The organism is Amycolatopsis sp. lyj-90, from assembly GCF_046549035.1.
In the GTDB taxonomy this organism is placed as follows: domain Bacteria; phylum Actinomycetota; class Actinomycetes; order Mycobacteriales; family Pseudonocardiaceae; genus Amycolatopsis.
The window spans coordinates 281709-383556 of the sequence record NZ_JAJPWP010000010.1 but is presented as its reverse complement, the minus strand read 5'-3'; the positions used below and the strand labels follow the sequence as shown (position 1 = coordinate 383556).

Below are 101848 nucleotides of genomic sequence, written 5' to 3'. Positions count from 1 at the left end.
ACGCTGGACAGTTCTTTCACAAGCCAGCAAGGCAGTGGCTTTCTGAGTCACCACGCGACCAAGACCGGACCCTAACCACACAACAAGCGGTCACACCAACCCTGACACTGAGTGGCTTTCGCGACACAGCCTCTGGGCATCCCGGACTCCGTGAAGGCCTCCTTCACTACCTTCAGGGTAGGTAAGGAGGCCTTCACGGACTTGCGATCACTCGCACCCAGAATCCAGCACGTACCTAAGACACCCTCGGCCCTGACCCGAATCGCCACTCACGGCCGACCCGCCCCCACCGCTCCCGAGAGCTGATCTCCACCCTGGGGATGACCTCCACCGGACGGACGCGCGAAAGTCCCGCGTCCGGCTAGGTTCGCCGTATGAAACAGCCGTCTGCGCTCCCCAACCGGGTGGCGCACACGATCGACATCCTGGTCGCCCTCGTACTCGTGGTGGCCGTCGGCGGGAACCTCGCCGCGAAGACGTGGACGTTCAACGTCCCGATCCCGGTGTGGCTCGCCTGGGCCACGACCGGCGCCTGCGCGATCGCCATCCTGCTGCGCCGTCACCGGCCGGTGACGGCCTACTCCCTCGCGCTGTCCACGCTGATCCCTGCCTCGCTCGCGGGCGGCGGCCTCGGCCCGGCGGCCGCGCTGGCCACCGCGTCCGCGCTCTACACGACGGCGCTGGAGTACCCGCGTTCTCGTTCGCTGATCGCGATGGGCGCGGGCTTGGTCGTGGTGGCGTTCCTCGAGTTCCTGCAGCTCGGGCCCAGCACGCTCGCGTCGACCGCGCTGGCGGGCGGCGGAGTGGCGGGTTCCTGGGCGCTGGGCTGGACAGCGCGGCAACGACAGGCGAACCTCAGCCTGCTCGCCGAATCCCAGGCCGATCAGGCGGTGTCCGACGAGCGCCTGCGGATCGCCCGCGAGATGCACGACGTCGTCGCCCACAGCATGAGCCTGATCGCCGTCAAAGCGGCAGTGGGCAATCACGTCGCGGAGGAGCAGCCCGAAGAAGCGCGCGAAGCGTTGCGGGTCATCGAACTCACCAGCCGCGAGACCCTCGTCGAACTCCGGCGGATGCTCGGCGTCCTCCGTTCCGGTGACGGCACTCCCGAGGCCGCGCTCGGCCCCGCGCCCAAGCTCTCCGATCTGCGGACCCTCGCCGAACGCGCCGGGCAGGCCGGGGTGCGCGTCGAGCTGACCGGCGAGGTGGTGGACGAGCTCCCCGAGGGCGTCGCGCTTTCGGTCTACCGCATCACGCAGGAGGCGGTGACCAACGTCGTGAAGCACGCGGGGCCGTCGGTCTGCCGGGTCACCATCACCGAAGGCCCCGGTGAGGTCAGCGTCGAGATCGTCGACGACGGCCGCGGCGAAGGCTCGGCCCCGGCCACCGGCGGGCACGGCTTGATCGGCATGCGCGAGCGGGTCGCGGTCTACGGTGGTGACTTCGAGGCGGGACCACTTCCCGCCGGGGGATTCCGGGTGTTCGCGCGGCTGCCGTACGCCGTCAAGGAAGTGGGGACGCGATGATCCGCGTACTGATCGCCGACGACCAGGCGTTGCTGCGCGGCAGCTTCCGCGTGCTCGTCGACAGCGCGCCGGACCTCGAGGTCGTCGGCGAGGCGGGCAACGGCCTCCAGGCGGCGGAACTGGCCGAGAAGGAACGTCCGGACGTCGTGCTGATGGACGTCCGCATGCCGGAGCTGGACGGGATCGAAGCGACGAGACGGATCTGCGCGTCGGCCGCCACCGAAGGCGTCCACGTGCTGATGCTGACGACGTTCGATCTCGACGCCTACGTCTATTCGGCGCTGCGCGCGGGTGCCAGCGGATTCCTGCTGAAGGACACTCCGCCCGCCGAGCTGCTGACCGCGATCCGGGTCGTCGCGGCGGGCGAAGGGCTGCTCGCCCCGTCGATCACGCGAAGGCTCATCGCCGAATTCGCCCGGCTGCCCGAGGCGGGCCAGCGCGTCGCGCCGTCGCTCGACGGCATCACCACCCGCGAGCGGGAAGTGCTGAGCCTGATCGCGCGCGGTCTGTCGAACGACGAGATCGCCGGGACGCTGCATCTCGGGCTGGCGACGGTGAAGACGCACATCGGCCGTCTCCTGCACAAACTCGCGGCGAGGGACCGCGCGCAGCTGGTGATCGCGGCCTACGAATCCGGTCTGGTGCGCGCCGCGCTCTGATCCGGACGTTGTCTACGCCACACGCGAAGTGACCGTTGAGTAGCTAGGCTGCGGATTCATGAGCAGTGCGACGGAGCCGCTCGGGACGCCGCCCGAGGACGAACCGGACATCCACACCACGGCCGGCAAGCTGGCCGACCTGTACCGCCGGTATGACGAGGCGGTGCACGCGGGTTCCGCGAGGGCGGTGGAGAAACAGCACGCCAAGGGCAAGAAGACCGCTCGCGAGCGAATCGAGCTACTGCTCGACGAAGGCTCGTTCGTCGAGCTCGACGAGCTGGCGAAGCACCGCTCGGTCAACTTCGGCCAGGAGAAGAACCGGCCCTACGGCGACGGCGTCGTCACCGGCTACGGCACCGTCGACGGCCGTCCGGTGTGCGTGTTCAGCCAGGACGTCACCATCTTCGGCGGGTCGCTCGGCGAGGTGTACGGCGAGAAGATCGTCAAGGTGATGGACCTGGCGATCAAGACCGGCCGCCCGATCGTCGGCATCAACGAGGGCGGCGGCGCGCGGATCCAGGAAGGCGTCGTCTCGCTCGGGCTGTACGGCGAGATCTTCAACCGGAACGTCAAGGCGTCCGGCGTCATCCCCCAGATCTCGCTGATCATGGGCGCCAACGCGGGCGGGCACGTCTACTCCCCCGCGCTGACCGACTTCGTGGTGATGGTCGACAAGACCTCCCACATGTTCATCACCGGCCCCGACGTCGTGAAGACCGTGACCGGCGAAGAGGTCTCCTTCGAGGAACTCGGCGGCGGGCGCACGCACAACACCCGTTCGGGTGTCGCGCACTACCTCGGTTCCGACGACGAAGACGCCATCGCGTACGTCAAGGAACTGCTCTCGTTCCTCCCGGCGAACAACCTGTCGGAAGCGCCGCTGTTCGAGACGGACTCCGCGCCCGGAGGGTTCTTCGAGAACGTCACCGAGTCGGACCGCGAGCTCGACACGCTGATCCCGGACTCGCCGAACCAGCCGTACGACATGCACGAGGTCATCAACCGCGTGGTCGACGACGGCGACTTCCTCGAGGTGCACGAACTGTTCGCGCCCAACATCCTGGTCGGGTTCGGCCGGGTCGACGGGCGCAGCGTCGGCATCGTGGCGAACCAGCCGACCCAGTTCGCCGGCTGCCTCGACATCGACGCGTCCGAGAAGGCCGCGCGGTTCGTGCGCACCTGCGACGCGTTCAACATCCCGGTCCTGACCTTCGTCGACGTCCCCGGCTTCCTGCCCGGCACCGACCAGGAGTGGAACGGCATCATCCGGCGCGGCGCGAAGCTGATCTACGCCTACGCCGAAGCGACCGTCCCGCTCGTCACCGTCATCACCCGCAAGGCGTACGGCGGCGCGTACGACGTCATGGGGTCCAAGCACCTCGGCGCGGACATCAACCTCGCGTGGCCGACGGCGCAGGTCGCGGTCATGGGCGCGCAGGGCGCGGCGAACATCGTGCACCGCAAGACACTCGCCGCGGCCGCCGCCGACGGCAAGGACGTCGACGCGCTGCGCGCGGAGCTGATCCAGGAGTACGAAGACACCCTCCTGAACCCGTACGCGGCGGCCGAGCGCGGTTACGTCGACTCGGTGATCGTGCCCGCGCACACCCGCGGCCACGTCGCGAAGGCGCTCTCGCTGCTCCAGGGCAAACGCGAGACGCTGCCGCCGAAGAAGCACGGGAACATCCCGCTGTGAGCGCGCCCGAAACCCCGCTGCTGCGGGTCGTCCGAGGAGATCCGAGCGACGTCGAACTCGCCGCGCTGACCGCCGTCGTCGCGGCGGCGGCGAGCGCGCGGGCTCCGGAGCCCGCCCCGAAACGGGACTCGTGGTGGGCGGATAAGGCCTCGCTCGTGCGAGCCCCGCTCGCCCCCGGCGACGGCGCCTGGCGGGCTTCGGCACTCCCTCGCTGAACCGGTTCACGACGAGAAGCGCGGAACGCCGATTCCGCGGGTTATCGTGACACTCTGGCGGTCCGGCTCGTCCGGTTCGCCAGGTCTCAGGTATCCGCGATCGCCCCAGAAAGCCGTGCGTGACGAACCAGGACCATCTCTCCGCCGAGTTGCGCCGTCTGCGCAAAGCCGCCGGGTTGTCCGGTACCGAGGCGGCGATCCTCACCGGCCTCAGCCAGTCCAAGGTCTCGCGGGTCGAAACCGGCGCGTTCATGCCGACCGAGGACCAGGTCGTCGCGCTGTGCCGTGCCTACCGCGCGCCCGCGAAGATCCGGCGGGCCCTGGTCGCGATCACCCGGGACCTCCGTGAGGAAGCGTCGTCCGCCCGCGTCGTGCTGCAGCGCGGTGCGTGGCGGATGCAGCAGCGCATCGGCAAGATCGAGACGGCGTCCGCCCGGATCCGGAGCTTCCAGCCGACCATCGTGTTCGGCCTGCTCCAGACCCGCGACTACATCACCGCGCTGTTCCGCGACTCCCTGCCGGACAGCGAACGCGACCAGACGGTCGAGGCCCGGCTGGAGCGCCAACGGATCCTCGATTCGAACCGTGAGTTCCACTTCGTGATGACCGAAGGCGCCCTGCGCTGGAACATGGGCGGCGCGGCGACCATGCAGGCCCAGCTCGGCCACCTCATCGAGCTGTCCTGCAGTGGCCGGGTGCGGCTGGGCGTGATCCCGTGGACCACGCCCGTTTCGGTTCCCGTCCTCCACGGTTTCGACATCTACGACTCCCGGGCGGTCCTTCTCGGGACGCAGACGGCGACGGCGATCGTCACGGACGAACGGGAAGTCGCCGACTACGAGAAGAACTTCGCCGAAGTCGAGCGCTACGCCACTTACGACGACGTCGCCTGTGCCCATTTGACGCGGATCGCCACCGACTACCGACAGCTCGCGGTCGAACCGCTTTAGTGACAAAAGACCCTTGGCGCTATGCACTCCGAGAGTGCATCGTGAGTAAAGCGGCTTGCGGTGAAGGTCCCTTTTCGTGCGCCGAACGCGATCACCGGAGCCGTTCACCGACCAATCGGAACAGATCACCCGATATCGCCAACCTTGCTGCCGCGCAACCCGTCTACTTGCCGAAACAGTCACTGGGGAAAGGCCCTCCGATGACCATCTGGCACGAACGCATGACCGACTGGCACAAGTCGACTTACACGCACTGGGAAGAGAACGCCTGCGTCGAGGTCGGCGGTTCGCCCGGCCTGGTCGGCATCCGCGACACCAAGCAGTGGGCGCTGCCGGACGAGACCCGCCCGATCCTGGTCCTCCCGGCCGAGTCCTTCGCCGCGCTCCTCGATCACCTTGGCCGATGAACGACGTCGCCGAGCCGTACATGGTCCACGATCCGCGGGAGATGGCGGGCCAGCTGATCAACGGCAACTGGATCGTCGCGCGCTGGGAGCACCTCGGTGAAGACGAGGACCTGGAACACTGGACCGCCGTCCTGCGCGAGAACTGCGAAGAACTCGATGTCGACCCGTACGTCATCAACATCCCGCGCAAGAGCCTGACGATCGTCTTCAACGGGGCACTCCCCGCGCCGACGTTCGAACAGCTGGAGAATTCGATAGCGGCCATCGAGTACCACCGCTTCCTCGAACGCGAAATCGGGCCGAGACGCCTGAACTAGGCGACCTTCGGGGCGGCACGCATCCCGATGTACACACAGTCCGTGCCGGTCGAGAGCGTCGAAAACACCACGGGCATCCAGTCCTCGCTGAACGACGGGCCGGCACCTGACGCGGCGAAGACGGTGTCGGTGACGGGCACCAGGTCCATGTCCAGCGGCGGCGAAAAGTCCTTCATGCCGTCGACGAATTCGTACCTCAGCCGCGAATCCCCGGTCACCGTGATGACCACGCCTTCGCGGCGGTAGACGCCCTCGAAGCGCGCCAGGTCCACGATCGGCGGTTCGGCGGGCGGCGCGAAGGCGTCGGGAATGCGGACGCCGGCGAACTCGTCGAGCAGTTCACGGAACAGGGCCGCGTAAAGCTGCCGGGCGCCGCCGCCGTTGGTCACCAGCGCGACGGCCACTCCCGCCGACGGCACCACGCGCAGGTACGCGTACTGCCCGATGGACGCGCCGTCGTGACCGATGCCGGGCGTACCGTCCCAGTCGTAGAGCGTCCAGCCGAGTCCCCAGCCGTCCGCGCTGACCGTCCACTTGTCGGGGACGTCGGTCTCGCGGCGCTGCATCGCTTCGACCGTTTCCGGTGCCAGGACACGGGTCCCGTCGGGGGCCAGGCCGCCGTCGAGGTGCATCCGCGCGAGCCGGACGACGTCGCCGGCGGAGGCGATCACCCGCGCGCCCGGTCCCGCCGACCGCGGCATCAGATCCCAGGCGGGCGCGGGGTCCGGCTCCTGCCCCGGTTCGCCGAGGTGGCTCATCGCCGCGCGGAAACTCAGCGCCTCCTCGGGCAGGGTCATCGACTGCTTCAGCCCGAGCGGCGTGAAGATGAACTCCTTCAGCGCCTGATCCCAGGTCAGCCCGGTGACCACCTCGGCGATGCGGCCGAGCACCTGGTACCCGACGCTGCTGTAGGAGACCGCGGTCCCCGGCGGGCAGTCCATCGCGATGCCCTTGCTCGCCTCGACGAAGCGGGCGATGCACTCGTCACCCCGGCCGGTGTCCAGGTGGAAATCGCAGGTGAGGCCACTGGTGTGGCTCAGCAGCTGCCGGATGGTGATCGCCCTGGTCGCCTCGGGATCGATCGTCTCGAACTCCGGCAGCACCTCGACGACCGGCGCGTCGAGATCCAGTTCGCCGGTTTCGGCCAGCCGCATGACCAGGGTCGCGGTGTAGATCTTGGCGATCGAGCCGAGCTGGAACACCGAATCGGTCGTCGTCTCGACGCCGGTCCCGCGATGCAGGACACCGCTCGCGAGTTCGTGGATCTCGCCACCCGCCAGCACGGCGAGCACGGCGCCCGGAACGTGGTGGGCGGCGCGAAGCTCGTCCAGCTTGGCCTGCCAGCGGCCGGCGTCCCAGTTCACGGTGTTCGTCATGGCTTTCCCCTTCGTTGCGTACGTCGTTCTCGTCTTGCGCACACTGTACGCACAAGCGATCGACGTACGCAAGCAGCGGGCTCCCTTGAACAGATCCGGAGTCGTGCCATATAGTCCACGCGGAATAATCGATCCGGAATCTTCCGAGAGGACCATGCATGGCCGCGAAACTCACTCCGCTCGCCATGGCGGTGCTGGAGCTCCTCCACGAGCGGCCCATGCATCCCTACGAGATGGCGCAGCTGATGAAGGAGCGCTATGTCAGCACGCGCGTCAAGGTGAAGGCCGGATCGCTCTACCACACGGTGGATCGCTTGCAGCAGAACGGTTTCGTCGAGATCGTCGAAACACAGCGCGACGGGAAGCGCCCCGAGCGCACCGTGTACGCGATGACGGACGCCGGCCGCGACGAATTCGTGGACCGCGCGCAGGACATGCTGAGCACGCCTGCCGAGGAGTACCCCGAGTACCTCAGTGCCCTCGCCGTCATCGACGAACTCGGCCCCGAAATGTCGCTCACCCAGCTCAAGCACCGTGTCCTGCGCTTGCAGGCCTCCGCCGCCTCCGACCAGGTCGTCCTCGAAAGCCTGGTCGAAGACCACAAACTCCCCGAGATCTATTGGCTCGACTGGTCCTACGCCACCGCGCGGCGGGCCTTCGAGCTCGAGTGGACCCAAAAACTGGTCGAGGACCTGGAATCCGGCCGCATCGACTTCCAGGGCCACTGCAAGCCCCATCTGAACCTGGTCACCAAGGACGACACCGATGAACGCAAGACAAGCTAATCCCTGGGCCGCGCTTTCCGCGCTGTGCCTCGGCTTCTTCATGATCCTGCTGGACACCACGATCGTTTCGACCGCGATCCCCGCGATGCTGCGCGAACTCGGCGCCGGGCTGAACGCGATCGTCTGGGTGATCAGCGTCTACCTGCTGGCCTACGCGGTGCCGATGCTGTTCGCCAGCCGCCTCGGCGACCGCTTCGGACCGAAACGCGTTTACCTGGCGGGCCTCGTGGTCTTCACGCTGGCCTCGCTGTGGTGCGGACTGTCCGGCACGGTCGAGATGCTCATCGCGGCCCGCGCGGTGCAGGGCCTCGGCGCCGCTTTGATGACGCCGCAGACCCTGGCGTTCATCAGCCACCTGTTCCCGCCGTCGAAACGCGGCCCCGCCATGGGACTCTGGAGCGGTGTCGCCGGGATCGCGGCCATCGTCGGCCCGCTGCTCGGCGGCGTGCTCGTCGACCACCTCGGCTGGGAATGGATCTTCTTCGTCAACCTGCCGGTCGGCGTGGTGGCGCTCGCGCTGGCGCTGCTCAAGGTGCCGGACTGGCAGCCGAAGCACTCGCATTCCTTCGACGTTCCCGGGATCCTGCTCTCCGGCGCGGGACTGTTCCTCGTGGTGTACGGAGTCCAAAATGGACAGCATTACGACTGGGGACGCGCCCTGGGCCCGATCACCGTGTTCGAGATCATCGGCGCCGGTCTCGCCCTGCTGGTCGCTTTCGTGGTGTGGCAACGGTTCAACCGCAACGAACCGCTTCTGCCGCTGAGTGTCTTCTCGAACCGCAACTTCTCGGCCGGAACGCTGACCTCGGTCACCGTCGGCTTCGCGATGACCGGCATGTTCCTGCCGCTGGTGATCTACATCCAGGCCGTCCTCGGCGAGTCACCGACGATGTCCGGCCTGCTGTTCGCGCCGATGTCGTTGCTGGCGGGCATGATCGGCCCGTTCGTCGGCCGGGCTTCGGACAAGGTCAACGGCAAGGTCCTGCTGGTCATCGGGCTGACCGCGCTGGCGGCGGGCATGGGACTGGTGGCCCTGATCGCCCGGGCGGGCGCGAACGCGTGGACGCTCACCCCGGCACTGCTGGTGGCGGGCGCCGGGATCGGGTTCATCTTCGCGCCGATGGGCAACATCGCGATGAGTTCGGTGGAGCCGCGGCTCACCGGGACCGCGTCGGGCATCTTCAACACCGCGCGCCAGGTCGGCGGCGTGCTCGGCAGTGCCGCCGTCGGTGTGCTGCTGCAGGCGCGGATCAGCGCCTCGATCGCCGACGAGGCGGCATCGGCCGCGACAGCGTTGCCGGAGCAGTACCGCGCGCCGTTCGCGGAAGGGGTCGCGAAGGCCGCGGAATCGACCGGGGAGTTCGGTTCCTCCGGGCAGACGGGCTTCTCGGGACTTCCCGCGGACGTGGCGGAGCAGGCCCAGCGGCTCGCTCTCGACGCCGTCCACAATGGACTCACGGACGCCGCCCGGGTGACCCTGCTGCTTCCAGCGGCCGTACTGCTGCTGGGTGTGCTCGCGGCTTTGACGATGCGTCGTCCGGCTCCGCGTGTCCCGCCCGCTCCAGCTCCGGAACCCGCCACCAGCGCCGCCTGACCCCCCTCCCCCCGTGCAATGAAAGGCCCGTTCCTTGCAAAATTTGCAAGGAACGGGCCTTTCCTTTCATCCGCGGGAGGGCGGAAGCTTCCTACCGGCGGTACCGCAGGCCGAAGCCGTACGGGTACAGCGCCTTCTTGCCGTCACCGACGTTCACCGGTTCCTGCGCCGCACTCGTCGGCCAGCTGAACGTCAGTTTCCCGGTCGGGTTGTAGTCGCCGTAAAGGACATCGGCGACACCGGCGCCTTCGCTACCCGGGAGCCAAGCGGCGACGAGGCCGTTGAATCCCGGCAGCTGCGAAGCGATGTCGAGCGGACGCCCGGACACGGTCACCACGACGACCGGGACCCCGGAACTCTTCAGTTTGGCGATGGTGGCGAGGTCTTCGGCGTCGAGCCCGAAGCCATTGGGCCGGTCTCCCTGCCCTTCGGCGTACGGCGTTTCGCCCACCACTGCGACAGCGACCTGGTAGCTGTTGTCGATTCCGTTACCCGCACGGTCATACGTCACCGTGGTTCCCTTCCCCGCGCCCGACTTCAGCCCGTCGAGAACGGTGGTGCCCGGGATGACCAGGCCGCTCTGGCCCTGCCAGGTGAGCGTCCAGCCGCCCGCCTGGTTGCCGATGTCGTTCGCGTTCTTGCCCGCGACGAAGATCTTGTTGTTCCTCTTCGCCAGGGGCAGCACACCGTCGTTCTTCAGCAGCACCTGGGATTCGCGGACGGCCTGCCGGGCCAGTTCGCGGTGTTCCTTGCTGCCGAACGTCTTCTGGAGCGAACGGTCGGTGTACGGGTGCTCGAACAGGCCGAGCTTGAACTTCTCCGCCAGGATGCGGCGGTTCGCGTCGTCGATCCGGCCACGCGAGACACGGCCCGCCTCGACCTCGGCCTTGAGGTAGGAGATGAACTGCGGCGCGTCCCACGGGACCATGAACATGTCGATGCCCGCGTTGACCGAAAGCCGTACTTCTTCGGGCGTGAAGCCTTCCTGCCCGTCGATCTGGTTGATCGCGTTGTAGTCCGAGATCACCAGGCCGGAGAAGCGCAGTTCCTTCTTGAGGACGTCGGTGATCAAGTACTTCTGGGCGTGCATGCGCACCCCTTGGAAGCTGGAGAACGAGATCATCACCGAGCCGACGCCGCGGTCGATCGCCTCGCGGAACGGCGGCAGGTGGATCTGGCGCAGTTCGCGTTCGCTGACCTCGGTGTTGCCCTGGTCGACGCCGTTCGTGGTGCCGCCGTCGCCGATGTAGTGCTTCGCGGTCGCGAGCACCGAGCCCGGCTTTTCGCCGAGCCTGCGCCCCTGGAGACCGGTGATGGCCGACGCGTTGGCGATGGCGTCGCGCGGGGTTTCGCCGAAGGACTCGTAGGTCCGGCCCCAGCGGTCGTCACGGGCGACGCACAGGCACGGCGAGAAATCCCACTGCGGTCCTGTTCCGGCGACTTCCAGCGCCGTCGCGCGGCCGATCTTCTCGACCAGACGCGGGTTGTTGGCCGCGCCGAGGCCGATGTTGTGCGGGAAGATCGTCGCGCCGTAGACGTTGTTGTGGCCGTGCACGGCGTCGACGCCGTAGATCGTGGGGATGCCGAGCGGCGTCGAAACCGCCGCCTTCTGGTACGAGTCGACCATGTCGGCCCAGCCGGCCGGCGTGTTGGAGGCGGGGACGGAGCCACCGCCGGACAACAAGGACCCCAGTTTGAGGGCGGCGGCCTGGTCGGGGGTGACCGCGCCGCGTTCGGCCTGGGTCATCTGGCCGATCTTGTCGTCGAGGCTCATCCGCTTGAGCAGGTCGTTCACCCGCGCGGACGTCGAAGCGTGAGGATTCTTGTACACCGGGCCAGGACTGGCGGAAGCCGCCGGTGCCAGCGCCGAACCGGCCAGGAGCAGGCCTGCGAGCAGAGTGGTTTGCGCCGTGCGAAGTGATCTTCTGACGCGGAGGCGGGACGACATTGTTTCCTCCGTAGCTCGAACAATCCATATGTTGCGCGCCACAACAAACTAGCTCCACGTTCGGGTGTCCCCGGTCACAATTAGGCAACGGCGAGCCGTCGAGTACCTTCCTCCAGGTGCGTTTCGTCCTCGCTTCCCAGTCCCCCGCCCGCCTCGGCGTCCTGCGTTCCGCCGGCTTCGATCCCAGCGTCGTCGTCTCCGGCGTCGACGAGGACGCGGTGGCCGCGTCCCTGACCGATCCCGCCCCGGCGGAGCTGGTCCGCGCGCTCGCCGTCGCGAAGGCCGAAGCGGTTTTCGAGACGCTCACCGGCTCCCACAGTGACCATGCCGGACACGCCGACATGGTCATCGTGGGCTGCGATTCGATGCTGTCGATCAAGGGCGAAATGGTCGGGAAGCCGATCACCCCGGAATCCGCGCGCGAGCGCTGGGCGTCGATGGCGGGCGAAACCGGTGAACTTCTCACCGGCCACGCCATCATCCGCGTCGAGAACGGGGAGCGGACGAAGGAAACCTCAGGCACCGAGGGCACCACTGTTCGCTTCGGCACACCGTCGCAGGAGGAGATCGAGGCCTACATCGCGTCCGGCGAACCGCTTCAGGTGGCGGGCGGTTTTACCCTGGACGGGCTAGGCGGCTGGTTCATCGAGGGCATCGACGGCGACTTCTCCAGCGTCATCGGCATCAGCCTGCCGCTGACCCGGCGTTTGCTGGCCGAGGTCGGCGTGAGTGTCATCGATCTCTGGACGCGTCCCGCATCCTGAGACAGCTCCCACACGATCGGGTGATCCGGAAGAGTCCTGCCTTGACGAACGTTCTTCACGTTCGGCCAATCAGGAAACTTTCACGCACCGGAGTCGCCCCGTGTCTTTCATTCGGACCTACACCAGGCCAAAAGTCTTCGCGGTGGCAGTTCTCGGCTCGCTCGTCGTGGGTGCCCTTCTCGGCCTCCTCGCCAGGAGCACCGAAACGAGCTGGCTGACCGAACTGCTCGGCCAGATCGGCACGATCTTCACCACGTTGCTGCAGATCGCGGTGATCCCGCTGGTCTTCACGGCGATCGTGGTCGGCATCAGCAGCCTGCGCAATCTCGGTGGCGGGAAGAAGGCCGCCCGGCTGGGCGGCAAGACCGTCCTGTGGTTCGCGATCACCTCGTTCATCGCGTCGCTGATCGGCATCGCCGTCGCCAAGCTGTTCAACCCGGGCAGCGGCGGCCTCGGCGAAGGCGTCGCCGCGACCGCGAAGAACACGGACAGGGCCGCCAAGGCCACCTGGGGATCGTGGAGCGACTTCATCAACGGGTTGCTGCCGAAGAACTTCTTCACCGCCTTCACCGAGGGCGAGACGCTTCAGGTGCTGTTCCTCGCCGTCCTGATCGGCGCGGCCGCCTACAGCCTCGGTGACAAGGCGAAGCCGTTCGTCGACTTCACGAGCAGTGTCTTCGAGATCATCCAGCGCTACCTCGGCTGGATCGTGCGCCTGGCCCCGATCGGCATCATCGGCCTGATCGGCGAGGCCGTGTCGACCTATGGTGACGCGCTGTTCAAGCCGCTGTTCACCGCCACACTCGCGGTGTACGTCGGCTGCTTCCTGGTGCTGCTGGTGGTCTACCCGATCCTGCTGCAGTTCGTGGCGAAGGTCAGCCCGCTGAAGTTCTTCTCCAAGGCGGGCACGGCGATCCAGTTCGCGTTCGCGTCGTCGTCCTCGGGCGCCACGCTGCCGCTGACCCGCCAGGCCGCGGTGAACCTGGGCGTCCAGCCCGGTTACGCGGGCTTCGCGACCCCGCTGGCGAGCGCCACGAAGATGGACGGCTGCGCGGCGGTGTTCCCGGCGATCGGCGCGATCTTCATCGCGAACCTGTCCGGTGTCTCGCTCAACTTCTGGCAGTACCTCGGGATCATCGCGGCCGCCGTGTTCGGCGCGCTGGCGACCGCGGGCGTCACCGGCTGGCTGGCCGCGCTGACCCTGACCGCGTCGCTCATCGGGCTCGACCCGGCGCAGGTCGCGCTCGGCATCGCGCTGATCTACTCGGTGAACCCGATCATGGACATGATCCGGACCGCGACCAACGTCGCGGGCCAGATCGTCGTGCCGGTCATCGTCGCCCGCAGCGAAGGCCTGCTGGACGACGAAGTGCTCAACTCGCAGACGGACCCTTCGCCCACTGACGACGGCGAAGCCGCTACGCCGGAGAAGGAGCCTGTCGCGGCGGGCACGAAGTAGCTTTCCCAGTCCGTGAAGGACCCCTTTCCTACTCTCAGGGTAGGCAAGGGGTCCTTCACACCTTCCCTCACTACGTGAAGGAACCCTTCGTCGAGCTAGGCGCCAGGGTCTCGGCAAAGTCGGCTATTCGCACGGGTCAGGTTTCGAGGGTGTCCAGCCGGCGGGTTATCGCCTGGCGGGGTGCGGCTGCCCACAAGGGGCTGCGTCAGGGTTCTGGTGCCCGATTCGGGCGCTGTGCGCGGTTTTGCATGGGGGTCGTGAGCGATAAAGAGCGTTAGAACGACACTTACCGCTCACGACCCCATCACGTACTTCCCGCAGGCAAGGGTGACGGCAGGGCCCCGACGCAGAGAGGCGTGACCACGCCACCTTTGCCTTGCTTCTCAATAACGAGAGCATAGGTCCCTTGCTATCGACTCAGGGACAGGCCCGCAGGTCCGCGCGAGTCAGCCGCACGTCCGGCCAGCCCCTCAGCTCCGAAGGCGAGGTGTACCGGCGCGTGCAGCCCACCGAGCCGCTGGCGACCTCGTAGACCTCCGCGAGCACCGGCGCCGCCTGGCACCGGGCCGAGCCGGATTGCGCGCCGGGGCATTCGTGCCGCACGACGATGACGTCCGCGACGCCGTCGGCGGTCACGTCGTTCAGGGCGATCGTCCCGGCGTCGGAGTAGTACGGCTTCCCGGGGTCTCGCCAGATCCCGCCGCGCGAGACGAACAACTCGCCCGCCGAACCCCCGCCGGTCTCACCGCGCACCAGGCAGACCGGCGTCGCGCCGTCGACACAGCGCAAAGAATCGCCCTTGAGGGTGACCCCCAGGTCGTTGATGATCAACGGGAACACCGCGTCCGTCCCGATCCGGACCACGCCCTGCTTCCCCGCCTCGTCGGCCAGGAGCACGACGGGCACGCCGCCGACGGTCATCGCGCCGATCTCCCGGCAGGCCGAGTGACCGCAGTTGACCTTCGGCGTACTCGGGGCGCCATCAGGCAAAGGAGCCGCTCCGGGCTCACCGGCGGGTACCGGGGCGGACGGGCGGAGCAGGATCACGGCCACGATCACCCCCGCCGTGACCACCACGGCCAGCAGCGCGGTGAGCAGCACCGATCGCGGCGTCCGCGCTTCCTGAGTCCGCATATCCGAGAGCGTAAGTGATCTAGCACAGAGTGCACGTCTATGTTGTTCCCGTGACGAACCCCGGATTGCCCAACGCCCTGTTCCTCCCCACGGCGAAAAAGCCGAAAGACTTCACGGGCGCCGAGATCGAACTCCGCCGGACCGGCGACGGCCGGATGGCGCTGATCGCCTTCAGCTCGGTGCAGCGCCTGGTCGAATGCTGCGGGCAGCACCAGCCGTGGGCACTGGTCAAGACCGAGCACCTCGGCCGCGTCTACCAGGCCCAGCCGTACGACCTGATCGTGCTCGATTCCGACCTTCCGGAAGAACTGCGGCACCGTGAGGCGCTGGTGTAAGCCTTTCCAGGAGAACTGCGGCGCCGCGAAACGCTGCTATAAACAGTGTCACTGGGTGGCCTTGCTCTCATCAATCGGGGCGGGAACTTCCGTAAACTGCTGCGGAGCCGCATCGGGGCGGCCCGACGTGCGAATGCAGGAGGTACGGCGTGACCGAGCAGGCCGGCACAGGTGGTCCGGTGACCAAGATCCTGATCGCGAACCGCGGCGAGATCGCGGTACGGGTGATCAGGGCGGCGAAGGACGCCGGGCTGACCAGCGTGGCCGTCTACGCCGATCCGGACCGTGACGCACCCCATGTCCGCCTCGCCGACGAGGCCTTCGCCCTCGGCGGCACCACGGCGGCCGAGAGCTACCTCGTCTTCGACAAGCTGCTCGACGCCGCCAAGCGCTCGGGCGCGGACTCGGTCCACCCCGGTTACGGGTTCCTCTCCGAGAACGCGGACTTCGCCCAGGCGGTGATCGACGCCGGGCTGACCTGGATCGGCCCGAGCCCGCAGGCCATCCGCGACCTCGGCGACAAGGTCACCGCGCGCCACATCGCGCTGCGCGCGGGCGCCCCGCTCGTGCCCGGCACGAAGGACCCCGCCAAGAACGCGGACGAGATCGTCGCCTTCGCCGACGAGCACGGCCTGCCGGTCGCGATCAAGGCGGCGTTCGGCGGTGGCGGCCGCGGCCTCAAGGTCGCCCGCACCCGCGAGGAGATCCCGGAGCTCTTCGAATCCGCGACCCGTGAGGCGATCTCCGCCTTCGGCCGCGGCGAATGCTTCGTCGAGCGCTACCTGGACAAGCCGCGTCACGTCGAGGCCCAGATCCTCGCCGACCAGCACGGCAACGCCATCGTCGTCGGCACCCGCGACTGCTCGCTGCAGCGCCGTCACCAGAAGCTGGTCGAGGAGGCGCCCGCGCCGTACCTGACCGACGAGCAGCGCAAGCGCATCCACGAGTCCGCGAAGGCGATCTGCAAGGAAGCCGGCTACTACGGCGCCGGGACCGTGGAGTACCTCGTGGCCGTCGACGGCACGATCTCGTTCCTCGAGGTCAACACGCGGCTGCAGGTCGAGCACCCGGTGTCCGAAGAGACCACGGGCCTCGACCTCGTGCGCGAGATGTTCCGCATCGCCCGCGGCGAGAAGCTCCGCATCACCGAGGACCCGGAACCGCGCGGCCACTCGATCGAGTTCCGCATCAACGGCGAGGACGCCGGCCGCGGCTTCCTGCCCGCGCCCGGCACCGTGACGAAGTTCGTCGCGCCGAGCGGCCCGGGTGTCCGGGTCGATTCGGGTGTCGAGTCCGGCAGCGTCATCGGCGGCCAGTTCGACTCGATGCTCGCGAAGCTGATCGTCACCGGATCGGACCGGCAGAACGCGCTCGAGCGCAGCCGCCGGGCGCTGGCCGAGATGGTCGCCGACGGGATGGCGACGGTCCTGCCGTTCCACCGCGTGATCGTGGACGACCCGGCCTTCATCGGCGACGAGAACGGTTTCAGCGTGCACACCCGCTGGATCGAGACCGAGTTCGAGAACAAGATCGAGCCGTTCGTCGCCCCGGAAGCCGCCGAGGCCGAGGAAGAGCAGCCCCGCCAGAACGTCGTCGTCGAGGTCGGCGGACGTCGTCTCGAAGTGTCGCTGCCCGGCGGGTTCTCGCTCGAGGGCGGTGGCGGCACGGCCGTCAAGGCCAAGCCGCGCAAGCGCGCGGGCGGCACCAAGGCCGCGGTGAGCGGTGACGCGGTCACCGCGCCGATGCAGGGCACCATCGTCAAGGTCGCCGTCGAAGAAGGCCAGCAGGTCGAAGCCGGCGAGCTGGTCGTCGTGCTCGAGGCGATGAAGATGGAGAACCCGGTCACCGCGCACAAAGCGGGCACCGTGACCGGCCTTTCGGTCGAGGTCGGCGCCGCTGTGACGCAGGGAACCCAGCTGTTCGAGCTCAAAGACTGACGGATGTCGTGGTTGACGGCACCTCGCTCGGCCTACCATCGCAAGGGTGAGCGAAGTGCCGTCTCCGCAGCTGCGGATCAGTGACCAGGATCGAGAGTCCGCCCTGACCGCGCTAGGCGAGCACATGAGCGTGGGCAGGATCGACATCGACGAATTCGGTGAACGGTCCGCCAAGATCACCGCGGCCAAGACGCGCGGCGAACTGTCCGAGGTCTTCCTCGATCTGCCTGAGCCGCACCCTCGCCTCGACGCCCCCAAGACCGCAGTGAGCGAACCGGTGAAACCGGCGTCACCGCTGGCGGGCATCTCCCCTGCTCAGCGGGTCATGGGCGCGATCCTGCCGATCCTCTTCATCGCCTCCATCGCACTCATCGTCACCACCGGTGTGACCTGGTGGTTCATCCTCGTCCCGATCGGGATCAGCGCCCTCGGCGAGGGCATCTGGGGCAAGGGCTGGGAGAACGCCCACAAGAAGCTCACGAAGCAACGCCGCCGGGAACTGGACGGCTGATCCGCCCGTAGACTCGGAACGTGAGTGCCGAGAGACCGGACATGCGGCTGAGCGACGCCGAACGCCAAGACGCGCTCGACGCGCTGGAGGAGCACGTCCGCACCGGCAGACTCGACCTCGACGAGTTCGGCACCCGCTCGGCCAAGGTCAGCGCCGCGAGGATGGCGAGCGACCTCGAACCGCTGTTCACGGACCTGCCCTCACCCCGGCCCAGCGCCCTGCTGCCCCTGCCTCCGATGCCCGGTGTCGCGCAGGCGTCCGCGAAGAACGATGCCCCGCCGTCGAAATGGCTGACCGCCAGTGCCGTGCCGATCGCCGCGGCGGTCGCGATCGCGCTGTTCTTCTTCACCCGCGGGACGTTCATCGTGTTCCTGCTCCCGCTGGCCGTGGCGCTGATCATGAGCCGCCGCCGCTGAAGATCCGGTTACCCTCGAAGAGTGGAACCGGTGGAGATCAACGCGGGCGAGTACTACCTGCGACAGCTGCGGGCGGACAAGGCCCTCGACGACCGTCCGGCGCTGGTCGCGGCCTTCGCCGATCCGACACACCGCAAATACGTGCTGAACTACCGCTTGCGGGACCTCGACGAGGCGACCGAGTACGTCGCGCTGCGCGCGGCCCAGTGGGCCGGTGACGAACGCTGCTCCTGGGCGGTGGCCGAACCGACGACCGGGGACCTGCTGGGCGAGGTCGGCCTGCGGGATCTCGATCTCGACGTCGGGTACGCGGAGGCGTCGGTCTGGGTGCGCGCGGCGTCCCGGGGCAAGGGCGTCGCGAGCACCGCACTCAACGCGGCCCTGCGGTTCGGTTTCGGCGGCCTCGGCCTGCGCGAGGTCAGCTACCGCTACGAGGAGACGAACGAGGTTTCGGCCTCGGTCGCCCGGAAATGCGGGTTCACCCTGGTCGGGCCCGAACTGGAACCGGCCCCGACCGGGGAACGCCTCATCCGCTGGCGCCGCACCGCCTGACCTCTTCCCGCGTTTCGTCCTCTAGTTGCGGTAGTACGTCGTGCGAACTACCGCAACTAGAGGACGACTTGCGGTGATCAGAAGGGGTAAGCGGGCGGCGGGTTCCGGACGGTGACCCAACGCGTCTCGGTGAAGGCCTCGATGTTCGCCGCCGCGCCGCCGAAGCGGCGACGCCGCCGAAGGGGCTGTTCGCCTCGTCGCTGACCGTCTGGTCGTTGATGTGCACGATCCCGGTCGGGACGCGGTCGGCCAGCTCCAGTCCTTTGAGGACATCGCGGGTGATGATCCCCAGCGACAGCCCGTATTCGCTCGCCGTGGCGAGCCGTACGGCCTCTTCCGCGTCGGAGAACCGCACGACCGGCGCGACCGGGCCGAAGATCTCCTGCGCGACGGCGGGCGCGTCCGGCGGCACGTCGGCGAGCACCGTCGCGGCGTAGAACAGCCGGTCGTATTCGGCACCGGCCGCGACCCGCGCCCCCGCGGCGACGCTGGCGGTGACGAGCTCGTGGATCTTGTCCCGCTGCCCGGCGTCGATGATCGGCCCGAGCGCGACCTCGTCCCGCGCCGGATCGCCGACCCGCAACGCGGCCGCCTTCGCCGCCAGCCGCTCGACGAAGTCGTCGTAGAGCCGCTCGTGCACCAGATGCCGCCCGGTGGTCATGCAGATCTGGCCCTGGTGGAAGAACGAGCCGAACGCGGCGACCCCGGCGGCCTCGTCGACATCCGCGTCGTCGAGCACGATGAGCGCGGAGTTCCCGCCCAGCTCCAGATGGGCCCGCTTCAGGTGTTTCCCGGCGAGTTCGCCGACCTTCCGCCCGGCGCCGGTCGAGCCGGTGAAGGAGATGACCCGGACCGCCGGATGCGTCACCAGCGTCTCGCCGACGTCCGCGCCGCCCGGCAGCATCTGCAGCACACCCGGCGGCAGGCCCGCTTCCTCGAAGATCCGCGCGAGGACGACGCCACCGGTGACGGCGGTGCGCGGATCCGGCTTCAAGATCACCGCGTTCCCCAGCGCGAGCGCCGGAGCGACCGAGCGGATGCCCAGGATGATCGGCATGTTGAACGGTGAGATCACCGTGACGACACCGGCGGGCACCCGGCGCGCCATCGAAAGGCGCGGTTCCTCACTCGGCAGGAGTTCGCCGTACGGGCGGCCGGGCAAGGCCGCCGCCTCGTAGCACTCCTGCTCCGCGACGTGCAGCGAGAAGCCGGCCACGCCCGGCACCGCGCCGACCTCGCGCACGTTCCACCAGCTGATCTCGTCGGCGTGCTCGGACCACAGCCGGGCGGCTTTGCGCAGGACGGCGGCGCGCTGGACGTGCGGTGTCGCCGCCCAGGCCCGCTGTGCCTCGGCCGCGGCTTCCGCCGCTTTCGCGGCGTCCGCGGCCGAGGCCATCCCGACGCTGCCCAAAACGGCACCGGTCGCGGGCTCCGTGACGTCCCGGGTGCCGCCGGTGCCGGGCACCCACGAGCCACCGGCGAAGATCCGGTCCGTCCACGTCGACGAGTCGAGAAACACCACAAGGCCGCCTTCCGTCTCAGTGTCTGATCAGGGAGCCCGCGGCCGCGATCGACGTCGGCAGGGCGCTGATCAAACTTCTCCCGTTCGCGGACGAAGGCCCCTGCCACCGCGATAGCGGGGCCTTCGGCCGCGCGGGCTGGGACGGCCGACGCTATGCCAGATTCACCCGATCAGGCAATGATCCTTGCGCGCGTGGCACACCACTCGGCAGAACTGATCAACTCACCGGTTCGATGATCCCGGAGCGCGCTTCCGGCGCGGCCGAACGCAGCGCGTCCGCGGCCTCGTCGCTCGGCTGCGACTGCGACTCCCGTTCCGCGTCGACCCTCGCCTTGTACACCTCGACTTCGCGTTTCTCCTCGTCCTTCGACCAGCCGAGCACCTCGCCCACCAGCGTGGCGACCTGCGCGGCGCAGTCGACCCCGCGGTGCGCGTACTCGATCGAGATCCGCGTCCGGCGGGCCAGGACGTCTTCCAGGTGCAGCGCGCCCTCGTGACTGGCCGCGTAGACGACCTCGACACCGAGGTAGTCCGGCGCGTGCTCCAGCGGCTTGAGCAGTTCCGGCCGTCCTTCGCCGAGCGCGAGGACTTCGTGCACCATCGAGCCGTACCGGTCGAGCAGATGGCGGACGCGGTACGGGTGCAGCCCGTGCTCGCTGGCCAGATGGTCGGCCTGGTTCACCAGCGCGTGGTAACCGTCGGCGCCCAGCAGCGGCACCTTGTCCGTGATGGACGACTGCGGCCTGCCGGGGAGATCGACGGCCGCGGCGTCGACGGCGTCGGCCGCCATCACCCGGTAGGTGGTGTACTTGCCGCCCGCGATCGCTACCAGCCCCGGCGCGACCCGCGCGACGGCGTGCTCACGCGAAAGCTTCGACGTCTCTTCGCTTTCCCCGGCGAGCAAAGGCCGAAGACCCGCGTAGACGCCTTCGATGTCGTCGTGCGTCAGCGGTGTCGCGAGCACCGTGTTGACGTGTTCGAGGAGGTAGTCGATGTCGTGCTTCGTCGCGGCGGGGTGCGCGAGGTCGAGGTTCCAGTCGGTGTCGGTGGTTCCCACGATCCAGTGATTGCGCCACGGGATGACGAACAGCACGGACTTCTCGGTGCGCAGGATCATGCCCGCTTCCGAGACGATCCGGTCGCGCGGGACGACGATGTGCACGCCCTTGCTCGCCCGGACGCGGAACCGGCCGCGGCCACCGGAAAGCCGCTGCAGTTCGTCGGTCCAGACGCCGGTGCAGTTGACCACCGCGGAAGCGTGGATCTCGGTTTCACGGCCGTCTTCGACGTCGCGCACGCGAACACCGGAAATGCGGTCCGCCTCGCGGAGGAAACCGACCACCTGGGTGGAGGTGCGCACCACGGCGCCGTAGTGCGCGGCGGTGCGGGCGACGGTCATCGTATGCCGCGCGTCGTCGGATTGCGCGTCGTAGTAACGGATCCCGCCGATCAACGCGGACCGCTTCAGCGCCGGGACCATCCGCAGTGCGCCCGCGCGGCTCAGGTGTTTCTGGCCGGGGACCGACCGCGCGCCGCCCATCGTGTCGTACATCAGCAGGCCGGCCGCGGTGTACGGGCGTTCCCAGATCCGGTGGGTCAGCGGGTACAGGAAGCTGACCGGCTTCACCAGGTGGGGTGCGATCGTCGTCAACATCAGCTCGCGTTCACGCAGAGCTTCACGCACCAGGCCGAATTCCAGCTGTTCGAGGTAGCGGAGCCCGCCATGGAAGAGCTTGCTGGACCGGCTCGACGTGCCCGAAGCGAGATCGCGCGCTTCGACGAGGGCAACCCGCAGGCCGCGCGTGGCGGCGTCGAGGGCGGTACCCGCGCCGACCACTCCGCCACCGATGACGACGAGGTCGAACTTGTCCTTGCCCAGCCGCTGCCACGACTCTTCCCGCTTGAGCGGTCCCAGCCTGGCGGGGCTGTTTTCGGCTTCGCGCTGAGAGCTTGCCACGTGACATTCCTCCTTGGGGCCGCTGTGGCTCCAGCATCGCACGATCGGCCGCGACCGGTCCGTTGTGCGGGTGACACGTGTGGCGTAACCCTCGTCGATCTTGAAAGAATTCGTCCGCTCAACGCCTGGAAGGAACAAATACGCGGCGGTAACGTGCGTCGGACGTGGGTCGGCAAGGGCGCCGTAGCACACCGTGTACGACCCTGCGCGGAATGTCCAATGTGGAGGTCGAACGGTGAGTGTGGGAGCCATTTTCGTCTGGGAGCTGCTGGGAACAGCGGTCCTGATCCTGTTGGGTAACGGCGTGGTCGCCAACCACGTGTTGCGGAAGAACAACGGCCACAACGGTGGCATCGTGATGATCACCCTCGGCTGGGCGTTCGCGGTCTTCGCCGGTGCCAGCATCGCCGCGCCGAGCGGCGCGCACCTCAACCCCGCGGTGACGCTGGGTCTCGCGATCGCGGACAAGACGAAGTGGGCGGACGTCCCGATCTACTTCGCCGGGCAGATGGTCGGCGCGATCCTCGGCGCCGTGCTCTGCTGGGCCGCCTACAAGCTCCAGTTCGACGACCACCCCCAGCGGGACGAGACGCTCGGCATCTTCTCGACCGCGCCGCAGATCCCGAACAAGGCCTGGAACCTCGTCACCGAGATCATCGGCACCTTCGTGCTGGTCGCGTGGATCCTGCTCAGCCCGGTCTACGCCAACGCCTCGGGTGAAGGCGGAACGCCGAACTTCGGCAACTCCGCGCTCGGTTACGCGGGTGTAGCGTTCGTCGTGCTGGTCATCGGCCAGTCCCTCGGTGGCCCGACCGGTTACGCCATCAACCCGGCCCGAGACCTCGGCCCCCGCATCGCGTACGCGTTCCTGCTGCCCATCAAGAACAAGGCCAACCCGAACTGGGGTTACTCCTGGATCCCGGTCGCCGGCCCGCTGGTCGGCGGTGCCCTGGCCGCCCTGCTGTTCCTCGCCGTCCACAACCTGACCTGAGACTGGAGCTTCGATGACTTCGTACGTAGCCGCGATCGACCAGGGCACCACGTCGACCCGCTGCATGATCTTCAACCACTCCGGCCGGGTCGTCGCCGTCGACCAGCGCGAACACGAGCAGATCTTCCCGAAGGCGGGCTGGGTCGAGCACAACGCCGAGGAGATCTGGGAGAACACGCGGGCCGTCGCGGCGGGCGCGCTCGCCAAGGGGGACCTGGTCGCGAGCGACATCGTCGCGGTCGGCATCACCAACCAGCGCGAGACCACGCTGGTCTGGGACCGCACCACCGGCAAGCCGGTCTACAACGCCATCGTGTGGCAGGACACCCGCACCGACAAGATCGTCAACGACCTCGGCGCGCTCGGCGGCGGTCAGGAGCGCTACCGCCAGAAGGTGGGCCTGCCGCTGGCGACCTACTTCTCCGGACCGAAGATCAAGTGGATCCTCGACAACGTTGACGGCGCCCGCGCCAAGGCCGAAGCCGGTGACCTGATCTTCGGCAACATGGACACCTGGGTGCTGTGGAACATGACCGGCGGGGTCGACGGCGGCGTGCACGTCACCGACCCGACCAACGCCTCGCGGACCATGCTGATGGACCTCGACACGCTGGAATGGGACGCCGAGATCGCCAAGGAGATGACGATCCCGCTGTCGATGCTCCCGGAGATCCGGTCGTCCTCGGAGGAGTACGGCAAGGTCCGCGAGAAGGGCGCGCTGGCCGGGGTCCCGATCTCGGGCATCCTGGGCGACCAGCAGGCGGCGACCTTCGGGCAGGCGTGCCTCTCGCCGGGTGAAGCGAAGAACACCTACGGCACCGGCAACTTCATGCTGCTCAACACCGGCACCGAGAAGGTCATGTCGGACAACGGGCTGCTCACCACGGTCTGCTACAAGATCGGCTCGAACGACACGGTGTACGCGCTCGAAGGATCGATCGCGGTCACCGGCTCGCTCGTGCAGTGGCTGCGGGACAACCTCGGCCTGATCGGCTCCGCGGCCGAGGTCGAGCAGCACGCCCGCACCGTCGAGGACAACGGTGGCGCGTACTTCGTGCCGGCGTTCTCGGGCCTCTTCGCGCCGTACTGGCGCTCCGACGCCCGCGGCGCGATCGTCGGCCTCACCCGGTTCGTCAACAAGGGGCACATTTCGCGGGCGGTCCTGGAGGCGACCGCGTTCCAGTCGCGCGAGGTGATCGACGCGATGAACGCCGACTCCGGAGTCCCGCTGAAGTCGTTGAAGGTCGACGGCGGCATGGTCGTCAACGAACTGCTCATGCAGTTCCAGGCCGACATCCTCGGTGTGCCGGTGATCCGCCCGGTGGTCAACGAGACCACCGCGCTCGGTGCGGCGTACGCGGCCGGTCTCGCGGTGGGCTTCTGGAAGAGCGAAGACGACATCCGCAACAACTGGGCGCAGGACAAGCAGTGGGACCCGTCGATGGACGAGGCCCGCCGCGAGTCCGAGTACCGCAACTGGAAGAAGGCCGTCACGAAGACCTTCGACTGGGTCGAGGGCGAAGACTGACCTTTGAGTCCGTGAAGGCCTCCTTCCCTACCGTCAGAGTAGGGAAGGAGGCCTTCACGTATTTCAGCCGAAAGCGCCGCCGCCGGTCTGCGGTGCCCCCTTCGGCGTGACCTTCACCTGCGGCTTCTTGCCGGAAGGCGGCAGCGTCCCGCACGGCTTCGTCAACGCGGCCGGGACGACGGCCCGCGAGCTGCTGCCGGGCGGCGCGCTGGAACTCGACGGCGGCTGGCTGCTGGACGGCGGCTGGCTGCTCGACGGCGGCTTACTGCTGGACGGCGGCGTGGTGGGCGTCGTCGTCGGGGGCAGGCAGACGATCTCGAACTCGACGGTCGCCGTCCCGCTGGCGGCCGGGAGGTTCGGCCCGCCGTCGCAGTGGAAACTCGCCTTGTACTTGCCCGTCTTCCCCGCGGCGTTGCCGTGCCCGATGTACGGCGCCTGGTTCCCCGAGCCCGGCTGGACCTGGAGCGTGACCGGACCGGTCAGGCCCGCCGACGTCACCGCGGTGCGCGTGCCGTAACAACTGGCGGTGAACTCCAGCGCCTGCCCGGGCGCGACCTTCGCCGGGCTGACCCACAGTTTCGGCGGCGGCGCGGTCGCCGACGCCTGCGGCGCGAGGATCACTCCCGCCGTCATCGCGAGCAGACCCGCGCCCGCGACGATTCTCTTCATTCCCATGATCTTTCTCCCTCAGTGCGAGCCCTCGCATCAAGAACACTTCCGGGAATGGGAAAAGGTTGCCTTTCACGACAAAAAACTCGTGAGTGGTAAGGACGGTTCTAACCATCCTTACCACTCACGAGATCAAAACGTGGTTCCGCCGCCACCGGTTTGCGGAGCCCCCACCGGAATCTTCGAAACCTGACGCCCCGCCGCGGGTTTCACCGGCGAAACCGAGCTCGTTTTCGGCGGCGTCGGTTTCGGCTTCGGCGGTTTGCCCGACGAAGTCGGCAGTGCGACCACTTCGAGATTGATCGTCACCGTCGTCGTCTTGCAGGTCGCCTTGACCGCGTAGAAACCCGGTCTCACCTTGTCGCCGATATGCGCGACGGCACCGAGGATCACCGGGTCCTCCGAAGTCACCTCGAACTTCGCGATGCGGTCCAGCGCCATGGACTTCACCTCGCCGAGGTCGGCGACCGGGCAGCCGACCGAGACCAGGATCTCCTCCCCCGGAATCGACTTCGTCGGGGAGAGCGCGACGAACGGGTACTGCATCGGCGGCGGACTGGGAGACGTCGTCGGAGTGGCCGAGACGTCCTCGGCGTACGCGGCGGCCGGGGCCATCCCGCACGCCACGACCGCCACCATCAGGGCGGACCGGTACCTGATCATGGAACTCACCTCTGGATCAGCCGAGCGAAGACGATGATGTTGTCGAGATAGTTGTGCGACGCCTTGTCGAAGACCCCGCCGCAGGTGATGAGCCGCAGTTCCGGCGTGGTGGTGTCGCCGTAGACCGCGTCGGTGGGGAACTTGTCCTTCGCCACCCGCTCGACCTTCGTGACCGCGAACTCGGCCGTCTTGCCGTCCTTGCGGGCGACCGAGACCTTGTCTCCGGGCGCCAGCTCCTTCAGCCGGAAGAAGATGCCCGGCTGCTTGTTCCCGTCGACGTGCCCGAGGACCACCGAAGGCCCGACCTCCCCCGGGGTCGGCCCGTTCACGTACCAGCCCGCCTGCATCGGCTGGGTCACCGGCGGCACCTCGACGGTGTTGTCCGCGTTGAGCCCCAGCGGGACCAACGTGGACTTCGCGCCGATCTTCGGCACGTCGATCGAGACCGGCTCCGCCTTCGGCATCCCCTCGACGGCGGCCCCGCCGTCAGCGGCGGGCGCATCGGGTTCGCTCGGCTCGGCCGACGGCGTCTCCGCCTGGCTCGCGACCGCCTGCGGCGCCGCGGCCTGGCCGGTCTCCCCCGGACCGGACAGGACGAACGCCAGCGTCGCCAGTACGGCCAGCAGGACGACCGCGAGCACCAGCGGTGCCCGGCGTCCTCGCCACCATGTCGACTTCATGTTCACCCCTGTAGTGAAACGGTGTGGCGGTGACTGAGCCGGTCCCGGCCCCCAGACCGGAACCGGCTCGTCGTTCACCCCCACGCCTGCCTGACGCGACGCGCGGCCGGACGGTTGCCCGCCCAGGTCACGAAATGATCGCGATCGCTACGCCCGGTCCGCACGACGACGGTACGCGGCCGTGCCGACCCCGCCCACCACCAGCGCGAGGCCACCCGCGACGGCGGCGAGGACGCCGGCGTGGTCGGCCGGGCCCTCGGTGCCGCCGGTCTGCGGGGCACCGGCCGGCACCTTCGCGACCTGGCCCTTCGGCGGGAGCACCTCGAAGGTCACCGTCGACTTGTCGATCCAGCAGCTCAGCGTGACCTTGTATTTGCCCGGCTTGACGTTCTTGACCACGGCGGTCTTCTTCGTGACGTCGGCCGTGAGCACCGCCGACGAGATCGCCGGGCCACCGTTGTCGTCCTCGCGGTACCTGCAGTCGAAGTCCAGCTTGACCTGGTCACCGGCGCGCCCCTTGGCGGGCGAGATGCTCAACGGCTTCTTGAGTCCGTACAGGGCGCCGTGCGGCCCCGGCCCGTCCACGTCCTCGGTCGGCGACGGGGACGGGGACGGAGATGGCGAGGGAGACGCCGACGAAGAAGAAGGCGACGGAACGCCCGTCGGAGAAGTCGCGAAAGCGGCGCCCGGCGCGAGAAGAAGGAATCCGGCGACAGTACCGGCAGTGAGCATGATGGTGCGCTTCATTGGATTACCCCTGAAAAAGGAATGTGGATGGAAATCGGAAAAGAAGAATCCCGCGCCCCTGTTCCCCCAGTGGCGGTTCTCTGTTTCTCCGACACCCTCATGACGCCCCGGCCGGGGGCCTGGTTGCCCGGTTTCATCACGAAAAGGTCGCGAAATCCGGGCGAGGGAACTCACCCCTCGTGAGTGGTAAGGACGGTTCTAACCGCCCTTACCACTCACGAGACCCACCACGATTCGCACCCTGGTCGCCTTAAGTACGTGAAGGCCCCCTTCACTGCGCCTAACGCAATGAAGGGGGCCTTCATGTACTTGGTAACTCAGGAGGCCATACTGCCGTCACCCGCGCGGGCGCCACCGGAAGGAACCGCGCCCACCTGCCGGGCAGGAACGGAAAACGTTGCGGTGTAAGACTTTCCGTTGCAGTTCACGGTCAGAGGGTAGCTCCCGGGCGCCGTGCCCTCCTTGAGCTCGACCTCCGCGCTGACGTTCGCCGGGACCCCGATGAGCGGCCCGTAGTCATACTTCCCGACGCTCAGCACCGGCGAGGAGAACGTCGTCGACGTCGGCGCCTTCAGCCCGTCGCCGGGGCACTGCGCCAGCGCCACATTGGAGTCTCCGTGCACATACTTGTTGACGAGCCCGAGTTCGTAAGCTGTGTTGTCGTTGAGCTGAACCGTGACGCCGGGATCGGGCTGGGGTTGCTGAGCGAGACCGGTCGCAGGCCCCGCCAGCACCGCCGCACCGATCGCCACCACTCCGGCGAGAACCCTGCGAATCACGAAAAACCCCTAGCTGTCAACGAAACACCGACACGCGCTAGACGCGGTCACCCCCGCGAGGGTTGCTTCGCCGGAGAAGATCAGTCCAAGTCGTCGTGGCGCATCAGCTGGCGGCCCGCTTCGGTGATCGACCCCGACAGCGACGGGTACACCGAAAATGTCAGTGCCAGGTGTTCCACTGTGAGCTGGTTCTGGACGGCGAGCGCGATGGGAAGGATGAGTTCGCTCGCGTTCGGCGCCACGACCACCCCGCCGACGACCACGCCGGTGGCGGGGCGGCAGAACAGCTTCACGAAACCGCGTCGCAGGCCTTCCATCTTCGCGCGGGCGTTCGTCGCGAGCGGGAGCATGATGGTGCGGGCGGGCACCTCACCCGAGTCGATCGCCTGCTGGCTGATGCCGACGGTGGCGATCTCGGGGTGGGTGAACACGTTGGCGGCGACGGTCTTGAGCTTGATCGGCGCGACACCTTCACCGAGCGCGTGCCACATCGCGATGCGGCCCTGCATGCTGGCCACCGAGGCGAGCATGAGCACGCCGGTGCAGTCTCCGGCGGCGTAGATGCCGGGCGCGCTGGTGCGGGAAACCCGGTCGACGCCGATGAAGCCGCCGGGGCCGGGCTCGATACCGACCTTCTCCAGGCCGATGTCGACGGTGTTGGGCACGGAGCCGACGGTCATCAGCGCGTGGCTGGCTTCGATCACGCGGCCGTCGGCGAGGTGGATCTCGACACCCTTTTCGGTGCGCTCGACCTTGTCGGCGCGGGCCTGCTTGGCGACCGTGGTGCCGCGCTGCGAGAAGACCTCTTCGAGCACGGCGGCGGCGTCGGCGTCCTCGTGGGGGAGGACGCGGTCGCGGCTGGACACGACGGTGACCTTGACGCCCATCTCGGTGTAGGCCGACGCGAACTCGGCGCCGGTGACACCCGAGCCGATGACGGCCAGGTGCTCGGGCAGCTCGCGCAGGTCGTAGAGCTGACGCCAGTCGAGGATGCGCTCGCCGTCCGGCACCGCGCCGGGCAGCACCCGCGGGGTGGCTCCGGTCGAGATGAGGACGACGTCGGCGTCGAGGGTCTCGACGGTGCCGTCGTGGGCGGTGACGGCGACCTTGTGCGTGGCGAGACCGGTCTCTTCGTCGTCGAACCGGCCCTGGCCGATGACGACGCGGACGCCTTCGCGCTGGACACGGGCGCGGATGTCGGCGGACTGCGCGAGCGCGAGGCCCTTCACACGGCCGTGGACGGTCGGCAGGTCGACACTGGTGTCGGCCATGTCGGTGTTGATCCCGAGTTCGCGGAGGTCGTGCATGTTCGCGAGCGCGCCGGAGGAGGCGATGAAGGTCTTCGACGGAACGCAGTCGTAGAGCACGCAGGCGCCGCCGAGACCGTCGCGTTCGACGATGGTGACGTCGGCTCCGTGCTGGGCCGCGACCAGTGCCGCTTCGTAACCGGCGGGGCCTCCGCCCATGATCACGATCTTGGTCACTGGTCTCCTCCTCGCAGCGGTGTCTGTGACTGCGTTTACCGTACGCGGGCGACCGTTGGGCGGATTGAGTGGCCGGACACGGCATGTGCGTCCAGCCGGGTGACCGCCGGGTCGCTAGGCTGTCGCCGTGCCGTTGTATGCCGCGTATGGATCCAATATGGAGCCCGCCCAGATGTTGGAGCGCGCTCCGCACTCGCCGATGGCCGGCACCGGCTGGCTGGAAGGCTGGAGGCTGACCTTCGGCGGCGAGGACATCGGCTGGGAAGGCGCGCTGGCGACCATCGTCGAAGATCCGGGCTCCCGGGTCTTCGTGGTGCTCTACGACGTCACCCCGCTGGACGAGGACGGCCTCGACCGCTGGGAAGGCGGCGAGCTCGGCATGCACACCAAACTCCGGTTGCGCGTGCAGACCATGGAGGGCTCCGTCCTGCCCTGGCTGTACGTCCTGGACGCCTATGAGGGCGGACTCCCGTCGGCACGGTATCTCGGCGTTCTCGCCGACGCCGCCGAAGCCGCGGGCGCGCCCGCGGACTACGTCGACGCGCTCCGCACCCGCCCCTGCCAGGGGATCAGCGGCTGACACCCACCCTGTGGATACTTCGGCCTCTACGGCCGTCCACAGCTTTCACCCGACCTGGTGAAAAATCAGACTTTCGCCTGCTACCACCCCGAAATCAGTGCGCAGCACAAGCCCCCGGAAAGCTTTTCCGGGGGCCTGTGGACAACTCTGCGATCTGTGGATAACTCGGTCAGGCCAGGGTGGCCAGAGCGGTGTGGACCAGGGTGCGGACGCCGCACAGCAGCGACCGCTCGTCGAGGGTGAAGGTCGGGCGGTGGATGTCGGCCATCGGGCCTTCACCCGGCCACACGCCGAGCCGCGCGAAGGCACCCTGGACGTGCTCCAGGTACCACCCGAAGTCCTCGCCGCCGGACGACTGCTCGGTACCGGCCACGGCGGACTCGCCCAGTGCGGCTTCGACACCGGCCCGCATCAGCGCGGTCGATTCCGGGTCGGAGACGACCGGCGGGACCCCGCGGCGGTAGTCGAGCGAGAACCCGACGCCGGTCGGCGCGAGCAGCGACTCGACCGAAGACGCGACGAGCGGTTCCAGCATCGTCCAGACCTCGTGGTCGGCGGTGCGGAGCGTGCCGCGCAGCACCCCGTCCTGCGGGACCGCGTTGGCCGCCTGCCCGGCGTGCACCGCGCCCCAGACCAGGACGGTCCCGGACCGCGGGTCGACGCGCCGCGAGAGGACGGCGGGCAGCGACGTGATCACCGTGCCGAGCGCGTGCACCAGGTCCGCGGTCAGATGCGGCCGCGAGGTGTGCCCGCCGGGCGAGGTGAGCCGCAGCTCGATGAGGTCGGCGGCGGACGTGAGCGCGCCTTCGCGCAGGCCGACCTTGCCGACCTCGAGCCGTGGGTCGCAGTGCAGCCCGTAGATCCGCTCGACGCCTTCCATCGCGCCCGCCGCGATCATGTCCAGCGCGCCGCCGGGCATGACCTCCTCGGCGGGCTGGAAGATCAGCCGTACCCGCCCGGGGAGCTCCGGAGCGCCCGCCAGTGCCCGCGCCGCGCCCAGCAGGATCGCGGTGTGCGCGTCGTGGCCGCACATGTGCGCGGCGCCGTCGGTCTTGGAGGCGTACGGGAGCCCGGTGGCCTCGGTCAGCGGCAGGGCGTCCATGTCGGCGCGCAGCGCGACACAACGGTCGCCGCTGCCGATGTCGCAGACGACACCCGTGCCGACCGGCAGTACCCAGGGCTTGAGCCCGACCGAGCGGAGCAGGGACATGACCATTTCGGTCGTGGCGAACTCGTGGCGGGAGAGCTCCGGGTGCGCGTGGATGTGCCGGCGCCACGCGAGGACGTCGGTGGCGTTCGCGCGGAGCCAGTCATCGAGCCAAAAAGGGCCGCGTCCGGCACCCAGATCATGCACAGGTGCCATGCTGACGCCGGCCTCGGAGATCAGCGCGGTGGGCGCCTCTTTAGGGGCAATGACGCGACCCTCGGGGTCGCCTGGAATGTCCGGACGTGAATCGAGCACCGTCACGCCGCACCTCCTCCCGCAACACAGTTGCCTTCGTCTACCACCGTACGAGTGGTCACTGAAGACACGCTGGGTGCCGTTCGATCTGTGATACGCATTTGCGATAGATCGTGCACCATGCAGATGACAAGCCGCTCGTCGAGTGATCGAGCCCTAGACGGCCGGTAGTGGATCTGCGTTGAACGGCTTGGAGGAGTTCGGCCCGGGCTAAGCGGAGAGTTTCTCTACTTACCGGTAGCGGTTCAGGACTTCTTCTTCTTGGAACGGGAGCGACGGCCGAGGATCACCAGGCCCAGCAGGATCGCCGCGGCGATGCCCGCGATGACCTTGTTCTTGGTCTCCTGGCTGTTGGCCTTGTCGGTCTCGGCGGGGTCGAGCACCGGCCCCGGAGGTGCCTGCGACAGCACGTCCTGCACCGCCGCTGCCTGCATGATCACCGGCGCGGGCGCCTGGATCTCACCGGCCTGCGCGACCGGCGCGCAGACGACCAGCCCGGCGATCAGAAGCCCGGCCAGCTGCCCGAAACGAGACCTTGTAGCCATGACTCCCTTTCATCGGCGACGCGCGTTTTCGATTCTGCACTGTGCCGGGTTCCGGCGTCAGCCGCCACGCGGAGGACCGGAGAACGCCGCCAAGATCCGTTGGGCGGCCAGCGTCGGGGTCAGCTCACCGTCCCGGACCGCCCGTTCGACGTCCGGAACGACCGCTCGCACCTCGGGATGCGCGGCGAGCCGCCCGAGAAGCTGTTCGCGGACCATCGACCAGGTCCACTCCACCTGCTGTCGCCGTCGCCGTCCGTCCAGTTCCCCGGACGCGGTCAAAACGTCACGGTGACGGCCGATCTCGGCCCACACCTCGTCCAGCCCGACGTCGGTGAGCGCGCTGCACGTCAGCACCGGCGGGGTCCACTCGGCGTCACGCCCGTAGATCATCCGCAACGCGCCGGAGAGTTCGCGGGCCGCGCGTTTCGCGTCGCGTTCGTGGTCGCCGTCGGCCTTGTTGACCGCGATGACGTCGGCCAGTTCGAGGACGCCCTTCTTGATCCCCTGCAACTGGTCGCCGGTGCGGGCCAGGGTCAGGAACAGGAAGCAGTCGACCATGTTGGCCACGGTCACCTCGGATTGCCCGACCCCGACCGTCTCCACCAGCACGATGTCGTATCCGGCCGCTTCCATCAGCACGATCGTTTCGCGGGTCGCCCGCGCGACACCGCCGAGAGTCCCCGAAGTCGGCGAAGGGCGGATGAACGCCTTCGGGTCCACCGCGAGCCGGGCCATCCGGGTCTTGTCGCCCAGGATCGAGCCGCCGGTCTTGGTCGACGACGGGTCGACGGCCAGCACGGCGACCTTGTGCCCGGCCTCGGTCAGATCCGTGCCGAGCTGGTCGATGAAGGTCGACTTGCCGACCCCGGGGACGCCGGTGATGCCGACCCGTTGCGCGCCACCCGCGTGCGGAAGCAGCTCGACGAGCAGTTCCTGCGCCTGCGCCCGATGGTCTTCCCGGTGGGACTCGACGAGCGTGATCGCGCGCGACAGCACCCCGCGGTCGCCCGCGAGGACGCCCTTGGCCAGCTCGCCGACGTCGATCTTGCGCGGCAAGGTTCAGGACTCCACGGCCGTCAGCTGCCCGATCAGATCGATCGCCGCGTCGGCGATGACCGTGCCGGGACCGAAGATCGCCGCCGCGCCCGCCGCCCGCAGCTCCTCGTAGTCCTGCGGCGGGATGACGCCGCCGACCACGACGATGATGTCCTCGCGGCCCTGGTCGGCGAGTTCGGCGCGCAGCGCGGGGACCAGCGAGAGGTGCCCGGCGGCCAGCGACGAAACGCCGATGACGTGCACGTCCGCCTCGATGGCCTGCCGCGCGACCTCGCCGGGAGTGGAGAACAGCGGGCCGACGTCGACGTCGAAACCGATGTCGGCGAAGCCCGTCGCGATCACCTTCTGGCCGCGGTCGTGGCCGTCCTGGCCCATCTTCGCGACCAGGATCCGGGGACGACGGCCTTCCTCCTCGGCGAACTTCTCGACCAGCTCGCGCGCCTGCTCGACGTTCTCGGCCTTGCCGACCTCCTCGCGGTACACACCGGAGATGGTACGAATCTGGCCGGAGTGGCGCCCCCAGATCTTCTCCAGCGAGTCGGAGATCTCGCCGACCGTGGCCTTCGCCCTGGCGGCGTCGATGGCCAGCGCGAGCAGGTTGCCGTCGGACTGCGCGCCCGCCGTGAGCCGCCGCAGCGCGTCCTGCGTCGCGTCCTCGTCCCGCTCTTCGCGCAGCCGCCGCAGTTTCTCCAGCTGCTGCGTGCGCACACCGGCGTTGTCGACCTTGAGCACGTCGATCTGCTCGTCGTCGGTGACCTGGTACTTGTTGACGCCGATCACCGGCTGGCGGCCGGAGTCGATCCGTGCCTGCGTCCGCGCGGCGGCCTCTTCGATGCGCAGCTTCGGGATGCCGGCGTCGATCGCCTTCGCCATCCCGCCCGCCTGCTCGACCTCGGTGATGTGCCCCCACGCCTTGCGCGCGAGGTCGTAGGTCAGCTTCTCGACGAACGCGCTGCCGCCCCACGGGTCGATGACGCGCGTGGTGCCGGATTCCTGCTGCAGCAACAGCTGCGTGTTCCGCGCGATGCGGGCGGAGAAGTCCGTCGGCAGCGCGAGGGCCTCGTCGAGGGCGTTGGTGTGCAGCGATTGGGTGTGGCCCTGGGTCGCCGCCATCGCCTCGACGCAGGTGCGGACGACGTTGTTGTAGACGTCCTGCGCGGTCAGCGACCAGCCCGAGGTCTGCGAGTGCGTCCGCAAGCTCAACGATTTGGAGCTCTTGGGCTCGAAGCCCTTCACCAGCTTCGCCCACAGCAGACGCGCCGCGCGCAGCTTCGCGACCTCCATGAAGAAGTTCATCCCGATCGCCCAGAAGAAGGACAGGCGCGGTGCGAACTTGTCGACGTCCAGCCCGGCCTCGGTACCCGCGCGGATGTACTCGACGCCGTCCGCGAGCGTGTACGCCAGCTCCAGGTCGGCGGTCGCCCCGGCTTCCTGCATGTGATAGCCGGAGATGGAGATCGAGTTGTACTTCGGCATGTTCTGCGAGGTGAACGAGAAGATGTCCGAAATGATCCGCATCGACGGCTGCGGCGGGTAGATGTAGGTGTTGCGGACCATGAACTCCTTGAGGATGTCGTTCTGGATGGTCCCGGCCAGCTTGTCCGGCGTGACACCCTGTTCCTCGGCCGCGACGACGTAGAGAGCGAGCACCGGCAGGACCGCGCCGTTCATCGTCATCGAAACGCTCATCTTGTCGAGCGGGATGCCGTCGAAGAGCTGGCGCATGTCGTAGATCGAGTCGATCGCGACGCCCGCCATGCCGACGTCACCGGCGACGCGCGGGTGGTCGGAGTCGTAACCGCGGTGCGTCGCGAGGTCGAAGGCGACCGAAAGGCCCTTCTGCCCGGCGGCGAGGTTGCGGCGGTAAAAGGCGTTCGACTCCTCGGCGGTGGAGAAGCCCGCGTACTGGCGGATGGTCCACGGCTGGTTGACGTACATCGTCGGATACGGGCCGCGAAGGTACGGCGCGACACCGGGATACGTGCCGAGGAAGTCCACTCCGGACAGATCGTCGGCGGTGTAGACCGGCTTGACGCCGATGCCCTCCGGCGTCTCCCAGGCGAGCGCGTCGGGCCCTTTGCCGGTCGCGGCGTGCAGCACCTCGGTCCATTGAGGACGGTCGACCGGGTCCGGGGCGCCGAGGTCGACGCCTGCGAAGTTCGGGATGGTCATCACTGCACTCCGAGCTCGGTCAACGTGCCGGTCAGGACTTCGAGGGCGTCACAGCCCGTGAAGAGGTAGCCCGAGACGTCCGCGTGGTCGCCGGGTTTTCCGGCGAGAAGCACTGACGTGGCGCCTGCTTCCTTCAGCGCCTTCGCGACGCTGTCCGCTTCTTCCGCGTAGGACGTGTTGCTTCCGCAGAGACAAGCGACCTTCGTTCCGCTGGCCCGGAACTCCGCGACGACGTCTTCGGGGGCGCCAGGGTTCACGGCCTCGATCCCGCCCGCCTGGAAGAGGTTCGCCGCGAAACTCGCCCGTCCGGTGTGCGCCGCGACCGGGCCGAGCGTGGCGAGGAAGACGCGGGGACGGCTGGGGTGCGCGTCCGCCCGGTCCCGTAGGGCCTCGAACGCCTCGGCATACCGATGCCGGGGCAGACCGCCCTCCGGCAGGTCCTCGACGGGATCGCGAACGACCGCTTTCTCCGTCAGATTGGGGAATTCGCTGACGCCGGTGATCGGGTCGCGACGGGTCGCGAGCCGCTTCGACCGCTTTTCCCAGGTATCGGCGAGCCGTCCGGCGAGCGCGCCGGACGCCAGCTCGGCCTCGATCCCGCCCGCCGCTTCGATCGCGGTGAACTCGCGCCACGCGGCCTGGGCCAGGTCTTCGGTGAGCTTCTCGACGTACCAGGAGCCGCCCGCGGGATCGATGACCCCGGCGAGTTTGGACTCTTCCAGCAGGACGGCGTGCGTGTTGCGCGCGATCCGCGCGGAGAACGCGTCCGGCTGGCCGATCGCGGCGTCGAACGGGAGCACGGTGATCGCGTCCGCGCCGCCGACCCCGGCACCGAAACAGGCGAGCGTGGTCCGCAGCATGTTCACCCACGGGTCACGCTGGGTGAACATCGCGGGCGAGGTGACCGCGTGCTGCCGCATCCCCGATCCCTTGCCGCCCGAGACCTCGGTGACGCGGGCCCACAGGCGCCGTGCGGCACGGAACTTGGCGATCGTGAGGAACTGGTCGGCCGTGGCGGCGAGCCGGAACTCGAGCTGACCTGCCGCGGTGTCGACGTCCAGCCCCGCTTCGGTCAGCGCCCGCAGGTACGCGACCCCCGCCGCGATGGTCGCGCCGAGTTCCTGCGCGTCCGAACCACCCGCCTCGTGGAACGGCAGGCCGTCGGCGACGATCGTCCGCACCTTCGGGTGACTGACGGCGACGCGCGCCGCCAGTTCCGCGGCGGGGGCGAGCGGATGCGCCGAACCGGTGCGCGCGGTCAGGCCGATCGGGTCGGCGCCGAGCGTCGCGGTGACCGCGCTCGCCGGGATCTCGCGTTCGGCGAAAAGCGTGAACAGCTCGTTCGCGGCGGCTTCGTACTCTTCGCCCGCTTCGAGGGTGACGGGCGCGAGGTCGACGTAGACCTCGTTCAGCGCGTCTGCCAGGTCGGCGACGGGAACCCCGGTGCCGCCCGCGCGCAGCCAGATCGAGCTGACGCCGCCTTCGAGGTCGGCGAGGATCGCGGTGTTGGTGACCTTGGCGTCGCGGCGCGCGTACCGGCCGCGGATGTCCCAGCCGGTCGTCACGGAACCCTCGGGCCGGGCGCTTCTCACGAACGGCGGAAGACCGGGGAAACCGGTTCCCTCGACCGTGTCATCGGCGGTGTAGAGCGGCTGGATCTCGAGGCCGTCGTACGTTCGGGTGACGAGCTTGCTTTCGGGCAGGCCCTCGAACCCGTCGTCGATCGCGCCGCTCTTGCGCAGCACACCGGCGACGAGCTCGCGCCACTGCTCACGGCTCACTTCCGGGAACTCGGCGGCCAGCTTCAACTCGTCCGGAGCGTCCGGCTCGTCGGGTGTCGGCACTGACTCCGTCTCGGCCACTTCCGTCATAACCCACGATGCTAACGGCCCTTAACAGGACCTACCTGTGACGCTAGTCGCGCCGAGGGGGTGGCCTTTCGGACCACGTAGTCCGTGAAGGACTCCTTGAGGGACCCTGGGTCCCTCAAAGGTCCCCTCACCCGGCCCGAGCGGCACCTTCACACCTTGCCGAAGTACGTGAAGGGGGCCTTCACTGCGCTAGACGCCAGGGTTCCGGCAAAGTCGACTATCCGCTGGTCACAGGGGTGACGGAGCGGGCTCGTCACCCGTGGCCTGACACGCTCCGCGAATGTCCACAGAGGACACTTCCGGCGCATCATTGCCCGATTTGAGTGGTTCGCGGGGAGGTCGTGAGCGGTAAAAGTCGTTCTAACGCCCCTTGCCACTCACGATCCTTCCGCGTGACCAGGGTGCCCGACCCACCACTCACGAGAGGTCCGTTCACTCCGCCAGGGCACGGTGCATAGGCCCGCCACGGGGGCATACGACACAATTGGGGCCGTGCCGTCCGACACCCCCGAGTCCAGCGAGAGCCCCGCCGACGAGAAGCGTGTCGTCGCCGGGCGATATCGGTTGCGCTCGGTCATCGGATCGGGGTCGATGGGCACCGTCTGGTCGGCCTACGACGAGTTCCTGCACCGTCCGGTCGCGGTCAAAGAGGTCCGCCTCCCGCCCGGCGTCCCGGCCTCGCAGGCCGACGAACTGCGCGAGCGGACCCTGCGCGAAGCCCGCGCGATCGCCGTCCTGAGTCACCCGAACGTGATCATCCTGCACGACGTCGCGCGCGAGAACGACGAGCCTTTCGTGGTCATGGAGCTGCTGCCGTCGCGCAGCCTCGCGCACATCCTGCGCGACCACGGGCCACTGACGGTCGAGCAGGCCGCGGCGGTCGGCATCGCGGTGGCGTCCGCGCTCGAAGCCGCGCACGCCGCCGGGATCACCCACCGTGACGTCAAACCGGGGAACGTGCTGGTCGCGGGCGACGGCCGCATCAAGCTCACCGACTTCGGCATCGCGCGCAACGTCTCCGAAGCCACCATGACCCGCACCGGGATGATGCTGGGCTCCCCCGCCTACATCGCCCCCGAAGTCGCCTCCGGCGGCGCGGTGGTCCCCGCCGCCGACCTGTGGGGTCTCGGCGCGACGCTGTTCGCGGCCATCGAGGGCTCACCGCCCTACGACGCCGACGGCGACCCGCTCGAAACGGTCGGCAAGGTCGTCAACGGGAAGGTGCCGAAGCCCGGCCCCGGTCCGCTGTCCGACGTCATCGGCGCGCTCATGAAGAAGGAGCCGTCGAAGCGGATCGCCCTGCGCGAGGTGCGGCGCCGCCTGTACCCGCTGCAGGCCAAGACGCTGATCGACCTCTTCCCCGCCGAGCTGTTCCACACGCCCGACGGCAAGAAGACCACCGCGCACCTGGACGCGACCGACACCCAGGTGATCAAGCCGGTCGTTCCCGACAAGCCCAGTGAGGGCACGAGTTCCGAACTCGCCGCCGACCCCGGCCCGCTGCCGTTCCTGAACCAGCCGGCCGCGGCTCCGCAACCTCCGGCCGAACTCGCGCCGATGCCGACGGTCGTCCCGCTGCCGCCCCGCCCGCCGGGGCGGTCCCCGGCGGGCAACGTGCTGCTGGCGCTGGCGTCGATCGTCATCTTCCTGCTGGCCGCGGGAGGCGGGTTCGTGCTGGCCAGGACCGCCGGAGGGCAGGATCTGCGGCCGCCGGAGGGCATGCCGCAGGGCGACACGATCGTCACTCAGCCGCCGCCGAAACTGATCACTCAGCAGGGTGACGCCAGCACGGTGAACGGCATCAAGGGCGGCCGGTTCAGCATCGGCGTCCCGGAAGGCTGGCAGAAGTTCGTCGCGCCGCACGTCACCAGGGGTGTGCCGAGCACGGTGGTCCAGTACGTCTCGCCCGACGGCCGCCAGGTCGTCCGGGTCGAGCGGCTGAGCGGTTTCCTGTCCGACAGCCCGCCGCCCGCCTATTTCAGCTGGCTGAAGAGCCAGCATCCGGACATCGACCCCATCGGCGAGCCCGACGTCGTGCCCGGCCGGGGCGACAACAGCATGCGGTACACCTACCGGACGACCGAGCGCTCCGCCGAGACCAAGGACGCCACGAACGAGACGATCAGGCGCACGACGTTCATGGACCTGTTCAGCGGGGGCGCGGACCTGTGGATCCTCTCGGTGACCTCGCCGATCGAGCAGGAGACGACCGCGAAGACCGCGGTCTTCGAGCCCATCGCACGGTCACTCGTCGTCGACGGCTAGCCGCGCGAAGTGCTCCTTCGACGCACGCTGCTGCGCCAGCCTCCGCAAGACCGAAAGCAGCCTGTCGCCGAGAACGGTCTCCACGACGGCGATCTCGATGATCCGCTCCAGTGACTCGACCCCGGCGATGCCTTCGAGGTCCAGGTCGGCGGTCCGGTCGGCGATCTCGGCGTAGTCGTCGAGTTTCTCGAGGTACCAGCCGTGCCCGACGTCCCGGATCGCGCACAGGACGCCGACGAGGGCCTGGATGATCAGGTCGTCGTAGTCCTTGCACGGCCAGTTCCGGCGCTCGGCGAGGTCCCGGACCGTGGTGAGCGCCCATTCCCGGCTTTCGCCGTCGACGACCTGGCGGGAGCTCGTGATGCCTTCCTGGGCCAAACCGAGGATGCGATGGGGACTGGCCTTCCCTTCGTCGACCGCTGCCAGCACCTCGCCGACCGTCGCGAGCGAAAGGCCGCCGACGTCCATCAGCGCCCTGATCAGCTTGATCCGCTGAACGTGCCCGTCGTCGTACTTGGCCTGATTGGGGCTCGTCCGCTCGCCCGGCGGGACCAGCCCCTCCCGCAGGTAGTACTTGATCGTGGCGACCGGGACCCCGGCTTTTTCGCTCAGCTCCGCCATCCGCACGCGTTGTCACTCCGATCTCGGGGACGGTTCCAGGGTCATCCCTGAAGATTTCTCAGGATGGATAGCTTAGCTTCCCATAACGGAGAGCTTGACTATCCATCCCGGGAGGGACCCATGACCATCTTGACCGATCTCCGTGAGAGAACCCGCACCTGGCACCGGGGTTCGTACCGGCTGGCCCAGGCCTTGGCCGTGGTCACCGTGCTGTGCGTGCTGGCCATGCTGATCGACCAGCGGACGCTGGGCGGCGCGCCGCTCTGGGCCAAACCGTTCAAATTCGCCGTCTCCGGCGCGCTGTACTTCTTCACCTGGAGCTGGCTCGTCTCCCTGCTGCCGAAGTTCCGGCGGACCGCGAACTGGCTGGCGAACGCGCTCGTCGTGATCTTCGCGGCCGAGTACGTGCTGCTGGTGTTCCAGGCCGCCCGCGTCCGGGCGAGCCACTTCAACAACGAAACCCCGCTGGACAACACGATCTTCCAGGTCATGGGCGGGATGATCGCCATGCTGTGGGTGGTCAACCTCGTCCTGACGATCGGCGTCATGTTCACCCGGCTCCCCGACCGCGCGACGACGTGGGCGGCCAGGATCGGCGCCGTCCTCGGCATGATCGGGATCTCGCTGGCGACGCTGATGAGCGGCCCCACCCCGGACCAGTCGGCCGCTCTCGACGCGACCGGCCAGTCCGCGATGATCGGCGCGCATACCGTCGGCCTCCCCGACGGCGGCCCCGGCCTGCCGATCCTCGGCTGGAGCACGGTCGGCGGCGACCTGCGGATCCCGCACTTCCTCGGACTGCACGGCCTTCAAGTGCTTCCGCTGCTCGCGCTCGCCCTCGGTGTCCTGGCCGCGCGTTACCCGCGGCTTCGCGACGACGCCGTCCGGCTGCGCCTGGTCGTGATCGCCGGCGCCGGCTACGCGGGCCTTCTCGCACTCCTCACCTGGCAGGCTCTCCGCGGCCAGTCGATCGTCGCCCCGGACGGCCTCACCCTGGCCGCTTTCGCCCTGCTCGTCGCCGGCGTCGCCTTTAGCGGGCTAATCGCGATCGGGCGGCCGTCGAGGGACCGGGAGCTGGAGGGCTCCGTCCGATGAGCGTCGAGACCCTGTTCACTTGGACCTTCCCGCTGGCGACGCCGTTCTGGCTGCTGATGATCTTCCTGCCGGGCTGGTCGTGGACCCGCCGGATCATGGCCTCGCCCTGGGTGCCGCTCGTGCCGCTGCTCCCGTACTTCGCGCTCGCCATCGCGCATCTCGGCGAGCTCTGGACGGCGGTGAGCAAACCGGATCTGGACGTCCTCAGCGCGTTCACCGGTTCGCCGTACGGGGCGGCCACGATCTGGGCCCATCTGATCGCCTTCGACCTGTTCATCGCGCGGTGGATGTACTTCGAATCCCGCGAGCACCGCATCCACCCACTGGTGACGGGCCCGATCCTGGCGCTCACGATCTTCCTGTCCCCGTTCGGGCTGGTGGCGTTCCTGCTCGTGCGAACCGTCCGGATACGCTCGTCGGCATGAGTGAGAACGAGGTCGCGGCGGCCGCCGCCATCGCCGAACGCACCGGCGTCGAGAAGCACGACATCGCCGTCGTGCTCGGTTCGGGCTGGCGCCCGGCGGCGGACGTCATCGGGGAGCCCGAGGCGGAGATCCCGCTGGGCGAACTGCCCGGATTCGTCGCGCCGGGCGCGGTCGGGCACGGGGGAACCGTCCGGTCGGTCCGCGTCGGCGAGAAGCGCGCGCTGATCATGCTGGGCCGCACGCATTTCTACGAGGGCAAGGGCATCGACCCGGTCGTGCACAACGTGCGCACCGCCGCCGCCGCGGGCGCCCGGACCGTCCTGCTGACCAACGCGGCCGGTGGCCTGCGCGAGGGGTTCCGCGTCGGGCAGCCGGTGCTGATCTCCGACCACCTGAACCTGACCGCGCGTTCGCCGATCGTCGGCGCGAACTTCGTCGACCTGACGGATCTCTACTCGAAGCGACTGCGCGACATCGCGCGAACGATTGATTCTTCACTGGAAGAGGGCGTCTACGCGGGGCTCACCGGGCCGCATTTCGAGACCCCTGCCGAGATCCACATGCTGCGGACGCTCGGCGCCGACCTCGTCGGCATGTCGACGGTGCTGGAGGCCATCGCCGCCCGCGCCGCCGGAGTCGAGGTGTTCGGGCTTTCGCTGGTGACCAACCTGGCGGCCGGGATGACCGGGGAACCGCTGAACCACGAAGAGGTCCTCGAAGCGGGCCGTCAGTCGGCCACGCGGATGGGGACGCTGCTGAAGGAACTCGTCGCCCGCGCCTGAGAAGTGTCAGGAAAGGGGCTTTCAGGACAGGAAACGTCCTGAAAGCCCCTTTCCTGACATCTGGAGAACGTCAGCCCGCGAATTCGGGAAGCCGCTGGGCGACCTCCTCCGGTGACGGCATCGCGGCGACCTCGGCGGCGAGTGCCCGCGCGGCCCCGAGAACAGCCTCGTCGGTGAGCAGTTTCCGTGCCTGCTCGTGGATGACGTCCTCGACGATTTCGGCACCGATCAGCTGCGTGCCCACCCCGGCCGCGACGACGGCTTGGGCGTTCGTGAACTGATCCGCCCCCTGCGGAAGCACCAGCTGCGGAAGCCCCGCGCCGAAGGCACCGAGCGTCGTCCCGCTGCCACCGTGGTGGACCACGAGGTCGACGTGCGGCAGCAGATCGACCTGCGGCACCCATGCCTCGACCCGGACGTTGCCGGGGACTTCGCCCAGCAGCACCGGATCCACCGCCGGACCCGCCGCGACGATGACGTCCGCCTCGATCCGCGCCAGGCCTGTGATGGCCCGCTTGAACACGACTTCGTCCCCGAACGCGGTGCCGAGGGTGAGGTAGATCAGCGGGCGGCTCTTGTCCCGGCCCGCCACGCCCGCCGGGAGGTCTCCCGGCTCGGCCCAGCCGACGGGACGCAGCGGGATCCTGTTCGCCCCGGCCAGGAAATCGGGTGATTGCACCGATTCCGGGCAGATGTCGATGACGGGATCGCCGAAGGACGGCAGGTGCACGCCTTCGAAACCGACCTCCGCGGCGAATTCCGCGAGGCGGCCGAAAATGACGTCCATGATGTCATCCGGCGAGAACCGGCCGAAACCGTGTCCGATCGCGGGGATGCCGGCGAGACGAGCGGCGATGGCGCCCCCGGCGTTGCCGCTTTCGTAGACCACGAGATCGGGCCGGTGCCGCTCCAACAACGGCGTGAGATCGGCGGCGAACCGCCGGGGCATCACATTTCCGAACACTTCCCCGATGATCGGATGGAACGATTCGGGCGGGGCATCGGAGGCGTGGGGTTTGGGAGCGTCGGGCCCGACGACCGACTCGTACGCCTCCCGCATCCCGAATCCGGCGCTTTCCACGGCCAGACCTGCCTTTTCGACCACCGTCAGCATGTCGTCACCGGTGGCGAACACGACTTCGTGCCCGGCGTCACGAGCGGCGACGGCGAGCGGTAGCAGGGGATAGAGATGACCATGACTCACCAAAGAAGTGAAGATCAATCGCACCCTTTCCAACGTACCCGTAGGCTGACTCGGTGACGACTTCCTTGACCCCGGAACTGCGGGATCGGGCGTTCCGCTGGATCGCCGACGATCCGGACGACGATTCCCGTGTCGAGCTGCAGAACATCCTCGCCCGCGCGATGGGCGGCGAAGCCGGTGCGGCCGGCGAACTCGCGGACCGGATGTCCGGCCCGCTCGAGTTCGGCACCGCCGGGCTGCGCGGCCCCGTGCGCGCCGGCCCGCAGGGCATGAACGTCGCGGTGGTGACCCGCACGACGGCCGGTGTCGCGGCCTGGCTGACCGCGCAAGGACATTCCGGCGGAGTCGTGGTGGTCGGCCGCGACGCGCGGCACGGTTCGGAGGCCTTCGCCAAGGCCGCCGCCGAGGTGCTGGCGGCCGCGGGTTTCGCGGTGAAGGTGCTGCCCGGTCCGCTGCCCACCCCGGTGCTCGCGTTCGCCGTCCTGGAACTCGGCGCGGTCGCGGGCATCCAGATCACCGCGTCGCACAATCCCCCCGCCGACAACGGCTACAAGCTCTACGACGCGACAGGCGGCCAGATCGTCCCGCCGTCGGACGGCCAGATCGAGCAGGCCATCGAAGCCGCTCCGCCTGCGATCAGCGTGCCGCGCGAGGCGGGCGCCGAGGTGCTGGGCGGCGAACTCCTGGACGCCTACCTCGCCAAGGTCGCGCTTCTCCCGCGCGGCCCGGAACGCGGGGTCAAGGTCGCCGCGACGGCGTTGCACGGCGTCGGCGCGGAGACCCTGCGCGCCGCGTTCACCCGCGCCGGTTTCACCGATCTCCACGTGGTGGCCGAGCAGGCCACGCCGGATCCCGACTTCCCGACGGTCGCCTTCCCGAACCCGGAGGAACCGGGCGCGACGGATCTCCTGCTGGCACTGGCGTCCGAGGTGGACGCCGACCTGGCGATCGCGCTCGACCCCGACGCCGACCGGTGCGCGCTGGGTGTCCGCGAACGGGACGGTTCGTGGCGGATGCTGCGGGGCGACGAAACGGGCGTCCTCCTCGGCTGGCACGTTCTGTCCACTGTGGACTCAGTCGACGCGGATCCGCTCGTGGCCACGACGATCGTGTCTTCGTCGATGCTGGGCGAAGTCGCGAAGGAGTTCGGCGCGCGCTACGCGGAGACGTTGACCGGGTTCAAATGGCTGGTCCGTGCGGGTGACGGTCTCGTGTTCGCCTACGAAGAGGCGCTCGGCCTCTGCGTGAACCCCAGCTTCGTCCGCGACAAGGACGGCATCTCCGCCGCCGTGCTCGCCGCGGGCCTGACCGCTTCCCTGCGCGCGGCGGGCCGCGGGCCGCTGGACGTCCTCGACGAACTGTCCGCGAAGCACGGAGTGCACGTGACGGACCAGGTTTCGTTGCGGGTCACCGATCTTTCGGTGCGCGAGAAGCTGATGACGGGCCTGCGCGCCGATCCCCCGGCGTCGCTGGGCGGCACCGGCGTCACGATGGAGGACCTCCTGCCCGACGCCGACGTCCTCCGCCTGACCGGTGATGGCGTGCGCGTGGTCGTCAGGCCTTCCGGAACCGAGCCGAAGCTGAAGGCGTACCTGCAGGTGAAGCAGGCGGTGACCGGTGACCTCGCCGAGGCGCGCACCGCCGCGGACGCCCGGCTGGCCGCGCTCCGCGCCGACATCGAGTCCCGTCTGGCCTGACGACCGTGGCCCAGTTGCTGATCGTCCACCACACGCCGTCGCCCTCGACGCAGGCGATGTTCGAAGCCGTCCTCTCCGGCGCGAACCATCCGGACATCGAGGGCGTCGACGTCGTACGGCGGCCGGCACTGGGCGCGACCGTGCCCGACGTCCTCGGCGCGGACGGCTACCTGCTCGGCACCCCGGCGAATCTCGGCTACATGTCCGGCGCGCTGAAGCATTTCTTCGACACCGTCTACTACCCGTGCCTGGACGCCACGCGAGGACGTCCGTTCGGGTTCTTCGTGCACGGCAACAACGACACCGCCGGCACCGTGCGCGGAATCGAGAGCATCACCACCGGGCTCGGCTGGGAACGCGCGGCTTCGCCGGTCCTCGTCACCGGGGAACCGGGCAAAAAGGATCTGGCCGCCTGTTTCGAACTGGGCGGCACCCTCGCGGCCACGCTCATGGCCTGACGCTCTGCCGCGTTCAGTCTTTTAAAAGTGAGGGATGAAAAGTAAAGGGGCCTGTCACCGGAAGCCCTGGGGGTCGACCTCCGGCAACAGGCCTAGGCCAAGGGTTCGCCGTGATGGCGATCAACCTTGGCTGCCCAAGCGTACTACATCGAGCACGATCTTGTGCACCCGCCTGGGAAAACGCCTCTCACTCCGGCGTCCGTACACCCCCAGGGCACGGAATCCGGAGCGAGAGGCCAGTACGCGGCACGAAACCGCTCACAACTGTAAACCACTGCATACATATGCTGTCAACAGCTGCGGACAGGCCGAATCGCGTTACACTCCCACTACGCAACGGGACGACGAACGAACGGGGGGTCATGTCGCCGCACCAGACCTTCGCCCAAAAACTGAGCGCGCTGATCGACTCCGTGCGCGCGGACGAAGGCGCCCCGCACAGCTATCGCGAGCTGTCCGCGGCGATCGATCGCGCCGGCGGGCCCGCCATGTCGCCCGCGTACCTCCAGCAGCTCGCGACGGGCAAGCGGATCAATCCGAAGATCCACTACGTCGAGGCACTGGCGCGGCTTTTCGGGGTCCCGATCACCTACTTCTTCGAAGAGCAGGAAGCGCAGCCCGTCGGTGAGGCGAAGCTCATGGCCATGCGCGCGCAGGAGCTCTCCCCGCAGGGCCGCCGCCAGGTCATGGATCTGCTCGAACTCGTCGAACGGTACGAACGGGCCGAGCGCGATCAGCCGGGCGAAAGCCGATGAAGGAACGCGAGCTCCGCAAACGCTGCCGCAAGATGCTGAACAAGCTCGACATCGAACCACCGCTCGACGTCGGCGTGCTCTGCGAGCGGCTGGGCGAGCAGCGCGGCAGGCCCATCCGGCTGATGCCGTATCCGCTGGAGGTCCCCGGCCCGTTCGGCTGCTGGATCGCCACCGGGTCGGCGGATTACATCTTCTTCCAGCAGGAGACCACGAAGTCCCATCAGGATCACATCATCCTGCACGAACTCGGGCACATGCTCGCCGATCACCATCCCGGCGGGGACGCCGAACCCGCCGACTTCCTGCGCGGCCCCGCGCCCGGGCTCGACGGCGACGCCGTCCACCGCGCTTTACGCCGCACCTCCTACGATGAGGCGCACGAATGGGAAGCCGAGACCGTGGCGACCATCATCCTCGAATGGGCGTCGGTCTTGAACTACACGATTCCCCGTCGCGCCGACGACGATGACGTCCGCCGTGTCCAAGGCGCGCTGGGCGACCATCAAGGGTGGATGTGAACTCGCTGTTCTCCCCTCTCAACGTCGTGGCGATGGTGCTGTTCGCGACGGCGCTCGCCTGGCGGATCTACCAGACGTACCGGGCACCGAGGGTCCTGCCGAACTGGGCGATCACCATCACGATCGTCTGCGTCGCCGGGTCCTTCCTCGCCCAGCAGAAGCTCATCTCCGGCTGGCTCGACGGGCTGACGGGCAAAGGCACCGGCCGCCTCGTCAACAACGTCCTGCTCGCCATCGGGGTCTGCGCGCTGCTGATCGTCTTCCTCGGCTCCGCGCTGGGCCCGCGCAGACCGCGCCGGGTCCTCTTCGAGCTGATCCCGCTGACCGGCGCGATCGCGCTGATGCTGGTCGCCATGGCCGTCACCCCGCCGCAGGCACGCGGGCTCGCGCTGAGCCCGAAACTCGTGCACGAGCCCGGGGTGGCGCTGTTCTACCTGGGAGCCGGGCTCTACCTGATCTACGGCCTGTCCGCCTGCGCCTGGTGGATCCTGCGGTACATCCGCACCGCGGACCGCCATCTGAGGACGGGCTTGAAACTCAGCGCCGCCGGACTGCTCTGCCTTTCGGTGGGCAGCGTCTTCCGCGCGCTCTACATCGTGATCGCCTGGGCGTTCGGGCCGTCGATCCCGCTCCTGCTCACCGTCGCCGTCCCTCTGGTGCTTCTCGGGATCGTGCTCTTCCTCGCGGGGATCACCTATCCGGGCGTACGCGCGCGGTTCGCCGCGCTGCGACGTCGTCGCCAGCACCGGCTCCACCACGAGCGGCTGACGCCGTTGTGGACCGTGTTGGCAGAGATCTACCCGAACATCGTGCTCCGGACCACGCCGCAGGGACCGTGGGAGCGGTGGCGCCCGCGCACGGTCCACCGCCACTACTACCGCCGCGTGATCGAGATCCGGGACGGGCTCGTGCAGCTGAGCCCCTATCTGGAAACCGATCTCACCGCGCTCGCCGTCGACGATCCGCGGGCGGCGGCGGAGGCGCTGAAGACGGCGATCGCCCGGCAGGCCGCGGGCGAAGAGAACGACGGACGCGCGAAACTCGTGCTGCCCGGCGGCGGCGCCGACATCGAATCCGACGTGCGGCCGTTGCTCGCGCTCTCGGCCGCGGTATCCCGGAATGAGGCATGACCTTGCAGCTTCTCCTTACCGCGGAACGGATCCTGCCGCGCCCGAGCACACCCGTCGAGGACGGCGCCGTGCTCGTCGAGGGCGACCGGATCGTCGCGGCGGGCCCCCGCGCCGAGGTCGAGGCACAGGCGTCGCCGGACGCCGAGAGGCTCGACTTCCCCGGTGCCACGCTGATGCCCGGCCTGTTCAACGCGCATGTGCATCTGGCGTTCGACGCCACCCGCGAGATGCTGCCGAACTTCCTGGCGAGCGACGACGCCGCTCTCCGCGCCGGCGCCAAGGAGCGTTTGGGACAACTGCTGCGCAGCGGCGTCACGACGGTGCGGGATCTCGGCGATCGTGACGCTCTGGGCGCGCGGGTCCGGGCGGAACTGGCAGCCGAAGGCGTTGCCGCGCCGCGTTTACTGACCGCGGGCGCGCCCCTGACAGTCCCTAATGGACATTGCCACTTCTTCGGCGGAGAGGTCGCCGACGACGGCGCGATCCGGGCCATGGTCGACGCCAACGCGGCCGCCGGGGCGGACGTCGTCAAGGTGATGGCCAGCGGAGGCCAGATCACCGAGGGCGGCGCGGACATGTGGGAATCCCAGTTCGGCGTCCGGGAACTCCACCTGATCGTCGAGCACGCGGCGAGCCACGGGCTGCCGGTCGCGGCGCACGCCCACGGCGCCGACGCGATCGAGGCGTCGGTCGAGGCGGGCGTCCGCACGATCGAGCACTGCACCTGGATGACCGGCCCTCAGCGGCAGGACCGGCGCGACGGCGTCGCCAAACGGATGGCCGACGAGGGCATCGCGGCCTGCTCGACCAGCAGCCGCAACTGGCGGATGATGGCCGAGCGCATGGGCGAGGAGCTCGCGAAGACCGTCTACGGCAGGCTTTCCTGGCTGGAAGAACTCGGCGTGCCGCTCCTGTCGGGAACCGACGCCGGGTTGCCCGGTTCCGTCTTCGACGATCCGGTCGGCGCCCTCGAACTCTACGAATGGCTGGGCTTCGGCCGTCGCCGGATCCTCGAGATCGCCACCGAGGACAGCGCCACCGGACTCGGCCTCGGCGACGTCACCGGACGGCTCGCCCCCGGCCTGAGCGCCGACGTCCTGGTGGTCGACGGCGACCCGCTCGCCGATCTTTCCGCCCTCCGGAACCTCCGCCTGGTCCTTTCGCGTGGCGCCAGGGTCTGACTCCCGAAAGTGGGACGGCAAATTTGGTGACAGCGTTTTAAAACAGTGTTATCTTCGCCTTCCCCACCACGAAGGGAAGAGCACATGGAAGGCCCGCTCAGACTGTTCACGGTCATCGCGCTCGTCTCACTGCCGACGGTGATGTACGGCGGGTACGCGCTGATGGGAGTCCTGCGCGACCGGAAACTGACCGAACACCAGCGGAACATGTTCCGCGCGGGTCACGCCCACGCCGGTGTCCTGCTGGTTTTGGCGCTCGTCGCGCTGCAGATCCTCGGGCAGACCGGACTCCCGGACGTCGCGTTGTGGATCGTGTGCTCCCTGCTCCTGTTCGGCGTGCTCGCCCAGTCCGGCGGCTTCTTCCTGCACCTGGCACCGGGCAAGGGCAAGCTCGGCGGACGGGTCACCAGCGCCGGCGCCGTCATGCTCGGGGCGGCGATGCTGACCACCGCGTACGGCGTCGCCTTCCCCTGACAAAAGCGCTGGCGACCGCTCGTTAAGCTTGCTGACGTGCCTGAATACCTGCCGACAGCCCCCGCCAAGGGGACCCGCGACTTCCTGCCCGCCGAGATGTCCGTCCGGACGCAGGTGTTCGGCCATCTTTACGACGTGCTCGAACTGCGCGGGTTCCTCCGCTACGACGGGCCGATCCTCGAACCCGCCGAGATCTACGAGCGCAAGTCCGGCCAGGAGATCGCGGACCAGCAGCTGTACACGCTGACCACCAAGGGCGGCGAGCGGCTGGCGCTGCGCCCGGAGATGACCCCTTCGGTCGCCAGGATGATCGCGGGCAACGCGAAGTCGCTGCAGTTCCCGGTGCGCTGGTACAGCCACCCGAACTGCCACCGCTACGAGCGGCCGCAGCGTGGCCGGGTCCGCGAGCACTGGCAGATCAACGCGGACATCTTCGGTTCGGACAGCGCGAACTGCGAGATCGAGATCTTCGAGCTCGTCCACGACATGATGAGCGCGCTCGGGGCGACGCCGGACATGTTCCAGGTGCGCGCCAACGACCGGAACCTGCTCTCCTCGGCGCTCACCGACATCGTCGGCGTGACCGCGGAGCAGTTGCCGCAGGTGTTCACCCTGGTGGACCGGTGGGAGAAGTCGGACCGCACGAAGCTGAGCGACACCGCGGCCGAGATCGGCCTGACCGACAAGCAGTTCGAGAAGCTGACCGAGACCCTGTCGTCCGGTGCGGCTCTGCTCGACGAACTGCCCGAGCAGGTCAAGGAAAACTCGAACCTGGTGAAGGTGCTGAACAGCGGCGCCGCGGACCTGATCACGTTCGACCCGATGATCGTGCGCGGGCTCGCGTACTACACGTCGACCGTGTTCGAGGTCTTCGACACCTCGCCGGAGAACCGCCGCGCCCTCTTCGGCGGCGGCCGGTACAGCGACCTGGCGTCGTTGTTCACGTCGCAGCAGATCCCCGGGATCGGCTTCGGCATGGGCGACGTCACGCTGATCGACTTCCTCGACACCCACGAACTGACGCCGAAGCCGCGCAGCGAGGCCGATGTCGTGGTGATCCCGGTGGTCGAAGAGCTCACCGACGCCGCTCGCGAGGTCGCGGGACGGCTGCGGAAGGCCGGTCTGCGCACGCTCACCCCCGTCGAGCTCCGCAAGCTGGGCAAGGAGCTCACCCGGGCCGACAAGGCCGGGGCGCGGGCCGTGGTGATCGTCGGCCAGGAGGACTGGGACGCCGGGAACGTGACGGTCCGCAGCCTCGAGACGCGCGAGCAGCAGACGGTCGCCGTCGACGCCGTGGTTCCTACCGTCAACTCACTGCTCTGACAACGAAAAGCCGGCGCCCTCGAGTGGGGCGCCGGCTTTTCGTTGTCAGCGCGACAGGGTCTTCATGGACGCTTCGGGGTATCGCTCCCCCGCGACCGCGTCGGCCGGAACCGCGGTCTCGATCGCGGCCACGTCCTCGGCGGTCAGCTTCAAGCCGACGGACGCGACGTTCTCTTCGAGGTACTTGCGCCGCTTCGTACCCGGGATCGGCACGACGTCCTCGCCTTGGGCCTGCACCCACGCCAGCGCCAGCTGTCCCGCGGTCACCCCCTTCTGCCCGGCCAACGCGCGAAGCGCTTCGACCATCGCCAGGTTCCGTTCCAGGTTGCCGTCGGCGAAGCGCGGCTGGGTCGTCTGGCGGAAGTCGCCGTCCGCGAAGTCCTCTTTGGACTTGAAGCGGCCGGTGAGGAAACCGCGCCCCAGCGGGGAATACGGCACCAGCCCGATACCGAGCTCACGGCAGACCGGGACGACCTCGTCCTCGATGTCGCGCGACCACAGCGACCATTCCGTCTGCACCGCCGTCACCGGGTGGACGGCGTGCGCCCGCCGGATCGTCTCCGGACCGGCCTCGGACAACCCGATGTGGCGGATCTTCCCCTGCTCGACCAGGGAGGACAGCGTGCCCGCGGTCTCCTCGATCGGCACGTCCGGGTCGACGCGGTGCTGGTAGTAGAGGTCGATGTGGTCGACGTTCAGCCTGCGCAGCGAGGCCTCGACCTGTTGCCGCACATAGAATTCATCGCCGCGGATCCCGCGCTTGCCGGGGTCTGCCTCGTCGCGCACGATGCCGAACTTGGTGGCCAGCACGACCTGGTCCCGTTTGCCCGCCAGCGCGCGGCCGACCAGTTCCTCGTTGCGGCCGAAGCCGTACATGTCGGCCGTGTCGATCAGCGTCACGCCCAGCTCGACGGCGCGATGGACGGTCGCGATCGATTCGGTGTCGTCGCCCTGGCCGTAGAACTCGCTCATGCCCATGCAGCCGAGCCCTTGCGCGCCGACTTCCAGCGTGCCGAGCCTGCGGGTGGGCAGGGTGGAACCCGTCATGGTTTCTCTCGCAATTCTTTCGGTTTACTTGCCGGCGGCGCGGGCGAGCCGCTCCGGGTAACGCTCACCGGCGATCGCCTCGGCGGGCGCGGCCTTTTCGATGGCCTCGATGTCCACTTCGGACAGTTCCAGGTCCGCCGCGGCGGTGTTCTCTTCGAGGTACTTGCGACGCTTGGTACCCGGGATCGGCACGACGTCGTCGCCCCGCGACTGCACCCACGCGAGCGCCAGCTGTCCGGCGGTGACACCCTTCTCCGCCGCCAACGCGCGCAGGGCTTCCACGATCGCCATGTTGCGCTCGAAGTTGCCCTCGGCGAACCGGGGCAGCCCGCGGCGCATGTCGTCCGCCGGCAGGTCCTTCATCGAGGTCACGCTGCCGGTGAGGAAACCGCGGCCGAGCGGCGAAAACGGCACGACACCGATCCCCAGCTCGCGAGTGGTCGCGAGGATCTCGCCTTCGATGCCGCGGGTCCACAGCGACCATTCGCTCTGCAGCGCCGTCACCGGGTGCACGGCGTGCGCGCGGCGGATCGTCTCGGCACTGGCTTCGGAGATCCCGGCGAACCGGATCTTGCCCTCGTCCACCAGCTCCGCGAGCGCGCCCCAGGTCTCTTCCACCGGCGTGTTCGGATCGACGCGGTGCTGGTAGTAGAGGTCGATGTGATCGACGTTCAGCCGGCGCAGCGACTCTTCGCAGCTCTGCTTGACGTAGGCCGCGTCGCCCCGAGCGGCCATCCCGCCGTCTTCGGTCCAGACGATGCCGAACTTGGTCGCCAGCACGACCTGGTCCCGCTTGCCCGCGATCGCGCGGCCGACCAGCTCTTCGTTCGCTCCGGCGCCGTAGACGTTCGCGGTGTCGAGCATCGTCACGCCGAGTTCGAGCGCGCGGTGGACGGTGGCGATCGACTCCGTGTCGTCGTCCCGGACGCCGTAGGCCTGGCTCATCCCCATGCAGCCGAGCCCCTGCGCCCCGACTTCCAGCCCGCCGAGCCTCCTGGTGCTGATCACGCTGAAATTCCCTCCACGGTGGTGCCGATGCCGAGCACCTTGCGTTCCACCTGGTCGTAGTGGTCGATCTTGTAGTCGAGGATGTCGAGGCAGGCCTGCAACTCGGCGATCCGGTCGGCGACCGACGTGCGCTGGTCGACGAGGATCGCCTTGCGCCGTCCCGCGCTCGACGCGCCGTGGTGACGAAGGGAGGCGTACTCCCGCATGCGCTTGATGGGCATGCCGGTCAGGCGCAGCTTGGTCAGGAACCCCAGCCACCCGAGGTCGTCGTCGGTGTAGGCGCGGCGCCCCGCGGCGTCCCGTGCCGGGGGCTCGACGAGTTTGATGCGCTCGTAGTACCGGAGAGTGTCGATGGACAACCCGCTACGTCGCGCGGCTTCCGCTATCGAGTAGCTCATGTGAACGACAGTACGACCTGGAGTGCGCTCCAGGTCAACTCCGAATTCCCGCGATTGATAACAGCGTTGCGTTACGCTCTGCTCATGCCCCGCCCCAGGACGCACGACGAGAACCTCCGGCTGAAACTGCTGGACCGCGCCGGTGAGCTCATCTCGGCCGACGGTCCGAAGGCCCTCAGCCTCCGCAGGCTGGCCTCCGACGTCGGCACGTCCACCACCGCGGTCTATTCACTCTTCGGTGGGAAGACGGACTTGGTGAGCGCCCTGTTCTCCGAAGGCTTCCGCCGCTTCGGCCTGCGGATGTCCGGGGTCTCGCTGAGCGGCGACCCGGTCGAGGACCTGGTGCGGCTCGGCGTCGCGTACCGGGAAAGCGCGCTGGCCGACCCGCACCTCTACGCGATCATGTTCACGAAGTCGGTGCCGGGTTTCGAGCCGGCGGAGGAGACGTCCGAGCAGGCTCGCGCCACGATGGCGCCGCTGGAGGAGACGATCCGCAAGGCCGTCGCGGACGGCGTCTTCATCGGCGCGCCGCCCGAGGTCATCGTCGTGAGCTGCTGGGGCACCGTGCACGGCCTCGTGTCGCTGGAGCTGAACGGGAACCTGCCGGAGGCGTACACCGTGAGCCCGGCTTACGAGGTCGCGCTGCGAGCGAACGCCACCGGCTGGCTGCGCCGGTGACGGATCGCGTTTAGCGGGCTAAACGCGCTCCGGTCGCCAATCACCCCAGCTCAAGTACGTGAAGGCCCCTTCGCTGCGCTAGACGCCAGGGTCTCGGCAAAGTCGGCTATCCGCACGTGTCAGGTTTCGAAGGCTTCCAGTGGGCTGGTTGTCGCCTGGCGGGGCGCGACTGTCCACAAGGGACCACAGAATGGGTCCAGATGCCCGATTCGAGTGTTTTACGCGGTTTTGCGTGGGGGTCGTGAGTGACAAAGAGCGTTAGAACGACCTTTACCACTCACGACCGGATGACGAGCCCACTCCCTCCCCCACCCCGCGAGTCGCGTTTAGCGGGCTAAACGCGATCCGGCCTCACCGCCAGAGCCAAAGGGTGCCCTGGTGCAGGATGTTTCCCGCCGCGTCCAGGACGGTGATCCCCACCTTCGCGTTCTCGAAGTCCCTGCTGACACCGTCCGGCTGCCACACCGCGAAAGTTCCCTCGGCGACCGTCGCGTCGACCTTCCCGCCGGGTCCGAAGTCGAACTTCACCTCGGCCGCGGCCTCGGGCACGACGCCCACGTACGGGTTCCGCGGCCGGTCGGCCTCCCCCTCCCGCTTCGCCATGCCGACCGATTCGCCCCGCAACGTACGAACCGCCGGAGACCTCGGTTGATCCGCGAAGACCCGGTAGTACTCGGCCTTCCCCTCCTGGTACCCGAGCCCGCCCTGGCACGTGATGACCTGGTCCCCCAGGCGGGCGACGACCACTCCGACATCATCATTCTCGAGGTACGCGCCGACCCGATAGGCGTCCTCGTCCGGCAGCGTCTCGGACGCCCCCCTCGTGCAGGTGTTGAAGAATGCACCCGCCGGCGTGGCCCGGTCGGGCACCGGGGACACCGGCCGGTCGATCCTCGACGCCGCCGGCTCCGGCGCGGGTCGCAGGGGGAAGGGCGCGCGATACTCGCGAGGACGGGATTGTTCCCCGGGCGTCGGCCCGACGTCGTAGGTGGTCCGCGACGGCTTCATCGGCGCGATGTGTACGAACAGGTTCCCCGGCCGGAAGATCGGGATGTCCCTCGCGGACAACGACGCTTCGTTTTGGCCCGTCAGTTCCACTTTCGGCCACTCGGGATCGGCGAGGCCCGCGACCGTCCCGGCCGGAGTCATCAGCAGCGCCGCGGTCCGCGCGCCCTCTGTGTAGGCCGGAGCGGCATTCGGGTCGGACACCGTCGCCGTCATGAGCGTCGTCTCGCAGAAGAACGGCTTGTCGTCCACCGTCACCGCGACGACGGTGACCGACGGCGAAGTGACGGTGAAGCGCGGCTCCCACTCGTCCCTCGCCGGGAAGGAGGCCGCCCTGCCCTCGGACTGGACGACGGCCCAGCATCGGTTCATGGCCTCCACCGCCTTCGGCCGGTCGAGGGAGAAGTCAGGGTTCGCGACGTCGGGTCCCGTGCCGTCCGGGTCCCGGATGACCACGGTCGTCACCAGGGCGCCCGCGAGGACCAGGACGACGGCGGCCGCCGCGGCGACGATCGGCCATCGCCGCCGCGCGGGTTTTCCCATCCCCTCCCGCAAGGACATCCGCAGGTTGTCCAGTACCTCCGGAGGGAGTTCACGCCTGCCGGGCAGGCCGAGGTCGTCGGTCATTTCTCCTCCAGGGCGGTCCGCAGCTGCGCACGGGCCCGCGAGATGTGGGCGCGGACGGTCACCTCGGCGACACCGAGCAGTTCGGCGGCGTCCGGAAGGGAGAGATCGCCGAGAAGGCAGAGTTCGACGGCCTGGCGCTGCGACTTCGGCAGTTTCGCGACCAAGGCGAGCACTTGCCGGAGACGGTCTTCACCGTCGAGCTGGTCGACGACGGTGTCGGCGTGGTCGGACACCGACCGGGGTTCCGGCAGCCGCCGGACGAGCCGGAGCCGCCGCCCGGTGCTGCGGTGTTCGGTGCGCGCGAGATTTCCCGCGACGGCGTACAGCCACGGCAGCGCGCTGTCACGGACGAGCGTGATGTCCGCCTTGCGCCGCCAGGCGGTGAGAAAGGTCGCCGATGTCAGGTCTTCGGCCGACGCCCAAGACCCCGTCAGCCGGTAGGCGTGGTTCCACACCGACTGGGCGTGCCGTTCGAAGAGCTCGGTGAACGCCCCGTGGTCACCGCCCGCGGCCGCCCGCCAAAGCTCCGTGTCGCTCCTGTCGGGAGGCGATCCGCACGAGTCCACCGGCACCCCCGCCGTTCCGGTCACTGTTCTGGTCACATCCGTCAGTGACCGGCGACGGCGAAGATGTTGCGAACCCGCGGCACCGCGTCGCGTTTAGCGGGCTAATCGCGACGCGGTGCCGCGCTCAGACGGCCCCGTACTGCCGGTCCCCCGCGTCCCCGAGACCCGGCACGATGAAACCGGAGTCGTTCAGCCGCTCGTCGATGCTCGCGGTCACCACCCGCAGCGGCAGCCCGGTCTTCTCCAGATGCGCGATCCCCTCCGGCGCCGCCAGCGCGCAGATCGCGGTGACGTCGGTGGCGCCCCGGCCGGTGAGCAGCCGGATCGTGTACTCCATCGACCCGCCGGTCGCCAGCATCGGGTCGAGCACCAGCACCGGCCGGTCGGCGAGCGATTCGGGCAACGACTCCAGGTACGGCGTCGGCTTGAGCGTCTCCTCGTCGCGGGCGAGCCCGACGAAGCCCATCTGGGCGTCGGGGATCAGCTTGTGCGCCTGGTCCGCCATCCCCAGCCCGGCCCGCAAGACCGGCACCAGCAGCGGCGGGCTCGCCAGCGCGTAGCCGTCGGTGCGCGCCACCGGCGTGTGGATCCGGTCGATGCGCACGGGCATGTCCCGCGTGGCTTCGTAGACCAGCATGACGGTCAGCTCGTGCAGCGCCGCGCGGAAGGCGGCACTGTCGGTACGCGCGTCGCGCATGGTGGAAAGCCTGGCCTTGGCCAGTGGGTGATCAACGACGTGCACATCCATGCCGGTCAATTTAGCTCGTCAGGCCTGTCGCGCGAACCAGCCGACCCAGCGGCGCTGCCACGGTGTCTCCACCGAACGCGCGTGGTGATTCGCCCGCGCCCACGCCACGGCCTCCTCGGCGGAGAGCCCCGAAAGGGTGGCCAAGCACGACATGACCGTGCCGGTCCGGCCGACTCCGCCGTAGCAGGCGACCTCGACGCCTTCCCCGGCCGCGGCCCGCTCGTGCAGCGTCACGATCCGCCGCCGCGCGTCCGCCCAGTCCGTCGGCAGCAGGAAGTCGGGCCAGCGGATCCACTCCCGCTCCCAGTCCATTTTGTGGTCGTGCTTCCGGCGCAGCTTCGCGCCGCCCAGATACAGGCCGAAGTCCGGCGAAGGCCCCTCAGGCCAGGGACGACCCAGCCCCCGCCCTCGTACCTTGACACCGTCCGGCAGTGCGATCGCACCAAGTAGTGAGTTCCCCATCACGGCAGAATCCCACTGTCGGCCATAAGATGGACGCCCGGCCCTCCCACCGGCGCTAGGCTCCTGCGCGTGAGCGAAGAGCCAGCCCTGCCAGGACCCGAACAGATGCGCATCTCCGACGCCGACCGTGAACAGGTCGCGCAGGTGCTGCACGCGGCGATGTCCGAGGGGCGCATCACCATCAACGAGCTGGAAGAACGGCTCACCATCGTCTACGCGGCCAAGACCGTCGGCGACCTCAAACCGGTCACCGCGGACCTGCCGCAGACCCGCTCGGCGATCCAGCCGGCGACGTCGCGCGCGCTCGGCCTGCCCGACGACCGCATCGGTGGGCATCCGGGCTCCGGCGCCTCGATCGCCGTCATGTCCGGCGCGTCGCGCAAGGGCAGCTGGGTCGTCCCGCCGCAGCACAACAGTTTCGCGTTCTGGGGCGGCACCGACATCGACCTGCGGCACGCGCGTTTCGCCGAGAAGAACACGACGATCACCGCGGTCGCGATCATGGGCGGGATCGACATCGTCGTGCCCGACGACATCAACGTGGACGTCACCGGAATCGGCTTCATGGGGGCTTTCGAGCTGGAGGACCGCGCGGGCACGCCCGCCGCGCCGCCGACCGCCCCGACGGTGAAGATCACCGGACTGGCGTTCTGGGGCGCCGTCACCGTCGTACGGAAGTCACGTAAGAAGGACACACCTGAACTAGAAGGCTGAGCCGAACCAGGGGGACCGTCTGATGCGCCGAAGTTTCGTAGCGATCGCTTGTGCCGCACTGCTTTCCGTCACCGCCTTGCCCGCGGCGGCCGCCGGGAAGACCGACCCGCGCCAGGCCGCGATGGACGCGGCGGTCGCCGCGGGAATCCCGGGCATGGTCGCCGTCGCCGACGGTTTCCGCGGGGTCAGCGGCGTCGCGGACATCACCCGGCCCGGTAAGCCCACCGCGTCGGGACGCTGGCGGATCGCCAGTGTTTCCAAGGTGTTCGTCGCGACCCTGGTCCTGCAGCTCGTGGCCGAAAAGCGCGTCGGGCTGGACGAGCCCGTGCAGCGCTACCTGCCGGGGCTGCTGCCGTACCCGGAACCGATCACCGTCCGCCAGGTGCTCCAGCACACCAGCGGCCTCCCGCGTGACCTGCTCCCCGAGGACTCCTGGGCGTCGGGGCCGGAGATCGACACCGAGCGCTTCGAGCATTTCGACAGCGACGACGAGATCCGCCTGAGCACGTCGAAGCAGCCGCTGCAGTTCAAGCCGGGAACGAGCTGGGCGTACTCCAACACCGGCTACAACGTCCTCGCCCTGCTGGTCGAGAAGACCACCCGGAAGCCCCTCGAACGGGTGCTGGCCGAGCGCATCACCGGGCCGCTGCACCTGCGCGACACCTCGCTCCCCCGCGACTTCCCGTTCCTGATCGGCGCGGCCGCCCGCGGCTACGAGCAGCTGTACGACGCGCCGCGCGGCCTCACCGACGTCACCACCTACAACTACTCGCGCTACTACGGCGCGGGAGGCATGGTGTCTTCGGGCGCCGACCTCAACCGCTTCTTCGAGGCCCTGTTCGGCGGCCGTCTGCTGCCCGCCGACCTGCTCGCGCAGATGAAGAAGACGGTCCCGGCGGCCGGTATGGAATACGGCCTCGGCCTGATGAAGCTGAACCTCAAGGAACTCGGCGCCTGTGCGGAGGACATCACCATCTGGGGCCACGGCGGCGACCTGCCGGGCTTCAACACCCTCAGCTTCCACGACGAATCCGGCAAGAACATCTCCACGCTGGCCACCGTGGACCTCACCGCGTCGCCGGACGCCTCGCTCAAGCGTCAGCTGCCGATGGTCAACGAGTTCTGCACACCGGTGATCCCCGTCAAGGCCGCCGCCCAGGCCCCGGTGCCCAGCTTGTAGGCCGCCTACACTCACCCGTATGACAGCTACGACCAGCTCGTCAGCGGCGACGGCTACCCCGGCGCCGCTGACGGACGCGACTCGCGACGAGGCGAGCCTGCGCCGGTTCCTGCACGGGCTGCCCGGCGTCGACCAGGTCGGCGTCGAGCAGCGGGCAGCGGGCCTCGGCACGCGCAGCATCAAGAAGGCCGCCAAGCTCTGGGCGATCGACACCGCCATCTCGATGGTCGACTTGACGACCCTCGAAGGCGCCGACACGCAGGGGAAGGTCCGCGCGCTCGCCGCGAAGGCCAAGCGGCCGGACCCGGACCGGCCGGACACGCCGCAGGTCGCGGCCGTCTGCGTGTACCCGGACATGGTCGAGACGGCTGTCGAGGCCCTGCGCGGCACCGGCATCCACGTCGCGAGTGTGGCCACCGGGTTCCCGGCGGGCCGCACGAGCCGTGAGATCAAGCTGGCCGACACCAAGATCGCCGTCGACGCCGGTGCCGCCGAGATCGACATGGTGATCGACAGGGGCGCGTTCCTCCAGGGCCGCTACCTGGCGGTCTTCGAGGAGATCCAGGCGATCAAGGCCGCCTGTGGCAGCGCGCACCTCAAGGTCATCCTCGAGACCGGTGAGCTGGCCACCTACGACAACGTCCGCCGCGCCTCATGGCTCGCGCTGCTGGCGGGCGGCGACTTCATCAAGACCTCCACCGGCAAGGTCTCGCCCGCCGCGACGCTGCCGGTCACCCACGTGATGCTGCAGGCCGTCCACGACTGGTTCGCCCAGACCGGCGAACTGCGCGGCGTCAAACCCGCCGGTGGCATCCGGACGACCAAGGACGCGATCAAGTACCTGGTCGCGGTGCACGAGGTCGCCGGCGAGCAGTGGCTGACCCCGGATCTGTTCCGGTTCGGCGCGTCCAGCCTGCTCAACGACCTCCTGCTGCAGCGCCGCACCCAGGCCGACGGCCACTACAGCGGCCCCGACTACGTCACGGTGGACTGATCCATGGGCATCTTCGAGTACGCGCCCGCGCCCGAATCGCGCGACCTCGCAAACCTCAAACCGCACTACCGGCCGTTCGTCAACGGCGAGTTCGTCGACGGCTCCGGTGAGCCGCTCAAGACGATCAACCCGGCCACCGAAGAGGTGCTCGCCGAGGTCGGCACCGCGTCGGTGTCCGATGTGGACACCGCGGTCAAGGCCGCGCGCAAGGCGTACACAGGCGTCTGGTCCAAGATGCCGGGCTCCGAACGCGCCAAGTACCTGTTCCGCATCGCGCGCCTGATCCAGGAGCGCTCGCGGGAGCTGGCGGTGCTGGAGAGTCTCGACAACGGCAAGCCGATCAAGGAATCGCGCGATTCCGACGTGCCGACGGCCGCCGCGCACTTCTTCTACCACGCGGGCTGGGCCGACAAGCTCGACTACGCGGGCTACGGCCCGAACCCGCGGCCGCTCGGCGTCGCGGGCCAGGTCATCCCGTGGAACTTCCCGCTGCTGATGCTGGCGTGGAAGATCGCGCCCGCGCTGGCCACCGGCAACACCGTGGTGCTCAAGCCCGCGGAGACCACGCCGCTGACCGCGCTCGTGTTCGCCGAGATCTGCCAGCAGGCCGAACTCCCGCCCGGCGTGGTCAACATCCTGCCCGGCGCCGGGGACATCGGCGCGGCGCTGGTGGGCCACGGCGACGTGAACAAGGTCGCCTTCACCGGATCGACCGACGTCGGCAAGGCCATTCAGCGCCAGGTCGCGGGCACTTCGAAGAAGCTCACGCTGGAACTGGGCGGCAAGGCCGCGAACATCGTCTTCGACGACGCCGCGCTCGACCAGGCCGTCGAGGGGATCGTCAACGGGATCTTCTTCAACCAGGGCCACGTCTGCTGCGCGGGCTCGCGTCTGCTGGTGCAGGAGTCCATCGCCGAGGAGCTGCTCGAAAAGCTCCGCTACCGCGTCTCGACGCTGCGGCTGGGCGATCCGCTGGACAAGAACACCGACATCGGTGCGATCAACTCCGCCGAACAGCTCGCGAAGATCAAGGGCCTGGTGGAATCCGGCGACGCCGAGGGCGCGCAGCGCTGGACCAGCCCGTGCCCGGTGCCGGAACGCGGTTTCTTCTTCGCTCCCACGGTGTTCTCGGACGTCCAGCAGTCGATGCGCATCGCCCGTGAGGAGATCTTCGGGCCGGTGCTTTCGGTGCTGACCTTCCGCACGCCGGACGAGGCCGTGACGAAGGCGAACAACACGCCGTACGGGCTCTCCGCCGGTATCTGGACCGAGAAGGGCTCGCGCATCCTGTGGATGGCGAACCAGCTCCGCGCAGGCGTCGTCTGGGCCAACACGTTCAACCGCTTCGATCCCGCCGCGCCGTTCGGCGGCTACCAGGAGTCGGGTTTCGGCCGCGAAGGCGGACGCACCGGACTGGAGGCCTACCTCGATGTCTGACCGTATTTCGGTGGCGAAGACCTACAAGCTCTACATCGGCGGCAAGTTCCCGCGTTCGGAGTCGGGCCGGGTGTACCCGGTCACCGACAGCAAGGGCAAGTTCCTCGCGAACGCCTCACACGCGTCCCGCAAGGACGTCCGTGACGCGGTTTCCGCCGCCCGCAAGGCTTTCGGCGGCTGGTCGTCGGCGACGGCGTACAACCGCGGCCAGGTGCTGTACCGCGTGGCGGAGATGCTGGAAGGCCGCCGCGAACAGTTCGTCGCGGAGGTTTCCGCGTCCGAGGGCGTGGCGGCGAAGAAGGCACAGTCCCTTGTGGACGCCTCGATCGACCGCTGGGTCTGGTACGCGGGCTGGACGGACAAGATCGCGACCGTGCTCGGCGCGGCCAACCCCGTCGCGGGCCCGTACTTCTCCTTCACCGTGCCCGAGCCGACCGGCGTCGTCGGCGTGCTCGCGCCGCAGCAGTCGTCGCTGCTGGGCCTGGTGAGCGTGCTGGCCCCGGTGCTGGCGACCGGCTCGACCGCGGTGGTCGTCTCCAGCGCGGACCGGCCGCTGCCCGCGATCACGCTTTCGGAGGTCCTGGCGACGTCCGACCTGCCCGGCGGGGTCGCGAACATCCTGACCGGACGGGCGTCGGAGCTGGGCTCGTGGCTCGCCTCGCACGGCGACGTCAACGCCCTCGACCCGACCGGCGCGGAGCCCTCCGCGCGGGCGGACCTGGCGCGCGACGCCGCGGGCACCGTCAAGCGCGTCCTCACCGTGCCGGACACCGAACCGGACTGGACGGCCGACGCCGACATGGCGCGGCTGCGCCGGTACCTGGAGGCGAAGACCGTCTGGCACCCGCTGGGCGTCTGACCCCTGTACCCACCGCAATTAGTCCTCTAGTTGCGGTGGGTCACCCGGCGTCCAGCCGGATCTCACGCGAGTTCGGTCCCCAGACACGCGGGGTCGTGCCCTCCGGCGTGGCGCGGTTAGCGGGCTAAACGCGATCTAGGGGTCCAGGTCGGCGCCGGTCAGCACCCGGCCCGGAAGCGGCTCGTTCGAGCCGTCGGCCCGCAGCCCGTCGATCATGATCCCGATGCAGCGCCGGGTCGCCATCCGCGCGATCTCCTCGCCCTTGCCCGGCATCTGCCGCAGCACGGTCGCGAACAGGATCGCCACGTCGCCGGTCGCGACGTCCGGCCGGAGCCGTCCCTCCGCCTGCGCTCCCCGCACGAAGGCCTCCATCACCAGGAGCAACTCGTCACGCAGGGCCTTGATCGCGGGGTCGCTCGTGAGGATCACCAGCGCGCGGGGCGACACCATCGCGAGCTGAATGCTCAACTGCAGTTCCATCGACTGGTGCAGCAGCCGGATCAGGGCGTCCCAGTCCGAGGACTCCTGGTCCTTCGCGGCCTTCGCGTCCCTGAGCACCCGATCGAAGTTGTCGACGGCGACCGCGCGGATGAGCGCGTCCCGGTCCGGGAAACGCCGGTAAAGGGTGCCGACGCCGACGCCTGCCGAGCGCGCGATCTCCTCCATCGGGACCTCGGCGCCCTGGGCGGCGAAGATCGTTCTCGCGGCGGCCAGGATCTGATCCCGGTTCCGGCGCGCGTCGGCACGTAAGCGGGTCTCGGGGTCGGCAGTCATGGTCCTCGCCTCTCGAAGGTCCTTCAGGGCCGTGATTCTCGCACGTAAGGGCGTGCCCTTCACGCTTCCCGGGAAACCACCCCTTCGCGAGTGGACGACTTGCCTCCACTTGAGTACCTTGGAGTCATAAGCGGAATGAAACCATCCGCATACGTTTTGGGGCCTCCTGTCCGATATCGCCCGAACCCACCCGACACCCTGGGGAAGGACACCCGATGACTGACGTCGAGGAAACCACCGCGACCTTGCCGCTGGTACGTAAATGCCCGTTCTCGCCGCCTCCGGAATACGAGGCGCTTCGCACGGAAAATCCGGTTTCCCGGGTCGGTCTGCCGTCAGGCCAAACGGCGTGGGCGCTCACCCGGCTCGAAGACATCCGCGAAATGCTGAGCAGCCCACACTTCAGTTCCGACCGGCTGGATCCGGCGTTCCCGATGATGGTCGCGCGGCAGATCCGCCGTGAGGACAAGCCGTTCCGCCCGTCCCTCATCTCGATGGACCCGCCGGAGCACAGCCGGGCCCGGCGCGACGTCGTCGGGGAGTTCACGGTCAAGCGAATGAAGGCACTGCAGCCGCGTATCCAGCAGATCGTCGACGAGCACCTCGACGCCCTGCTCGCAGGCCCCAAACCCGCCGACCTGGTCCAGGCGCTCTCGCTTCCCGTTCCGTCGCTGGTCATCTGCGAACTGCTCGGTGTCCCCTATTCGGACCACGAGTTCTTCCAGGCCCGCAGTTCCAAGATGCTCAGCCGGGAGGTCAGCCCGGAAGACCGGCAGGCGGCGTTCGAGCAACTCGAGAACTATCTCGACGAACTCGTCACCAGGAAAGAAGCGAACGCCACCGAGGACGACCTCCTCGGCCGTCAAATCCTGAAGCAGCGGGAAGCGGGCGAAGGCGACCACGACGAACTCGTCAGTCTGGCGTTCCTGCTGCTCATCGCCGGTCACGAGACGACGGCGAACATGATTTCGCTCGGCACGGTGACCCTGCTGGAGAACCCCGAACAGCTGGCGAAGATCAAGGCGGACCCTGCCAAGACCCTCCCCGCGATCGAGGAGCTCCTGAGGGTCTTCACCATCGCCGAGACGGCGACCTCACGCTTCGCCACGGCGGACGTCGAGATCGGCGGCACGCTCATCCGCGCGGGTGAGGGCGTCGTCGGCCTGAGCAACGCGGGCAACCACGACCCGGACGGGTTCGAGAACCCCGACAGCTTCGACATCGAACGCGGCGCGCGGCATCACGTCGCGTTCGGGTTCGGCGTGCACCAGTGCCTCGGCCAGAACCTCGCGCGGATGGAACTCCAGATTGTTTTCGATACGCTGTTCAAGCGTATTCCGGGCATCCGGATCGCCGTTCCGGTCGACGAACTGCAGTTCAAGCACGATTCGACGATCTACGGCCTCCACGCCCTTCCGGTCACCTGGTAGGAGGAGCCATGAAGATCATCGCGGACACGGGCAAGTGCGTGGGCGCGGGCCAGTGCGTGCTCACCGACCCCGACCTGTTCGACCAGAGCGAGGACGACGGGACGGTCATCGTGCTGACCCCGGAGCCTGAAGGGGACGAGGCGGAAGAGAACGCACGCACGGCCGTGCACATCTGCCCCGGTCAGGCATTGTCGCTCGCGTAACTGCTGGGCTCGTGAGTGGTAAGGGCGGTTCTAACCGTCCTTACCACTCACGAGGCGTTTACGCCGGGGTGTAACCGATCGAGTGCGCCGAGCGAAGCTAACGACATGACGAAGGAGTCTCCAGGCGAGATCCGGATCAACACTCGAACCGTTCAGATCGGTGGCGCCGTCTACCCACTCGCCTGACCAGGGCGAGCGTGAAGGATTCGGGGCGTTGAGTGTCCCAATTCCTTCATCGTCGAGTGGGGAAGATTTGGGACGTTCAACGTCCCAAATCTTCCCCACTCGCCCACATCGGCAGCCAGAGCAAGCTCACCAAGACGACATCAGGACCAGCGGGTAGACACCTACGGGTCCGATTAGAACCGCCCTTACCACTCACGAGGCGTTACTTGACCGCGCCCATCGAAAGGCCGCGGACGAGGTGGTTCTGCGCGATCCAGCCGACGATCATCACCGGCAGTGACGCGAGCAGGGCGGCCGCGGACAGCTGCGCCCAGTACAACCCCTCGCTGGTGATGAACCCGACCAGGAACACCGGCACGGTCCCGGCCCGCGCGGCGGTGAGGTTGACCGAGTAGAAGAACTCGGTCCACGAGAAGATCACGCAGATCAGCGCGGTCGCGGCCACCCCGGGCGCGACGACCGGCATGATGATCTTCCGCAACAGCACCGGCAGGGTCGCGCCGTCGATCCGGCCCGCTTCGATCATCTCGTGCGGCACTTCGAGGAAGAACGACCGCATCATCCAGATGGCCAGCGGCAGGTTCATCGACGTGTACAGGATGATCAGCGCCCACACGTTGTCCAGCAGCTGGGTGTTCTGCGAGATCACGTACAGCGGGATGATCGCCGCCACGATCGGCAGCATCTTCGTCGACAGGAAGAAACCGAGCGCGTTGCTCGTCCCCTTCACCGGCGCCAGCGACAGCGCGTACGCCGCCGGGATTCCCAGCAGAAGTACGAAAATCGTCGAAACGACGGTGACGAACGCCGAATTCGACAGGTACGGCAGGAATCCTCGTTCGAGCACCCCGGCGAACTGGTCGAGCGTCGGCGTGAAGAACAGCCGCGGCGGATCGGTGTAGGCGTCGGCCTCCTGTTTGAAGGCCGTCAGGATCATCCACAGCAGCGGGAACACGAACAGGATCGCGATCACCCAGGTCACGACCGTCAGCGCGCCCGCGCCGAACCGCCCTTTCATTTCGCGCCTCCCTGGACCGAGAACGTGCGGAACATCAGCCGCAGCGCGAAGGTCGCGACGATCATCGTCAGGATCACGACGATCACGCCCATCGCGGACGACTGCCCGATGTCGAAACCTTGGAACGCCCGTTGGTAGATGTAGAAGGGCAGGTTCGTGCTGGCCGTACCCGGACCGCCCTGGGTCATCAGGAAGATCGCGTCGAAGCTGTTCACGATGTAGATCGCGCCCAGCAACGTCGCCAACTGCAGGAACCGGCTCAGATGCGGCAGCGTGATCGCGGTGAACGTCCGCCAGCGGCCGGCGCCGTCGACCGACGCGGCCTCCAGGACGTCCTTCGGCTGGCTCTGCAACCCGGCCAGGATCAGCAGCATCATGAACGGCGTCCACTGCCAGACGACCTGGGCCATCACCGCCGCGAGCGGGAACTCCGAAAGCCAGTCGACGTCCGTGCCGAACACGAAGTGCAGCAACCCGTAGGTCGGGTCGAACATCGTCGTCTTCCACAGCAGCGCGCCCGCCGCGGGCAGGATCAGGAACGGCGTGATCAGCAGCGTCCGGACCACGCCGCGGCCGAGGAACTTGCGGTCCAGCAGGATCGCGAGCCCCAGTCCGAGCAACAGGGAGAAGAAGACGCAGACGACCGTCAGCACGACGGTGTTCAGCAGCGCCCCGAGGAACGTCGAGTCCGCGAAGACGTCGATGTAGTTCTGCAGGCCGACGAAATGCCGCGAACCCGGCCGCACCAGGTTCCACGACTGGAACGAGTAGAACACCGTCAGCACGAACGGCAACTGCGTCACCGCGACGACGAACAGCAGGGCGGGCAACAACGGCAGTCGTCGTTTGAACGGCGTATCGGTGCCGCGTTTGGGCGGCGCCTTCTTGGTGTGGGCGGGTTCGGTGCGGGCAGGAGCGGAGATCGTGGACATCACTGCGCCTCCTGATACGACTTGCCGACGGTCTGCGCGTATTCCTGGGACTGCTTCAGCGCCTCGTCCACGGTGATCTGGCCCGCGATCGCCGCCGAAAGCTGCTGGCTGACGCGAGTGCCGAGATCCTGGAACTCGGGGATGCCGACGAACTGGATCCCGGGGTAGGGCACCGGATTCGCCATCGCCTTCTGCTGGTTCGCGTCCGCGATCCCGTCCAGCGTCGGCTGCGCGTAGGCCTTGGCGGCCTCGCGGTACTGCGGGATGTCGTAGGTCGACTTGCGCACGCCCGGCGGGACCCGGTTCCAGTCGCCGAACTCCTTGGCGACCCGCTGTACGTAAGCCTTGTCGGTCATCCAGGACATGAACTTGAAGGCGGCATCCTTGTCCTTGGCGACCTTCGGGATCGCCAGCGCCCAGGTGTAGAGCCAGCCGCTCGCCTGCGTCTTCTCCACCGGTGCCGGGGCGTAGCCGGACTTCCCGACGACCTTGCTCGCCGACGGGTCCTCGTTCGTGCCCGCCATGACCGTGGCGTCGTACCACATCGCGGCCTGGCCCTGCGTGTACCGCGTGCCGCATTCGGAGAAGCCCGCGCTCGACGCGCCGACCTCGCCGTGGTTCCGCACGAGGTTCACGTAGAACTCGGCTGCCGCCTTGAACTCGGGGCTGGTCAGCTTGGCGTTCCAGTCCTTGTCGAACCACTGCGCGCCGAAGGTGTTGGCGACCGTGGTGAACGGCGCGAGGCTCTCGCCCCAGCCCGGCTTGCCGCGCAGGCAGATCCCGGCGAGCCCCTTCGACTTGTCGTCGAGTTTCGCGGCGTACTCGGCGATCTGCGACCACGTCGGCTTGGCGGGCATGGTGATCCCGGCCTGCTCGAACAGGTCCTTCCGGTAGGCCAGGAACGACGACTCGCCGTAGAACGGCACCGCGTACATCGATCCGTTGTGCGACAAGGATTCCTTGATGCTCGGGATGAAGTCCGCCGAGTCGTACGCAGGGTTCGCCGCGATATGCGGCTCGAGGTTTTCGAGCCAGCCGTTCGCCGCCCACTGCGGGGCTTCGTAGTTGCTGATCATGACGACGTCGAATTCGCCGCCCTCGGTGGCCGTCGACGCGGTGATCTTCGCGCGTGCCTGGTTTTCGGGCAGCGACACGAACTTGAGGGTGACGCCGGGATTCGCCTTCTCGAACTCGCCGGAAAGCTCGATGGCGTCCTTCATCTGCGGGTTCGCGACGATCCCGACCACGAGCGTCCGGTCACCGGTCCCGAGCGCGCCCGCGCCGGCGCAACCGGTGAGCGTCAGCAGGAGAACCGCGAGCAGAGCGACGGTTTTACGCACTTTCGCCTCCCGGTAAGACCTGCACCTTCAGGCCGGCGCCGCTGCGCATGAGGGCGAGCGCGTCGGGGTACTGCTCCAGCGGCAGTGTGTCGGTGAGCAGCGCGCCGGTGTCGACGGCGCCGTCGGCGACCAGATCGAGCGCGGCGCCGAAGCTGTTCATGACGGCCATCGAGCCGACGACGGTGATTTCGTCGTTGTAGATCCGGAACGGCGAAAGCGCGACGCGTGCTTCGGCTGGCGCGACCCCGAAGACCAGCAAGCGGCCACCGCGCTGGAGCGAGTCGAAGGCGGCTTCGATGGCGGGCGCGGCGCCGGTGCAGTCCGCGGCGGCGTCGAACTTCTCGTCGTCCAGATCCTTCACGTCACCGGCGACCGCGACAGCGCCGAGGTCCTTCGCGCGGCCGAGGCGTGAGGTGTTGCGGTCGACCACCGTCACGTGGGCGCCCGCACGCTGCAACAACTGCTGCATGATCAGGCCCATCGTGCCCGCGCCGACGACGAGGAACCGCTCCCCCGCCTCGACACCGATCCGGCGCACGCCGTGGACCGCGCAGGAAACCGGCTCGACGAGCGCGCCCTGTTCCCACGTCATCGTGTCCGGCATGCGGTAGCAGTTCGCCGACGGAACGGCTACGTACTCGGCGAAAGCGCCGTTCACGGTGTCGCCGGTCGCGTTCCAGTTCTCGCAGAGGTTGCCGCGGCCGGACCGGCAGGGTTTGCAGTAGCCGCAGAACAAGGACGGGTCGACGGCCACCCGGTCGCCGACCTTCCAGCCACCCGGCACGTCGGCGCCGAGTTCGACGATCTCGCCGGCGAACTCGTGGCCGGGGACGATCGGATAGGGCGTCGGCGGGAAATGCCCGTCGGCGATGTGGAGATCGGTCCCGCAGATCCCGCAGGCACCGACCTTGACGACGACCTGGCGATCCCCCGGTTTGGGATCGGGTACCTCGCCGACCCTGATCTCCCCGGGCTTGTCCACGATCGCGGCACGCATGCCAGCTCCTCTTCTCTCCGCTCATTTGAGCGGGACGGGCCTATGCTTCGGACTGCATGTTCAGGCATGGTGAACTTTTCCCTGGAGTTACGTCAACCTTTCGGGTTGATTTCGCGCTATAGTGCTCAAATGAGCGGGAAGAAACAGGGTTCCGGCCTGGTGGAGTCACTGCGCCTGGCCGCGGTGGCCCGCCGGTTCTACGAGCAGGGCGCCTCGAAACTCGAGATCGCCGACGAGTTCGGCATCAGCCGGTTCAAAGTCGCCCGGATGCTCGACACGGCCAGGGAAAGCGGCATCGTCAAGGTCGAGTTCCGGCTGCCGGCACCGGTCGATCTCGTGCTGTCCGAGGAGATCCGCGCCGCGTACCGGCTGGACCGCGTCCTCGTGCTCGAACGAGCGGCGGAACCGGAATCGCGCGAAGTGGCCCGGCGGAAGATCGGCACGCTCGCGGCCCGGCTCCTGACCGAGATCATCACTCCCGGCGACGTTCTCGGCCTGTCGTGGGCACGTTCCGTGAACGCGATGACCGAAGCGATCCAGTCGCTCCCGAAATGCCCGGTCGTGCAGCTGTGCGGAGTGCAGGCGGGAATGGACATGCGGGACCGCTCGGTGGAGACGGTCAGCCGGGTCGCGTCGGTCTCCGGCGGGCAGGCGTACCCGATCTTCGGCCCGCTCGTCCTCCCCGACCGCCGCACCACCGAGACCCTGCGCAGGCAGCCGGGGATCGCGGAAACCTTCGGGCAGTTCAAGAACCTGACCAAGGCCGTCGTCAGCATCGGCGCGTGGAAGCCCGAGGAATCGACGGTTTACGACGCGCTCGACGAAACGGAGCGGAGCGCCATAGCGAAACGAGGTGCCAAAGCCGAGGTTTCCGCGCGCCTGTTCGACGCCGACGGGACACCGATGTCGACCGGGCTGGCCCACCACGTGCTGGCCATAAGCGCCGAAGAACTCCTGGCGGTCCCCGAGGTGATCGCGCTGGGCTACACCGAACCGAAGGCCGAAGCGATAGACGCCGTCCTGCGCTCCGGCATGGTCTCGACGCTGATCACCGACGCCGCCGCGGCCGTCCCGCTCCTCAAGCTGGCCGAGGCTCGCCCGCCCGCCTAGCCGCCTCGTCCTGGGCCGCCATCACGTCGTCACCGTGACGGAAGGCCCACTCCCCGAAGGCCTCGATGGGCGCCAGCAAGGTGGTCCCGAGGTCCGTCAGCGCGTACTCGACCTTCGCCGTCCGGCCGCAGTCGCGCCTGCTGACCAGGCCGTTGAACTCCAGCCGCCGGACGGTCTCCGTGAGCACCTTCGTACTGATCCCGCCGAGCCGTCGCCGCAGCTCGGCCGGGCGGAGCGCGCCGTCCCGCAGGGCCCAGAGGACGACGGGGTTCCACGTGTTCGCCATCAGGTCGAAGGCCAGCCGGGCGCGGCAATCGGCGAGGAAGACGTCGTTCATGGGACCTCCGGTAACCACTTGGTACCCGCGCTGCTTTCTACCGTCGTGCGGTAACTCGATCTTAGGGAGCGGCACAATGCGTATCGGTATTTTCGGCGCGGGCGGGATGGCGGAGGCGCTCGGGGGCCAGTGGATGGCGGCCGGGCACGAGGTGATGGTCGCCGCGCGCGACCGGGCCAAGGCCGCCGAGATCTCCCCACGCGTGGGGACCTGGGCGGAAACCGCCGCCGCGAGTGAAGTGATCCTGCTCGCCGTTCCCGCCGACGCGGTGACGGAAGTCGTTGCCGCCGCGGGGAATCTCGCCGGGAAGGTGCTGATCGACTGCACCAACGCGGTCGGCCCCGGTGCCGTGCTCACGGTGCCCGGTCAGGCGGCACGGATCGCCGCCGCCGCACCGGACGCGCACGTGGTCAAGGCGTTCAACCTGTGCCACGTCGACGTCTGGCGGATGACCCCGCCGGTGTTCGGCGGCCGTCCGCTGGCGGTGCCGATCTGCGGCGACAAGGTCGGCGAAGTGAGCTCATTGGTCCGCGACATCGGCTGCACGCCACTGGACGCGGGCGGGCTCGACCGGGCGCGGCTGATGGAGGCGACCATGGCGTTCGTGGTCGGGCTGTGGTTCGACGGCCACGACGCCCAGGCCTGTTTCCCTCCCCTTCCGGCCTGATCTCAGGGTCGCCCCGGATGTGCGGGGCCGGGTGCGCGCGCGACTGTGTTCGGCATGGCGAAGAAAACTTGGCGACAGCTGACCGTTTGGCTGCACGTCGTCTCTTCGGTGGGCTGGATGGGCCAGGCCTTGGCGCTGTTCACCCTCCTGGCGATCGGGCGCACCACCGACGACGGCGCGGTCCGCGTCGCGGCGACGTCCATGGCGCACGAGATCGACTCGCTTCTCCTGGCACCGCTCGCCAACGCGTCGGCCTTCACCGGCTTCATGCTCGCCGCGACGACAGCCTGGGGTTTCACCCGGCATTGGTGGGTGCTGGCGAAGTTCGTGATCACGCTCGTGCAGCTCTACGCCGGGATCTTCCTGCTGTCGGGCGCTTTGCGGGACTCCGTCGTGGCGGCGCGGGCCGGTGATCCGGCGCCCGCGTCGGTGGCGCTGGTGGCGGGCACCGCGCTGATGGCGAGCGCGCTGGCGTTCCAGGCGTGGCTTTCGGTGGCGAAGCCGTGGGGCAAGGCCCGGACCGGCCCGAAACTGCCGACCGCGCCGACGTGGGTGTTCGTCGCCGCCGTCGCCGCGCCGCTCGCCGACATCACGGTGGGCCTGATGCTCGGGTACCCGTTGCCGGCGCTCTCGCTGATCGTGCTGATCGTGCGGCTGGTCCAGCGCCGCCGGGAACTTCACCCGGTCGAGGCTCGCCTCACCCGGGCACCGGCGCTATGAAAGGCCCGTTACTTGCAAATTTTGCAAGTAACGGGCCTTTCATAGCACGCGCGAGGGCCTACCGGCCGCAGCCTCAGAGCCGGTTCACGTCGGTGATCCGGATGACCGCCGCACCGGCTTCGTCCGAAGCGGCCAAGTCGACCTCCGCGCTGATACCCCAGTCGTGATCGCCCGCCGGATCGTCGAAGATCTGCCGCAGCCGCCAGATCTCCGCCTCCTTCTCGATGATCAGCAGCTGCGGCCCGCGCGCGTCCGGCCCGATGCCGAGCGTTTCGTGCTCGTCGAAGTAGTCCTCGATGGCGTCTTCCCACGCGTCCGCGTCCCAGCCCGACGCCGCGTCCAGTTCGCCGAGCGTCCCGAAGGACCGCCGCGACGCCAGCTCCACCCGCCGGAACAGCTCGTTCCGCACGAGCACCCGGAAGGCCCGCTCGTTCCGCGTGACCGCGGGCGGCTCGGACGGCGGCCTTGCCGAAACCGGACCCTCTTCTTCGGGATGCCGCAGGGCTTCCCATTCGTCCAGCAGACTCGAGTCGACCTGGCGCACCAGTTCGCCCAGCCATTCGATGAGGTCCTGCAACCCCTCGGTCTTGGCCTCGTCGGGAACCGTGTGCCGGAGCGAGTCGTAGGTGTCGGTGAGGTACCGCAGCACCAGCCCTTCCGAGCGGGCGAGCTGGTAGAACCCGATGTACTCGACGAAGTTCATCGCCCGCTCGTACATGTCGCGCACGACGGACTTCGGCTTGAGCTCGTAGTCGTCGACCCACGGATGTCCTTGCCGGTAACGGGAGTACGCCGCCTCCAGCAGTTCCTCCAGCGGCTTCGGGTACGTGACGTTCTCGAGCAGTTCCATCCGCTCGTCGTACTCGATGCCTTCGGCCTTCATCGCCTGCACGGCCTCGCCACGAGCCTTGAACTGCTGCTGTGAAAGGACCGGACGAGGATTGTCCACTGTGGATTCCACAATGGACACGACATCGAGCGGATAGGACGGCGATTCGACGTCGAGCAGTTCGATCGCGGCCAGCGCGAACGGCGAAAGCGGCTGGTTCAGCGCGAAGTCGAACTGCAGGTCCACGGTGAGCCGGACGATCCGGCCCTGCTCGTCGGGTTCGTCGAGCCGTTCCACGACACCGGCCGCGAGCAGCGCGCGGTAGATCGCGATCGCGCGCAGGATCAGTTTCCGCTGAGCGGGACGGTCGGAATGGTTGTCCTCCAGCAGATGCCGCATCGAGTCGAACGCGTTGCCCGGCCGGGAGACGACGTTCAGCAGCATCGAGTGGCTGACGTGGAAGCTCGACGTCAGCGGTTCCGGTTCGGCCGCGATCAGCCGGTCGAAGGTGCTCTCCGTCCAGTTGACGAACCCTTCGGGCGCCTTCTTGCGGACGATCTTCTTTTTCTTCTTGGGATCGTCGCCCGCCTTCTCCAGCGCCTTGGCGTTTTCGACGACGTGGTCCGGTGCCTGCACGACGACGTACCCGTCGGTGTCGTAGCCTGCCCGGCCCGCGCGTCCGGCGATCTGGTGGAACTCGCGCGCCTTGAGATGCCGTTGCCGCACGCCGTCGTACTTCGTCAGCGCGGAGAAGACCACCGTGCGGATAGGTACGTTGATGCCGACGCCGAGCGTGTCGGTTCCGCAGATCACCTTCAGCAGCCCGGCTTGCGCGAGCTGTTCGACCAGGCGCCGGTACTTCGGCAGCATCCCGGCGTGGTGCACGCCGATGCCGTGCCGGACCAGCCTCGACAGCGTCTTCCCGAACCCGGCGGCGAAGCGGAAATCACCGAGCAGCTCGGCGATGGCCTCCTTTTCCGCCTTGGTGGTGACGTTGATGCTCATCAGCGTCTGCGCGCGCTCGATCGCCGCCGCCTGCGAGAAGTGCACGACGTAGACCGGCGACTGACCGCCGTTGAGCAGCTCGGACATCGTCTCGTGCAACGGCGTCAGCGCGTAGCGGAAGGTGAGCGGCACGGGCCGCTCCGCCGAAGTGACCACCGCGGTCGGCCGCCCGGTCCGGCGGGTGAGGTCCTTCTCGAAGAACGAGACGTCGCCGAGTGTCGCCGACATCAGCACGAACTGCGCCTTCGGCAGTTCCAGCAGCGGCACCTGCCACGCCCAGCCGCGGTCGGGCTCGGAGTAGAAGTGGAACTCGTCCGCGATGACCTGGCCGACCGGCGCGTCGGCACCGAACCGCAACGCCATGTTCGCCAGGATTTCCGCCGTGCAGCAGATGATCGGCGCGTCGGCGTTCACCGCGGAGTCGCCGGTCATCATGCCGACGTTCTCCGGGCCGAAGATCTCGATGAGCTGGAAGAACTTCTCCGAGACGAGAGCCTTGATCGGGGCCGTGTAGTAGCTGCGGCGGCCGTACGCGAGCGCGGTGAAGTGGGCCCCGACGGCGACCAGGCTCTTCCCGGACCCCGTCGGCGTCGACAGGATCAGGTTCGCGCCGGAGACCACTTCGATGATGGCCTCCTCCTGCGCGGGGTACAGCTCTAACCCGCGCTCGGCCGTCCAGGTGGAGAAGGCTTCGAACAGCGAGTCGGGGTCGGGATCCGCAGGCAGGAGGTCTGTAAGAGTCATCAGAGGACCTATCGTGCCATCCGTTGGTCGCTTCTTGCCCAGGGGTGATCGCGCCCATCGGTGGAAACCCGTAGGCTTCGCGGTACCGCGCACCCACCGGGCATGACATCATCCGGCCGCGCGCACACAGGCGGTAATCCGAGAGGGCTAAGGAATGGCACAGGACATCATCCCGATCGAACTCGGCCTGCCACAGGGTGACGTCGTCACTCTCTGGGCGCCGCGCTGGCGGGAAGACGGCGAGGAGTGGGAAGCCTTCCTCGGCGACGAGGAAGACCTGTACGCCTTCCCCGACGCCGCGCATCTCGCCGCGTTCGTGCGGACTTCGGAGCAGCACGACCTGCTCGACCACCCCGCGTGGGAGGTCGTACCGGCGCTGAACGTCCCCGAGCTGATCCCGGACGACGACCACACCTACGACCTGGTGGGCGTCCCCGAGCTCGTCGCCGAGAAGCCGGACCAGTGGACGCTGGGCGAGCTGGCCGAGATCATCGGCATCGTGCGTTCGCTCGCGGACGTGTGCGAGCTCGAAGACGTCCACGAGGTCCTGGACGCGCACGAGAGCTTCTCGCTGCTGGATCAGGGCACGCTGCCCTTCTCCGGCCGCGACGGCGAGCGCCTCTGGGCCGACCTCTCGCAGGCCGTCTCCGAGAAGTGGGACATCGTGCTCGACGCGATCGACGGTCTCGTGACCGCGCCCGACGTCGACGAGAAGCTGCTGGAGCAGACGGCGGAGGAGCTCGCGACCTTCCTCGCGGAGTCCGCCGAAGCCGAGGCCGCCGCCGCTGACGACGAGGACCTCGAAGACGTCGACGCGGACGACGACGAGGAAGACGACGAGCCCGTCGGCTTCTGGGGCGAGGTCGGCATCGACCCGATCAAGATCATCACCTCCGGCGCCGAGTACTACACCCTGCGCTGCTACCTCGACGACAAGCCGATCTTCCTCGGCAGCGAAGGCGAGATCGACGTCTTCTCCTCCGAGAAGGCCCTGATCCGCGCGATCGCGGACGGCAAGGAGCTGGCGGACAACGATCTCGCCCAAGTGTCCACTTGGGACGAGGTGACCACGAAGGCCACCGCGGGCGAGCTCGAGATCGAGGTCGACACCGAGAACACCTACGTGCTGACCGGGATCGCCGACGACATCGCCGAAGGGCCCGAGTCGATCGACCCGACCCAGCTGGAGCTGGCCGTCGAGCTGATCACCGACGCCGCCGAGTGGGCCGAGGACGACAGCGTCGAAACCGCGCTGGCCGCCAACGAAAGCCTGGGCTGGCTGGTGTCGTTCGTGCTGCGGCCGGACCCCACTCGCCTCGAGCCGAGTGCCCCGTTCGACGCCGAGCAGTCCGAGTGGCGCAAGCTCGTCGAGACCTTCGAGAACCGCCTCACCGTCGTCTGATCCACCCGTGAAAGGGCCCCTCAGGTTCGTCCTGAGGGGCTCTTTTCGTCTTTGACGGGCACCAGCGCGATGGCCAGGACGGGAAAGACCGCGGCCACGCAGAAGGCCAGCGCGTACCGCGAATCGCCGATCACGAGACCCAGCATCGGCGGGGTCAGGGCGGCGGCGATGTTCTGGCCGGTGTTCTGCGTGCCCATCGCCCGCCCTGCCCAGGCGAGCCCGGCCATCTCCGCCGACGCGGTGAAGCCGAGTCCGTTGTCGGACACGGTGATCACCGCGGCCAGGACGAGCGCGAGCAGCACCAGCCACGGCCAGGTCGCGTCCCCGACGGCGACGAGGAGCATGACCGCGGCGCTCGCGATCGCGAGTTGCCTCATCGGCCGCAACCGGCTGCCGACGCGGTCGGACCAGCGGCCCGAAACGAGCCTGCCCAGCGCGCCGAGGATCTGGACGGCCCCGACGAACCAGCCCGCCGACGCGGCCGTCCAGTGATGCATGGTCACCAGGTACACCGGCGTGAACGCGGAGACCGTGAACTGCGGGACGACGAGCAACGCGCTCGCACCGTGGACCCGCCACAACGCCGGCTTCCGGTACGGCGACGGCGGCTTCTCCCCCGTGCCCGCCCCGGTCTCCGGACGCGGCGGGTCGACCAGCAGCCAGGCGACGAGCAGCGCGACGACGATCGCGGCCAGCGCGGGCAGCATGAGCGAGACCTGGAAACCCCAGCGGTCCGCGAGCGGCGGGAGGCCGAACGCGGCGACGCCCACCCCGAGCGGCTGGGCCATCTGGCGGATGCCCATCGCGAAGCCCCGTTCGGCCGGGCCGAACCAGCCGAGGACGGCCCGGCCGCTCGCGGCGTTCACTGACGCGGTGCTCGCACCGGCGAGCAGGAACACCCCAAAGAGGATCCCGAGCGAGTGGTCACCGGCGGCCGCGTACACGAGGAGTAACCCCGAGACCCCCAGTCCGAGGGCCATTACCAAACGCTCTCCGTAACGGTCCGCGGCCGCACCCCACAGGATCAAGGTGAACAACAGGCCAAGACTCGGCGCCGCGACCACCGTTCCCGCTTCGGCGAGGCTGAGACCCTCCGCACGCTGCATGGACGGCACCAGGAACGGGATCCCGTAGAGGAACGAACAGCTCGCGGTCTGCGCGGCGAGGCCGAGCGCGAGGATGAGCCAGCGTCGTTTTCCGCCGATCCCCACGTCCACGACCTGCGCCATCGTCGCCACCGTTCCACTATTTGGGAAAGTCCTCCTATATAGTGAAATATAGTTGGCTATGCTAACGAACGCAACCGCCCCTCGGACGTCAGCGCAGCGCGGCGTACCCGGGCTTGATGACCGTGTTGATGATGTCGAGCCGCTGGTCGAAATCGAGGAACGCGGATTTCATCGCATTGATGGTGAACCACTCGAGATCGGCCAGCCCGAAGCCGAAGGCCTCGGCCAGCGCGGCGAATTCGCTGGTCATCGAGCAGCCGCTCATCAGCCGGTTGTCGGTGTTGACGGTGACCCGGAAGCGCAGCCGGGCGAGCAGGCCGATGGGATGCTCGCCGAGCGAGCGCGCCGCTCCCGTCTGGACATTGGACGTGGGGCAGATCTCCAGCGGGATCCGGCGGTCGCGGACGTAGGCGGCCAACCGTCCCAAATGGACCGTGCCGTCACTGTCGGTCTTGATGTCGTCGACGATGCGCACACCGTGGCCGAGCCGCTCCGCGCCGCAATGCTGAATCGCCTCCCAAATGGACGCGAGCCCGAACGCCTCCCCGGCATGAATGGTGAAATGCGCATTATTCGTGCGCAGAAACTCGAATGCGTCGAGATTTCTGGTAGGCGGAAATCCGTCTTCCGGTCCGGCGATGTCGAACCCGACGACGCCGGCGTCGCGGTAGCGGACGGCGAGACCGGCGATCTCGAGCGCGCGGGCGTGCTGGCGCATCGCGCAGAGCAACGTCCCGACCCGGATCCGGCCACCCGCGGCCGCCACTCTCCGTTCACCTTCCGCGAACCCAGCCTGAACAGCCTCGACCACCGCATCGAGTGACAGCCCGCGTTCGACGAAGAGTTCGGGGGCATAGCGCACCTCGGCGTAGACGACCCCGTCGGCGGCGAGGTCTTCGACCGCTTCGGCGGCCACTCTGACCAGCGCTTCCTCGGTCTGCATCACGCCGCAGGTATGCGCGAACGTCTCAAGGTACGAGACGAGAGAGCCGGAATCAGCGGCGTCGCGGAACCATCGGCCGAGGTCGACGGGATCGCTGGTGGGCAAGGCGGTGTACCCGGTCAGGTCGGCGAGTTCGGCGACCGTCGCGGGACGCAAGCCGCCGTCCAGGTGGTCGTGCAGGAGGACCTTGGGAGCGCGGGTCAGTACCGCCTCCGGGATGCGGGAACTGGTGCTTTCAGAGGACATACGTAACGGTAACCAGGCTGTCATTCCCCTACATGGAGGTAACTCTCCGGCTCCGGTTAACCCTCAGCTTTGTCGATCACGGGCTGAATCGGCCATCAGGGGCAGAGCTCGGCATTGTCCGATACCCGGGGGCCATACGCACAGCAATTTCGCAATGGATAAGCTTCACGTCACGTCCCTCCCATTTCCCCGCCCACGAAGGACACCGCAGTGACCACTGACAACCACATTGCAGCCCCGTCCTTCGACCGGATGCGCAACATGCTGGTGCGCGCGGCCGAAGTGCGTGAGAGCGAACAGCAGCAGATCTTCGACGCGCTCGACGACATCTACGCACGTCTGGCGCCGGTCGACTCCCTCGGCGCGGTCCGCAAGCGCCTCTCGGAGATGCCCGACCGCACCGAGACCAGCGTGCTCGCCGAGCGCCTCGACGAGACCATGTCGCGGCTCGAAGCGCAGGACACCGCGATCGCCGCGCTGACCCGCGCCGTCGAAAGCATCGTCGACAAGCTCGCCAAGCCCTTCGCCCAGCTCGACGGCCGCCTCGACGGCATGGCCGCGAAGTTCGAAGGCGTCGCCGGCCGGATGGACGGGCTCGAAGACAAGCTCCAGAACATCCACCGTCGTCTCGACGAGCTCGGCTCGCACCTGGACAAGCAGGACGTGAAGACCGACTCGCTACCCCAGTCGGTGATCGGGCCGGTGCGCGAGCGCGTCGAGCAGGCCGAGTCGGTCCTGCGCGACCGCGTCGACACCGTCGACCGCGAGCTGCGCACCCGCGTCGAGAACCTCGACAAGGCCACCAAGGAAAGCCTCACCGCGAACACCGAGGCGCTGAAGACCGCGCTGACCGAGACCGGCGAGATGATCGACGCCTCGGAGCGCCTCGACGGCCTCGGCGACCGCCTCGAGAAGGTCACCTCGCGGCTCGACGACCTGGCCGAGCGGCTCGACAAGGTCGAGGACGGCTTCACCGGGCGCCTCGGCGACCTCGACGGCTCGATCCGCAGCGGTCTGTCGAAGGTCGAGAGCACGCTGCAGAAGCAGCCGGACACCGACTCGGTCGACACCCTGGTGCGCAAGAGCAACGACGAGTCCGTGCGCCGCATCGGCGGCCAGCTGGACGAAGCCATGGCGACCTTCGCGGAGCTGATGCTCGGCGGTGGCCCGGCCGTGCAGCAGATCTCCCCGCCGCCGCCCGCCCCGCGTCAGCCGCGCCGCAGCTCGCGCAACGGCCGGGCGCCCAAGGCGGCCGACGCCAAGGCCAAGGCCGACGGCACCGACGAGACTTCCGACTGACGTCTCGCTCCTCCCGCGTTCAGTCCTCTAGTTGCGGTCGTTCGTACTACGCACTTCCGCAGCCAGAGGACGAGACGCGACTCTCCCCCTTAGCGCCTGAAGGCCCCCTTCCCCCGGCTCAGCCGCGGGAAGGGGGCCTTCACGCTTCCCGCCCCTTCCGTCCACCTGCGTTTAGCCCCCTAATCGCGATCCGGTGCCCTAGCCCGGCACGTCGCCTTTAGCGGGCTAAACGCGATCCGCGCGGGGGTGCCACGGCACCGCGCTGGGATGCCTCAAAGATGGCCTTCGGGAAGCGGCATTGGGCCCGGTCCAAGTACGTGAAGGCCCCCTTCCTTGCGCTAGACGCAAGGAAGGGGGCCTTCACGTACTTCCCCCACACGCGTCGCCTTTAGCGGGCTAAACGCGATCCGCGCGGGGGGTGGGCGCTCCGCGCCCGCTATCGCCTCGCGATCAGTGCCCCCAATGCCACATTGGAGACGCTCAGCGTCTCCAATGTGGCATTGGGGGCGTCCGCCGGTCGCTCAGCACCCGCCGCAAGTAGTCCTCTAGTTGCGGTAGTGCGTAATACCAACTACCGCAACTAGAGGACGAAACGCGGTCAGGAGGGGCGCACGGTCTCCAGGACGAGCGGAGCGGAGGCCGGGGCCTCGGAGCTGACCGCGTAGGCGTCTGTGAGCGCAGCGAGAGCCGAAGGAACCGCATCAGGCGTATCCGTGTGCAGCTCCAGCAGCGGCTGCCCGGCCGCCACCTCGTCGCCCGGCTTCGCCAGGCACAGGACGCCCGCCGCGGCCTGCACCGGATCCTCCTTGCGCGCCCGCCCGGCCCCGAGCCGCCAAGCGGCGACCCCGACCGAATAGGCGTCCAGGGAAGACAAGACACCATCCGCGGGCGCCTCCACGACATGGACGTGCTTGGGCCGCGGCAAGGCTGCCTCCGGATCCCCGCCCTGAGCGGCGATCATCCGGCACCAGGTCTCGTACGCCCGCCCGGACGCGAGCACCGCGGCCGGGTCCACATCGGACAGACCCGCCAGCGCCAGCATCTCCCTGGCCAAAGCCACCGTCAGCTCGACGACGTCGGCCGGGCCACCGCCGCGCAGGACCTCGACCGACTCCGCGACCTCGATCGCGTTGCCGACGGCGTATCCCAACGGCACGTTCATGTCCGTGATCAGCGCCGTCGTCGCGACGCCGTGCGCGGTCCCGATCTCCACCAGCGTCCGCGCGAGTTCACGGGCCTGCGGCAGCGTCTTCATGAACGCGCCCGACCCGGTTTTCACGTCGAGCACGAGACCGGCCGAGCCTTCCGCGATCTTCTTGCTCATGATCGAGCTCGCGATCAGCGGGATCGACTCCACCGTCGAAGTCACGTCCCGCAGCGCGTACAGCTTCTTGTCCGCGGGAGCCAGCCCGGACGTCGCCGCGCAGACCACCGCGCCGACCTCGTCCAGCTGCCGGATGATCTCCGACGTCGACAAAGCGGCACGCCAGCCCGGAATCGACTCCAGTTTGTCCAGCGTCCCGCCGGTGTGCCCGAGCCCGCGCCCGGACAGCTGCGGCACGGCCGCCCCGCACGCCGCCACGAGCGGCGCCAGCGGAAGCGTGATCTTGTCGCCGACACCGCCCGTCGAATGCTTGTCGATCGTCGGACGGCTGACCTTCAGGTCCAGCCGCTCCCCCGACTCGATCATCGCCCCCGTCCAGCGCGCGATCTCGCCCGAGTCCATCCCCCGCAGGAAGATGGCCATCGCGAGCGCGGCCATCTGCTCCTCGGCGATGTCCCCGCGCGTGTACGCGTCGATGGTCCAGTCGATCTGCTCGTCGGAGAGCCGTCCGCCGTCCCGCTTGGCGCGGATGACGTCGACGGCGGCGAACGCGCTCATGGCAGATCGTCCGGGCCGAAAGCGTCCGGCAGCACCGACGACATCGGCAGGATGCCGCTCGGGGTGTCCACCAGGCAGTCCGCGCCGCCGTGCTCGAACAGGATCTGACGGCAGCGTCCGCACGGCATCAGCAGATCGCCTTCGCCGCTGCGGCACGCGACGGCGACGAGCTTGCCGCCGCCGGTCAGCCGCAGCTGCCCCGCCATCGTGCATTCCGCGCACATTCCCAAGCCGTACGAAGCGTTTTCGACGTTGCAGCCGACGACGATCCGGCCGTCGTCCACCACACCCGCGACACCGACGTGCAGACCCGAGTAGGGCGCGTACGCCGACTTCGCCGCCTCGACGGCTTGAGCCCGCAGGGCTTCCCAGTCGTACTCCGCCATGTCAGTCCTCACCTCGCCGGTACAGTGCGCCGTCCGCCTTGGGCGGCCGTAGCCGCTGCGAAGCGACGGCCAGCACGATCAGCGTCACGAAGTGCGCGGTGTACGGGATGAGGTCGCCCGACAGGTCGTCGTTGGTCCAGTAGATCGCGTACAGCAGACCGGCGCCGGCGACACCGAGCGCGGAAGCGATCCACTGACGGCGGAACAACTGCACGACCACGATCACGGCGAGCAGGATCACCGCGCCGTACAGCAGCGCGAGCACCGCGGTCCCGCCACCGGAAAGCTGGAGCCCGTCCGCGTAACCGAACAGCGCCGCGCCGCCGAGCAGGCCACCCGGCCGCCAGTTGCCGAAGATCATCGCCGCGAGACCGATGTAACCGCGGTTGTTGGTCTGGTTCTCCAGGTAGTCCGCCCCGCCGGCGAGCAGCACGAGCGACGCACCACCCATCCCCGCGAGCCCGCCGGAGATGATCATGGCGACGTACTTGTGCGCGTACACGTTGACGCCGAGGGACTCGGCCGCCACCGGGTTCTCACCGCACGACCGCAGCCGCAGGCCGAACCGCGTCCGCCACAGCACGAGGTAGCTGATCGGGACGAGCGCGATCGCGATCATCGTCAGCGGCGCCACCTCGGTGATCAGGCCGTTGACGACCCCGGCGAGGTCGGACAGGAAGACACGCTGCATCTTCTCCAGGTCCGAAAGCCAGTCCGAGAGGAACGTCGCCGAGTAGGTGTCGAACTTCGGGACCGGCGGCGACTGGCGCGGGTTCCCCGAAAGCGGGGTGAACACCAGGTTCGCGAGGTACTTCGCGACGCCGAGACCGAGCAGGTTGATCGCCACACCGGAGACGATGTGGTTGACGTTGAAGGTCACCGTCGCGACGGCGTGCAGCAGGCCGCCGAGCGCGCCGAACACGATCGCCGCGACCAGACCCCACCAGACACCGCCGTAGTACGCGCCCCAAGCGGCACCCCAGGTGCCGAGGATCATCATGCCTTCGAGGCCGATGTTGATCACGCCCGCGCGTTCGGCCCAGAGGCCGCCGAGCGCGCACAGCAGGATCGGCAACGCCAGCCGCAGCGCGGTGTGCGCGGTGTTGGTCGAGGTCAGCGTGTTGACGCCGGTGGCGTACGAAGCGGCCGAAAGCACGCCGATCGCGAGCAGGCCCCAGATGGCGCCCTTGGCCCAGCCGGGAAGACGGCGCTTCTGCCGTTTCACCGGCATGGTGGTCCCGCCCGAGTTGGGCGAAAGAACGTCCGCGGTGGTCACACCGCACCTCCCTCGGACACGCTGGAACCCTTACCCGCCAGCGCGCGACCGACGCGTCGCTGTTCGGCGGCCAGGTCCGCGCGGCGCACGATCTCGTACGCGATGACGACCGACAGCACGATCACGCCCTGCATGATCACTGCGATCTCTTTGGACACGTTGATCTGCTCCAGCGAAACGGCGGACCGGTCGAGGAACGCCCACAGCAGGGCGCCCAGCGCGATCCCCGCCGGGTGGTTGCGCCCGAGCAGGGCAACCGCGATGCCGGTGAAGCCGTACATCTGGGTCGAGGTGATGCCGTAGGTGAAGTCGCGGCCGAGCAGTTCCGGCATCGCGATCAGACCGGCGACACCGCCGGAAAGCAGCATCGCGATCAGCGTCATCTTCTTGGCGTTCACGCCGCCCGCGGCGGCCGCCGTCGTCGATTCGCCGGAGGCCTTCAGCTCGAAACCGAAGCGGGTCCGGTTGAGCATGAACCAGTAGGCGGCGCCGATCAGGATCGCGATGAACACGAACCCGAACAGCTCACCGGAGCCGATCGGGATACCCGGGATCCGGCCGGTTTCGGCGATCTCGCGGGTGGCGATGTTGTTGCCGGTCTGCACGCCGAACTGGTCGGCGTTGACCAGGAACGCCACGATGCCACCGACGATCGCGTTCAGCATGATCGTCGAGATGACCTCGGAAACACCGCGGGTCACCTTCAGCACGGCCGGGATGGCCGCGTAGAGCATGCCGCTGGCCACCGCGACGACGAGGATCGCCAGCACGTGGATCACCGGCGGCAGCTTCAGCGCTCCGCCGATGATGGCGGTGACGATGGCGGCGAACCGGTACTGGCCCTCGACACCGATGTTGAAGAGGTTCATCTGGAAGCCGATGGCCACCGCGAGACCGGACAGGTAGTACACGGTCGCGAGGTTGATCGTGTCGATCGCCGTCGAGCCCTTGAACAGCTGGCCGATCATGGTGCCGTATGCCTCGAGCGGATTCGCGCCCGAGATGATCAGCGCGATCGCGGTCAGGATGACGGCGAAAACGATCGCGAGCAGAGGCGGCAGCAGCCTCGTACGCCAGGAACTCACGACACACCTTCTTCATCGGAATCTTCGGAAGCCCCGGTCATCGCGGAGCCCAGTTGCTGCGGCGTCACGGTCGCGGGGTCGGCCTCGCCGACCAGCCGCCCGCGGAGCATGACCTGGATGGTGTCGGACAGCCCGATCAGCTCGTCGAGGTCGGCCGACACCAGCAGCACGGCCAGCCCGGCCGCGCGCGCCTGGCGGATCTGTTCCCAGATCAGCGCCTGCGCGCCGACGTCGACACCGCGCGTCGGATGCGAAGCGATCAGCAGCACCGGGTTCCCGGAGAGCTCGCGGCCGACGATCAGCTTCTGCTGGTTGCCACCCGAAAGCGCGGCGGCCGGGACGTCGATGCCCGGCGTGCGGACGTCGTACTGCTCGACGATGCGGCTGGTGTCCTGGCGTGCGCCGAGGATGTCGAGAAGCTGGCCTTTCGCGACCGGCTTCCGGGTCTGGTAGCCGAGGATCCGGTTGACCCACAACGGCTGGGTGAGCAGGAGGCTGTGCCGCGTGCGGTCTTCGGCGATGTAGCCGATGCCTGCCTCGCGGCGGGCGAGCGTCCCCAGTTTGTGCAGTTCGACGGCCTTGCCGTCGGTGTCGACGAGTTCGATCCGGCCGCCGCCCTTGCGCATGCCCATGATCGTTTCGACGAGTTCGGTCTGGCCGTTGCCTTCGACACCGGCGATGCCGAGCACCTCACCCGCGTGCACGGTGAAGGAGATGTGGTCGAGCACGTTCCGCTCGGAACCCTCGACGCTCAGGCAGACGTCGTCCAGGCGCAGCACGGGCCGGTCGGTCACGGTGGACTCGCGGGTCTCCGGGCTGGGCAGTTCCGAACCGACCATCATCTCGGCCAGCTGACGCGAGGTGATCGCCTTCGGATCGGCCGTGCCGACGGTGGTGCCGCGGCGGATCACGGTGACCGTGTCGGCGATCGCGCGCACCTCGTCGAGCTTGTGCGAGATGAAAAGGAAGGTGAAACCCTCCGCCTGCATGCCGCGGACCGTCTCGAACAGCGCGTCGACCTCCTGCGGCACGAGCACCGCCGTCGGCTCGTCGAGGATGATGATCCGCGCGCCGCGGTAGAGCACCTTCACGATCTCCACGCGCTGGCGATCGGCGACGCCGAGTTCTTCGAGCAGCGTGTCCGGGCGGACGTGCAGGCCGACCTGCTCGGCCAGCTTCCCTAGCTTCGCCTTGGCCGCGCGGCCGATGCCGTGCAGGCCCTCGGCGCCGAGGAAGACGTTCTCCCCGACGGTCAGGTTGTCGGCCAGCATGAAGTGCTGGTGGACCATCCCGATACCGGCTCGCATGGCGTCCTGCGGGTTGCGCAGTTTCACCGGTGAACCGTTGATCGCGATGCTGCCCTCGTCCGGCTGCTGCATGCCGTAGAGGATCTTCATCAGGGTGGACTTGCCGGCGCCGTTCTCGCCGCAGACGGCGTGCACCTCGCCCTTGGCGACGGTGAGGTTGACGTCGGAGTTGGCCACCACACCCGGGAATCGTTTGGTGATCCCGGTCAGCTGCACGGCCGGTTCACCCCGGTCGGGGGCGTCGGTGACCTCGGCCTGGGGAGCGCTCATGAAAAGCCATCCAGTTCTGGGAGACAAAACAGGTGGGGGCTCGGAAGGGTTACCCTCCCGAGCCCCGCTGTCTGGTGGAGCTTACTTCTGCGGCTTGTCCGAGACGGTGATCGCCCCGGAGACGATCTGCGCCTTGTAGCCGTCGAGCACGTCCTTGATGTCGTCGATCTTGCCGCCGGAGGTGGCGTAGCCGACGCCGTCGACCTTGAGGTCGAAGCGCTTCGGCAGCGACGTCAGGTCACCCTTGGCCAGCGCGCGCAGGTAGTCGAACACCGCCACGTCGACACGCTTGAGCATCGAGGTGATGATGACGTCCTTCGACGCCTCGACCGTCTTCTGGTTGAACTGGTCGGAGTCGACGCCGATGGCGAGCGCGTTGTTGGTCTTCGCGGCCTCGAAAACGCCCTTACCGGAGGCTCCGGCGGCGTGGTAGACCACGTCCGCGCCCTTGGCGATCTGCGCGGCGGCCTTGACGTTGCCCTTCGCCGGGTCCTGGAACCCGGAGAAGTCGCCGGCCGGGGTGAGGTACTCGTCCTCGATGACGGCCTTGGACGAAGCGGCCTTCACGCCCTGCAGGAAGCCGGCCTCGAACTTCTGGATCAGCGGCGTGTTCACGCCACCGACGAAGCCGACGTGGCACTTCTTCGACTTGTAGACGGCGGCGACACCGGCCAGGAACGAGCCCTGCTCCTCGGCGAAGACCAGCGGGGTGACGTTCGGGGCCTTGACGGAGTCGTCGTCGACGATCGCGAACTGGGTGTTCGGGTACTTCGGCGCGATGGCGCCGACGGCCTTGGCGTAGGCGAAGCCGACCGCGATGATCGGGCTGAACCCCTGGGTGGCGAGCTGGTCGAGACGCTGCGACTTGGCGGCCTCGTCTTCGGATGTCGCCGCGGTGCTCTCACTGACCGCGGTCACGCCGAGTTCGGCCTTGGCCTTGTCGGTGCCGGCGGCGGCGGAGTCGTTGAACGACGCGTCGCCACGACCGCCGACGTCGAAGGCCAGCGCGACCTTGAGCTTGCTGCCGTCGACCTTCTCACCGCTCTGGGTGCTGCTCGAGGCGGCGGCCGCGGCGGGCGGCTTCGGCGCGGTCACGCAGCTGGCGGACTGGTCCCCCGTGCTCGCGTTGTTGTTGTTCCCCGCTCCGGAATCCTTCGCGCACCCGGTCAGTGCGAGTGCACCGGCCATGGTGACGGCGGCCAGCGCGGTTCCACGCATGCGACGCAACGTGTGTCTCCCTCCCCGCTGATCCAGCGGATGGTCCGAAGAAACGACCCGGCGACACTGCCGGGTTCGACCGAGAGACGGTACCTAACGGCTGCTTAGCCGCCATAGGAAAGGCACGCTACGTAACACAAACGTTTACTCATGAGTCGTACGCGCGACGGAGGGAGTACTTACGGTGATCATTGCTGGCAGTACTCGGCCCCCTGGCCGCGTGAAGGCCCGAAGATCGTCACGCACCGTTCAGGGCCATCCGGCGGGCGACCTGTGACGACCGTCGCGTCCACAGTGGACGAACTGGTGAGTTACGCGGTCCCCCGTCACTCGATCGTGCGATGGCCTCGATGTCTGGTCCATCACACAGACGAACCCGGAGGTGAGCCCACCGTGAGGAGCGGGTCTAGCATCCCTTTTATCCACGCTCGATGACCATGATCTCGGCACCGTCGCCGGAGCCGTCCCCAGGTGGGCGACCCGGCGGCAGGCGCGGAAACCAGCGGTCAGCGGGCCCAAGCCATGACGTTGGAGGCCGTTCACCGATGTCCACCACGGCTAGCACCGCCTCTGAGGCGGCCGCGAGCGATCGGGCGGGTGCCTCACGCCGGCAGGGGACCTTCTACCGGGGCGACCCCGGTATGTGGTCCTGGGTGCTGCACCGCATCACCGGCGTGCTGACATTCTTCTTCCTCTTCGTGCACGTCCTCGACACCGCGCTCGTGCGCGTGTCGCCGGACACGTACAACGAGGTCATCGAGACCTACAAGACCCCGCTGGTCAACCTCCTCGAGGTCGGCCTGGTCGGCGCGGTGCTGTTCCACGCGCTCAACGGCATCCGGGTCATGCTGGTCGACTTCTGGGAGAAGGGACCGAAGTTCCAGAAGCCGATGCTCTGGACCATCCTGGCCATCTGGGTCGTGGTGATGATTCCCGGTGCCTTCTTCATGATGAAGCGCACCGTCGAGGTTATGTTCGGGGGGCACTGACCATGGCTGAACTCGCACTCGAGCGCCCGCGCGCACCGAAGCGCGCCGCCGCCCGCCGCAGCAATTTCGAGCTCTACAGCTGGCTGTTCATGCGCATCTCGGGCCTCGCCCTGATCGTGCTGGTGCTCGGCCACCTGTTCATCATGAACATCCTCGACGGCGGCGTGCACCGCATCAACTGGGGCTTCGTCGCCGGCCGCTGGGCTTCGCCGTTCTGGCAGTTCTGGGACCTGTCGATGCTGTGGCTCGCCGAAATCCACGGCGGCAACGGGCTGCGCACGATCATCGACGACTACGCCCGCAAGGACAGCACCCGGTTCTGGCTGAAGATCGTGCTCTACGTCTCGATGGTGCTCATCCTGGCCGTCGGCACGATGGTGATCTTCACCTTCGACCCAGGTATCTCGGCCAACTGACGCCCACCACACGTTAAGCGGAGTCCTCAATGCAGTTCCACAAGTACGACGTGGTGATCGTCGGCGCCGGAGGCGCCGGCATGCGCGCGGCCATCGAGTCCGGCCAGCGCACGCGCACCGCGGTCCTCACCAAGCTCTACCCGACGCGTTCGCACACCGGCGCCGCGCAGGGCGGCATGTGCGCCGCGCTGGCGAACGTCGAAGAGGACAACTGGGAGTGGCACACCTTCGACACGATCAAGGGCGGCGACTACCTGGTCGACCAGGACGCCGCCGAGATCATGGCGAAGGAAGCCATCGACGCGGTCCTCGACCTCGAGAAGATGGGCCTGCCGTTCAACCGGACGCCCGAGGGCAAGATCGACCAGCGCCGCTTCGGCGGGCACACCCGTGACCACGGCAAGGCCGCGGTGCGCCGCGCCTGCTACGCCGCGGACCGCACCGGGCACATGATCCTGCAGACGCTGTACCAGAACTGCGTCAAGCACGGCACCGAGTTCTACAACGAGTTCTACGTGCTCGACCTGGTGCTGACCCCGGACGAGAACGGCAACCCGGTCGCCTCCGGCGTCGTCGCTTACGAGCTGGCCACCGGCGAGCTGCACGTCTTCCAGGCGAAGTCGATCGTGTTCGCCACCGGCGGCGCGGGCAAGATCTTCAAGACGACGTCGAACGCGCACACCCTCACCGGTGACGGCCTCGGCATCATCTTCCGCAAGGGCCTGCCGCTGGAGGACATGGAGTTCTTCCAGTTCCACCCGACAGGTCTCGCCGGGCTCGGCATCCTCATCTCCGAGGCCGTGCGCGGTGAAGGCGGCATCCTCCGCAACGCCGACGGCGAGCGGTTCATGGAGCGCTACGCCCCGACGATCAAGGACCTCGCGCCGCGCGACATCGTCGCCCGGTCGATGGTGCAGGAAGTGCTGCAGGGCCGCGGTTGCGGTCCGAACAAGGACTACGTCGTCCTCGACGTCACGCACATCCCGGAAGAGACGCTGAACGCGAAGCTCCCGGACATCATGGAGTTCTCCCGGACGTACCTGGGCGTCGACCCGGTGACCGAGCCGGTGCCTGTGTTCCCGACCTGTCACTACGTGATGGGCGGAATCCCGACGAACATCCACGGCGAAGCGTTGCGGGACAACGAGAACGTCATCCCCGGCCTGTACGCCGCGGGTGAGGTGGCGTGCGTGTCCGTGCACGGCTCGAACCGCCTCGGCACCAACTCGCTGCTCGACATCAACGTCTTCGGGCGTCGCGCGGGCATCGCGGCCGCCGAGTACGCGCTGGCACACGACTTCGTCGAGCTGCCGGAGAACCCGACCACCATCGTCGAAGACCAGCTCTCGGGCCTGCTTTCGGAGCACGGCGACGAGCGCGTCGCCGACATCCGCACCGAACTGCAGCGGACGATGGACTCGCACGCTTCCGTGTACCGCACCGAGGACACACTGAAGCAGGCGCTGACCGACGTGCAGGCGCTCAAGGAGCGCTACGGCCGGATCACCGTGTCGGACAAGGGGAAGCGGTACAACACCGACGTCCTCGAAGCCGTCGAACTGGGCTTCCTGCTCGAACTCGCCGAAGTTCTCGTCGTCGGCGCCCTGGCGCGCAAGGAGTCCCGCGGCGGTCACGCCCGCGAGGACTACCCGAACCGCGACGACACGAACTTCATGCGGCACACCATGGCCTACAAGCAGGGCGAAGGCCTGGCGTCGGACATCCGTCTCGACTACAAGCCGGTGACCTTCACCCGCTACGAACCGATGGAGCGGAAGTACTGATGACCACGGCCACCCCCGAGAAGTCGGAGGCCGTGTCCTCCGACCACACGCCGATCACCGTCACGCTGAAGATCCTGCGGTTCAACCCCGAGGTCGACAACGAGCCGCACTGGGAGTCCTACGACGTCCCGGCGCAGCGCACCGACAGGCTGCTGAACCTGCTCTTCTACGTGAAGGACTACATCGACGGGACGTTCTCGTTCCGCCGGTCGTGCGCGCACGGCGTCTGTGGTTCCGACGCGATGCAGATCAACGGCATCAACCGCTTGGCGTGCAAGGTCCTGATGAAGGACCTGCTGGAGACCAACGGCAAGAAGACCACGATCACCATCGCGCCGATCAAGGGCCTGACGACGCTCAAGGACCTTTACGTCGACATGGACCCGTTCTTCGAGGCATACCGTGCGGTGAAGCCGTACCTGATCGCCTACGGGAACGAGCCCACGCGCGAGCGGATCCAGTCGCAGGCCGACCGCGACCGGTTCGACGACACGACCAAGTGCATCCTGTGCGCCTGCTGCACGTCCTCGTGCCCGGTGTACTGGAACGACGGCTCGTACTTCGGCCCGGCCGCGATCGTCAACGCGCACCGGTTCATCTTCGACTCGCGTGACGAAGGCGCCGAAGAGCGGCTCGACATCCTGAACGACTCCGAAGGCGTCTGGCGCTGCCGGACGACGTTCAACTGCACCGACGCCTGCCCGCGCGGCATCCAGGTCACCAAGGCGATCCAAGAGGTTAAGCGCGCGCTGCTCTTCAAGCGCGTCTAACGCCTGGCTCCAAGTACATGAAGGCCCCCTTCCTTGCGTTAGGCGCAAGGAAGGGGGCCTTCATGTACTTGGCAGGGAGTTATCCACAACAGGGCAGTTATCCACAGGTCGACAAATCAGCTCTGGTGAAGTGCTCGGTCCCGCACTCATGCTGGCCTTATGTCCAAAAGGGGGAGATGGGCTCAGCATCCCGAACTGCTGCTGGAGAGAAGTCGCAACGGTGTCGTTCGGGCAGCCGACTTGGAATGCCTGGAGATGAGCAGCAGGACGATCTACACCCGATGCCTGCCCGGCGGCCCATGGCAGCGCTTGTTGCCGGGCATAATCCTGCTGCACAGCAATGAACCGACGACCGAGCAACTCGTGACGGCCGGCCTCCTGCACGGCGGAGCGGACACGGTGGTCACCGGGACCGAAGCCTGTGTGCGGCACGGCCTGCGTCGGGCTGCGATGCCTTCGGATCCGGGCCTGCATCTACTCATCCCGCATGAGCGGAAGGTCCGCAGTACCGGCTTCGTGACGATGGAACGCACGATCCGGATGCCGGCTCCGGTCCTTCGCCATGGCGTGCCACTCGCGCCTTTGATCCGGGCCACCACCGACACGGCACGCCGGCTCAAGCACTCGGAGCAGGTCGACGCGCTCTTGATCGAAGCGATTCAAAACGGCGGATGCCATCCGAAGGCTCTGCTGCGCGAACTCGACCATGGCACACAACGAGGAACCGCGGTGCCGAGACGCATGTTGACCGGCTGGGTGGACATCCGCTCCATGGCGGAATCGCGGGCCAAATTGCTCGCCCAAGGTCTTCCCTCGCCACCGAGTCATTGGAACGCGGCGATCTACGACAGCACCGGTCGCTACCTCGGGCGTCCCGACGCTCTGTGGGAGGACATAGGTCTCGTTTGGGAAATCGACTCGTTCGAGTTCCATTTCCGCAAGGCGGACTACGCACGAACCATCGAGCGAAACACACGGTATGCCGCGGCAGGCCTCATCGTCGTGCAGACTCTGCCCTCGCGTCTGCGAGACGACCCGGAGGGAGTTCTCTCCGACCTCAACGCCGCACACGGTGTGGCGACGGCCCGGCCCCGACCAGACATTCACCTGTCCACTGCCGCCTGAAGTACATGAAGGCCCCCTTCCTTGCGCCTAACGCAAGGAAGGGGGCCTTCATGTACTTCAATCCTGGCAGAAACCCCTACTCCAGCACGCGTGCCGGTGCGGGTGCGAGTGCGGAGGAGTCGGCGGTACCGGGCAGCCGGTCGAAGGCCTCCGGATCGATGTACTCGACAGCGCCCGTGCTCACGTCCCGCAGCATGTTGTACAGCCCCGCCATCACCGCGCGCGTGAAGTGCTCCCGGTGCTGTTGCCCGAGCGTCTGCGTCTGGCCGCGCACCTCGAACAGCACCGTCCCCGTCCCGTTCAAGGCGAACGCACACCGCGCCTGCCCCGGCAGATCGCGATCCGGCGCGTGCGGATAACGCGCCCCGACGAACCCGCGCGACGTCATCCCGTTGAACCCGCTGATCGCCAGCTGCCGCGATTCGTCCTTTGTGTACACATCACGATACTTCGCGTATTTCTGGCCGGGCTCGAAGAACTTGTCGGGCAGCGGCGGGTAGTCGATGCCGACGTCGAGGAACCGGTTGCTGCCCTCCTGCCGGACGCATGCGCCTTGATGGTGCAGATCGACGTACACGTCAGGCACCTTCCCGCGCCGCGCGGTCAACTCGACGTACACCGAACGCAGCGCCCGCGCCTCGGGCGTGATGAACCAGCCCGGCTCGTCCGGCGCACCGGGGAAGTCCTCCGCGCGCGGGACGTAGTTCAGGTCCGGGTTGAAGTCCCGGTTGACGTCGAACCCGGGACGCTTCCGGTAGTCGTCACCCTGAAGGACGTCGCTGAGGTAGTTCCAGGCGGGCGGCCGGTCCTTGAGTTGCGGGAACCGCTGCTGGACCTCGGTCCACGACAGGTCGTTGCCGCGCCGGTCGAGTTCGGCGCCGTCCGGGTTCAGTTTCGGCACCGCGACGAACGTGATGGTCTTCCGCAGCCGCTCGGCGTCCCGCGACTCCGACGTGCCGAGGTAGTCGAGGATGCGCAGCAGCGCGTCGGTGCCGGTCTTCTCGTTCCCGTGGATCTCGCTGGAGACCACGAAGACCTTCGGCCCGGTCCCGACGCTCGCCTGGTGGATCACCCGCCCGCGAGTGGACCGCCCGACCTCCTTGACCGCCACCCGCCCCTTGCTCACGCGCTCGAGCCTGCCGAGTTCCCGCACCATCTCGCGATAGTCCGTGAACTCGTTGATGGGCAGCTCCCGCGGTTCCTCACTACAGGCCTGAACAGGCGCCGCCACCGCGGCAGGCGCGCTGACGAGCGGGAGCACCGCCAGGCCCACCATCACGGGAACCAACCGACCGAACACCGACATCGTGAACTCCCCACTGTCGAAGGTGTTCACAACGTAGCGAGGACGCAGTCGAAAGGGCCAGGAAAACGAAACGGGGCCGGCCCACGAACGTGGACCGGCCCCGTGACAGCCGAACTACTTCACCGCGTCCAGAGCGTTGACGCGGCCGTGGCCGTAGTACGAGTTGTCCTTCGCCGGGCCTTCACAGACCGGCGCGGCGGTGCCGCAAGCGATCGTGTCGGCCTGGTGCTCCAGCAGCCACCTCAGCGCGACGGGCGGAGCGTGGCGGTAGCGGGACGCGAGCAGCGCGGCGACACCGGCGGCGTGCGGGGACGCCATCGAGGTGCCGCACTTGGTGCCGTAGGCGCCGTTGAAGATCGTCGACAGCGGGCAACCGGCGCCCTGGCCGGTGGGCGGCAGCTGAGCGCGGTCGCCACCGGGAGCGGTGACCGAAACGTCGTTGCCGTAGTTGCTGTACGACGACTTCGAGCCCGCGTAGCCGATGGCCGAGACGTTGACGACGCCGTCGATGGCCTTGGGCAGGATCCCGCAGCTCTTGTCGACCGGGTGCGGCCGGTTCGGGTCCACGGTCTGCTTGTCCGGGTCGAAGCCGCTGTTGCCGGCGGCGGCGACGTTCAGGACACCGCGGCCGGTCGAGTAGGTCACCGCGCGGCGGACGGCCTCGAACGCGGCCGCGTCGCCCGGCTCCTTCGAGCAGTAGAACATGCCCGGGTCGATGTAGTAGCTGTTGTTCGTCACCGGGAAGCGGTGCTTCGCGGCCCACATGAACCCGCAGACGGCGGCTTCGGGGAGGATCAGGCCGTCGTCGTTCACGACCTTCACCGAGGCCAGCTTGACGCCGGGGGCGACGCCGGTGAAGCCGCGCGCGGTGTCCTTGCCCGCGATCGTGCCCGCGACGTGCGTGCCGTGGTCGGAGGTCGTCGGCGCCCAGGCGGCGGGCGTGGTGTCGGGGGCGCCCGTGTTGCAGCCCGCGGACGTCTTCGGGTCCAGGGCCGCCTTCAGCGCGGGGTGGGTGGGCTCGATGCCCGAGTCCAGCACGCCGACGGTCACCGAGCGGCTGCCACCGGAGACCTTGTTGGCCTCGGGAGCCTGGATCGCCCGCATGTCCCACTGCTGCGCCGACAGGTCCTCTTCGGCGGCGACGCTGGTGGTCTCTTCGTTCTCCTTGGTGTCGACCACGGCGGAGCGGGTCGACCTGGCCGAGGCCGCCGGCGGGAACGCCACGTCACGGCCGCCCGAGTAGGCGCGGAAAACGCCGATCTTCGCCTGGAAGTCGGCGTTGCGCGAGGTCGCCACCGCGACCCCGATCTCCGGGTAGTACGCCACCTTCTCGCCACACTTGGCGCGCAGCTCGGTGTCGACCTTGCGCTCCGGGGTACGCGGGTTGTAGAGCACCACGTAGTTGAACGGCGCGCTCGCGGTGTCGCACTGCGGTGCGGGCGCGGCACTCGCCGACGGGGCCGCGAAGACACTTCCCGCCGCCGCCGCGACGAGCGCGGGGACGAGCAGGCGTCTGATCCGGGACATTCCACCTCCATGATTCGGTGAGGTGAACGTTAGGGAGCCGACGCCGGGCCCACCACCGTCAAAAGGACGACAAACCCGATCAGGCGTCAGCCTTTTCCGCGTCCCGTGACTTGGCGCCACGAAGCGTGCGCAGACCGATCAAACCGATGATGGTGCCGAGCACGAACGAGACGACCGTCAACACCGCGTGCACGATGAAGTACGCGGTGGGCGAGCCGTCGGCGGCCCAGGCGCGGTCGCTGTCCCAGAGGTTCTTGGCGAACGTGATCCAGATGATCCACGACCACACGCCGAAACCCAGCAGGAACATCGAAGTACCTCGCGAAATGCGCATGCCCCTGAGTATGAACCGGGCCCGGCGACGCTACATTGCTCGGGTGCACAGCGCTATCTCCCGGTCGCTCATGGTCCTCGTTTCCGGTGTGCTCGCCCTCGCGGTGACGCCGGTGGCCACAGCCGCGCCGAAGCCACCAGCCCAGGCGCAGCCGTGCGCGAACAAGACGACGCCTCCCGCGCCCATCGACACCTCCGAGAAGCCGCGCCCCGGCGAGGTCGTGCCGGAGCCGTTGCCGGTTCCGCCGGTCCCGGTGGGTGGCGACCGGATGGCCGAATGCGGACTCGTGCTCCCGAAGCGCGCGCTGAACCCGCCCGAAGGATCCACCGCCGCGTCCTGGGTGCTGCAGGACCTCGAAACCGGCGACATCATCGCGGCGAAGGACCCGCACGCCCGTCAGCGGCCGGCGTCGCTGATCAAAACCCTGCTCGGGCTGGTCGTGGTCACCGAGCTTCCGCCGAACAAGGTCATCACCCCGACCAAGGAGGACGCCGAGCAGGAGTGCACCTGTGTCGGCATCGCCGCCGGCGGTCAGTACACAGTGGACCAACTGCTGCACGGGCTGCTGATGCATTCCGGCAACGACGCGGCGCACGCGCTCTCCACCGTGCTCGGTGGTGTCGACGCCACCCTCGCGAAGATGAACGCGTTGGCGCTCCGCATCGGCGCCACGGACACGCGGGCCGCGACGCCGTCCGGGCTCGACGGCCCCGGCATGTCGACCTCGGCCTACGACATGAGCCTGATCTTCCACCACGCGATGAAACAGCCGGAATTCGCGAAGGTGGTCAAGACCAAGAGCTTCGAAATCCCGCCCACCGCGGGAAAGCCGGTCATCACGGTCTACAACGACAACAAGCTCCTCGGCGTTTATCCCGGATTCCTCGGCGGAAAGACCGGTTTCACCGACGACTCGCGCCACACCTACGTCGGCGGCGCTCTCCAGAACGGCCACCGGGTCGCGGTCGTGATGCTCCGCGCCGAGCAGCGTCCGACGCGGGTCACCGAACAGGCCGCGAAACTTCTCGACTACGGCATCGCGCTGCGCGAGGCCAAGGCCGAATCGGTCGGGCGGATCGACTACAAACCGGCGGAAGCCGTGAACCCGGAAGTGGCCAAACCCGCTCCGAACGGTGACGGCACATCGAACAGCGGCGCCGCCGCCGCGGCGGAAGACCCGTTCGGAGTGACGGGCTGGATCATCACCCTGGTCGTCTTCCTGATCATCGTGGCTTCGTTCGTCATCGGTCACCAGCGCAAAAAGGCGTTGTCCGGGAACTGAACGGCCCGGAACGTGAAATCGGCGGACAGCGACGGCTCCGGCCGCTAACCTTTCGGTCTCCACCTGCGAGCCGTTCGGGGGACGGCCGCGGGTGTCCCCGATTTCACGTACTCATTTCCGAGGTGTTTTCTCCATGCAGAGACTCGCGTTCCTGTTCATCCTGCTCGGTTTCGGCTCGGTCGCGCTGACCTACACCGACCGTCAGTTCGTCCTGCTGATGTGGGCCGAGGACTACCAGCCGGTGCTCGGCATCGCCGTCGGCGTTCTCGGTGTCGTCCTGCTCGTCGCGGGCTTCGTCCGCAAGAACAAGGCCGCGCAGGCCGAGCCGGCGCCCGTCGCCCAGCAGGTTCCGCAGCAGCCCGGCCAGTAGCCGGTCAGGACTTCCGGCGGCCGAGCCAGCCCAGAAGCGCTCCGGTCGCGAAAGCCCCGCCGACGGCACCGAGCCCCGGCCCCTGCTGGACGGTCACCCTCGGGTGAATGGACACGGGGGCCGGCGGCTCGATGACCGTCGACATGTTCTCCTTCGCCGTCGCGGTCCACGCGGTGACGAACAACAGGAACCTCGAGACCAGGTTCGCGAAAACCAGCAGGCCGATCACCGGGCCGAACAAGGTGAACGCCGGTGATTTCGTGACGCTGCCGAGGTAGAGGGTCGCGCCCTGCTGGAGCACGACGAACCCCACGGCGGCGAAGATCGCGCCCTTGACAGCGCTGCGCAGCGCGACGTGCTCGCGCGGAAGCCTCGCGATGACCCACAGGAACACCAGCGTGTTCGCGAGCAGACCGAGCAGGATCGTCGCGACCTTCAGCAGGAACACGGCCCAGCTCTGGTCCTGCAGACCGACCAGTTCGAGCAGGAACCGCCCGATGCCGCTGCCCGCCGCGGTGAGACCGAACGAGACCACCAGCGCGACGCCGAGCCCGACCAGCGACAGCAGGTCCTTGATCGTCGTCGAAACCAGCGGCAGCTGCTTCTTTTCCTGGCCCCATTGGGCGGTCAGCGCGTCACGCAGGTTCGTCATCCAGCCGACGCCGGAGTACAGCGCGAGCACCAGACCGAAGATCCCGATGCCGCCGCCGGACTTCAGCGCCGCACCGACGATGCCGCCGACCAGATCGCGCAGGCCGTCGGGCACCGATTTGTTGATGCCGTCGGTGATCTGGTTGAGCACCGTCTGATCGCCGGCGACCACGAGCCCGATGACCGCGAAGGCGACCATCAGGATCGGGATCACCGAAAGCACGCTGAAGTAGGTGATAGCCGCGGCGTAATGGTTGCCGTAGCGCTCGGTGAAGGCGTCGTTCGCCCGGATGAGGTGATCGAGCCAGCCGTACTTCCGCCTCAAGCGCGGTAGCAGCTTGTCCTCGTCCGGCTTCGCGCCGTCATCTTTCGCCACCTGTTGACGCTAACCACGTCAACCGACGCTCGCAGCGCGAATCAGCCTGCCGGGGGAAGGAATCCGATGTTCTCGTAGACGTTCCGCAAAGTCACCGAAGCGACTTCCCGTGCCCGCTGCGCTCCGAGGGCCAGCGCCTTGTCGAGCTCGGCGACGTCGTCCATGTAGGACTGGACGCGTTCCTGGACCGGAGTGACCCAGTCGACGAACGCCTCGGCGACGCCCTTCTTCAGGTCGCCGTAGCCCTTGCCCTCGAAGGCGGTTTCGAGTTCGGCGACCGGCTGGTCGGTCAGCGCGGAGAGGATCGTCAGCAGGTTGGAGACGCCCGGCTTGTTCTCGGTGTCGAAGACGATCTCGCGGCCGGTGTCGGTGACCGCCGAGCGGACCTTCTTCGCCGACTTCTTCGGGTCTTCGAGCAGCTCGATGAGGCCGTTGCCGGTCGACGAGGACTTGCTCATCTTCGCGGTCGGATCCTGCAGGTCGTAGATCTTCGCCGTGTCCTTGACGATATGCGGCTCCGGCACGGTGAACGTCTTGCCGTAGCGGTTGTTGAACCGCTGCGCGAGGTTGCGCGTCAGCTCCAGGTGCTGCCGCTGGTCCTCGCCGACGGGGACCTCGTTCGCCTGGTACAGCAGGATGTCCGCGGCCTGCAGGACCGGGTAGGTGAACAGGCCGACGCTGGCGCGATCCGTGCCCTGTTTCGCGGCCTTGTCCTTGAACTGCGTCATCCGGCTCGCCTCGCCGAACCCGGTCTGGCACTCCAGCACCCAGCTCAGCTGGGCGTGCTCGGGCACCTGGCTCTGGACGAACAGCGCGCTGCGGGCCGGGTCGACGCCGAGCGCGAGCAGCTGCGCGGCCGAGCGGCGCGTGCGGTCCCGCAGCACCTTCGGGTCCTGCTCGACGGTGATCGCGTGCAGGTCGACGACCATGTAGAAGGTGTCGTGGGTGTCCTGCAGCCGTACCCATTGCCGCAGCGCACCCAGGTAGTTGCCCAGGTGGAACGAGTCGGCGGTCGGCTGGATCCCGGAGAGCACCCGCGGGCGCTTCAGTTCGTCGGACACGCCCGGATTCTCTCAGGCCACGCCGCGGCGGGTCATCCGGCCTCGCCCCGGCCGAAAGGTCTAAACGGTTAAACGCCACATACTTCCGACGGTTCTGGGCGCGGTGTCCGATTCCTAGCGTTCATGGCACCGGATCTTCCGGCCACACCGAAGGAGAACCCAGATGAAGGCACGATCCCTGCTGATGGGCTTGGCCATCGCGGCTGCGGCCGTGTTCACGCTCCCCGGCGCCGCGACGGCAGCCGAGCCCACCGGCGGCGTCCAGCCGAACATCGTCGGCGGCGGCAACGCGACGCAGGTCTATTCGTTCATGGTGTCCCAGCAGTCGAGCGGCGGCGGGCACCAGTGTGGTGGGTCATTGATCAGCTCGACCTGGGTGGTCACCGCGAAGCACTGCGGCACGCCGTACCAGGTGCGGGTCGGAACCACGAACCGCACCAGCGGCGGCACCGTGGCCCGCGTGGCCCAGCGGATCGCCCACCCGAGCGCCGACCTGGCGCTGCTGCGTCTCTCGACGGCGGTTTCGCAGGCGCCGGTCACGATCGCCGACGCGTCCGGGGCCGTCGGCACCGCGACGCGGATCATCGGCTGGGGCCAGACCTGCGCCCCGCAGGGCGGCTGTGGTGCCCCGGTCACCCTGCAGCAGCTGGACACCTCGATCGTCGCCGACAACCGTTGTCTCGGCATCAGCGGCGCGAGCGAGATCTGCACCAACAACCCCGGCGGGAACAAGGGCGCCTGCTACGGCGACTCTGGCGGCCCGCAGGTGAAGCAGGTCAACGGTGTCTGGCAGCTGGTCGGCGCCACGAGCCGCGCCGGGAACAACAGCAGCACCTGCGCGACCGGGCCGTCGATCTACGTGGACGTCCCCTACTTCCGCAGCTGGATCCGCACCAACTCCGGAGTCTGACCCGGCCCCCGCGTCGCCCCACCGCCCCCTGGGGCGACGCGGTCCCAGCCGGTTCAACAAGGAACCGTGAGGTAGTTCGAAGAGCCGCTCCAGCAGCGCGACCGCCTTCAGGGAGTCGCACCGCTCGGGGCGGCTTCTTCCTGTTCGCCAGTAGCTCAGGGTCGCGACACTGACCTTGACGCCCTGCTGGGCGAGCCGGTGCCGGATCCGGTCGAGTCCAAGGCCGCTGTCGGTGATCGCCCGGTCCAAGGCACGCGGGAAGGGGTCACCGGGCCGGCTGCGACGCCGCGTCACCGTCATGCACCCGAGCGTGGCGATCAGCGAGCGCCTAAACAATCCGGGCGGGACTAGGTGCCCCTACTCAACAAATCCAGCGCGTCGCCTTTCGCGGGCTAATCGCGATCCGGGGGGCGGATCGCGTTTAGCGGGCTAAACGCGATCCGCGACGAGAAGACGCAGGTCAGGGACGCTGCGGGCGGGCGAGGGCGTCGCGCTCGGCGAGGACGGCCTCGGCCATCGCGGCGACATCCGGGCCGGTGGGCTGGACGGGAACGGGGGCGGCATTGGCCGCGGCGCGGGCCTTCCGGCGCTGCCGGAACACCCCGAAGGCCATGCCGACGATGCCGAGCGCGACGGCGATCAGGCCGACCGGGCCCAAGAGACCGAACGCCATCTCCGCGCGCGACGTCGACTCCGCGGCCGACGCCGGGACAGCGCCCGCGACGAGCAGCGCGGCCGGGACCGCGATGACCGCCGCCACCCTGGCCGAGGCCAGGGCCGACCGCATCAGGAGATGAACTGGGTTCCGCACCGGAGTGCCTCCCGTGACGTGACTTTGCTGAACCGGAACGCTAACCCGAAAGAGTGAGCATTTCCAGGTTGCTGGTCAAAAAACTACCGAGCGTGTCAAGACCTGTGGGTTCTGATCAACTCGGGGCACGAGACTAGCCCCTCACAGGGGGGATCTTTCGAGCACCCCTCGTCTCAGAGTTGCCATGCCCCGAAACGGTTTCTGACAAAACCGGACAGGGTTAGGCCGTTCGGATGTCGCCACAGGGCCGAACAGGGACTATCCGACTTTCACCGGTTGGTTTCTTGTCCGCAATGGTCTATACCTGTTGGCCATACCCCTTAAAAGGTATAGACCAATCTCCCTGCATGGTCCCCTCGTACG

97 protein-coding genes and 1 pseudogene are annotated in these 101848 nt (G+C 68.2%); 52 read left to right on the top strand and 46 right to left on the bottom strand.

The genetic code is table 11. The annotated features are described in order from the left end of the window. Positions 1 to 374: 374 nt before the first annotated feature. The 7 genes from ACLJPX_RS34920 (at position 375) to ACLJPX_RS34890 (ending at position 5770) form a co-directional block, all read left to right on the top strand. Positions 375 to 1526 (top strand): sensor histidine kinase, encoded by a 1152-nt coding sequence (locus tag ACLJPX_RS34920; RefSeq protein WP_410604604.1) that lies wholly within the window; start codon positions 375 to 377, stop codon positions 1524 to 1526. Beyond that, positions 1523 to 2185, top strand: a complete 663-nt coding sequence (locus tag ACLJPX_RS34915; protein WP_101612382.1) for a response regulator — start codon at positions 1523 to 1525, stop codon at positions 2183 to 2185. The genes ACLJPX_RS34920 and ACLJPX_RS34915 overlap by 4 nt, the downstream gene beginning before the upstream one ends. A gap of 58 nt (positions 2186 to 2243) precedes the next feature. Then, positions 2244 to 3881 carry an acyl-CoA carboxylase subunit beta gene (locus ACLJPX_RS34910; RefSeq protein ID WP_410604603.1) on the top strand — a complete coding sequence of 546 codons (1638 nt, stop codon included), beginning with the start codon at positions 2244 to 2246 and terminating at the stop codon, positions 3879 to 3881. Beyond that, positions 3878 to 4096 carry an acyl-CoA carboxylase subunit epsilon gene (locus tag ACLJPX_RS34905; protein WP_410604602.1) on the top strand — a complete coding sequence of 73 codons (219 nt, stop codon included), beginning with the start codon at positions 3878 to 3880 and terminating at the stop codon, positions 4094 to 4096. Before ACLJPX_RS34910 ends, ACLJPX_RS34905 begins: the two co-directional genes overlap by 4 nt. Before the next feature lie 119 nt (positions 4097 to 4215). After that, a complete protein-coding gene (locus ACLJPX_RS34900; RefSeq protein WP_410604601.1) occupies positions 4216 to 5046 on the top strand; it encodes a helix-turn-helix domain-containing protein in 831 nt (276 codons plus the stop codon). Between the two features lie 200 nt (positions 5047 to 5246). Beyond that, positions 5247 to 5453, top strand: a complete 207-nt coding sequence (locus tag ACLJPX_RS34895) for a DUF397 domain-containing protein (protein WP_410604600.1) — start codon at positions 5247 to 5249, stop codon at positions 5451 to 5453. Further along, positions 5450 to 5770 carry a hypothetical protein gene (locus tag ACLJPX_RS34890; RefSeq protein ID WP_410604599.1) on the top strand — a complete coding sequence of 107 codons (321 nt, stop codon included), beginning with the start codon at positions 5450 to 5452 and terminating at the stop codon, positions 5768 to 5770. Before ACLJPX_RS34895 ends, ACLJPX_RS34890 begins: the two co-directional genes overlap by 4 nt. Here the strand turns inward: ACLJPX_RS34890 and ACLJPX_RS34885 are convergent. Further along, positions 5767 to 7146, bottom strand: coding sequence for a serine hydrolase domain-containing protein (locus ACLJPX_RS34885; RefSeq protein WP_410604598.1), 1380 nt, complete (start codon positions 7144 to 7146; stop codon positions 5767 to 5769). The genes ACLJPX_RS34890 and ACLJPX_RS34885 overlap by 4 nt on opposite strands. 158 nt (positions 7147 to 7304) lie before the next feature. Here ACLJPX_RS34885 and ACLJPX_RS34880 point away from each other — a divergent pair, with 158 nt between their 5' ends. Together ACLJPX_RS34880 and ACLJPX_RS34875 are read left to right on the top strand one after the other, a co-directional pair. Next, entirely contained in the window at positions 7305 to 7931 is a 627-nt protein-coding gene (locus tag ACLJPX_RS34880) for a PadR family transcriptional regulator (protein ID WP_410604597.1), read from the top strand. After that, the gene (locus ACLJPX_RS34875) at positions 7912 to 9525 is read left to right on the top strand and encodes a DHA2 family efflux MFS transporter permease subunit (RefSeq protein ID WP_410604596.1); all 1614 of its coding nucleotides are present in this window, start codon (positions 7912 to 7914) and stop codon (positions 9523 to 9525) included. The genes ACLJPX_RS34880 and ACLJPX_RS34875 overlap by 20 nt, the downstream gene beginning before the upstream one ends. 91 nt (positions 9526 to 9616) lie before the next feature. Here ACLJPX_RS34875 and ACLJPX_RS34870 read toward each other — a convergent pair whose 3' ends face one another. After that, positions 9617 to 11422, bottom strand: a complete 1806-nt coding sequence (locus ACLJPX_RS34870) for a glycoside hydrolase family 3 protein (protein ID WP_410604620.1) — start codon at positions 11420 to 11422, stop codon at positions 9617 to 9619. Positions 11423 to 11589: 167 nt separating this feature from the next. Between ACLJPX_RS34870 and ACLJPX_RS34865 the strand changes: the two genes are divergently transcribed. Both ACLJPX_RS34865 and ACLJPX_RS34860 read left to right on the top strand, forming a co-directional pair. Further along, entirely contained in the window at positions 11590 to 12237 is a 648-nt protein-coding gene (locus tag ACLJPX_RS34865) for a Maf family protein (protein WP_410604595.1), read from the top strand. 100 nt (positions 12238 to 12337) lie between these two features. Then, a complete protein-coding gene (locus tag ACLJPX_RS34860; RefSeq protein WP_410604594.1) occupies positions 12338 to 13696 on the top strand; it encodes a dicarboxylate/amino acid:cation symporter in 1359 nt (452 codons plus the stop codon). Between the two features lie 417 nt (positions 13697 to 14113). On the opposite strand, the gene ACLJPX_RS34855 is transcribed toward ACLJPX_RS34860, so the two are convergent. Beyond that, positions 14114 to 14830 (bottom strand): hypothetical protein, encoded by a 717-nt coding sequence (locus ACLJPX_RS34855; protein WP_410604593.1) that lies wholly within the window; start codon positions 14828 to 14830, stop codon positions 14114 to 14116. Positions 14831 to 14880: 50 nt separating this feature from the next. Here ACLJPX_RS34855 and ACLJPX_RS34850 point away from each other — a divergent pair, with 50 nt between their 5' ends. From ACLJPX_RS34850 to ACLJPX_RS34830, 5 genes are all read left to right on the top strand, one after another. After that, positions 14881 to 15165 (top strand): SAV_915 family protein, encoded by a 285-nt coding sequence (locus tag ACLJPX_RS34850; RefSeq protein WP_410604592.1) that lies wholly within the window; start codon positions 14881 to 14883, stop codon positions 15163 to 15165. A 149-nt stretch (positions 15166 to 15314) separates the two neighbouring features. Further along, positions 15315 to 17102 carry an acetyl/propionyl/methylcrotonyl-CoA carboxylase subunit alpha gene (locus tag ACLJPX_RS34845; RefSeq protein ID WP_410604591.1) on the top strand — a complete coding sequence of 596 codons (1788 nt, stop codon included), beginning with the start codon at positions 15315 to 15317 and terminating at the stop codon, positions 17100 to 17102. 46 nt (positions 17103 to 17148) lie between these two features. Continuing rightward, positions 17149 to 17613 (top strand): DUF1707 domain-containing protein, encoded by a 465-nt coding sequence (locus ACLJPX_RS34840; RefSeq protein WP_410604590.1) that lies wholly within the window; start codon positions 17149 to 17151, stop codon positions 17611 to 17613. A 41-nt stretch (positions 17614 to 17654) separates the two neighbouring features. Next, positions 17655 to 18029 (top strand): DUF1707 domain-containing protein, encoded by a 375-nt coding sequence (locus ACLJPX_RS34835; RefSeq protein WP_101612368.1) that lies wholly within the window; start codon positions 17655 to 17657, stop codon positions 18027 to 18029. A gap of 21 nt (positions 18030 to 18050) precedes the next feature. After that, positions 18051 to 18581 (top strand): GNAT family N-acetyltransferase, encoded by a 531-nt coding sequence (locus ACLJPX_RS34830; protein WP_410604589.1) that lies wholly within the window; start codon positions 18051 to 18053, stop codon positions 18579 to 18581. 77 nt (positions 18582 to 18658) lie between these two features. Here the strand turns inward: ACLJPX_RS34830 and ACLJPX_RS34825 are convergent. Then, positions 18659 to 20103, bottom strand: a pseudogene (locus ACLJPX_RS34825) (aldehyde dehydrogenase family protein). A 217-nt stretch (positions 20104 to 20320) separates the two neighbouring features. Then, positions 20321 to 22060, bottom strand: coding sequence for a glycerol-3-phosphate dehydrogenase/oxidase (locus ACLJPX_RS34820; protein WP_101612365.1), 1740 nt, complete (start codon positions 22058 to 22060; stop codon positions 20321 to 20323). 235 nt (positions 22061 to 22295) lie between these two features. On the opposite strand from ACLJPX_RS34820, the gene ACLJPX_RS34815 reads away from it, so the two are divergent. Next, positions 22296 to 23051 carry an MIP/aquaporin family protein gene (locus tag ACLJPX_RS34815; RefSeq protein ID WP_410604588.1) on the top strand — a complete coding sequence of 252 codons (756 nt, stop codon included), beginning with the start codon at positions 22296 to 22298 and terminating at the stop codon, positions 23049 to 23051. 13 nt (positions 23052 to 23064) lie between these two features. Next, positions 23065 to 24579 (top strand): glycerol kinase GlpK, encoded by a 1515-nt coding sequence (glpK, locus tag ACLJPX_RS34810; RefSeq protein WP_410604587.1) that lies wholly within the window; start codon positions 23065 to 23067, stop codon positions 24577 to 24579. 63 nt (positions 24580 to 24642) lie between these two features. Here the strand turns inward: glpK and ACLJPX_RS34805 are convergent, their stop codons facing one another. The 6 genes from ACLJPX_RS34805 to ACLJPX_RS34780 all read right to left on the bottom strand — a co-directional run bounded on the left by ACLJPX_RS34805 (position 24643) and on the right by ACLJPX_RS34780 (position 29601). Continuing rightward, complete coding sequence (locus ACLJPX_RS34805; RefSeq protein WP_410604586.1) at positions 24643 to 25254, bottom strand: hypothetical protein; 612 nt, start codon at positions 25252 to 25254, stop codon at positions 24643 to 24645. Between the two features lie 126 nt (positions 25255 to 25380). Then, positions 25381 to 25911 (bottom strand): hypothetical protein, encoded by a 531-nt coding sequence (locus tag ACLJPX_RS34800; protein WP_410604585.1) that lies wholly within the window; start codon positions 25909 to 25911, stop codon positions 25381 to 25383. 5 nt (positions 25912 to 25916) lie between these two features. Next, positions 25917 to 26591 carry a class F sortase gene (locus ACLJPX_RS34795; RefSeq protein WP_410604584.1) on the bottom strand — a complete coding sequence of 225 codons (675 nt, stop codon included), beginning with the start codon at positions 26589 to 26591 and terminating at the stop codon, positions 25917 to 25919. A gap of 147 nt (positions 26592 to 26738) precedes the next feature. Next, the gene (locus tag ACLJPX_RS34790) at positions 26739 to 27176 is read right to left on the bottom strand and encodes a hypothetical protein (RefSeq protein ID WP_410604583.1); all 438 of its coding nucleotides are present in this window, start codon (positions 27174 to 27176) and stop codon (positions 26739 to 26741) included. A 479-nt stretch (positions 27177 to 27655) separates the two neighbouring features. Then, positions 27656 to 28093, bottom strand: coding sequence for a hypothetical protein (locus ACLJPX_RS34785; RefSeq protein WP_101612359.1), 438 nt, complete (start codon positions 28091 to 28093; stop codon positions 27656 to 27658). Positions 28094 to 28197: 104 nt separating this feature from the next. Next, entirely contained in the window at positions 28198 to 29601 is a 1404-nt protein-coding gene (locus ACLJPX_RS34780) for an NAD(P)H-quinone dehydrogenase (RefSeq protein WP_101612358.1), read from the bottom strand. 127 nt (positions 29602 to 29728) lie between these two features. Here ACLJPX_RS34780 and ACLJPX_RS34775 point away from each other — a divergent pair, with 127 nt between their 5' ends. Continuing rightward, positions 29729 to 30181 carry a gamma-glutamylcyclotransferase gene (locus ACLJPX_RS34775; protein ID WP_184899429.1) on the top strand — a complete coding sequence of 151 codons (453 nt, stop codon included), beginning with the start codon at positions 29729 to 29731 and terminating at the stop codon, positions 30179 to 30181. Between the two features lie 169 nt (positions 30182 to 30350). Here ACLJPX_RS34775 and ACLJPX_RS34770 read toward each other — a convergent pair whose 3' ends face one another. From ACLJPX_RS34770 to ACLJPX_RS34750, 5 genes are all read right to left on the bottom strand, one after another. Continuing rightward, entirely contained in the window at positions 30351 to 31649 is a 1299-nt protein-coding gene (locus ACLJPX_RS34770) for an amidohydrolase (protein WP_101612356.1), read from the bottom strand. Positions 31650 to 31888: 239 nt separating this feature from the next. Next, positions 31889 to 32188: a hypothetical protein gene (locus tag ACLJPX_RS34765; RefSeq protein WP_101612355.1), complete on the bottom strand. Its 300-nt coding sequence runs from the start codon at positions 32186 to 32188 to the stop codon at positions 31889 to 31891. A gap of 57 nt (positions 32189 to 32245) precedes the next feature. Next, a complete protein-coding gene (meaB, locus tag ACLJPX_RS34760) occupies positions 32246 to 33244 on the bottom strand; it encodes a methylmalonyl Co-A mutase-associated GTPase MeaB (RefSeq protein ID WP_410604582.1) in 999 nt (332 codons plus the stop codon). A 3-nt stretch (positions 33245 to 33247) separates the two neighbouring features. Further along, on the bottom strand, positions 33248 to 35416 hold the full coding sequence (gene scpA, locus ACLJPX_RS34755; RefSeq protein WP_410604581.1) for a methylmalonyl-CoA mutase: 2169 nt from the start codon (positions 35414 to 35416) through the stop codon (positions 33248 to 33250). Next, entirely contained in the window at positions 35416 to 37287 is a 1872-nt protein-coding gene (locus ACLJPX_RS34750; protein ID WP_410604580.1) for a methylmalonyl-CoA mutase family protein, read from the bottom strand. The genes scpA and ACLJPX_RS34750 overlap by 1 nt, the downstream gene beginning before the upstream one ends. Before the next feature lie 492 nt (positions 37288 to 37779). On the opposite strand from ACLJPX_RS34750, the gene ACLJPX_RS34745 reads away from it, so the two are divergent. Continuing rightward, the gene (locus ACLJPX_RS34745; RefSeq protein WP_410604579.1) at positions 37780 to 39552 is read left to right on the top strand and encodes a serine/threonine-protein kinase; all 1773 of its coding nucleotides are present in this window, start codon (positions 37780 to 37782) and stop codon (positions 39550 to 39552) included. Here the strand turns inward: ACLJPX_RS34745 and ACLJPX_RS34740 are convergent. Beyond that, positions 39532 to 40173, bottom strand: coding sequence for a MerR family transcriptional regulator (locus ACLJPX_RS34740; protein ID WP_410604578.1), 642 nt, complete (start codon positions 40171 to 40173; stop codon positions 39532 to 39534). The two genes, ACLJPX_RS34745 and ACLJPX_RS34740, sit on opposite strands and share 21 nt — an antisense overlap. A 120-nt stretch (positions 40174 to 40293) precedes the next feature. Here ACLJPX_RS34740 and ACLJPX_RS34735 point away from each other — a divergent pair, with 120 nt between their 5' ends. From ACLJPX_RS34735 to ACLJPX_RS34725, 3 genes are read left to right on the top strand one after another with little or no spacing between them, the layout of a single operon-like run. Continuing rightward, positions 40294 to 41268 (top strand): hypothetical protein, encoded by a 975-nt coding sequence (locus ACLJPX_RS34735; RefSeq protein WP_410604577.1) that lies wholly within the window; start codon positions 40294 to 40296, stop codon positions 41266 to 41268. Continuing rightward, the gene (locus tag ACLJPX_RS34730) at positions 41265 to 41693 is read left to right on the top strand and encodes an ABA4-like family protein (protein ID WP_410604576.1); all 429 of its coding nucleotides are present in this window, start codon (positions 41265 to 41267) and stop codon (positions 41691 to 41693) included. The genes ACLJPX_RS34735 and ACLJPX_RS34730 overlap by 4 nt, the downstream gene beginning before the upstream one ends. After that, a complete protein-coding gene (locus ACLJPX_RS34725) occupies positions 41690 to 42475 on the top strand; it encodes a purine-nucleoside phosphorylase (protein WP_410604575.1) in 786 nt (261 codons plus the stop codon). The genes ACLJPX_RS34730 and ACLJPX_RS34725 overlap by 4 nt, the downstream gene beginning before the upstream one ends. A gap of 70 nt (positions 42476 to 42545) precedes the next feature. Here the strand turns inward: ACLJPX_RS34725 and ACLJPX_RS34720 are convergent, their stop codons facing one another. Further along, the gene (locus tag ACLJPX_RS34720) at positions 42546 to 43703 is read right to left on the bottom strand and encodes a glycosyltransferase (protein ID WP_410604574.1); all 1158 of its coding nucleotides are present in this window, start codon (positions 43701 to 43703) and stop codon (positions 42546 to 42548) included. A 29-nt stretch (positions 43704 to 43732) separates the two neighbouring features. Here ACLJPX_RS34720 and ACLJPX_RS34715 point away from each other — a divergent pair, with 29 nt between their 5' ends. From ACLJPX_RS34715 to hisS, 8 genes are all read left to right on the top strand, one after another. Further along, the gene (locus tag ACLJPX_RS34715; RefSeq protein WP_410604573.1) at positions 43733 to 45376 is read left to right on the top strand and encodes a phospho-sugar mutase; all 1644 of its coding nucleotides are present in this window, start codon (positions 43733 to 43735) and stop codon (positions 45374 to 45376) included. Between the two features lie 5 nt (positions 45377 to 45381). Next, positions 45382 to 45834 carry a flavodoxin family protein gene (locus ACLJPX_RS34710; protein WP_101612344.1) on the top strand — a complete coding sequence of 151 codons (453 nt, stop codon included), beginning with the start codon at positions 45382 to 45384 and terminating at the stop codon, positions 45832 to 45834. Positions 45835 to 46196: 362 nt separating this feature from the next. Beyond that, complete coding sequence (locus tag ACLJPX_RS34705; protein ID WP_101612343.1) at positions 46197 to 46589, top strand: helix-turn-helix domain-containing protein; 393 nt, start codon at positions 46197 to 46199, stop codon at positions 46587 to 46589. Next, complete coding sequence (locus ACLJPX_RS34700) at positions 46586 to 47107, top strand: hypothetical protein (RefSeq protein WP_101612342.1); 522 nt, start codon at positions 46586 to 46588, stop codon at positions 47105 to 47107. Before ACLJPX_RS34705 ends, ACLJPX_RS34700 begins: the two co-directional genes overlap by 4 nt. Beyond that, positions 47104 to 48237: an MAB_1171c family putative transporter gene (locus ACLJPX_RS34695; RefSeq protein WP_101612341.1), complete on the top strand. Its 1134-nt coding sequence runs from the start codon at positions 47104 to 47106 to the stop codon at positions 48235 to 48237. Before ACLJPX_RS34700 ends, ACLJPX_RS34695 begins: the two co-directional genes overlap by 4 nt. Then, the gene (locus ACLJPX_RS34690; protein ID WP_410604572.1) at positions 48234 to 49418 is read left to right on the top strand and encodes an amidohydrolase family protein; all 1185 of its coding nucleotides are present in this window, start codon (positions 48234 to 48236) and stop codon (positions 49416 to 49418) included. Before ACLJPX_RS34695 ends, ACLJPX_RS34690 begins: the two co-directional genes overlap by 4 nt. An 84-nt stretch (positions 49419 to 49502) precedes the next feature. Continuing rightward, on the top strand, positions 49503 to 49892 hold the full coding sequence (locus tag ACLJPX_RS34685) for a hypothetical protein (RefSeq protein ID WP_410604571.1): 390 nt from the start codon (positions 49503 to 49505) through the stop codon (positions 49890 to 49892). 36 nt (positions 49893 to 49928) lie between these two features. Then, positions 49929 to 51215 (top strand): histidine--tRNA ligase, encoded by a 1287-nt coding sequence (hisS, locus tag ACLJPX_RS34680; protein WP_101612338.1) that lies wholly within the window; start codon positions 49929 to 49931, stop codon positions 51213 to 51215. Between the two features lie 45 nt (positions 51216 to 51260). On the opposite strand, the gene ACLJPX_RS34675 is transcribed toward hisS, so the two are convergent. From ACLJPX_RS34675 to ACLJPX_RS34665, 3 genes are read right to left on the bottom strand one after another with little or no spacing between them, the layout of a single operon-like run. After that, the gene (locus ACLJPX_RS34675) at positions 51261 to 52262 is read right to left on the bottom strand and encodes an aldo/keto reductase (protein ID WP_410604570.1); all 1002 of its coding nucleotides are present in this window, start codon (positions 52260 to 52262) and stop codon (positions 51261 to 51263) included. A 24-nt stretch (positions 52263 to 52286) separates the two neighbouring features. Then, entirely contained in the window at positions 52287 to 53270 is a 984-nt protein-coding gene (locus ACLJPX_RS34670; RefSeq protein ID WP_410604569.1) for an aldo/keto reductase, read from the bottom strand. Beyond that, positions 53267 to 53668, bottom strand: coding sequence for a MerR family transcriptional regulator (locus ACLJPX_RS34665; RefSeq protein ID WP_410604568.1), 402 nt, complete (start codon positions 53666 to 53668; stop codon positions 53267 to 53269). The genes ACLJPX_RS34670 and ACLJPX_RS34665 overlap by 4 nt, the downstream gene beginning before the upstream one ends. Before the next feature lie 84 nt (positions 53669 to 53752). Here ACLJPX_RS34665 and ACLJPX_RS34660 point away from each other — a divergent pair, with 84 nt between their 5' ends. Continuing rightward, a complete protein-coding gene (locus tag ACLJPX_RS34660; protein ID WP_410604567.1) occupies positions 53753 to 54346 on the top strand; it encodes a TetR/AcrR family transcriptional regulator in 594 nt (197 codons plus the stop codon). 351 nt (positions 54347 to 54697) lie between these two features. Here the strand turns inward: ACLJPX_RS34660 and ACLJPX_RS34655 are convergent, their stop codons facing one another. The 4 genes from ACLJPX_RS34655 to ACLJPX_RS34640 form a co-directional block, all read right to left on the bottom strand. Continuing rightward, complete coding sequence (locus ACLJPX_RS34655; protein WP_410604566.1) at positions 54698 to 55978, bottom strand: hypothetical protein; 1281 nt, start codon at positions 55976 to 55978, stop codon at positions 54698 to 54700. Continuing rightward, a complete protein-coding gene (locus ACLJPX_RS34650; protein WP_410604619.1) occupies positions 55975 to 56568 on the bottom strand; it encodes an RNA polymerase sigma factor in 594 nt (197 codons plus the stop codon). Before ACLJPX_RS34650 ends, ACLJPX_RS34655 begins: the two co-directional genes overlap by 4 nt. A gap of 100 nt (positions 56569 to 56668) precedes the next feature. Next, positions 56669 to 57292, bottom strand: coding sequence for a uracil phosphoribosyltransferase (gene upp / locus ACLJPX_RS34645; RefSeq protein WP_410604565.1), 624 nt, complete (start codon positions 57290 to 57292; stop codon positions 56669 to 56671). A gap of 18 nt (positions 57293 to 57310) precedes the next feature. Then, complete coding sequence (locus ACLJPX_RS34640) at positions 57311 to 57754, bottom strand: protein-tyrosine phosphatase family protein (protein ID WP_410604564.1); 444 nt, start codon at positions 57752 to 57754, stop codon at positions 57311 to 57313. Positions 57755 to 57859: 105 nt separating this feature from the next. On the opposite strand from ACLJPX_RS34640, the gene ACLJPX_RS34635 reads away from it, so the two are divergent. The 5 genes from ACLJPX_RS34635 to ACLJPX_RS34615 are packed head-to-tail and all read left to right on the top strand — an operon-like array spanning position 57860 to position 62938. Further along, entirely contained in the window at positions 57860 to 58468 is a 609-nt protein-coding gene (locus tag ACLJPX_RS34635; RefSeq protein ID WP_410604618.1) for a DUF1707 domain-containing protein, read from the top strand. Between the two features lie 22 nt (positions 58469 to 58490). After that, positions 58491 to 59648, top strand: coding sequence for a serine hydrolase domain-containing protein (locus ACLJPX_RS34630; RefSeq protein WP_410604563.1), 1158 nt, complete (start codon positions 58491 to 58493; stop codon positions 59646 to 59648). Positions 59649 to 59667: 19 nt separating this feature from the next. Further along, positions 59668 to 60642 carry a deoxyribose-phosphate aldolase gene (gene deoC, locus ACLJPX_RS34625; RefSeq protein WP_410604562.1) on the top strand — a complete coding sequence of 325 codons (975 nt, stop codon included), beginning with the start codon at positions 59668 to 59670 and terminating at the stop codon, positions 60640 to 60642. Between the two features lie 3 nt (positions 60643 to 60645). Next, the gene (locus ACLJPX_RS34620; protein WP_410604561.1) at positions 60646 to 62079 is read left to right on the top strand and encodes an aldehyde dehydrogenase family protein; all 1434 of its coding nucleotides are present in this window, start codon (positions 60646 to 60648) and stop codon (positions 62077 to 62079) included. Beyond that, the gene (locus tag ACLJPX_RS34615; RefSeq protein ID WP_101612327.1) at positions 62072 to 62938 is read left to right on the top strand and encodes an aldehyde dehydrogenase family protein; all 867 of its coding nucleotides are present in this window, start codon (positions 62072 to 62074) and stop codon (positions 62936 to 62938) included. The genes ACLJPX_RS34620 and ACLJPX_RS34615 overlap by 8 nt, the downstream gene beginning before the upstream one ends. A 135-nt stretch (positions 62939 to 63073) precedes the next feature. Here ACLJPX_RS34615 and ACLJPX_RS34610 read toward each other — a convergent pair whose 3' ends face one another. Then, complete coding sequence (locus ACLJPX_RS34610; RefSeq protein WP_101612326.1) at positions 63074 to 63712, bottom strand: TetR/AcrR family transcriptional regulator; 639 nt, start codon at positions 63710 to 63712, stop codon at positions 63074 to 63076. A gap of 215 nt (positions 63713 to 63927) precedes the next feature. Here ACLJPX_RS34610 and ACLJPX_RS34605 point away from each other — a divergent pair, with 215 nt between their 5' ends. Continuing rightward, positions 63928 to 65142: a cytochrome P450 gene (locus ACLJPX_RS34605; protein ID WP_410604560.1), complete on the top strand. Its 1215-nt coding sequence runs from the start codon at positions 63928 to 63930 to the stop codon at positions 65140 to 65142. An 8-nt stretch (positions 65143 to 65150) separates the two neighbouring features. Next, positions 65151 to 65345 (top strand): ferredoxin, encoded by a 195-nt coding sequence (locus ACLJPX_RS34600; RefSeq protein ID WP_101612324.1) that lies wholly within the window; start codon positions 65151 to 65153, stop codon positions 65343 to 65345. 388 nt (positions 65346 to 65733) lie between these two features. Here the strand turns inward: ACLJPX_RS34600 and ACLJPX_RS34595 are convergent, their stop codons facing one another. From ACLJPX_RS34595 to ACLJPX_RS34580, 4 genes are read right to left on the bottom strand one after another with little or no spacing between them, the layout of a single operon-like run. Next, positions 65734 to 66549 (bottom strand): carbohydrate ABC transporter permease, encoded by an 816-nt coding sequence (locus ACLJPX_RS34595; RefSeq protein ID WP_410604559.1) that lies wholly within the window; start codon positions 66547 to 66549, stop codon positions 65734 to 65736. Further along, a complete protein-coding gene (locus ACLJPX_RS34590) occupies positions 66546 to 67481 on the bottom strand; it encodes a carbohydrate ABC transporter permease (protein WP_101612322.1) in 936 nt (311 codons plus the stop codon). Before ACLJPX_RS34590 ends, ACLJPX_RS34595 begins: the two co-directional genes overlap by 4 nt. After that, entirely contained in the window at positions 67481 to 68821 is a 1341-nt protein-coding gene (locus tag ACLJPX_RS34585; protein WP_410604558.1) for an ABC transporter substrate-binding protein, read from the bottom strand. Before ACLJPX_RS34585 ends, ACLJPX_RS34590 begins: the two co-directional genes overlap by 1 nt. Then, a complete protein-coding gene (locus ACLJPX_RS34580) occupies positions 68814 to 69818 on the bottom strand; it encodes a zinc-dependent alcohol dehydrogenase family protein (RefSeq protein ID WP_410604557.1) in 1005 nt (334 codons plus the stop codon). Before ACLJPX_RS34580 ends, ACLJPX_RS34585 begins: the two co-directional genes overlap by 8 nt. 129 nt (positions 69819 to 69947) lie before the next feature. Here ACLJPX_RS34580 and ACLJPX_RS34575 point away from each other — a divergent pair, with 129 nt between their 5' ends. Continuing rightward, on the top strand, positions 69948 to 70928 hold the full coding sequence (locus ACLJPX_RS34575; RefSeq protein ID WP_410604556.1) for a sugar-binding transcriptional regulator: 981 nt from the start codon (positions 69948 to 69950) through the stop codon (positions 70926 to 70928). Here ACLJPX_RS34575 and ACLJPX_RS34570 read toward each other — a convergent pair. Beyond that, positions 70897 to 71265 carry a winged helix-turn-helix transcriptional regulator gene (locus ACLJPX_RS34570; protein WP_410604555.1) on the bottom strand — a complete coding sequence of 123 codons (369 nt, stop codon included), beginning with the start codon at positions 71263 to 71265 and terminating at the stop codon, positions 70897 to 70899. The genes ACLJPX_RS34575 and ACLJPX_RS34570 overlap by 32 nt on opposite strands. A gap of 76 nt (positions 71266 to 71341) precedes the next feature. Between ACLJPX_RS34570 and ACLJPX_RS34565 the strand changes: the two genes are divergently transcribed. Together ACLJPX_RS34565 and ACLJPX_RS34560 are read left to right on the top strand one after the other, a co-directional pair. Next, on the top strand, positions 71342 to 71932 hold the full coding sequence (locus ACLJPX_RS34565; protein WP_410604554.1) for an NADPH-dependent F420 reductase: 591 nt from the start codon (positions 71342 to 71344) through the stop codon (positions 71930 to 71932). Between the two features lie 54 nt (positions 71933 to 71986). Further along, positions 71987 to 72652 (top strand): hypothetical protein, encoded by a 666-nt coding sequence (locus tag ACLJPX_RS34560; protein WP_410604553.1) that lies wholly within the window; start codon positions 71987 to 71989, stop codon positions 72650 to 72652. A 73-nt stretch (positions 72653 to 72725) separates the two neighbouring features. Here ACLJPX_RS34560 and ACLJPX_RS34555 read toward each other — a convergent pair whose 3' ends face one another. Continuing rightward, positions 72726 to 75230 (bottom strand): DEAD/DEAH box helicase, encoded by a 2505-nt coding sequence (locus tag ACLJPX_RS34555; RefSeq protein ID WP_410604552.1) that lies wholly within the window; start codon positions 75228 to 75230, stop codon positions 72726 to 72728. 154 nt (positions 75231 to 75384) lie between these two features. On the opposite strand from ACLJPX_RS34555, the gene ACLJPX_RS34550 reads away from it, so the two are divergent. After that, entirely contained in the window at positions 75385 to 76632 is a 1248-nt protein-coding gene (locus ACLJPX_RS34550; RefSeq protein ID WP_101612314.1) for a primosomal protein, read from the top strand. 20 nt (positions 76633 to 76652) lie between these two features. On the opposite strand, the gene ACLJPX_RS34545 is transcribed toward ACLJPX_RS34550, so the two are convergent. Continuing rightward, positions 76653 to 77861 (bottom strand): MFS transporter, encoded by a 1209-nt coding sequence (locus tag ACLJPX_RS34545; protein WP_410604551.1) that lies wholly within the window; start codon positions 77859 to 77861, stop codon positions 76653 to 76655. Positions 77862 to 77949: 88 nt separating this feature from the next. Beyond that, positions 77950 to 79050, bottom strand: a complete 1101-nt coding sequence (locus ACLJPX_RS34540; RefSeq protein ID WP_410604550.1) for an adenosine deaminase — start codon at positions 79048 to 79050, stop codon at positions 77950 to 77952. Positions 79051 to 79260: 210 nt separating this feature from the next. On the opposite strand from ACLJPX_RS34540, the gene ACLJPX_RS34535 reads away from it, so the two are divergent. Continuing rightward, on the top strand, positions 79261 to 80349 hold the full coding sequence (locus ACLJPX_RS34535; protein ID WP_410604549.1) for a PA containing protein: 1089 nt from the start codon (positions 79261 to 79263) through the stop codon (positions 80347 to 80349). 598 nt (positions 80350 to 80947) lie between these two features. Here ACLJPX_RS34535 and ACLJPX_RS34530 read toward each other — a convergent pair. From ACLJPX_RS34530 to ACLJPX_RS34505, 6 genes are all read right to left on the bottom strand, one after another. Next, positions 80948 to 82231 (bottom strand): thymidine phosphorylase, encoded by a 1284-nt coding sequence (locus tag ACLJPX_RS34530; protein ID WP_410604548.1) that lies wholly within the window; start codon positions 82229 to 82231, stop codon positions 80948 to 80950. Then, the gene (locus tag ACLJPX_RS34525) at positions 82228 to 82617 is read right to left on the bottom strand and encodes a cytidine deaminase (protein ID WP_410604547.1); all 390 of its coding nucleotides are present in this window, start codon (positions 82615 to 82617) and stop codon (positions 82228 to 82230) included. Before ACLJPX_RS34525 ends, ACLJPX_RS34530 begins: the two co-directional genes overlap by 4 nt. 1 nt (position 82618) lies before the next feature. Then, positions 82619 to 83893, bottom strand: a complete 1275-nt coding sequence (locus ACLJPX_RS34520) for an ABC transporter permease (protein WP_168214495.1) — start codon at positions 83891 to 83893, stop codon at positions 82619 to 82621. Then, a complete protein-coding gene (locus tag ACLJPX_RS34515) occupies positions 83890 to 84978 on the bottom strand; it encodes an ABC transporter permease (RefSeq protein ID WP_410604546.1) in 1089 nt (362 codons plus the stop codon). The genes ACLJPX_RS34520 and ACLJPX_RS34515 overlap by 4 nt, the downstream gene beginning before the upstream one ends. Beyond that, positions 84975 to 86555, bottom strand: a complete 1581-nt coding sequence (locus ACLJPX_RS34510; RefSeq protein WP_410604545.1) for an ABC transporter ATP-binding protein — start codon at positions 86553 to 86555, stop codon at positions 84975 to 84977. Before ACLJPX_RS34510 ends, ACLJPX_RS34515 begins: the two co-directional genes overlap by 4 nt. A gap of 81 nt (positions 86556 to 86636) precedes the next feature. Then, positions 86637 to 87773: a BMP family protein gene (locus ACLJPX_RS34505; protein ID WP_101612307.1), complete on the bottom strand. Its 1137-nt coding sequence runs from the start codon at positions 87771 to 87773 to the stop codon at positions 86637 to 86639. 545 nt (positions 87774 to 88318) lie between these two features. Here ACLJPX_RS34505 and sdhC point away from each other — a divergent pair. From sdhC to ACLJPX_RS34480, 5 genes are all read left to right on the top strand, one after another. After that, a complete protein-coding gene (gene sdhC / locus ACLJPX_RS34500; protein ID WP_101612306.1) occupies positions 88319 to 88762 on the top strand; it encodes a succinate dehydrogenase, cytochrome b556 subunit in 444 nt (147 codons plus the stop codon). A gap of 2 nt (positions 88763 to 88764) precedes the next feature. Then, positions 88765 to 89178 carry a succinate dehydrogenase hydrophobic membrane anchor subunit gene (locus tag ACLJPX_RS34495; RefSeq protein ID WP_005165555.1) on the top strand — a complete coding sequence of 138 codons (414 nt, stop codon included), beginning with the start codon at positions 88765 to 88767 and terminating at the stop codon, positions 89176 to 89178. A 29-nt stretch (positions 89179 to 89207) separates the two neighbouring features. Next, entirely contained in the window at positions 89208 to 90962 is a 1755-nt protein-coding gene (gene sdhA, locus ACLJPX_RS34490) for a succinate dehydrogenase flavoprotein subunit (RefSeq protein WP_410604544.1), read from the top strand. Then, the gene (locus ACLJPX_RS34485) at positions 90962 to 91732 is read left to right on the top strand and encodes a succinate dehydrogenase iron-sulfur subunit (RefSeq protein ID WP_410604543.1); all 771 of its coding nucleotides are present in this window, start codon (positions 90962 to 90964) and stop codon (positions 91730 to 91732) included. The genes sdhA and ACLJPX_RS34485 overlap by 1 nt, the downstream gene beginning before the upstream one ends. A gap of 159 nt (positions 91733 to 91891) precedes the next feature. Beyond that, entirely contained in the window at positions 91892 to 92857 is a 966-nt protein-coding gene (locus ACLJPX_RS34480; protein ID WP_410604542.1) for a hypothetical protein, read from the top strand. A gap of 76 nt (positions 92858 to 92933) precedes the next feature. On the opposite strand, the gene ACLJPX_RS34475 is transcribed toward ACLJPX_RS34480, so the two are convergent. From ACLJPX_RS34475 to ACLJPX_RS34465, 3 genes are all read right to left on the bottom strand, one after another. After that, the gene (locus ACLJPX_RS34475; protein ID WP_410604541.1) at positions 92934 to 94163 is read right to left on the bottom strand and encodes a M14 family zinc carboxypeptidase; all 1230 of its coding nucleotides are present in this window, start codon (positions 94161 to 94163) and stop codon (positions 92934 to 92936) included. Positions 94164 to 94277: 114 nt separating this feature from the next. Next, positions 94278 to 95690 (bottom strand): S8 family peptidase, encoded by a 1413-nt coding sequence (locus ACLJPX_RS34470; RefSeq protein WP_410604540.1) that lies wholly within the window; start codon positions 95688 to 95690, stop codon positions 94278 to 94280. Between the two features lie 79 nt (positions 95691 to 95769). Further along, positions 95770 to 96024, bottom strand: a complete 255-nt coding sequence (locus ACLJPX_RS34465) for an SCO4848 family membrane protein (protein ID WP_026467335.1) — start codon at positions 96022 to 96024, stop codon at positions 95770 to 95772. A gap of 43 nt (positions 96025 to 96067) precedes the next feature. On the opposite strand from ACLJPX_RS34465, the gene ACLJPX_RS34460 reads away from it, so the two are divergent. Together ACLJPX_RS34460 and ACLJPX_RS34455 are read left to right on the top strand one after the other, a co-directional pair. Next, positions 96068 to 97306 (top strand): D-alanyl-D-alanine carboxypeptidase family protein, encoded by a 1239-nt coding sequence (locus ACLJPX_RS34460; RefSeq protein ID WP_168214494.1) that lies wholly within the window; start codon positions 96068 to 96070, stop codon positions 97304 to 97306. 133 nt (positions 97307 to 97439) lie between these two features. After that, positions 97440 to 97676, top strand: coding sequence for a hypothetical protein (locus ACLJPX_RS34455; RefSeq protein WP_410604539.1), 237 nt, complete (start codon positions 97440 to 97442; stop codon positions 97674 to 97676). Positions 97677 to 97680: 4 nt separating this feature from the next. On the opposite strand, the gene ACLJPX_RS34450 is transcribed toward ACLJPX_RS34455, so the two are convergent. Next, positions 97681 to 98703: a YhjD/YihY/BrkB family envelope integrity protein gene (locus ACLJPX_RS34450; RefSeq protein ID WP_410604538.1), complete on the bottom strand. Its 1023-nt coding sequence runs from the start codon at positions 98701 to 98703 to the stop codon at positions 97681 to 97683. Positions 98704 to 98744: 41 nt separating this feature from the next. Continuing rightward, positions 98745 to 99764 carry a tryptophan--tRNA ligase gene (gene trpS / locus ACLJPX_RS34445; protein ID WP_410604537.1) on the bottom strand — a complete coding sequence of 340 codons (1020 nt, stop codon included), beginning with the start codon at positions 99762 to 99764 and terminating at the stop codon, positions 98745 to 98747. A gap of 163 nt (positions 99765 to 99927) precedes the next feature. Between trpS and ACLJPX_RS34440 the strand changes: the two genes are divergently transcribed. Continuing rightward, entirely contained in the window at positions 99928 to 100674 is a 747-nt protein-coding gene (locus tag ACLJPX_RS34440; RefSeq protein WP_410604536.1) for a S1 family peptidase, read from the top strand. 460 nt (positions 100675 to 101134) lie between these two features. Here the strand turns inward: ACLJPX_RS34440 and ACLJPX_RS34435 are convergent, their stop codons facing one another. Next, positions 101135 to 101461 carry a hypothetical protein gene (locus ACLJPX_RS34435; RefSeq protein ID WP_410604617.1) on the bottom strand — a complete coding sequence of 109 codons (327 nt, stop codon included), beginning with the start codon at positions 101459 to 101461 and terminating at the stop codon, positions 101135 to 101137. Positions 101462 to 101848 lie beyond the last annotated feature (387 nt).

What these genes read in the sequence shown, in the direction of transcription:
- ACLJPX_RS34920 (WP_410604604.1), top strand. Translation starts at nt 375, where the DNA reads ATGAAACAGCCGTCTGCGCTCCCCAACCGGGTGGCGCACACGATCGAC.
- ACLJPX_RS34915 (WP_101612382.1), top strand. Translation starts at nt 1,523, where the DNA reads ATGATCCGCGTACTGATCGCCGACGACCAGGCGTTGCTGCGCGGCAGC.
- ACLJPX_RS34910 (WP_410604603.1), top strand. Translation starts at nt 2,244, where the DNA reads ATGAGCAGTGCGACGGAGCCGCTCGGGACGCCGCCCGAGGACGAACCG.
- ACLJPX_RS34895 (WP_410604600.1), top strand. Translation starts at nt 5,247, where the DNA reads ATGACCATCTGGCACGAACGCATGACCGACTGGCACAAGTCGACTTAC.
- ACLJPX_RS34890 (WP_410604599.1), top strand. Translation starts at nt 5,450, where the DNA reads ATGAACGACGTCGCCGAGCCGTACATGGTCCACGATCCGCGGGAGATG.
- ACLJPX_RS34885 (WP_410604598.1), bottom strand. Translation starts at nt 7,146, where the DNA reads ATGACGAACACCGTGAACTGGGACGCCGGCCGCTGGCAGGCCAAGCTG.
- ACLJPX_RS34880 (WP_410604597.1), top strand. Translation starts at nt 7,305, where the DNA reads ATGGCCGCGAAACTCACTCCGCTCGCCATGGCGGTGCTGGAGCTCCTC.
- ACLJPX_RS34875 (WP_410604596.1), top strand. Translation starts at nt 7,912, where the DNA reads ATGAACGCAAGACAAGCTAATCCCTGGGCCGCGCTTTCCGCGCTGTGC.
- ACLJPX_RS34855 (WP_410604593.1), bottom strand. Translation starts at nt 14,830, where the DNA reads ATGCGGACTCAGGAAGCGCGGACGCCGCGATCGGTGCTGCTCACCGCG.
- ACLJPX_RS34835 (WP_101612368.1), top strand. Translation starts at nt 17,655, where the DNA reads ATGCGGCTGAGCGACGCCGAACGCCAAGACGCGCTCGACGCGCTGGAG.
- glpK (WP_410604587.1), top strand. Translation starts at nt 23,065, where the DNA reads ATGACTTCGTACGTAGCCGCGATCGACCAGGGCACCACGTCGACCCGC.
- ACLJPX_RS34805 (WP_410604586.1), bottom strand. Translation starts at nt 25,254, where the DNA reads ATGGGAATGAAGAGAATCGTCGCGGGCGCGGGTCTGCTCGCGATGACG.
- ACLJPX_RS34800 (WP_410604585.1), bottom strand. Translation starts at nt 25,911, where the DNA reads ATGATCAGGTACCGGTCCGCCCTGATGGTGGCGGTCGTGGCGTGCGGG.
- ACLJPX_RS34795 (WP_410604584.1), bottom strand. Translation starts at nt 26,591, where the DNA reads ATGAAGTCGACATGGTGGCGAGGACGCCGGGCACCGCTGGTGCTCGCG.
- ACLJPX_RS34765 (WP_101612355.1), bottom strand. Translation starts at nt 32,188, where the DNA reads ATGGCTACAAGGTCTCGTTTCGGGCAGCTGGCCGGGCTTCTGATCGCC.
- scpA (WP_410604581.1), bottom strand. Translation starts at nt 35,416, where the DNA reads ATGACCATCCCGAACTTCGCAGGCGTCGACCTCGGCGCCCCGGACCCG.
- ACLJPX_RS34750 (WP_410604580.1), bottom strand. Translation starts at nt 37,287, where the DNA reads ATGACGGAAGTGGCCGAGACGGAGTCAGTGCCGACACCCGACGAGCCG.
- ACLJPX_RS34740 (WP_410604578.1), bottom strand. Translation starts at nt 40,173, where the DNA reads ATGGCGGAGCTGAGCGAAAAAGCCGGGGTCCCGGTCGCCACGATCAAG.
- ACLJPX_RS34735 (WP_410604577.1), top strand. Translation starts at nt 40,294, where the DNA reads ATGACCATCTTGACCGATCTCCGTGAGAGAACCCGCACCTGGCACCGG.
- ACLJPX_RS34730 (WP_410604576.1), top strand. Translation starts at nt 41,265, where the DNA reads ATGAGCGTCGAGACCCTGTTCACTTGGACCTTCCCGCTGGCGACGCCG.
- ACLJPX_RS34725 (WP_410604575.1), top strand. Translation starts at nt 41,690, where the DNA reads ATGAGTGAGAACGAGGTCGCGGCGGCCGCCGCCATCGCCGAACGCACC.
- ACLJPX_RS34705 (WP_101612343.1), top strand. Translation starts at nt 46,197, where the DNA reads ATGTCGCCGCACCAGACCTTCGCCCAAAAACTGAGCGCGCTGATCGAC.
- ACLJPX_RS34700 (WP_101612342.1), top strand. Translation starts at nt 46,586, where the DNA reads ATGAAGGAACGCGAGCTCCGCAAACGCTGCCGCAAGATGCTGAACAAG.
- ACLJPX_RS34690 (WP_410604572.1), top strand. Translation starts at nt 48,234, where the DNA reads ATGACCTTGCAGCTTCTCCTTACCGCGGAACGGATCCTGCCGCGCCCG.
- ACLJPX_RS34685 (WP_410604571.1), top strand. Translation starts at nt 49,503, where the DNA reads ATGGAAGGCCCGCTCAGACTGTTCACGGTCATCGCGCTCGTCTCACTG.
- ACLJPX_RS34675 (WP_410604570.1), bottom strand. Translation starts at nt 52,262, where the DNA reads ATGACGGGTTCCACCCTGCCCACCCGCAGGCTCGGCACGCTGGAAGTC.
- ACLJPX_RS34665 (WP_410604568.1), bottom strand. Translation starts at nt 53,668, where the DNA reads ATGAGCTACTCGATAGCGGAAGCCGCGCGACGTAGCGGGTTGTCCATC.
- ACLJPX_RS34660 (WP_410604567.1), top strand. Translation starts at nt 53,753, where the DNA reads ATGCCCCGCCCCAGGACGCACGACGAGAACCTCCGGCTGAAACTGCTG.
- ACLJPX_RS34655 (WP_410604566.1), bottom strand. Translation starts at nt 55,978, where the DNA reads ATGACCGACGACCTCGGCCTGCCCGGCAGGCGTGAACTCCCTCCGGAG.
- upp (WP_410604565.1), bottom strand. Translation starts at nt 57,292, where the DNA reads ATGGATGTGCACGTCGTTGATCACCCACTGGCCAAGGCCAGGCTTTCC.
- ACLJPX_RS34640 (WP_410604564.1), bottom strand. Translation starts at nt 57,754, where the DNA reads ATGGGGAACTCACTACTTGGTGCGATCGCACTGCCGGACGGTGTCAAG.
- ACLJPX_RS34635 (WP_410604618.1), top strand. Translation starts at nt 57,860, where the DNA reads ATGCGCATCTCCGACGCCGACCGTGAACAGGTCGCGCAGGTGCTGCAC.
- ACLJPX_RS34630 (WP_410604563.1), top strand. Translation starts at nt 58,491, where the DNA reads ATGCGCCGAAGTTTCGTAGCGATCGCTTGTGCCGCACTGCTTTCCGTC.
- deoC (WP_410604562.1), top strand. Translation starts at nt 59,668, where the DNA reads ATGACAGCTACGACCAGCTCGTCAGCGGCGACGGCTACCCCGGCGCCG.
- ACLJPX_RS34620 (WP_410604561.1), top strand. Translation starts at nt 60,646, where the DNA reads ATGGGCATCTTCGAGTACGCGCCCGCGCCCGAATCGCGCGACCTCGCA.
- ACLJPX_RS34615 (WP_101612327.1), top strand. Translation starts at nt 62,072, where the DNA reads ATGTCTGACCGTATTTCGGTGGCGAAGACCTACAAGCTCTACATCGGC.
- ACLJPX_RS34610 (WP_101612326.1), bottom strand. Translation starts at nt 63,712, where the DNA reads ATGACTGCCGACCCCGAGACCCGCTTACGTGCCGACGCGCGCCGGAAC.
- ACLJPX_RS34605 (WP_410604560.1), top strand. Translation starts at nt 63,928, where the DNA reads ATGACTGACGTCGAGGAAACCACCGCGACCTTGCCGCTGGTACGTAAA.
- ACLJPX_RS34600 (WP_101612324.1), top strand. Translation starts at nt 65,151, where the DNA reads ATGAAGATCATCGCGGACACGGGCAAGTGCGTGGGCGCGGGCCAGTGC.
- ACLJPX_RS34595 (WP_410604559.1), bottom strand. Translation starts at nt 66,549, where the DNA reads ATGAAAGGGCGGTTCGGCGCGGGCGCGCTGACGGTCGTGACCTGGGTG.
- ACLJPX_RS34590 (WP_101612322.1), bottom strand. Translation starts at nt 67,481, where the DNA reads ATGTCCACGATCTCCGCTCCTGCCCGCACCGAACCCGCCCACACCAAG.
- ACLJPX_RS34580 (WP_410604557.1), bottom strand. Translation starts at nt 69,818, where the DNA reads ATGCGTGCCGCGATCGTGGACAAGCCCGGGGAGATCAGGGTCGGCGAG.
- ACLJPX_RS34575 (WP_410604556.1), top strand. Translation starts at nt 69,948, where the DNA reads ATGAGCGGGAAGAAACAGGGTTCCGGCCTGGTGGAGTCACTGCGCCTG.
- ACLJPX_RS34570 (WP_410604555.1), bottom strand. Translation starts at nt 71,265, where the DNA reads ATGAACGACGTCTTCCTCGCCGATTGCCGCGCCCGGCTGGCCTTCGAC.
- ACLJPX_RS34565 (WP_410604554.1), top strand. Translation starts at nt 71,342, where the DNA reads ATGCGTATCGGTATTTTCGGCGCGGGCGGGATGGCGGAGGCGCTCGGG.
- ACLJPX_RS34560 (WP_410604553.1), top strand. Translation starts at nt 71,987, where the DNA reads ATGGCGAAGAAAACTTGGCGACAGCTGACCGTTTGGCTGCACGTCGTC.
- ACLJPX_RS34555 (WP_410604552.1), bottom strand. Translation starts at nt 75,230, where the DNA reads ATGACTCTTACAGACCTCCTGCCTGCGGATCCCGACCCCGACTCGCTG.
- ACLJPX_RS34550 (WP_101612314.1), top strand. Translation starts at nt 75,385, where the DNA reads ATGGCACAGGACATCATCCCGATCGAACTCGGCCTGCCACAGGGTGAC.
- ACLJPX_RS34545 (WP_410604551.1), bottom strand. Translation starts at nt 77,861, where the DNA reads ATGGCGCAGGTCGTGGACGTGGGGATCGGCGGAAAACGACGCTGGCTC.
- ACLJPX_RS34540 (WP_410604550.1), bottom strand. Translation starts at nt 79,050, where the DNA reads ATGTCCTCTGAAAGCACCAGTTCCCGCATCCCGGAGGCGGTACTGACC.
- ACLJPX_RS34530 (WP_410604548.1), bottom strand. Translation starts at nt 82,231, where the DNA reads ATGAGCGCGTTCGCCGCCGTCGACGTCATCCGCGCCAAGCGGGACGGC.
- ACLJPX_RS34525 (WP_410604547.1), bottom strand. Translation starts at nt 82,617, where the DNA reads ATGGCGGAGTACGACTGGGAAGCCCTGCGGGCTCAAGCCGTCGAGGCG.
- ACLJPX_RS34510 (WP_410604545.1), bottom strand. Translation starts at nt 86,555, where the DNA reads ATGAGCGCTCCCCAGGCCGAGGTCACCGACGCCCCCGACCGGGGTGAA.
- ACLJPX_RS34505 (WP_101612307.1), bottom strand. Translation starts at nt 87,773, where the DNA reads ATGCGTGGAACCGCGCTGGCCGCCGTCACCATGGCCGGTGCACTCGCA.
- sdhC (WP_101612306.1), top strand. Translation starts at nt 88,319, where the DNA reads ATGTCCACCACGGCTAGCACCGCCTCTGAGGCGGCCGCGAGCGATCGG.
- ACLJPX_RS34495 (WP_005165555.1), top strand. Translation starts at nt 88,765, where the DNA reads ATGGCTGAACTCGCACTCGAGCGCCCGCGCGCACCGAAGCGCGCCGCC.
- sdhA (WP_410604544.1), top strand. Translation starts at nt 89,208, where the DNA reads ATGCAGTTCCACAAGTACGACGTGGTGATCGTCGGCGCCGGAGGCGCC.
- ACLJPX_RS34485 (WP_410604543.1), top strand. Translation starts at nt 90,962, where the DNA reads ATGACCACGGCCACCCCCGAGAAGTCGGAGGCCGTGTCCTCCGACCAC.
- ACLJPX_RS34480 (WP_410604542.1), top strand. Translation starts at nt 91,892, where the DNA reads ATGTCCAAAAGGGGGAGATGGGCTCAGCATCCCGAACTGCTGCTGGAG.
- ACLJPX_RS34475 (WP_410604541.1), bottom strand. Translation starts at nt 94,163, where the DNA reads ATGTCGGTGTTCGGTCGGTTGGTTCCCGTGATGGTGGGCCTGGCGGTG.
- ACLJPX_RS34470 (WP_410604540.1), bottom strand. Translation starts at nt 95,690, where the DNA reads ATGTCCCGGATCAGACGCCTGCTCGTCCCCGCGCTCGTCGCGGCGGCG.
- ACLJPX_RS34465 (WP_026467335.1), bottom strand. Translation starts at nt 96,024, where the DNA reads ATGCGCATTTCGCGAGGTACTTCGATGTTCCTGCTGGGTTTCGGCGTG.
- ACLJPX_RS34455 (WP_410604539.1), top strand. Translation starts at nt 97,440, where the DNA reads ATGCAGAGACTCGCGTTCCTGTTCATCCTGCTCGGTTTCGGCTCGGTC.
- ACLJPX_RS34440 (WP_410604536.1), top strand. Translation starts at nt 99,928, where the DNA reads ATGAAGGCACGATCCCTGCTGATGGGCTTGGCCATCGCGGCTGCGGCC.
- ACLJPX_RS34435 (WP_410604617.1), bottom strand. Translation starts at nt 101,461, where the DNA reads ATGCGGTCGGCCCTGGCCTCGGCCAGGGTGGCGGCGGTCATCGCGGTC.